Source organism: Bizionia paragorgiae (genome assembly GCF_900107625.1).
GTDB lineage: Bacteria > Bacteroidota > Bacteroidia > Flavobacteriales > Flavobacteriaceae > Bizionia > Bizionia paragorgiae.
Genome location: NZ_FNQK01000012.1, coordinates 1 through 97,608 on the forward strand (window position 1 = coordinate 1; position 97,608 = coordinate 97,608).

At 35.2% G+C, this 97,608-nt stretch carries 83 protein-coding genes, 1 tRNA gene and 1 pseudogene; 48 read left to right on the plus strand and 37 right to left on the minus strand.

Annotated elements, in window-relative coordinates; translation table 11 throughout:
* Positions 1-89: 89 nt before the first annotated feature.
* From BLV64_RS09605 to BLV64_RS09635, 7 genes and pseudogenes are all read left to right on the plus strand, one after another.
* Complete coding sequence (locus BLV64_RS09605) at positions 90-1,661, plus strand: IS1182 family transposase (RefSeq protein ID WP_245705875.1); 1,572 nt, start codon at positions 90-92, stop codon at positions 1,659-1,661.
* A 48-nt stretch (positions 1,662-1,709) separates the two neighbouring features.
* On the plus strand, positions 1,710-2,255 hold the full coding sequence (locus BLV64_RS09610) for a hypothetical protein (RefSeq protein ID WP_143034144.1): 546 nt from the start codon (positions 1,710-1,712) through the stop codon (positions 2,253-2,255).
* A gap of 179 nt (positions 2,256-2,434) precedes the next feature.
* Positions 2,435-2,869, plus strand: a complete 435-nt coding sequence (locus BLV64_RS09615; protein WP_092134575.1) for a hypothetical protein — start codon at positions 2,435-2,437, stop codon at positions 2,867-2,869.
* Positions 2,869-4,140 carry a DUF6575 domain-containing protein gene (locus BLV64_RS09620; RefSeq protein WP_092134578.1) on the plus strand — a complete coding sequence of 424 codons (1,272 nt, stop codon included), beginning with the start codon at positions 2,869-2,871 and terminating at the stop codon, positions 4,138-4,140. Before BLV64_RS09615 ends, BLV64_RS09620 begins: the two co-directional genes overlap by 1 nt.
* 324 nt (positions 4,141-4,464) lie before the next feature.
* A pseudogene (locus BLV64_RS14735) lies at positions 4,465-4,617 on the plus strand (transcriptional regulator).
* 31 nt (positions 4,618-4,648) lie between these two features.
* Positions 4,649-6,253: a site-specific DNA-methyltransferase gene (locus BLV64_RS09630; protein WP_092134581.1), complete on the plus strand. Its 1,605-nt coding sequence runs from the start codon at positions 4,649-4,651 to the stop codon at positions 6,251-6,253.
* Positions 6,254-6,256: 3 nt separating this feature from the next.
* Complete coding sequence (locus BLV64_RS09635) at positions 6,257-8,896, plus strand: DEAD/DEAH box helicase (RefSeq protein WP_092134584.1); 2,640 nt, start codon at positions 6,257-6,259, stop codon at positions 8,894-8,896.
* 245 nt (positions 8,897-9,141) lie between these two features.
* Here the strand turns inward: BLV64_RS09635 and BLV64_RS09640 are convergent, their stop codons facing one another.
* The 9 genes from BLV64_RS09640 to BLV64_RS09680 all read right to left on the minus strand — a co-directional run bounded on the left by BLV64_RS09640 (position 9,142) and on the right by BLV64_RS09680 (position 13,086).
* Positions 9,142-9,390, minus strand: coding sequence for a hypothetical protein (locus tag BLV64_RS09640; protein WP_092134587.1), 249 nt, complete (start codon positions 9,388-9,390; stop codon positions 9,142-9,144).
* A gap of 54 nt (positions 9,391-9,444) precedes the next feature.
* Entirely contained in the window at positions 9,445-9,642 is a 198-nt protein-coding gene (locus BLV64_RS09645) for a hypothetical protein (RefSeq protein ID WP_092134589.1), read from the minus strand.
* 51 nt (positions 9,643-9,693) lie between these two features.
* Positions 9,694-10,020, minus strand: a complete 327-nt coding sequence (locus BLV64_RS09650) for a hypothetical protein (protein ID WP_092134592.1) — start codon at positions 10,018-10,020, stop codon at positions 9,694-9,696.
* A gap of 24 nt (positions 10,021-10,044) precedes the next feature.
* Positions 10,045-10,278: a hypothetical protein gene (locus tag BLV64_RS09655; RefSeq protein WP_092134595.1), complete on the minus strand. Its 234-nt coding sequence runs from the start codon at positions 10,276-10,278 to the stop codon at positions 10,045-10,047.
* The gene (locus BLV64_RS09660; protein ID WP_143034145.1) at positions 10,260-11,090 is read right to left on the minus strand and encodes a hypothetical protein; all 831 of its coding nucleotides are present in this window, start codon (positions 11,088-11,090) and stop codon (positions 10,260-10,262) included. The genes BLV64_RS09655 and BLV64_RS09660 overlap by 19 nt, the downstream gene beginning before the upstream one ends.
* A complete protein-coding gene (locus BLV64_RS09665; RefSeq protein WP_092134600.1) occupies positions 10,990-11,859 on the minus strand; it encodes a DUF1376 domain-containing protein in 870 nt (289 codons plus the stop codon). Before BLV64_RS09665 ends, BLV64_RS09660 begins: the two co-directional genes overlap by 101 nt.
* An 11-nt stretch (positions 11,860-11,870) precedes the next feature.
* Positions 11,871-12,155 carry a helix-turn-helix domain-containing protein gene (locus BLV64_RS09670; RefSeq protein WP_092134603.1) on the minus strand — a complete coding sequence of 95 codons (285 nt, stop codon included), beginning with the start codon at positions 12,153-12,155 and terminating at the stop codon, positions 11,871-11,873.
* A 66-nt stretch (positions 12,156-12,221) separates the two neighbouring features.
* The gene (locus BLV64_RS09675) at positions 12,222-12,752 is read right to left on the minus strand and encodes a hypothetical protein (protein WP_092134605.1); all 531 of its coding nucleotides are present in this window, start codon (positions 12,750-12,752) and stop codon (positions 12,222-12,224) included.
* A gap of 145 nt (positions 12,753-12,897) precedes the next feature.
* A complete protein-coding gene (locus tag BLV64_RS09680; RefSeq protein ID WP_245705894.1) occupies positions 12,898-13,086 on the minus strand; it encodes an ATP-dependent Lon protease in 189 nt (62 codons plus the stop codon).
* An 83-nt stretch (positions 13,087-13,169) separates the two neighbouring features.
* On the opposite strand from BLV64_RS09680, the gene BLV64_RS09685 reads away from it, so the two are divergent.
* Positions 13,170-13,892, plus strand: a complete 723-nt coding sequence (locus BLV64_RS09685; protein WP_092134608.1) for a LexA family transcriptional regulator — start codon at positions 13,170-13,172, stop codon at positions 13,890-13,892.
* A 36-nt stretch (positions 13,893-13,928) separates the two neighbouring features.
* Here the strand turns inward: BLV64_RS09685 and BLV64_RS09690 are convergent, their stop codons facing one another.
* Complete coding sequence (locus BLV64_RS09690; protein ID WP_092134611.1) at positions 13,929-15,209, minus strand: site-specific integrase; 1,281 nt, start codon at positions 15,207-15,209, stop codon at positions 13,929-13,931.
* A gap of 436 nt (positions 15,210-15,645) precedes the next feature.
* Between BLV64_RS09690 and BLV64_RS09695 the strand changes: the two genes are divergently transcribed.
* The 8 genes from BLV64_RS09695 to BLV64_RS09730 all read left to right on the plus strand — a co-directional run bounded on the left by BLV64_RS09695 (position 15,646) and on the right by BLV64_RS09730 (position 22,949).
* On the plus strand, positions 15,646-16,086 hold the full coding sequence (locus BLV64_RS09695; RefSeq protein WP_092134614.1) for a PepSY-like domain-containing protein: 441 nt from the start codon (positions 15,646-15,648) through the stop codon (positions 16,084-16,086).
* Between the two features lie 192 nt (positions 16,087-16,278).
* On the plus strand, positions 16,279-17,352 hold the full coding sequence (locus tag BLV64_RS09700; protein WP_245705895.1) for an AOC03_06830 family ribosome hibernation factor: 1,074 nt from the start codon (positions 16,279-16,281) through the stop codon (positions 17,350-17,352).
* Positions 17,353-17,380: 28 nt separating this feature from the next.
* A complete protein-coding gene (locus tag BLV64_RS09705) occupies positions 17,381-18,190 on the plus strand; it encodes an SDR family oxidoreductase (protein WP_245705896.1) in 810 nt (269 codons plus the stop codon).
* A 93-nt stretch (positions 18,191-18,283) separates the two neighbouring features.
* A complete protein-coding gene (locus tag BLV64_RS09710) occupies positions 18,284-18,922 on the plus strand; it encodes an HdeD family acid-resistance protein (RefSeq protein ID WP_092134619.1) in 639 nt (212 codons plus the stop codon).
* Positions 18,923-18,962: 40 nt separating this feature from the next.
* Positions 18,963-19,709, plus strand: a complete 747-nt coding sequence (locus BLV64_RS09715; protein WP_092134621.1) for an SDR family NAD(P)-dependent oxidoreductase — start codon at positions 18,963-18,965, stop codon at positions 19,707-19,709.
* 317 nt (positions 19,710-20,026) lie between these two features.
* Positions 20,027-20,617 carry a HupE/UreJ family protein gene (locus BLV64_RS09720; RefSeq protein ID WP_092134624.1) on the plus strand — a complete coding sequence of 197 codons (591 nt, stop codon included), beginning with the start codon at positions 20,027-20,029 and terminating at the stop codon, positions 20,615-20,617.
* Between the two features lie 200 nt (positions 20,618-20,817).
* The gene (locus tag BLV64_RS09725) at positions 20,818-21,246 is read left to right on the plus strand and encodes a deoxycytidylate deaminase (RefSeq protein WP_092134626.1); all 429 of its coding nucleotides are present in this window, start codon (positions 20,818-20,820) and stop codon (positions 21,244-21,246) included.
* Complete coding sequence (locus BLV64_RS09730) at positions 21,246-22,949, plus strand: S41 family peptidase (RefSeq protein ID WP_092134629.1); 1,704 nt, start codon at positions 21,246-21,248, stop codon at positions 22,947-22,949. Before BLV64_RS09725 ends, BLV64_RS09730 begins: the two co-directional genes overlap by 1 nt.
* 5 nt (positions 22,950-22,954) lie before the next feature.
* Here the strand turns inward: BLV64_RS09730 and BLV64_RS09735 are convergent, their stop codons facing one another.
* From BLV64_RS09735 to BLV64_RS09745, 3 genes are read right to left on the minus strand one after another with little or no spacing between them, the layout of a single operon-like run.
* Positions 22,955-23,557 (minus strand): FAD-dependent oxidoreductase, encoded by a 603-nt coding sequence (locus tag BLV64_RS09735; protein WP_092134632.1) that lies wholly within the window; start codon positions 23,555-23,557, stop codon positions 22,955-22,957.
* Positions 23,557-23,754: a hypothetical protein gene (locus tag BLV64_RS09740; RefSeq protein WP_092134635.1), complete on the minus strand. Its 198-nt coding sequence runs from the start codon at positions 23,752-23,754 to the stop codon at positions 23,557-23,559. Before BLV64_RS09740 ends, BLV64_RS09735 begins: the two co-directional genes overlap by 1 nt.
* A 9-nt stretch (positions 23,755-23,763) precedes the next feature.
* Positions 23,764-24,345: a MarC family protein gene (locus BLV64_RS09745; protein WP_092134638.1), complete on the minus strand. Its 582-nt coding sequence runs from the start codon at positions 24,343-24,345 to the stop codon at positions 23,764-23,766.
* Between the two features lie 146 nt (positions 24,346-24,491).
* Here BLV64_RS09745 and BLV64_RS09750 point away from each other — a divergent pair, with 146 nt between their 5' ends.
* Positions 24,492-25,061 (plus strand): DUF3109 family protein, encoded by a 570-nt coding sequence (locus BLV64_RS09750; RefSeq protein ID WP_092134641.1) that lies wholly within the window; start codon positions 24,492-24,494, stop codon positions 25,059-25,061.
* Positions 25,062-25,069: 8 nt separating this feature from the next.
* On the opposite strand, the gene BLV64_RS09755 is transcribed toward BLV64_RS09750, so the two are convergent.
* Entirely contained in the window at positions 25,070-27,040 is a 1,971-nt protein-coding gene (locus tag BLV64_RS09755; RefSeq protein WP_092134644.1) for a tetratricopeptide repeat-containing sensor histidine kinase, read from the minus strand.
* Complete coding sequence (locus BLV64_RS09760; protein WP_092134647.1) at positions 27,040-27,774, minus strand: LytR/AlgR family response regulator transcription factor; 735 nt, start codon at positions 27,772-27,774, stop codon at positions 27,040-27,042. Before BLV64_RS09760 ends, BLV64_RS09755 begins: the two co-directional genes overlap by 1 nt.
* Positions 27,775-28,279: 505 nt before the next feature.
* Here BLV64_RS09760 and BLV64_RS09765 point away from each other — a divergent pair.
* Positions 28,280-29,266, plus strand: coding sequence for a ribonucleotide-diphosphate reductase subunit beta (locus BLV64_RS09765; protein ID WP_092134649.1), 987 nt, complete (start codon positions 28,280-28,282; stop codon positions 29,264-29,266).
* 183 nt (positions 29,267-29,449) lie between these two features.
* Positions 29,450-31,924 carry a ribonucleoside-diphosphate reductase subunit alpha gene (locus BLV64_RS09770; protein ID WP_092134652.1) on the plus strand — a complete coding sequence of 825 codons (2,475 nt, stop codon included), beginning with the start codon at positions 29,450-29,452 and terminating at the stop codon, positions 31,922-31,924.
* A gap of 199 nt (positions 31,925-32,123) precedes the next feature.
* Here BLV64_RS09770 and odhB read toward each other — a convergent pair whose 3' ends face one another.
* The gene (gene odhB, locus BLV64_RS09775; protein ID WP_092134655.1) at positions 32,124-33,389 is read right to left on the minus strand and encodes a 2-oxoglutarate dehydrogenase complex dihydrolipoyllysine-residue succinyltransferase; all 1,266 of its coding nucleotides are present in this window, start codon (positions 33,387-33,389) and stop codon (positions 32,124-32,126) included.
* Between the two features lie 56 nt (positions 33,390-33,445).
* Positions 33,446-36,205 (minus strand): 2-oxoglutarate dehydrogenase E1 component, encoded by a 2,760-nt coding sequence (locus BLV64_RS09780; protein WP_092134658.1) that lies wholly within the window; start codon positions 36,203-36,205, stop codon positions 33,446-33,448.
* A 115-nt stretch (positions 36,206-36,320) separates the two neighbouring features.
* On the opposite strand from BLV64_RS09780, the gene BLV64_RS09785 reads away from it, so the two are divergent.
* The 5 genes from BLV64_RS09785 to BLV64_RS09805 all read left to right on the plus strand — a co-directional run bounded on the left by BLV64_RS09785 (position 36,321) and on the right by BLV64_RS09805 (position 41,361).
* Positions 36,321-36,860 (plus strand): alpha-ketoglutarate decarboxylase, encoded by a 540-nt coding sequence (locus tag BLV64_RS09785; protein WP_245705897.1) that lies wholly within the window; start codon positions 36,321-36,323, stop codon positions 36,858-36,860.
* Between the two features lie 152 nt (positions 36,861-37,012).
* The gene (locus tag BLV64_RS09790) at positions 37,013-37,519 is read left to right on the plus strand and encodes a c-type cytochrome (protein WP_092134663.1); all 507 of its coding nucleotides are present in this window, start codon (positions 37,013-37,015) and stop codon (positions 37,517-37,519) included.
* A gap of 409 nt (positions 37,520-37,928) precedes the next feature.
* A complete protein-coding gene (locus BLV64_RS09795) occupies positions 37,929-38,339 on the plus strand; it encodes a hypothetical protein (protein ID WP_092134666.1) in 411 nt (136 codons plus the stop codon).
* A 92-nt stretch (positions 38,340-38,431) separates the two neighbouring features.
* Positions 38,432-39,292, plus strand: coding sequence for a hypothetical protein (locus BLV64_RS09800; protein ID WP_092134669.1), 861 nt, complete (start codon positions 38,432-38,434; stop codon positions 39,290-39,292).
* Positions 39,293-39,360: 68 nt separating this feature from the next.
* The gene (locus BLV64_RS09805; protein ID WP_092134673.1) at positions 39,361-41,361 is read left to right on the plus strand and encodes a TonB-dependent receptor plug domain-containing protein; all 2,001 of its coding nucleotides are present in this window, start codon (positions 39,361-39,363) and stop codon (positions 41,359-41,361) included.
* 107 nt (positions 41,362-41,468) lie between these two features.
* Here the strand turns inward: BLV64_RS09805 and BLV64_RS09810 are convergent, their stop codons facing one another.
* Together BLV64_RS09810 and BLV64_RS09815 are read right to left on the minus strand one after the other, a co-directional pair.
* Complete coding sequence (locus BLV64_RS09810; protein ID WP_092134675.1) at positions 41,469-41,819, minus strand: hypothetical protein; 351 nt, start codon at positions 41,817-41,819, stop codon at positions 41,469-41,471.
* A gap of 2 nt (positions 41,820-41,821) precedes the next feature.
* On the minus strand, positions 41,822-42,796 hold the full coding sequence (locus BLV64_RS09815) for a polyprenyl synthetase family protein (RefSeq protein ID WP_092134678.1): 975 nt from the start codon (positions 42,794-42,796) through the stop codon (positions 41,822-41,824).
* 121 nt (positions 42,797-42,917) lie between these two features.
* Between BLV64_RS09815 and BLV64_RS09820 the strand changes: the two genes are divergently transcribed.
* From BLV64_RS09820 to BLV64_RS09835, 4 genes are read left to right on the plus strand one after another with little or no spacing between them, the layout of a single operon-like run.
* On the plus strand, positions 42,918-43,538 hold the full coding sequence (locus BLV64_RS09820; protein WP_092134681.1) for a TetR/AcrR family transcriptional regulator: 621 nt from the start codon (positions 42,918-42,920) through the stop codon (positions 43,536-43,538).
* A 1-nt stretch (position 43,539) separates the two neighbouring features.
* A complete protein-coding gene (locus tag BLV64_RS09825; RefSeq protein ID WP_092134684.1) occupies positions 43,540-44,859 on the plus strand; it encodes a TolC family protein in 1,320 nt (439 codons plus the stop codon).
* A gap of 31 nt (positions 44,860-44,890) precedes the next feature.
* Positions 44,891-46,072: an efflux RND transporter periplasmic adaptor subunit gene (locus BLV64_RS09830; RefSeq protein ID WP_092134686.1), complete on the plus strand. Its 1,182-nt coding sequence runs from the start codon at positions 44,891-44,893 to the stop codon at positions 46,070-46,072.
* Entirely contained in the window at positions 46,072-49,572 is a 3,501-nt protein-coding gene (locus BLV64_RS09835; protein WP_092134690.1) for an efflux RND transporter permease subunit, read from the plus strand. Before BLV64_RS09830 ends, BLV64_RS09835 begins: the two co-directional genes overlap by 1 nt.
* 71 nt (positions 49,573-49,643) lie before the next feature.
* Here BLV64_RS09835 and BLV64_RS09840 read toward each other — a convergent pair whose 3' ends face one another.
* Complete coding sequence (locus BLV64_RS09840; RefSeq protein WP_092134694.1) at positions 49,644-52,319, minus strand: TonB-dependent receptor; 2,676 nt, start codon at positions 52,317-52,319, stop codon at positions 49,644-49,646.
* Positions 52,320-52,527: 208 nt separating this feature from the next.
* Between BLV64_RS09840 and aspS the strand changes: the two genes are divergently transcribed.
* From aspS to BLV64_RS09855, 3 genes are all read left to right on the plus strand, one after another.
* Positions 52,528-54,279, plus strand: coding sequence for an aspartate--tRNA ligase (gene aspS, locus BLV64_RS09845; RefSeq protein ID WP_092134697.1), 1,752 nt, complete (start codon positions 52,528-52,530; stop codon positions 54,277-54,279).
* A gap of 93 nt (positions 54,280-54,372) precedes the next feature.
* Positions 54,373-56,163: a chloride channel protein gene (locus BLV64_RS09850; RefSeq protein ID WP_092134699.1), complete on the plus strand. Its 1,791-nt coding sequence runs from the start codon at positions 54,373-54,375 to the stop codon at positions 56,161-56,163.
* Positions 56,164-56,167: 4 nt separating this feature from the next.
* The gene (locus BLV64_RS09855; protein ID WP_092134701.1) at positions 56,168-56,401 is read left to right on the plus strand and encodes a hypothetical protein; all 234 of its coding nucleotides are present in this window, start codon (positions 56,168-56,170) and stop codon (positions 56,399-56,401) included.
* 102 nt (positions 56,402-56,503) lie between these two features.
* Here the strand turns inward: BLV64_RS09855 and BLV64_RS09860 are convergent, their stop codons facing one another.
* Entirely contained in the window at positions 56,504-56,953 is a 450-nt protein-coding gene (locus BLV64_RS09860; RefSeq protein WP_092134703.1) for a nucleoside deaminase, read from the minus strand.
* Between the two features lie 66 nt (positions 56,954-57,019).
* Positions 57,020-59,746 (minus strand): T9SS-dependent M36 family metallopeptidase, encoded by a 2,727-nt coding sequence (locus BLV64_RS09865; RefSeq protein WP_092134706.1) that lies wholly within the window; start codon positions 59,744-59,746, stop codon positions 57,020-57,022.
* A 147-nt stretch (positions 59,747-59,893) separates the two neighbouring features.
* On the opposite strand from BLV64_RS09865, the gene dxs reads away from it, so the two are divergent.
* Positions 59,894-61,672, plus strand: a complete 1,779-nt coding sequence (gene dxs / locus BLV64_RS09870) for a 1-deoxy-D-xylulose-5-phosphate synthase (RefSeq protein WP_092134709.1) — start codon at positions 59,894-59,896, stop codon at positions 61,670-61,672.
* Between the two features lie 4 nt (positions 61,673-61,676).
* Here dxs and BLV64_RS09875 read toward each other — a convergent pair whose 3' ends face one another.
* Entirely contained in the window at positions 61,677-63,017 is a 1,341-nt protein-coding gene (locus BLV64_RS09875; RefSeq protein ID WP_092134712.1) for a deoxyguanosinetriphosphate triphosphohydrolase, read from the minus strand.
* A 181-nt stretch (positions 63,018-63,198) separates the two neighbouring features.
* Here BLV64_RS09875 and BLV64_RS09880 point away from each other — a divergent pair, with 181 nt between their 5' ends.
* Both BLV64_RS09880 and BLV64_RS09885 read left to right on the plus strand, forming a co-directional pair.
* Positions 63,199-66,042, plus strand: a complete 2,844-nt coding sequence (locus BLV64_RS09880; protein ID WP_092134715.1) for a TonB-dependent receptor — start codon at positions 63,199-63,201, stop codon at positions 66,040-66,042.
* A 43-nt stretch (positions 66,043-66,085) separates the two neighbouring features.
* Positions 66,086-67,288 (plus strand): multidrug transporter, encoded by a 1,203-nt coding sequence (locus BLV64_RS09885; RefSeq protein ID WP_092134717.1) that lies wholly within the window; start codon positions 66,086-66,088, stop codon positions 67,286-67,288.
* A 269-nt stretch (positions 67,289-67,557) separates the two neighbouring features.
* Here the strand turns inward: BLV64_RS09885 and BLV64_RS09890 are convergent, their stop codons facing one another.
* Positions 67,558-67,917 (minus strand): toxin-antitoxin system YwqK family antitoxin, encoded by a 360-nt coding sequence (locus tag BLV64_RS09890; RefSeq protein ID WP_092134720.1) that lies wholly within the window; start codon positions 67,915-67,917, stop codon positions 67,558-67,560.
* Positions 67,918-68,316: 399 nt separating this feature from the next.
* Here BLV64_RS09890 and BLV64_RS09895 point away from each other — a divergent pair, with 399 nt between their 5' ends.
* The 3 genes from BLV64_RS09895 (at position 68,317) to BLV64_RS09905 (ending at position 72,812) form a co-directional block, all read left to right on the plus strand.
* Positions 68,317-69,507: a porin gene (locus BLV64_RS09895; protein WP_092134722.1), complete on the plus strand. Its 1,191-nt coding sequence runs from the start codon at positions 68,317-68,319 to the stop codon at positions 69,505-69,507.
* 69 nt (positions 69,508-69,576) lie between these two features.
* Positions 69,577-71,844: an inorganic phosphate transporter gene (locus BLV64_RS09900; protein ID WP_092134725.1), complete on the plus strand. Its 2,268-nt coding sequence runs from the start codon at positions 69,577-69,579 to the stop codon at positions 71,842-71,844.
* 140 nt (positions 71,845-71,984) lie between these two features.
* Entirely contained in the window at positions 71,985-72,812 is an 828-nt protein-coding gene (locus BLV64_RS09905; protein ID WP_092134728.1) for an OmpA/MotB family protein, read from the plus strand.
* Between the two features lie 724 nt (positions 72,813-73,536).
* On the opposite strand, the gene BLV64_RS09910 is transcribed toward BLV64_RS09905, so the two are convergent.
* From BLV64_RS09910 to BLV64_RS09935, 6 genes are all read right to left on the minus strand, one after another.
* Complete coding sequence (locus BLV64_RS09910) at positions 73,537-74,187, minus strand: response regulator (RefSeq protein WP_092134730.1); 651 nt, start codon at positions 74,185-74,187, stop codon at positions 73,537-73,539.
* Positions 74,188-74,237: 50 nt separating this feature from the next.
* Positions 74,238-74,684, minus strand: coding sequence for a retropepsin-like aspartic protease (locus BLV64_RS09915; RefSeq protein WP_092134733.1), 447 nt, complete (start codon positions 74,682-74,684; stop codon positions 74,238-74,240).
* The gene (locus tag BLV64_RS09920; protein WP_092134736.1) at positions 74,653-77,253 is read right to left on the minus strand and encodes a CHAT domain-containing protein; all 2,601 of its coding nucleotides are present in this window, start codon (positions 77,251-77,253) and stop codon (positions 74,653-74,655) included. Before BLV64_RS09920 ends, BLV64_RS09915 begins: the two co-directional genes overlap by 32 nt.
* Positions 77,254-77,304: 51 nt before the next feature.
* Complete coding sequence (locus BLV64_RS09925; RefSeq protein WP_092134739.1) at positions 77,305-79,263, minus strand: PKD domain-containing protein; 1,959 nt, start codon at positions 79,261-79,263, stop codon at positions 77,305-77,307.
* A 207-nt stretch (positions 79,264-79,470) separates the two neighbouring features.
* A complete protein-coding gene (locus BLV64_RS09930; protein ID WP_092134742.1) occupies positions 79,471-80,451 on the minus strand; it encodes a hypothetical protein in 981 nt (326 codons plus the stop codon).
* A gap of 74 nt (positions 80,452-80,525) precedes the next feature.
* Positions 80,526-80,984 carry a hypothetical protein gene (locus BLV64_RS09935; RefSeq protein WP_092134744.1) on the minus strand — a complete coding sequence of 153 codons (459 nt, stop codon included), beginning with the start codon at positions 80,982-80,984 and terminating at the stop codon, positions 80,526-80,528.
* A 149-nt stretch (positions 80,985-81,133) separates the two neighbouring features.
* On the opposite strand from BLV64_RS09935, the gene BLV64_RS09940 reads away from it, so the two are divergent.
* From BLV64_RS09940 to BLV64_RS09990, 11 genes are all read left to right on the plus strand, one after another.
* Positions 81,134-81,718 carry an RNA polymerase sigma factor gene (locus tag BLV64_RS09940; protein WP_092134746.1) on the plus strand — a complete coding sequence of 195 codons (585 nt, stop codon included), beginning with the start codon at positions 81,134-81,136 and terminating at the stop codon, positions 81,716-81,718.
* A 1-nt stretch (position 81,719) separates the two neighbouring features.
* A complete protein-coding gene (locus BLV64_RS09945; RefSeq protein ID WP_092134749.1) occupies positions 81,720-82,457 on the plus strand; it encodes a tetratricopeptide repeat protein in 738 nt (245 codons plus the stop codon).
* Positions 82,458-82,520: 63 nt separating this feature from the next.
* Positions 82,521-83,288 (plus strand): TatD family hydrolase, encoded by a 768-nt coding sequence (locus BLV64_RS09950; RefSeq protein ID WP_092134751.1) that lies wholly within the window; start codon positions 82,521-82,523, stop codon positions 83,286-83,288.
* Between the two features lie 2 nt (positions 83,289-83,290).
* Positions 83,291-84,322 carry an asparaginase gene (locus tag BLV64_RS09955; RefSeq protein WP_092134754.1) on the plus strand — a complete coding sequence of 344 codons (1,032 nt, stop codon included), beginning with the start codon at positions 83,291-83,293 and terminating at the stop codon, positions 84,320-84,322.
* 73 nt (positions 84,323-84,395) lie between these two features.
* Positions 84,396-84,483, plus strand: a tRNA-Ser gene (locus BLV64_RS09960).
* A 102-nt stretch (positions 84,484-84,585) separates the two neighbouring features.
* Positions 84,586-85,359 (plus strand): MotA/TolQ/ExbB proton channel family protein, encoded by a 774-nt coding sequence (locus BLV64_RS09965; protein WP_092134757.1) that lies wholly within the window; start codon positions 84,586-84,588, stop codon positions 85,357-85,359.
* A 28-nt stretch (positions 85,360-85,387) separates the two neighbouring features.
* A complete protein-coding gene (locus tag BLV64_RS09970; RefSeq protein ID WP_092134759.1) occupies positions 85,388-85,828 on the plus strand; it encodes a hypothetical protein in 441 nt (146 codons plus the stop codon).
* Positions 85,829-85,830: 2 nt separating this feature from the next.
* A complete protein-coding gene (locus BLV64_RS09975; protein ID WP_092134762.1) occupies positions 85,831-86,466 on the plus strand; it encodes an ExbD/TolR family protein in 636 nt (211 codons plus the stop codon).
* Between the two features lie 13 nt (positions 86,467-86,479).
* Positions 86,480-86,965, plus strand: coding sequence for an ExbD/TolR family protein (locus BLV64_RS09980; protein ID WP_092134764.1), 486 nt, complete (start codon positions 86,480-86,482; stop codon positions 86,963-86,965).
* 83 nt (positions 86,966-87,048) lie between these two features.
* Positions 87,049-87,750, plus strand: a complete 702-nt coding sequence (locus BLV64_RS09985) for a porin family protein (RefSeq protein WP_092134767.1) — start codon at positions 87,049-87,051, stop codon at positions 87,748-87,750.
* 36 nt (positions 87,751-87,786) lie between these two features.
* Positions 87,787-88,584 carry an EcsC family protein gene (locus tag BLV64_RS09990; protein WP_092134770.1) on the plus strand — a complete coding sequence of 266 codons (798 nt, stop codon included), beginning with the start codon at positions 87,787-87,789 and terminating at the stop codon, positions 88,582-88,584.
* 61 nt (positions 88,585-88,645) lie between these two features.
* Here the strand turns inward: BLV64_RS09990 and BLV64_RS09995 are convergent, their stop codons facing one another.
* The 7 genes from BLV64_RS09995 to BLV64_RS10025 form a co-directional block, all read right to left on the minus strand.
* Positions 88,646-89,764 carry an SH3 domain-containing protein gene (locus BLV64_RS09995; RefSeq protein WP_092134772.1) on the minus strand — a complete coding sequence of 373 codons (1,119 nt, stop codon included), beginning with the start codon at positions 89,762-89,764 and terminating at the stop codon, positions 88,646-88,648.
* 12 nt (positions 89,765-89,776) lie between these two features.
* Entirely contained in the window at positions 89,777-91,939 is a 2,163-nt protein-coding gene (locus tag BLV64_RS10000) for a glycoside hydrolase family 19 protein (RefSeq protein ID WP_092134775.1), read from the minus strand.
* A gap of 15 nt (positions 91,940-91,954) precedes the next feature.
* Positions 91,955-92,419, minus strand: coding sequence for a DUF4280 domain-containing protein (locus BLV64_RS10005; protein WP_092134778.1), 465 nt, complete (start codon positions 92,417-92,419; stop codon positions 91,955-91,957).
* A 4-nt stretch (positions 92,420-92,423) separates the two neighbouring features.
* Positions 92,424-93,491: a LysM peptidoglycan-binding domain-containing protein gene (locus BLV64_RS10010; RefSeq protein ID WP_092134781.1), complete on the minus strand. Its 1,068-nt coding sequence runs from the start codon at positions 93,489-93,491 to the stop codon at positions 92,424-92,426.
* Between the two features lie 234 nt (positions 93,492-93,725).
* A complete protein-coding gene (locus BLV64_RS10015) occupies positions 93,726-94,139 on the minus strand; it encodes a hypothetical protein (protein WP_143034146.1) in 414 nt (137 codons plus the stop codon).
* A 49-nt stretch (positions 94,140-94,188) separates the two neighbouring features.
* A complete protein-coding gene (locus BLV64_RS10020; protein ID WP_092134787.1) occupies positions 94,189-95,133 on the minus strand; it encodes a hypothetical protein in 945 nt (314 codons plus the stop codon).
* Between the two features lie 3 nt (positions 95,134-95,136).
* The gene (locus tag BLV64_RS10025; protein WP_092134790.1) at positions 95,137-96,948 is read right to left on the minus strand and encodes a type VI secretion system Vgr family protein; all 1,812 of its coding nucleotides are present in this window, start codon (positions 96,946-96,948) and stop codon (positions 95,137-95,139) included.
* Between the last annotated feature and the right edge of the window lie 660 nt (positions 96,949-97,608).

The following is a 97,608-nucleotide window of genomic DNA, read 5'->3' on the forward strand; positions in this document are numbered from 1 at the left end:
ACCGTCAGACTGTCTCAAAACTTAATAAGTTTGTTGAAAACTCATTGCACTCTCTTTAGATGCTGCCTTGGTTATTTGTATCTTAAGGTATGGAATATCAACAAGGAGAAAACCGTCAACAACTCGCTTTATATGCTAGCTGTTTGGACGACATGGTCCCGCAAGACAACTCGGTACGCTTTATCGATCAGTTTGTAGAAAGCATCGACCTACAGGAGATGGGGTTTGAGCCTTTACCCTCTCAAGGAAGACCACCGTATAACCCTGCAGATTTATTGAAATTGTATATCTATGGCTATATGAACCGTATGCGTTCCTCTAGACAATTAGAAAAAGAATGTCATCGTAATTTAGAAGTAATTTGGCTTTTGAAAAATTTAAAACCAGATCACAATACCATTGCGAGATTTAGAAAAGAAAACCCTAAGGCCATCAAACGTGTTTTTCGTTACAGCGTTGAGATTGCCAAAAACTTTAACCTTATTGGAGGATTGTTAATTGCTGGAGATTCTACAAAACTTCGGGCACAAAACAGCAAGAAAAACAATTACAACAAAAAGAAAATTGAACGGCATCTGGCCTATATCGAGGATAAACTCAAAGAACACAGCCTCGCATTAGAACAAGCAGACGGAGATAAGGCAGAAGCGCTCAGCACAGAGATAGCCAAGCATAAAAAACACCACAAGAAATACACCCGTATCAAACAGGAGCTCCAGGCGGACAAAACTTCGGAAAATCCGCAATTATCCACATCAGATCCTGATAGTAGACACCAAATTGTACGGGGAATGATCACTGAGGTTTGCTACACACTTCAAACTACTGTGGATGATCAAAACAAAATACTTATCGATTACAAACTAACCAATCAAAACGATAAGAAAGCCATGGGCATGATGTTGCGCCGGGCCAAATCCATTTTACGAACCAACAAGTTTACCGCCCTTTACGACAAAGGCTATCATACCGGAAGCGAGTTTTGTACGGCCCATCAGCTAGACATTAAAACGCTTGTGGCCATACCCGCCATTGGGCGTGCTAGCCAGGCACCGCATCCGAAGTACAATGCCGAGAATTTTATATACAATCAAAAAACCGATACCTACACCTGCCCCGAAGGACATAAACTAACCAGTAACCAAAGCCACTATAAAACAAGAAACTACACTTTTAAACAGTACAAAACCAAGGCGTGCAAAGGTTGTTCAGTTCGCAGTTTATGCACCAAGGCAAAAAACGGAAAAATTGTTCAACGCAGTGAGTACGCCCCATATATAGAAGCTAATGCCCATCGAGTGACCCAGAACAAACAACGCTATAAACAACGTCAGGCGCTGGTCGAACACCCTTACGGCACCTTAAAACGCCAGTGGGGCTTTGATTACATAATTACCAAAAGAAAGATAGCCGTGGCTTCGGCAGATGCCGGCTTGATGACCCTTGCCTACAACCTTAAACGACTCTTTAATCTCGGTGTAAAGTTCGATATAACGGCCGTTTGCGCTGCGCTCAATTCGTTTTTAGGGGTTATATTGCTTGCTATAACCCAATTATCCACTCAGGAAGCTTTAAAAATCGCATTCCCGAGAAATTTTATAAAATTCATGAAATACGGAAATCTTAACCCTGCAACTGAATTTAAAAGAAAATTAGTGTAGTTTTGAGACAGACTGCCGTTGTGCGCAATTTGACCAAACCATAACATATTGAAAAAGACTTTAAATAAAATATTATTCCCGTTCAATGTTTTTATGACAGCATTTGGACTAATTAACTTTGGAGATGATATTTTCCCAGCTTTCGTAAAATGGGTTGATTTCATAAAATACGGATTGGATTTTGTTGCAAAAATTCGAGATATAGTTTTAATTCCATTGACTTTTCCGATTGACAAACTATTCGGACTTGAATTATTGGATTGGTATAAAAGTTATCTTTTCATCGGACTTTTATTCTTGAACACATTTAATTTTTCATATAAAAAAATTTGTGGGCATTTTAGTTCAAGTTCAATGATTACTCTTTGCTTTGGCGAACAAAAATGGAGAGTAGCTTTAATGATTTTATTGAGAATATTTGTTTGGCCAATATTCATCTTGGAATTAATTCGTCATTACATGCATGGACATCATAAGAGAAAACATAACGTTTATACACTTTGGGGAAAATATTTGTTTTGGGTAGATATAACTACATTACTCATAATTTTCCTGAATTGGATTTGGATTAGAATAATGTTGAGTTTTGAATAAAAAACCGAGCATAACAATGTGTAATCTCAATTATGACACATTCAACTACGTACGAATCGACTCGAAATTGCTAAATTCAGTGCTGAACCGAAAACTAATAACTTAAAAGCCGTAACTGACGGTGATAGGAGAACGTAATGCGGAAATGACGAGATATTATCAATATATTGAAAAATCATATGAATAAAGTCTACAAATACCAAACTGATTTTGATCAAATCAAAAATATCTGTAACTGTCCACAATCAGAATATTTTGAGTATTCCGAAAAAGAATCATTCAGATTTGTTTTTTCGGACAATGCACATCCAAACAATTTTCTTCCACCAGCAAAGATTAATCCGAAAAGGTTTCTTTCAAAATCAGAACTGGAGAGATGCGAAGCATTGGGTTTATCAATGTATGGAAAAAAATCAGGTGCAATTGATAAATTTAATGATTTGATAGCTACCTTTAAGAACTTTAAAAAAGTAATTGGTACACATATTGCAATTGGTATAATTGAAAAAGAAGATGGGCATATCACTGACGAAGACGAAATAACTCACTTTGATATGTACGAATTTAAAGATATTGATTTATCAAAGAAGTTTAATATAATCGAAGAGTTATAATGGAACAGGTTAAAGAAACACTCATACCGAAAAATTCTTTACCAAAGATGATTAAGATTAAAGACTTAATCTACTTTGACGGTCCATTATTATCTCACTTTGAAACTATTTATAATGAAAACTTTTTGTTCTATTGGGTTGATACTAATCAAGATTTTAATCGATGGTTAATTTTCAGAACATCAGAAGAGCTTCTAGATAAATATCTTGAAAAGAAGAAGTCACTTCTCGAGCTTATGACTGACGAAAATATTGGTAATTTTTATAAAGTAGATATTGACAACGATTTAAATTACAACAATTTATCTATTATCGAATTTAAAGATATTCCAGAATCTTATCTTCCAGAAAAAAATAGTTTTTACAAATTCCAAAGTATTAATTCAGATGACGAATTAAAATATATTTCAGAAAAGCAAAATGTTGGAGTTTTACAAGCTTACTATAATGAATCCTCAAAAATTGGGAAAGGCACTATTGAACTCGAAATTTTAGCTGAATCCTTAAATGATTTTAGCAAGATAAATAAAGGAATAAGGAAAGCGTTTATAGTAAAGGAAAGATCTAATTTTAATAAAACAAAATCAAAAAACAGTCAAAATAAATTTGATGAACAAGCAGTTCTACAAGCTTCTTCTTTTCATTATTTTGGCAATACTTCAAGGTCATTTGGAGCATTATTTAAACCTGCTTCACAACAATCTAATTTCCCAAGTTTGATTAGTGTAGAAGATAGGTATGTTGAGTTTTTAGTAAAGTTTTTTCAGAGTTCATCTGATAAAAATGAATTTACTGCGTATATAAAAGATGTTGATAAAACGGTAATTGATAGTTATAAAAAACTATTAGGAATAATTAAAAAATCTAAAATTCAGTTTAATTTAAATTATCAAAATAGCACGTCCAATTTCAATACTTCAAAAAAAATAAGTTATTCTTTAGCTGGAGATATTTTAAACAATATTAATGATTTGGTTTATGATAATTCCAGAGATGTCTATTTAACAGGTCGATTTACTGCGTTAAATCTCAAAACAGGTCATTATACTTTTGAAAGTGTTAGTGAAGAACAAAAATTGATTGAAATTTCGACTGGTTACCTTGATAGTGATCGAAGAGAGATGTCTTGGAAGATAAAATGGGAAAAACTATATAATGTAGTCATAACGAGAAAAGAAGAAAAGAAAACTGGACACAAAAAGATTAAAGAAATTGATACTTTAGTTTCATTTTGCGAAATAGAAGGTCTTACTTTCAATGAACAAGAATAGGCACTGCAAACAATATCATATATAGTTTATTGCTGGCTTCTCGCCTACTGGCGAAAGCCCTCTTGAACTTTTTTGCTTGTGATTATTTAACAATAGCAGCTAATCCGGTACAGTCCCATTTTCCATAAACTGAAAATACAAAGTGATGTAAATCATATTTATTTTCTTGCTAATGCTCAATTCCAACGCTTGACAAAAAAAAGAGCTAGCCCTTTCCGAGCACACATACTCACCTTTAGAATATTGACGCTTTACATCCTATTTATTGAGATAAATTAAAATACTTGACTATTTTAGTGGCAGAAAAAGAACACCTGAAAGGAAGTGCTGGATCCGAAAGGAGTTAAACAAAATTGGTTGGTTGAAAAACTGGGCAAAAGCTACAATATGGTAAATGCTTGTGCTTAATAGAGACAACAACCGGGATTGGAAACCTTAATGGATATTGCCAATATTTTAGATCTGGACGTGAAATAATTAATAATACCTAATAAAGAGAATAAAGAATATGCCAACACTTAACTGGATAGGAAAAGATAAAGTAGTTAGCCACCACCAAGATGTGCCATTCAGAGTATTGGAACATAAATATGGTTTTACAGCTAAAAATGGCGACCAAACTGAACCAACGGAAAGCGGAAATAAAATAATTCACGGAGACAATTTAGAAGCTCTCAAAAGTTTATTGCCAGAATACGAAGGAAAAATAAAGTGCATCTACATTGACCCACCATATAACACAGGAAATGAAAGTTGGGTGTATAATGACAATGTAAACCATCCAAAAATTAAAAAATGGTTGGGAGAAGTTGTTGGTAAAGATGGAGAAGATTTAACAAGACATGACAAATGGTTATGTATGATGTATCCAAGATTACAGCTTTTGCATAAGCTTTTAGCGGATGATGGAGCAATATTTATCTCTATTGATGATAATGAGCAAGCCAACTTGAAGTTGATATGCGATGAAATATTTGGAATAAGAAATTATATTGCAACATTAGTCTGGAAAAAGAAAGCAGGCGGAGGAGCTGATGCTAGATTTTTTGCTAATGATCACGAATATTTGTTATGTTATTGTAAGAATATAACAAATCAAGATAGGTTTTACACAGGTCTTTCAGAAAAATTGAGGCAAGAATATAAATACAAAGATGATAATTTTGAAAAATACGGAGCTTATAAAAGAAAAAACTTACATCAAACAGGTATAGATTCAAACCGTCCTAATTTAAACTATGAAATATTAATGCCAGATGGAACTATCAAATTGCCACCAACAATTTGGAGATGGAGTAAAGAAAAGTTTGAAAGTGAACTATCACTGGGTAAAATCGACTTTGTTAAGAATAGAAAAGGAGAGTGGCAAGTATATACAAAAATGTATCAATTTTCAGATGATGGACAAGAATACAAAACTAAACCAAGATCAATCTTGCTTGAAAATGGATTAACAAGAGATGGAAATATAGAACTAAAAAATATTTTTAAAAGTAAGGTATTTGACTATTCAAAACCCTCAAAATTAATAATGCATTTGCTAAATATTATTTCTAATAAAAACTCAATTATTCTTGATTCTTTTGCTGGTTCAGGAACAACAGCTCAAGCAGTTTTAAATTTAAACAAACAAGATGGTGGTAATCGCAAGTTTATTCTTGTAGAAATGGAAGACTATGCTAATGGCATTACTGCTGAAAGAGTAAAGAGAGTTGCCAAAGGTTATGGCAAAGACAAAAAAGCAGTTGAAGGTACTGGTGGGACTTTCGATTTTTATGAATTAGGCTTACCGATTTTTGATGATAATCAAAACTTAAACGAAGAAGTCTGCACAGAAAAAATACGAGAATACATTTGGTTTTCAGAAACAAGAACACCTTTTAAACCTCCAAAAGAAATTAATTACTTTTTAGGCAAAAAAGATGATTCAGTTTATTATTTCATCTACGAAAAAAGCAAACTAACAACTTTAGATTTTGATGCTTTAGAACTTATAAAAAATAAAGGAGAACAATATGTTATTTATGCAGATAACTGTTTGCTTCCTAAAGATTTTATGGCTAAAAATAATATCATATTCAAAAAAATACCAAGAGACATTACAAGATTTTAAATTATGGAATTAAAAAGCTACCAACATAAAGTAATAGAAAATCTTGAGGAATATTTAGTATATGTTCAAGAATATAAAAATGTATCGCTCGCATTTAATCAATATTGGGAAGATAAGATTGGGCCATATAATCCTTTGGATAATACAGGAATGCAACCTTACAAAAATAACATCCCAAATTCAGCACACGTTTGTATAAAAGTGCCAACAGCTGGCGGAAAAACCTTTATTGCTGTAAACGCTCTACATTCTATTTTTTCAGCTTACGATACAAGTAAAACAAAAGCAGTTATTTGGTTAGTTCCTTGGAGTAATTTATTACAACAAACTGTAAACGCTTTATCAAATCCAGAGCATCCTTATCGCCAAAAGCTAAATGCTCTTTTTAATAATAAAGTTGAGATTTACCAAAAAGAAGATTTATTGCAAGGTTCAAATTTTAATCCAACAGTTGTAAAAGAACAATTGAGCATTTTTGTTTTGAGTTTTGCAAGTTTAAGAGCAAAAAATAAAGAAGACAGAAAAGTCTATCAAGAAAACGGACAATTAGAATCTTTTGTTCCACAATACGCAAATAGAAATCACCTTTTAGAAGATGTTGACGACACAGCTTTAATAAATGTAATTAGAAGTTTGCATCCTGTTTTAGTGGTTGACGAAAGCCATAATGCAGAAAGTGATTTGAGCGTAGATATGCTAAAAAACTTAAATCCATCATTCATTTTAGATTTAACAGCAACACCAAAAGACAATAGTAATATTGTGAGTTTAGTTCCTGCAATAGAATTAAAAAAGGAACATATGGTTAAACTTCCTGTTATCGTTTACAACAATCACGATAAAACAGAAGTCATAAACAATGCTTTGCATTTACAACGCAAATTGGAAAACTTGGCAATAAAGCAAGAAAAAGATGGCGGTAAATACATTCGCCCAATCGTTTTATTTCAAGCACAACCAAAAACAAAAAACGACAATACAACTTTTGAGAAACTAAAAGAACAATTATTGAGTTTAGGTATTCCCGAAAATCAAATAAAAATCAAAACAGCGAATATTGATGAACTTAAAAGCATTCCAGATTTACAGAGTAAAGATTGTGAAGTTCGTTACATAATTACAATAAATGCTTTGAAAGAAGGTTGGGATTGTCCTTTTGCATACATCTTGGCATCATTGGCTGACAAATCAAGTGCAGTAGATGTTGAACAAATTTTAGGTCGTGTACTTCGTCAACCTTACGTTCAAAAACATAAAGCATTTCAATTAAATCTTTCCTATGTGCTAACAGCTTCGGCAAAATTTAATGACACTTTGCAAAGTATTGTTGAAGGTTTAAAAGCATCTGGATTTAGTGGGAATGAACACAGAGTTTCAGATAAAATGACAGAAGAAGAAAAACAACAAGAAGTTGTAAATCCTGTTGATTCTTTTCTATTTCCAGAGCAACAAAAAGAAACTGAAGAAGAAACAATTGATAAAGGGCGTATTTCTTTTGACCCAAATGCGAAAGAAGAAGACATTGAAGATACTTCTGTAATTACAGAAATAGAAACAATGGCAGAAGAACAAAACAAAGAATTAGAACAGCAAATACAGGAGCAAGAAAAACAACCAGTTGACGAAAATATTTTTCAAGAAATGGGAGATAAAGTAAAACGTTATCGAGTAAAAGAAGCAAATAAAGAAATTATTGATAAAATAGATTTTCCTCAATTTTTTCTAAAAGTAACAGCAAGTGACATTTTTGGTACTGACCAAGAATTATTGAACAGAGAATCTTTATTGAAAGATTTCAAACTTTCAGATGAAGATATAAAAATTGACTTTGACAAAATCTCATCAGATTTATATAAAGTAGATTTAACAGAAACTGTAAAAGATAATTATACACCAGATTGGGTGAAAATTGAAGAAAGTCAAGTAAAAGACCCAATTGCAGAATACATTTTAGCCAAACCAAAAGATGCCCAAATAAGCGATATAACGCACCAAATTATGCAGATTATTGGAAATATGTATCCAATTCCAGACCAAGAAATTAAAGTTTATGTTGGTAGAATTTTAAAAGGAATGAACGCAGAACAAATGCGTGACATTTTAGTTAGAAAATGGAGTTATACCGACAAAATAAAAGCACACATTAGAAAATTATCGGACGCTTACGCAGAAACGAGGTTTATGGATTTAATTAAATCAAAACGAATAACTGCAAAAGAAAACTGGAAATTAGGAAAGGAAATTGTTCCTGGAAGCGTTGGTTCTTCAATCGGAAACTCATTGTACGAAAAAGAAGGAACAATGAATAATTTTGAGGAAAGAGTAATAATGGAAATCGGAACTTCTTCTAATATTGAGTTTTGGCATAGAAATTTAGAAAGAGGAAAAGGATTTTACATCAACGGATTTAAAGCCAATCATTATCCTGACTTTATTTTGAGAACTAAATCTGGAAAAACAATTTTAATAGAAACGAAAGGAGACCATTTAGATGGTTCTGACAGCGAAGGAAAATGCAGACTCGGAAATGAATGGGAAAGACTAGCTGGACACGACTTTTCTTATTTTATGATTTTTGATAAAAAGGAAGTTGATGGAGCATTTACATTGGACAAGGCAAAGGAATTGATAAGTGCAATGTAATAGAGCATAAAGGGCTTCCTCGTGTCTTGTAAATTAAAAATTGCTTTTATACCAAATTTGGAAAGATTGCTTAAATACCAGTTACTAACAAGATGTGAGAAGTACTGATGTAATAGGCTATCCTATGGGTTTTTGAATATTTGCGAATTAAGCCATTTGTTTTCATAACTTTGTAAAACTAAATTTGAGTGCTATTTAAATTGTATTACCCCGAATCCAACCCCCATTGGCTTCGGGTTTTTTAATTAATAGACTTCTGGTATGTAGCCTGGAAAATTAGTGTCATAACCGGCTGGCATCCCTTCAATACTTAGAAATTTCACAAATTGTCTGTTTGAGAGTTCTTTGTCGGTGTTGGGTTGACCATCTTCGTTTAGAATTTCATTTATAATATTTTTCTGGCGTTCGGAATATCTTTTTCCGTATAGCCTATAAATTTGTCCTTTTGTTGGGGTCTGTGGTAGTTTCTTTAGTTTTGTGGTGGTTGTTTCCATATTTTAAATTTGAGGGTTGTATTAAGCGCAAATGCTAAGTTTCGCGCCCAATGATTATAAGCCTTTTTTTGCGTGCCAAACAAATGTTTTTTCGGTGTGGTCCGGCACCAGGTTTTTATGTCGTTCGTTCGGGTGTTTTTTTAAAACGCCGCTTAAAGCTTCGTTTTCGTTGTATTTGTAAAAACCTTTAATGCGCTTGTAGGTTGGTCCTTGTAGTTTTCCGTGCTTTTTTGTTTTGTTTTCTTGTGACATTGTCATTTAATTTTACACTTATTTAAAATGGGCTAAGTGGTTGCCTTTGGTTTACTTTGAAAGGTTAAATAGTTTGTTAAACGAGTTATTTGTTAGTAAATTAAACTCATGAAATGGAGGTTTTTTACTAGACCATTTTGTTTTTGCTGTTAGGTAATCTTTATTTGAGATTCCTGATTTTTTGCGTTCTACAATCTCTGTTATTTCGTAGCAAGAAATATTTTCAGCTGAATATTGCCCCACAATAATATCACCAGTATTTATTGGCTGATTCTTGTTGACAATGAATTTTATTTCGTTGTTTTTATTTCTTTTTGTTGGTTGCGTTTCCCAAATAATTAGATCGCATCCTGCCTGATTTTGTAGTAAATTATTCATTGCTCTTGTTGGTATTAATGTTAATTATTTAGTTCTGTTTTGGTTTAACTCGGTTACTATTCGAACATTTAAAAAATAGGTATCTACTTTGTTTGTCCAGAAATCTAAACCTCGGTTTGCGGTTAGGTTTAAACCGTATTCTATGTGTTTTATGTTTGTGGAGTTTAAAACTAGTTTTTGTTGTATTTGGTTTAGTTTTTTAAAAGCCTTGGTTGCACGTATGTCGCTAGGGTAAACTGTTATGGTTTTTGGATGCATCGTTCTTTTTTTATGAGATTATCGAAATAGTCTTTTAGGGCAATGCGCTTGCATTCGTTTTGAATGGCTTCCTCTTTTGGTTTACGGTTGCTTTTTCCGTTTAACACGTCTAATGCTTTTAAAATTTCGTTTTTATGGGTTGGGTTTAGGTTGCTAATGGCTTGCTGTCTGGTTTTTTTTCTGTAGTCTGCTGTTGGGTTGATTTCTTTTTTATCGAATAAGTAGTTGTATAAGTAATTTACACCTACAGGTATGGTTTTAAATGTTTTATACTCGTTGTAAACACGTTCTAGGCCTAGTTTTAAAGCGTTTTCCTTTTCTTTTGGAGTTAATTCTTTTTGCTGGTTTTGGGTTGTGGTAATAGCGATCGGTATGTTGTTTTCTACTCGGGTTTGTTTTAGCCATTGTTTGTACTTTTCTAAAACTGTGCTCACGTAATCTGCATCAAATAGCTGATAATGCTTAGTTTTAGAGCTGTACACGCCGTATCTTTCGAGTTTAAAGGCGTAATCTATCTCCTCTAGAGAAAGGCCTTTAAAACGCATTAAAATCATTTCGGCTATATCGGTTTTGTTGAATTGGCTAATTGGGTCTTTAATGCCGGATAGGTTTGCGATTCTTGTGAACAACATCGATAAGCCTTGTGAAACTGTTGTTTTATCTAGGTTTCTTATTTTTTCTAATTCCAAAACCTTTTTTGCAAATGCGACTTTACTCAACTTCCCAACCGCGGCTATTGCTGTCGATAGTTGCTGCTGTTTGGCGGTTAATTGTGAGTTCTTTGTCTGTGTCGTTGTGAGTTGATTTTCCATTTGGGGTGTTTAGTTTAAAAAATCCTTTCCAACCATTTTCTATGCTCTGGTTGATGATTGAAATTGCTTCTTGGTGGTTGTAGTTAGCCAACTCGGCTATTTTTTTTAATGCTGCCTGTTCGGATATTGTGGATTTGTACTTAAATCCAAACTCTGATCTTTTAAAATCCTTCCAGAGTTCCCAGCTGTTTAGAAAACTAGAGTTGTTAAAAGGGAAATTGAGTGTTTTTGTTTTTTCTTTTTTAACTTCATCTTTATTTCTATTTATATCTTTAATTTCATCTTCATCTTCATTTTCTAAATGCTTAAGCATAGCTTCAAGCATAGCTTTAGGGGTTTTGATTTTATTAAGCCAATTAGTGTTAAAGTCCTCGTTATTACTACATGTTTGAGAGGTTAGCGATTTTAGTTTTTTTACTTCGGTTTTGGTTAATTCTTTGTTAGCTCGCTTCCAAAACTGTCCAACAATGCCGTTTACAGACTGCTTTTTAGAGAAGTTTTCGCGCTCTTCAATCACATTTTTGAGCTTTTTGTTATACCACCCTTTATCGCATAGCTTAAACTTAGCTTGTAGGGTAGCTTGTAGGGTAGCTTCATCTACACCAGAGCAATACATTTTTACTCGTTTTAAATCGTTGGGTATGTAGCCGCCGTTTTGGTGTTGGTATATCATTAAATCAATATAGCAGGCTCTTTCTTCGGGGAGCATCATTCTTGTGCCTTCGTAGAAGTCTGTGCTATAGAATAAAAATGCAGGGTCTTTTGACATGATGTTTGGGTTTAATCGAATTCGTTCATTTTTTGCAAGGCGTTATATACGTCGCTTTGTTTGTAGCGTACTTTTGTGCCTATTCTAAATGCCGGTATAATGTCGTTTTTTGTGTATTTCCATAGCGTTACAAGGGAGATGGATAGAAGTTTTGCTGTTTCTTCTCGGGTTAATAGCTTTTCGCTGTTTTGTGTGTTTTTCTCGTATTGAGAAAGCAAGTGTTCTAGGCCTAATAAGATTTCATTTTTAAAATCTTCGTTATTAGTGTTTTCTATTTGTAAAATTTGTTTAGTCATTGTCTGTAGTGGGTATTAATAGTTAAACAGGTTGCTGTAGGTTGGTTGTTTTTAGGTTGTGTGGTTTTATTGGTTGTAAACTTGGTGTTCTTGGTCTACAAGTTGCTTTTTTAGGTAATTGGTAAATAGGTTTTTTTCGGTAAGTGAGTATTCTTTGTTGCGTTGTACTTGGTGTATAGAGTTTTGTAATTTCAATACTTTAGATTTTAATCTAAGTTTATTAGGTCTAATAGTTTGGTTTAAGCTTCTGGAGGCTGTTAGTATGTTGAAATGGCTTGTTATATAGGTTTTAAGTTTGAACGGGGGTGTTTGCGCTAGGAATACAAAGTGTATTCTGCGCATAATGATGTTTAAGTCTCTTAGTGCGTATTGTATGAAACTGATGTAATCTATATTGATATTATTAGTGTAAACTAAAACAACGTCTGTGTTTCCTTTTATCGCTGATCCATAAGTTAGTTTTGGGTTTATTGTTTGGGTGTTGTAAATGTTTATAATGCTTATGCTGTTTGCGTTGCCTGCGATTTTGGTGAAGTAGGTGCAGTTGTCTATTTCTAGTTCATTGCCTACTATTATGGTGTGTTTATGTTTTTGCATTTTGATTGGTTGGTGTTAGGTTGAAAACAGGTTGCTGTTTTGTTATTTGTGGTATTGTTTTTGAAAGTGATTATTTACTGTTAGTAACATCTATAAATTGTTATGAAAAATGATAAATCGGTGAATGGCTAAATTGGATAATTGGTTATATGTCAATAAGGTTGACTTCTTCTTGTAGAAGTTCTTTAGCTCTTTTTCTAATGTCCTTGGCTAATTTGGATTGTGTAAAATCTTTTAATGCGCTATAAATGGTTTGTCGCGATTTTCCAAATTCGTCTCTTAGTGTTTTTAAATGCTTCTGAGATAGAGTGATTTCGTTTCTTATTATTTCCATATCTTTACAGTTGTTATGTGCTTATGCAAATATAGTACGCAAATTGAATATAAACAAAACATTTTGAGGATAATTTACGCATTATGAGTAGAGAAATTGATAAAAACTTGATTCTTAACGATTTAAAAAGTCATTATAATTTTAAGAGTAGTGCTGAATTTGCTAGATTTTTAGAAATAAAACCTCAAACTTTGGCTTCTTGGTACGCTAGGAACACTTTTGATATAGATTTATTGTACGCAAAATGCGAGGGTATTGATGGGAATTGGTTGTTGTCTGGAGAAGGTGAAATGATTCTCGAAGAAGGGGAAGACAATATGAAGTCTGTTAAAAATGGTGAGCCAAACGCAGTTTTTAAACTTAAAAGCGACAACGAATTAAAAGATCAAGAAATTCCGTTATATAATATTGAAGCTGCAGCAGGATTGGTGAGTCTTTTTCAAAGTAATAGCGACAATAAGCCAATAGATACTTTGAAGATTCCAAATTTGCCAAAATGTGATGGGGCTGTTTTCGTCACTGGAGATAGTATGTACCCACTACTTAAAAGTGGAGATATTGTAGTTTATAAGCAAATTAATGATTTCAGTTCAGATATATTTTGGGGCGAAATGTATTTAATTTCGGTAGAGGTTGCGGGTGAGGAGTATATAAGTGTTAAGTATATTCAAAAATCTGATCTAGGAGAAAGGTATATTAAATTGGTTTCTCAAAATCAACATCACCAGTCTAAAGACGTGGAGCTTAATAAGGTTAGAGCAATGGCTTTGGTTAAGGCGTCTGTACGTATTAATTCTATGGGTTAGGTTTTATATATCAAGACCAAAAAAAAAGGTTGCAAATTATTGCAACCTTTTTTCTTTATCTTCAATTTCTTTCTTCCATTGTTTGGTAATAACCTCAATATGTTCTTCGTTTGTTGCTTTAACATATTGTAAAAATTGCTTTTCAGATTTATGTCCTGTAGCCTTCATTATTAGTCTAATGTCGATGCCTTCTTTATATAAGTTGGTAGCTAGGCTTCGTCTGCAAGTATGACTGCTAACCAATTCCCATTTTTTGTAAATACCTTCTTTTTTGCGTTTTGTAGTTTCGTCTATTTTAGATCCAAAAGTATCTGAATTTATACCAACCTCTTTAGCAACCTCTTTTATGTACTTATTGAATTTTTGGTCCGAAATAGCTTTTGGTAAGTCTCCGTTACGTTTTTTTAAAACTTGATTAACTTGGGGGTGAATTGGTATATGTAGGTTTTGGTTAGTTTTAGTTGTTGTAATGTTTATACTATCTTTAAGGAGGTTTTTTTCTGTAAGTTTTGAAATATCTGAAATCCTTAATCCTGTACGTAAACCAATTATAAATAAATCCCGGGCATTATCCAGTCTGTCAGAGTTGCTAAAGTCGTGTTTAAGGATTTTATCTATTTCTTTATTATTTAAGTAAATGTCGAATGTTTCATTTTTTGGAGCGTAAAAATTTTTATGCTTGTAAATGGGGTTAATCGGCAATGCGTCGAATTCAATATTGCGGCAAAAGGTTTTTATTCTACCTATTAAAACGCCAGTAGAATTGTTGTTTAAATTTAACGTGTTTTTACAATAGTAAATAAAATCACGATGGAAATCTAAATTAATGTCTTCGTGTCTATATCTTCTTTTTTTATACTTTTCGAATGCTTCTATTTTTAGTTCTGCGGACTTATAGTTTTTAATAGTGTTTTTAGATAGGGCTTCTCCGTTGTGAAGTTGTTTGTCTAATTTTAAAACATATTGCTTTATCCAGTCTAAAAAATATGTTTTATGACCTTCATCAATAGTTTGTCTGTCAAAAAATGAATTTACATTTTCTTTAAGCCATTTTTTTGAAATAGATACGTTATTATTGTAATCTTTATTGTAGTTTTCTATTATAAACTTCTCTAGTTTTCCTAGTTTGTTATTTATAAAATCTACGTTCTTAGTGGTTGCTGAAACTTTTAATCTCTGTTTAGGTTTAGACCATTGATTAAATTCAACGCTTAATCCTGTTTTAGTTTTTTGATCAATTCTATTACTATCCCAGAAGCGAATGTAAATGCTACAATATTTTTTTGCGCCTTTTATAACAAAGTATTTAACGTTCATTTTTTTTGCCGAATATTTGCCGAAAATAACTAATTATTTTTAATTTCGTTTAATAGTTGTTAACTAAAGTCATCTTCAAAAGTTCCTGTAACCCTTAATAAGTATATGTAATCATCTTATAATAATCGAAATTAAATAAACGTGAATTAAGGTCTTTAACTTCCGCCTTGAGTACAAGTAAACCTCGAAAGACTATTGTTTTTCGAGGTTTTATTTTTTTAAACCCCTTAGTTTTAATCCTGCTATTATAACTAAGCGGTTCTAGCGTGATTTCACTTTTATAATCCCCTTTTTAATGCGTTCTGCTTAATAGTATTGGTAAATAACACCTTCTTTAATAATGTAAAGGTAAAGATTAACAATACATTAGCATATTTTAGTTCGTTTTGTACCGAACTAATCGTATCTTTATAATTAATCATTAAATAGAGATGCAATGAAAAAAATTAAGCTTTTAGTAGTATTCTTATTTGTTAGTGTAATGGTAAACGCTCAAGAGGTTATCCACACCCAAGTTCCAAGTACGTTTACCGAAGGCTTACTGCAAGCTTACCCCGATGCAAAAGACATAGAATGGGAGCGTAGTAATAATGATTACAAAGTGGCCTTTAAAAGCGGACTCTTAGAGCGGAAAATTTACTTTAATAGAAATGGAGACCAAGTTAAGATTGAAGCCGAAATGTCTAAAACGACGCTTCCAACTAAATTAGCTAATGCGATTAGAAAAGATTACGCTGGCTATAAGATTGACTCGGTACATTCTATTTATAAAAATGGGATCGCTACTTACGAAGTTGTTTTAGCAAAAGAAGGGTGGGTTCAAGAAGTTGAACTAACCTATAGTGAGGCTGGGAACCTTCTGGATTCTAAAAGTTAAAACCGCGACAAATCCTTCTAGACCTTATTATTCTGTTTAACGTGTTAAATAAAGCGTTTTACAAATACCGCTATTAGACTTCTTAGATCTTTACGGCCCTAGTCAATAATAAGATCTTTCTATAAAGATTTTTCAATCTACAAAATTGAAACCTACACCATGTATTTATTAATATATTAAAATTTTAAATTTATGAATGCCACATTAAAAAAACTAAAAAATATAAGTTCTGAAAACTGTATCACCATTATAATGAACACCCACAGAACAAAACCAGGATATTTACACGATGAATTAACGCTAAAAAATCTAATCAAAGAGGCCGAAAATAGGCTTGTTGAAGATTTGCCAAAACCTGAAGCTACACGTTTAGTAGAGCAATTAAAAACCCTTGCGGCGCAAATAGACTACGATCAAAATTTAGACAGTTTGGTACTTTTTGTTAATGAGGATATTGCGGAGTTCACAAGGTTACCGGTCCAGGTTACAGATCGTGTGGTGATTGATACTACGTTTTCGACAAGAGATTTAATTCGAGCTATGCACAAAGCTTCTAATTATTACGTGTTGGTTTTGAGTCAGGAAAAAGTACGACTTATAGAGGCTTTTAACGATAAGGTGGTTAAAGAAATTAAATCGCCTTTCCCTATCGAGAACACACAATTTACGACGCGTAATACTGCAGAAGCGTCTAATGCTTCACGGCAAACGCATTTAAAAGCCGAGTTTTTTAACCAGGTGGATAAAGCAGTTAATGCGATTAGAAAACAAAACCCATTGCCAGTATTAATTTGTACGGTGGAAGAAAATTTCTCTGAATATTTAAAAGTAGCCGACGAAAAAAATAGTATTTTTAATGTGTTTCTGAATAAGAATAGAGTGTTTGAAAAAGATCATGCTATTGTGTCTGAAGCATGGAAAATTGTAGCGGATTATAATCGTGAAAGGAGTATTCAGCGTAAAACAGAATTGCTTAAAGCGGTTTCCGAGAACACGTTTTTGAGTGATACTTTCGAAATATGGAATGCGATAAAAGAAGGGCGCGTGGAAACCCTGTTCGTTGAGAATGAGTTGTATCAACCTGCAATTGTAAGTGAAGATGGTATTTCTTTTGTGTCCGATTACCAGCGTAATGATTCAAATGTAATCGATGATATATATGATGAAATGATGGAAATGAATATGGATTTTGGAGGCGATGTTGTATTCCTACCACAAGGGGAATTAGCGAAATTTAACGGCTTTGGAGCCATAACAAGATATTAATTTATTAAAATAAACAAGAGAAATGAGTATGCAAAAAGAAATAATAGTGATTACTGGAGGCGCTGGGGGAATTGGTCAAGCTTGTGCTCAAGCGTTTAAAGATCACCCTATAATATTAACCGATTATGCGCAAGGACAAGTTGATGCTGCAGTAGAAAAGTTGTCTAAAGATGGTTTTGATGTCTCGGGTGTGGCTTGCGATATTACCGATAAAAAGGATCTCGAAAAACTGATCCAGTTTGTTTCTAGTAAAGGTGCATTAAAAGCATTAGTTCATACCGCAGGAGTTAGTGGTACTGTTACCGATTTAAGAAAAGTTTTTACTATCGATTTGGTGGCTACAGAGCTCTTGGTGGAAGCCTTTTATGACTTAGCCGAAAAAGAATCGGTAGCTATTTTATTGTCTTCAATGATGGCGCATACCGTGCCTAGTAATCCCGCTTATGATGGAGCGCTTGCCAATCCTCTAGAGTCAGATGCCTTTGATATTGTTAGTGGATTTGTAAATAACAATTCCGATACCATGTATAATTTTGCGAAGCGTGGTGTGCAGTTGTTAACGCATAAACATGCTAACAAATGGGGTGCTAAAGGAGCGCGAATAGTATCGGTATCGCCGGGTGTTATAGAAACACCAATGGCATTAAAAGCCGCAGAAGAACATCCAGAGCGTATGGAAGGTATTAAGAAAGCCACGCCGTTAAAGCGTAACGGACAGCCAGAGGATGTAGCTCAAGTGATCTATTTTCTAGCTAGCGATGCAGCCTCTTTTATAACGAGTACCGATATATTAGTCGATGGAGGGGTGATCCATAACATAAAAAAAATGTCAAAATAATAACGCGTTTTGATGGTGTTACAGAAATTGAAGGGCAGCTGTCCGTTAGTGTAACCACCACATAAACCTATAAATAAAACGTATTAAACAACTATGCAAACACTATTTTTAAAAACGGTAAAAGATGTTATCAAGTATTGGTATATTCCTTTATTGGTAGGGCTCTTTTTTGTTGTGGTTAGTATTGTCACTTTCTCATCGCCTATGAGTTCGTTGCTAACCCTCTCTGTTTTATTTGCTTTGTCTTTTATTTTTGGAGGGCTTTCGGAAGCTGTATTTTCATTTTTAAACAGAGACCGATTGGAAAGTTGGGGGTGGACCTTAGCCTTTGGCGTGGTGACGGTTGTTGTGGGTGTTCTTCTCTTGTCTAATCCGGCATTATCTATTACAACACTTGCTTTTTATATCGGATTTATTATTTTATTCCGATCGGTTTCTGCGATTGGATTTGCTATGGATATAAAAAAATACGGTAGTAGGCATTGGGCAGGCTTATTAATTTTGGGTATTCTGGGGGCAGTTTTCTCGTTTGTCCTTATTTGGAATCCTGTTTTTGCTGGCTTAAGTGTGGTGATGCTGGTGGCCTTAAGTTTTTTTACGGCAGGACTTTTTAGTATGGTCTTGGCTTTTCAGCTGAGGCAATTGCACACATCCACTAAAGCGTTGTCAGCACAATTAAAAGAGCGCTATGATGCTTTAGAACGAGATATTCGAGAAGAATGGTCGGAATAACAATACAAGATAAAAATCAAAAATTTAAAAATAGTTTAGCATGAAAAACTTAAAAGACAAAGTCATTATAATAACTGGAGGTGCTGCAGGAATAGGTGGTGCCATGACCTCAGAATTAACAGAACGAGGCGCCTGCGTGGTTGCTGTCGATTTAAATGAAGAAGCAGGAGCAGAAAAAGTAGCTTCTAACCCAGATCAAATTGTTTTTTTAAAAGGAGACATTTCTAAAGAATCTATAGCAAAGGAAGCAGTAGCGCTCGCTATTTCGAAATTTGGAAAATTAACTAGTGTGGTTAATAATGCCCATGCTTCACGCCAAAAGCCTTTAATGGAACTAACGGAAGCCGATTGGGAGTTGTCTATGAATACGGGGTTAAAAGGAACCTTGCATTTTATGAAAGCTGCTTATCCGGAGCTTAAAAAAACGAAGGGGTCTATTGTAAACTTTGGTTCAGGAGCTGGACTGCTAGGTCAGAAAAACCAAGGAAGTTATGCCGCGGCGAAAGAAGCTATTAGAGGTCTGTCGCGAGTGGCTGCCAACGAATGGGCGGAAGAAGGCATACGTGTAAACGTAGTTTGTCCCCTAGCATTTACCGAAGGGGTTAAGCAATGGAAAGCACATTTTCCAGAGCAGTATGAAGAGATCATAGGTAAAAACCCAATGCATCGTTTTGGAGACCCTCAAAAAGATGTGGCTCCAATTGTAGCCTTTTTATTAAGTGACGACAGCCAGTACATGACCGGTCAAACCCTTATGGCCGATGGTGGAGATATAAAATTAAGATAAAGCATTGGACGCCCTTAAGTCCCGATAAATAATAAATAAAAAAAACACTATCACTCATGGTGTGAAAAAAATACTACCGCTACAATTTTATTAAACCCTTGTTAGATATGTATTTAACAAGGGTTTTTTATTTAAATCTATAGCTTGTCATTCCGAAGTATGAGAAATCACATAAAGATAGGGGCATAGGATTGGATTTAATGAAAACGAAGGTTGTCATACCTACTATGTGTATATAATTACAAAAACGACTCCGAAAGTTGTCGTTTTTCTTTTTTAATGTATATTTGATACTTCCCTAAATTAAGACAACTATTATGCTACAAGAATTTTGGTTTAATGTGCAATATGGTATGAACCATGTTTTGGATATTAATGCTTATGATCACGTTTTATTCTTAATCGTTTTATCGGTTCCGTACTTGTTTAAAGATTGGAAGCGTGTGCTTATGTTGGTTACCGTTTTTACTGTTGGTCATACCATTTCTATTATATTAGCAACTTACGGTGCGGTTAAGGTATCTGTTCCCGTTGTTGAGTTTTTAATTCCGTTAAGTATTCTAATTATAGGACTGTTTAATGTGTTTACAGCAGGTAAAGGTGCTCAAAAAGAAAAGGTAGGTGTGTTGTTTTTTTCAACCTTGTTTTTCGGATTGGTCCATGGGCTGGGCTTTGCAAGAGAATTACAAATGTTAATAGGGCCTAATGATAACAAATTTCTAGTCATGCTAGAATTTGCTTTGGGTATTGAGTTAGCTCAAATTATCATTGTCTTTTTAGTCCTGTTTATAGGGTACTTAGTGCAAACGATTTTTAGGTTTTCTAAACGCGATTGGATTATGGTTTTGTCGGCCATTGTTATTGGTTTGGTTATCCCTATGCTAATGAACAGTGAGTTAATGGCTTAACGGTCTAGACTATTTTTCTTAAATCTTCTTTAATTGTATTGTTATTATATCGCGAACCTACTATCTTCGTAGTATAGTTACGCGTAAAAGATTGAGGTACTGTGGAGCTCTTTTTTAAAAGTTTTAAAAAAAGCGACTACCGAAAGCTTGGTTTTTAGCTTTTTCTGCTAAAAATACGCCCAAAATACATTTAAAATTAGATGTCTCATAAAAAATTAAAGTACGATAAAGCTTATCTTAGAATAGCAAAAGAATGGGGAAAGCTGTCCTTTTGTGAACGCAAACAAGTTGGTGCGGTTATTGTTAAAGATAGAATGATAATATCTGACGGATTTAACGGTACACCAACGGGGTTTGAGAATTTTTGCGAAGATGAAGAAGGCTATACCAAATGGTATGTCTTGCACGCCGAAGCTAATGCGATTTTAAAAGTGGCATCGTCTACACAGTCTTGTAAAGGGGCAACCTTATATATTACCCTTTCACCGTGCAAAGAATGTAGTAAATTAATTCATCAAGCAGGAATTGTTCGTGTGGTATATCACCAGGGGTATAAAGACGATTCAGGCTTGCGATTTCTTGAAAAAGCAGGCATAGAAGTCAGTCAGATACAGGAGCTAGAAGCCTAATGAAAATGAAAAAAAAATACTGGCCATTGGTTTTAGGTGCAGCTATTGCGCTAGGTGTTTTTATTGGCGGAAAATTAAATTTCACCGACTCTTCCGATCGTATTTTTACATCCAATAGCAAAAAAGATAAACTAAACCGCCTTATTGATTACATTGATTATGAGTATGTAGACGATGTAAATACCGATAGTATTGTAGATGTTACGGTAAATGGTATTTTAGAAAACTTAGACCCGCATTCTGTATATATTCCTAAAGATGAAATGCAAGAAGTCACCGAAAATATGAAAGGTGATTTTGTAGGTATTGGTATTAGTTTTTATACCCATAATGATACCATTACTGTGATAAGAACGTTAGAAGGTGGGCCTAGTGAAAAAGCAGGCTTGAAAGCGGGAGATCGTATTATTACCGCAAATGGCGATTCGCTATTTGGTCGTGATTTAGAGAATGGTGATTTGGTGAAAAAATTAAAAGGCCTAATAGATACCAAGGTCAACTTAGAAATTATTCGTCGCGGTTATTCTAAACCCTTAGCGTTTACAGTAACTCGAGGGCATATTCCTATTAAAAGTGTTGATGCCGCTTATATGCTTGCTGATAGTTTAGGGTATATAAAAATTAATAGGTTCGCCGAGTCTACCTACCGCGAATTTAAAACCGAGCTTAATAAACTTCAGGCACTGGGGGCTACCCAGTTGGCACTAGATTTACGTGAAAATCCAGGGGGCTTTTTAGGGGTTGCAGAGAAAATTATAGATGAATTTCTAGAGGATAAAACACTCATTTTATTTACTAAAAATAAAAGCGGACAGATAGAGAAAAATTATGCCACATCGCGTGGTGATTTCGAAAATGGAAAGGTGTATGTGCTTATAGATGAAAACTCGGCTTCGGCAAGTGAAATTGTAGCCGGTGCATTACAAGATAATGATAAAGGGGTTATTGTAGGGCGTCGCTCGTACGGGAAAGGTTTGGTGCAGCGAGAAATGCAATTGGGCGATGGTAGTGCGGTGCGATTAACAGTATCGCGATATTATACACCAACAGGACGTTCTATTCAACGTGCCTACGACGAGGGTAATGGTGATTATTTTGATGACTATTATTCGCGAATTGAAAGCGGTGAGCTGTTTGACGCTTCTAAAATTGAAGTCGCCGATTCCTTAAAGTTTATCACTCCAAAAGGTAAGATCGTTTACGGTGGCGGAGGTATTATTCCCGATGTTTTTGTGCCTGTAGACCGTGCGATGAATAACGAAACCTTATTGTATTTATACCGTCGTGGCTTAATAAATAACTTTGCTTTCGAGCATTTAGAACGCGACCGTGAGGCTTATGCTAAGCAAACGCGTCAGGATTTTATTTCCTTTTATGAGGTGGACGATGCCGTTATTGATGAGTTTCAAGAGTACTTGGAAATTAAAGGAAGAACAAGCAGTGTGTTTGTAACCTATAAGGAGGAAATTAAGCATTATATAAAAGCCGCTATTGCCGAGCAATTATTTGGTACTGGTGCTTTCGAAGAAGTGCTAAACCAACGTGATATTATGATTGAAAAAATCATACACCTTAGTGCTGGCGTTATAAAAACAGTTGCAGAAACCGCTGATAGCAACGGGCAGGGCTTTGATGCTATAAATAAGGATTTGCCAAAAGCACAAACCGAGCAAGAGGTTGATAATGATATACTTAACGATTAACGTCTTTAGATTTTGTCGTGTACCTTGGTATGTCTGCCGTTATTCCATAGTGTTAATATATCGGTAGCCACATGAGCACCACTTCCAGCGGCAATAGAGAACTGACTTCTCCATCCTGCTAAAGTCCCCGCCACATATAACCCGTTTTCTATAAGATGATCGGTATTTTCTAGCCAGATACGGTCTTTAGAAATAGCTGCTCTAGGATGCGATTTTATATAAGGCTCTAAGCCTTTAATGGTGATGAGGTTGGTATACCCCACAGCAATCACCACGATTTTTGATGTGTAGGTGCTTTTATTGGTCGTAACCGTATACGTTTCGCCAGTTTTAGTTACTGCCGTTACTTTTTCATTTTCAATTTGTTGTACTTCAGGGTAAAGATCGGCAAGTTGTTTTTTGCCTTCCGATAATATAGAAGCGCCTGTAGTTCCAGGTTTTAGGCCTAGAACATTATTAAATTTAGCAGTTTGTAAATGCGATGCCTTTTGGTGTATAATAATCGCTACTTGTTTACCTTCGGCAAAAGGTTTTTTTAAACCAGAGCCTAAAACTAAAGCGCAAGAGAGGCCTGCTGCACCACCACCAATTATTAACGTGTCTAGCATTAGTGTTTCGATTTTTTTTCTATCGCTTTAGAGATGCGTAATATTTGTAATAATAATAAAGCGCATAATGCGGCAAGCATAGTAATTAAAGCAACAACACTTTCGCCTTCTAAAAGATTAGTGAAATCTAATTTTGTAGCGTTAAAAATAACAAGTGCAATAGCTAGAGCTGATAATATGTAAGTAAAAATTTTCATAATGTAAATTTAAGCAAAAAGAACTTTAATATTGTGAGCAAATAATTTTACTGCAATGGCTAGTAATATAACACCAAAAACTTTTCTAACAATACTAATTCCGTTAGGACCAATAATACGCTCTATACGTTTTGAGGTTTTTAAAACAATATAGATAACTATAACGTTAAGTATTACGGCAACAATAATATTCTGGATGTTAAACTCGGCACGTAAAGATAATAAAGTTGTTAAACTTCCTGGTCCAGCAATTAAAGGGAAGGCTAAAGGAAATACCGAAGCAGTCATCGGGCTCGAGTCATCTTCCTTATAAAGCGTTATTCCTAAGATCATTTCTAGGGCTATAAAAAATAATATAAAGGCACCGGCTACAGCAAACGAGCTCACGTCGATACCGATAAGATTTAATATGCTTTTTCCTAAAAATAAAAAGGATATTAATATGATTCCTGCAATAATAGAGGCCTTTTCGCTTTGTATGTGACCTACTTTTTTTCGTAAATCAATGATAATTGGAATGTTACCTACGATATCTATAACCGCAAATAAAATCATAAAAGCTGTGAATATTTCTTTGAAATTTAATTCCATGCTAACTGGCGTTTAAAATTTATGCAAAACTAATCTAATAAAATCAGATAAATGCTTAGGAATACATAAAATTAAAGAGTTTGAAATTCTCTCTATAATCTTTTAATTAAGCATTATATTTGCAGCGTATTTAACACTTACGATGTATGTTCCAGTTGGGGAAAACTATAGTTTCTGAAGCTATAATAGAAAAAGATTTTGTTTGTAATTTATCCGCTTGTAAAGGGGCTTGTTGTATCGATGGCGATGCAGGAGCGCCATTAACAAAAGAGGAAACGGAAATTTTAGAGGACGTTTACCCTAAAGTAAAACCTTATTTACGTCAAGAAGGGATTGATGCTATAGAGGCTCAAGGTACATTTACGGTATCTGAGTTTGGCGAATTCGAAACTCCGCTTATTAATGGTGCCGACTGTGCCTATGTTATTTTTGATGAAAAAAAGACGGCTTTGTGTGCTTTAGAGGAAGCGTATAATCAAGGTGATACCACCTGGAAAAAACCAGTATCTTGCCATCTGTATCCGATTAGAATTAAAGACTATAGTGAGTTTTCTGCCGTTAATTACGAAAAATGGGATATCTGTGATGATGCCTGTTCATTAGGGAAGGAGCTTCAAGTGCCTGTTTATAAATTTGTAAAAGAGGCTCTTATTAGAAAGTTTGGTGAAGATTGGTATGCAGAGCTAGAAAAAGTGGCAGCTACTTTTAATCGCTAATCTCAAAATCAGCGTAATTTTTTAATCTCTTTTGTAGGGATGTTTAAGGTGATTTTTGTTCCCGTAGGTTTGTTGTTTTCGTATAAATCTTCAATAGAGATCGTGTAAGAATGTACATAGCGTTGTGAGAAATTTTCAAGACGCTGTTTTGTAATGCCTATACCTAAAGATTTTCGTTTTAATATCTTGTTTTCTTTAATGGTTTTCGATGCTATGCGTCCTATACCATTATCGGTAATGGAAATAGAAACATAATCCTTTTTCGATTGATAGACATGAACAGTGATGCTTTTGTCGCCTTTTTTTGGTGATAAACCGTGCCATAATGCATTTTCTAAAAATGGCTGTAAGACCAAGGAAGGGACTTTTAAGCTGTCGACATTTACTGTGGGATCGATAATGGTTTCGTAATTTATTTTATTTGAAAACCGGATGTTTTCGATGTTCATATACAAGTTCATGGTTTCTAGTTCCTCGGCAATAGAAATTTGCTTCTCGGTAGAAGCGATCAGGATTTTACGAATAAACTTAGAGAATTTTGTTAGGTAGTAAATTGCATTTTCCTTCTCGTTGTTAATGATGTATAATTTTATCGAGTTTAAAGAATTAAAGATAAAATGCGGATTCATTTGATTCCGGAGCATGTCTTGCTCTAGAGTTAGAATCATTTTTTCACTTTTAAGTTGTTGGTGCCTATTAATAAAAAACAAGGCGATTCCCAGCGCGAGTAATCCCGATAAGATAAAAAGTCCCGTCTTTTTATTTTCTTCTAATCGTAATTTTACAATTTCATTTTCGCTCGCTAAGGCTTGTATTTGGTTGTTTTTCTTCTCTGTTTCATACTGTAACCGCAGGGAGCTTACAAATTGTGCATTTTTTTCACTTATAATACTTTGGTTGAGTTTGATGGCTTTTTTGTATTGTTTTAAACTCAGTTCGAAATCATTTTTTTTCTCGTTTAACTCTGATAAATGGAGATAGGCATCGGCGATAGACGATTTTAGTTTGTAGTCTTCGGCAACGTTTAAGCCTTTAGTTAGCCAAATTTCAGCAAGCTCTAAACGGTTGAGTTTAAGGTGAGCCCAACCGAGGGTGTTATAGGCAAAGGCAATATAAAACTGGTCTTGGTTTTTTTCGGCTAGTGGAATTGTAGGTGCTATGATTTTTAGGGCGGCTTCCGGTTTGTTCTGCTTAATATAAATAGAACCGATACTGGTATTGCAAATAACACGTCCTACATCGGAGTTTATTTTCTCGTTATAAGATAACGAGATTTTATAATTCTCTAAGGCTGTGCTAAGTTGGTTTTGCTCTTCGTAAATAGCGCCTATATTATGGTAGTTTATGGCTAGGCCGAGATAGTTATTGGCTTCTTTTTCGATTTTCAAAGAGTTGTTAAACACTTGTAGGGCTAAGTCGTATTGTTTTAGACTGAGATAAATGTTACCCATGCTATTGTAACTAACAGCGATGCTTTTTTGGATGCTTTTCGTTTTTTCCGGATGCTGCTCGGCGAGTTGTAAGGCGTTTTGGTGGTAAGCCAATGCGCTTTTAATATTGTCTAATCTACGCTCTACAACACCAAGCATATTCAAGCTCACGATATGAAATTCTATAAGTTTCTTTTCTTTAGAAATAGTTAAGGCTTTGTTTAAAGCGGCTTTCGATTTTTTAAATAAAGATTTGTTTCTGTATTGGTTGCCCAGCATGATATGTGCAAAAGCTTCCCCTTGAGGGTAGTTTTTTTCTGCACTTCGCTCTGCAAAAATCTTCATTTTTAGGGTGTCGTATTTATTTCTGTAAATCGCATAATCTAAGTCGTTAAACGCTTTGTGATTTACTTTTATTAGGCTGTCGGCAATGACCGAAAATTGAGGTTTAGAACTCTGGGAGAATCCTAAAGTAGATACGAGAAGTGCAAGAGTTAAAAGCTGGTTTTTAAGCGCGAGTATAGAAAAAGATGGTGGAGAGTTTAGCATTATAGTTTTTCTAAAAAATCTGATTTGCGTTGGCGCGCTACTGGAATTTTATGATTGCTTTCCATAATCACATAACCTTCAGTTTTTATGTATTCTTTGATTTTCCCCATGTTAACGATAAACGAATTGTGAATTCTAAAAAAGGACTCTTCAGGAAGTAGTAAATTGACCTCTTTTAGCTTTTTTGTCACCACTAACTTTTGATTGTTTGCTAAAAACAGCGTGCTGTAATTGCCGTCGGATTCTACAAATAAAATATCTTCTAAATCAAGGAAAAGTAATTTACCATCGGTGTTGATAGTGATTTTCTTTTTGTTGTTGGTATTTGTGAAATTGATTAATATGTCTTCAAGCTTATCGGTCGTAGAGACTCGAGTTTTGTATTTCCTAATTTTTAAAATGGTTTCCTTGAGGTCATCGGCGTCAATAGGTTTTAATAAGTAATCCAGGGCCTCTTTTTTTAAAGCTCGAATAGCATATTCGTCGTAAGCCGAGGTGATGATAATCGCGATATTCTTAGAGTCTAGCTGCTCTAAAAACTGAAAGCCATCCATAGTTGGCATTTGTATGTCTAAGAATAAGCAGTCTGGAGTGACTTTTTTTAGGTATGTAAGCGCCTCTTCCGGCACAGAAAATGTTTTAATAATCTCTATGTCGTTGCTATAATTTTTAAGCTCCCAGGATAATCCTTCGATCGCTTTTGGTTCGTCGTCTACAATAACTGCTTTAAGCATGATACTTTTAATATATAATTCTACTTAAATATAAAATTAATAATTGAGACTTTTAATTTTTATGTGTAAATGGATGAAAAAAATGTGTGATTAGTCGGTCGCTAGCTTTTTTAAATGTTGCAAATGATTATTTCGGGATTAAAACGGGCAAACATTCTTGGTTTTGCACAAAGATTGCCTGCAGGTGTAGATGATGCGGCTAGCCGGTTTTTAGGTGTGAAAAAGCAGCTAAAATGAGCTAATGTATTAGCTAATAAAGGGTATGATAATGGCCGTAAACATACTTTAAATAAACTTGATTTTATAATGTTTTTTCATTAAAATTTTAAAATGGCAGGTAACTCAATAAAACCACCTTGTAGCCCTACATTTCAACAATCGATGTTAAAAACTTATCGTGTTTATCGCTTATTTTGCTTTTAAAATCAGATGTAATTTTCAATCTTTGTTTGTCGCTAGAATAATTAAAATTTACGTCTAATAGTTATAAAACATATCCTATAAAATGTCTCAAGAACTCGAACCAATTTTACAAGAAAATAAAGATAGATTTGTAATATTTCCTATTCAACATCACGATCTATGGGAATGGTATAAAAAGTCTCAAGCGAGTATTTGGACAGCAGAGGAAATTGATTTGCACCAAGATTTATCGGATTGGACAAATAAATTAAATGATGACGAGCGTTATTTTATAAAGCATATTCTTGCTTTTTTTGCAGCTAGTGATGGTATTGTAAACGAAAACTTAGCCGAAAACTTTGTTAATGAGGTTCAGTATAGTGAAGCTAAGTTCTTTTATGGTTTTCAAATCATGATGGAGAATATTCACAGTGAAACCTATTCTCTGTTAATTGATACCTATGTTAAAGACGAGACTGAAAAATCTAATCTTTTTAACGCTATCGAAACATTTCCTGCAATTAAAAGAAAAGCAGAGTGGGCTTTAAAATGGATTGAATCTCCAAGTTTTTCTGAACGATTAATTGCTTTCGCAGCCGTTGAAGGTATTTTCTTTTCTGGGTCGTTCTGTTCTATCTTTTGGTTAAAAAAACGTGGTTTAATGCCTGGTTTAACCTTCTCTAACGAGTTGATCTCTAGGGATGAAGGAATGCATTGTGATTTTGCTGTGCACTTACACGAAAATCATTTAGTAAATAAAGTACCTAAAGATCGTATTAGAGAGATTCTTGTCGATGCACTTAATATAGAACGTGAGTTTATTACCGAATCGTTACCTGTAAGTTTAATAGGGATGAATTCGAAATTAATGACGCAGTATTTAGAGTTTGTTACCGACGGATTATTACAGGACTTAGGATGTGAGAAGGAGTTTAATACTGCAAATCCATTCGATTTTATGGATATGATTTCTCTACAGGGAAAAACCAACTTCTTTGAAAAACGTGTAGGGGATTATCAAAAAGCCGGCGTTATGGATATTAATAAAGGAGACGACGAAGACAAATACAATATGGATTTCGATTTTTAAATTCGGAAGGCCTATTCAATAGATCACATCGTGGTGCTAGCGTAATTTATTACGAATAGCGACTACACTTGTAATTAAACTAGTAAATAATAACACGCTATTAATCAGTTAGTTATTGTATTAGAATACCCAATTAACCCCTTTTCTGAAAAAACATCAGAAAATGAAACTAAATCGTAAAGTATGTTTGTATTAAAAAGAGATGGAAGAAAAGAGCCGATAATGTTTGATAAAATCACTGCTAGAGTGAGAAAATTATGTTACGGTTTAAATGAATTAGTAGATCCGGTAAAGGTGGCAATGCGTGTTATAGAAGGATTGTATGATGGTGTAACAACTAGTGAGCTTGATAATCTAGCAGCAGAGCAAGCAGCTACAATGACTACTGCACACCCTGATTATGCGCGTTTAGCAGCACGTATCTCGGTGTCTAACTTACATAAAAACACCAAGAAAACGTTTAGTGAGGTGATGCATGACTTGTATACCTACGTTAATGATAGAACAGGAAAGCACTCGCCTTTATTATCTGATGAGGTTTATAAGGTTATTGAAGACAATAAAGATAAATTAGACTCTGCGATAATTTATAACCGTGATTTTGGTTATGATTATTTTGGCTTTAAAACCTTAGAGCGTTCTTACCTATTAAAATTAAACGGTAAAATAGTCGAGAGACCACAACATATGTTAATGCGTGTGTCGATAGGAATTCATTTAAACGATTTAGATGCAGCCCTTGAGACCTACGAGTTAATGTCTAAAAAATACTTTACACACGCGACGCCTACCTTATTTAATTCGGGTACGCCAAAACCGCAAATGTCTTCTTGTTTCTTACTAACTGTAAAAGACGATAGTATAGATGGTATTTACGATACTTTAAAGCAGACAGCAAAAATCTCGCAATCGGCAGGGGGTATCGGGTTGTCTATTCATAATGTGCGTGCTACAGGAAGTTACATTGCCGGTACAAACGGTACGAGTAATGGAATAGTACCTATGTTAAAAGTATTTAACGATACAGCGCGTTACGTAGATCAAGGAGGAGGAAAACGCAAAGGAAGTTTTGCTATGTATATCGAGCCATGGCATGCCGATATTATGAGTTTCTTAGATTTAAAGAAAAACCACGGTGCCGAGGAATTGCGTGCAAGAGATTTATTCTACGCGATGTGGATGCCAGATTTGTTTATGAAGCGTGTGGAGCAAAATGGCGAGTGGACCTTAATGTGTCCTAACGAATGTCCTGGACTATGCGATGTACACAGTGAGGAGTTTGATGCTTTATATACCAAATACGAAACGGAAGGTAAAGGGCGTAAAACCATAAAAGCGCGTGAGCTTTGGGAGAAAATATTAGAATCTCAAATCGAAACCGGTACGCCGTATATGTTGTATAAAGATGCCGCAAATCGCAAATCGAATCAGAAGAATTTAGGAACTATTCGTTCTTCAAATTTATGTACGGAGATTATGGAATATACCTCTCCAGATGAGGTTGCTGTTTGTAACTTAGCGTCGATTGCCTTACCTATGTTTGTTAAAAACGGAGCGTTCGATCATAAAGAATTATTCCGCATTACAAAGCGTGTAACAAAAAACCTAAACCGTGTTATTGATAGAAATTATTACCCGGTAAAAGAAGCAGAAAATTCTAACTTCCGCCATAGACCAGTTGGTTTAGGTGTGCAAGGTTTAGCGGATGCTTTTATAAAATTACGTTTACCGTTTACTAGTGATGAAGCGAAAGCTTTAAATCACGATATATTTGAAACACTTTACTTCGCTGCGGTAACGGCAAGTATGGAAGAGGCTATGCAAGATGGGCCATACCAAACTTATGAGGGAAGTCCTATTAGTCAAGGGCAATTTCAATTTAACCTTTGGGGAGTAAAAGAGGAAGATTTAAGTGGTCGCTGGGATTGGGCAAAATTACGTGAGCAAGTGTTAGAACACGGAGTGCGTAACTCGTTATTAGTAGCGCCTATGCCAACAGCTTCGACCTCTCAGATTTTAGGAAATAACGAATGTTTCGAACCGTATACCTCAAATATCTATACGCGACGTGTACTGTCTGGTGAGTTTATTGTAGTTAACAAACACTTATTAGAAGATTTGGTAGAATTGGGCTTATGGAATGATGAGTTAAAAAACGAAATCATGAGAGCTAACGGGTCTATTCAACATGTAGATAGTATTCCTGCGGATATTAAAGAGTTGTATAAAACAGTATGGGAGATGAGTATGAAAGACATTATTGATATGTCGCGCCAACGTGGGTACTTTATCGATCAATCGCAATCACTAAACTTATTCTTAGAAGGAGCAACTATGGCTAAATTAACGTCTATGCACTTCTACGCTTGGAAAAGCGGACTAAAGACTGGGATGTATTACTTACGTACAAAGAGTGCCGTAGACGCGAAGAAATTCACTGTAACGCGCGCTAAAAAACAAGAGCCCGTGGCTGTTGAAGAGAAAGTAAGTGCACCTATAGAACAAAAACAACAACAAGCAGCGGAGACTGCTGCTAAATTTGCTAAGGAAAAAGAGGTGACTGTAAGTACAGAGCCCTTATCTCCTGAAGAAATGAAAGCACTAATTGCACAAGCAAAAGAAGCCGAAGGCGACGACTGCTTAATGTGTGGTTCGTAATTTTTAATTTTAATGTTAGAAAAAAGTGCCTTACGTATGTAGGGTACTTTTTTTTTGTCCTTTTAAAAGGTAGCATCAGTAGCTTAGGTAAAGGCATACTTTATTTAGAAATCAGGTACTATCCGAAAATAACTATAAGTCATAAAAAAAGCATCCTGAAAAGGATGCTTTTTTATTTATATAAGTGAGTGAGATATTATTAAAGCTCTAAAGCTCTTTTAATATCGTTATCCATTAATAGTTCAGTTGGGTTTTCTAAGGCTTCTTTAACAGCTACTAAGAATCCAACACTTTCTTTACCATCAATAATACGGTGGTCGTAAGATAAAGCTACAAACATGATAGGTCTAATTTCCACATGTCCGTCTATAGCTACAGGGCGCTCAACAATGTTGTGCATTCCTAAGATACCACTTTGAGGTGGGTTAATAATAGGAGTCGATAGCATACTACCAAAGACACCACCATTAGAGATCGTAAATGTACCACCTGTCATTTCATCAACAGTAATTTGTCCGTCTCTAGCTCTTAAGGCTAAACGTTTTACTTCTGCTTCAACACCTCTAAACGATAAGTTTTCTGCATTTCTTATTACAGGTACCATTAATCCTTTAGGACCAGAAACAGCAATACTAACATCTACGAAATCGTAGGTTAACATTTCTTTTCCGTCGATCATAGAGTTAACCGCTGGGTACATTTTTAAAGCTCTTACTACTGCTAAAGTGAAGAAAGACATAAATCCTAATCCAACACCATGCTTCGCTTTAAAAGCTTCTTTATATTCTTTTCTTAGCTCAAAAATTGGAGACATATCAACCTCATTAAATGTGGTTAACATAGCCGTTGTGTTTTTAGCTTCTACTAAACGTTCTGCTACTTTACGACGTAACATAGACATTTTACTCTTAGAAGAGCTTCTATTTCCACCAGAAGGTGTTCCCATAGAAGGTACTGCTTTTACAGCATCATCTTTAGTAATACGTCCGTCTTTACCTGTACCGGTAACTGCTTTAGCATCGATTCCTTTTTCTGCTAATACTTTTTTAGCTGCAGGACTCGCTACACCAGAAGCGTAAGTTTCTTTTGCTGGATTAGCTGCTTTAGGATTCGTATCGGCTGCTGCTTTTTGATCTTTAGCAAGGTTTTTTTCAGCGTTTGTATTTCCACCTTCATCACCACCTTCAAAAGTTGATGGAGCATCCGATGAAGCGCCTTCAGGTTTGCTAGCACTCGTGTCTATTAAACAGACTACTTGACCAACTTCTACAGCGTCTCCTTCTTCAGCTTTTAAAGTAATAATACCACTAGCTTCTGCAGGAAGTTCTAAGGTTGCTTTATCGCTATCTACCTCGGCAATGGCTTGGTCTTTTTCAACATAATCACCATCTTGTACTAACCATTCTGCTATTTCAACTTCTGTAATTGATTCTCCAGGAGAAGGCACTTTCATTTCTAAAATCATCGTAATGTAATTTTATGTTTTGTTTGTTTTTACTTTTTTAATGTATTCAAAGACTTTTATCTCTGATTGTTTTTTGTTTTATCGAATACATAATCGATAACTTCTTTATGTCTAGCTTTAGATCTTACTGCGCTACCAGCTGCTGGTGCTCCGTAAGGTCTTCTCGATGCAAGTCTGAAGTTTCTAGCTTCATCTAAATGCATTAACATATGACTGTATGCTCCCATATTTTTAGGCTCTTCTTGTGCCCAAACAATATCGTCTGCATTGCTATACTTCGCTAAAATAGCTTTAATCTCATCAGTCGGTACCGGGAAAAGTTGCTCGATTCTCACCAAGGCTACGTCATCTCGTTTAAGATTTTCGCGCTCTTCATCAAGATCGTAATAAAACTTTCCTGTTAGTAAAACTAATGTTTTTATTTTATTTACATCGCTAACATTGTCATCTATTACCATTTTAAATGATCCATTGGCAAAACTTTCTACTGTAGACACACATTTAGGGTGACGCAATAAACTTTTTGGTGTGAATACTATTAATGGTTTTCTGAAATTAGATTTCATTTGTCGTCTTAACAAATGGAACATATTTTCTGGCGTTGTACAATCGGCGATATACATATTGTCTTTAGCACATAATTGTAAGTAACGCTCCATTCTTCCAGACGAGTGTTCTGCACCTTGCCCCTCATAACCATGAGGTAATAACATGACTAATCCGTTTTGTGTTTTCCATTTCGCTTCGGCAGCAGAAATATATTGGTCTAACATAATCTGAGCACCATTACTGAAATCTCCAAATTGAGCTTCCCATATGGTTAAGGTATTCGGACTGGCCATAGCGTAACCATAATCAAATCCTACCACACCATACTCTGATAGTAAGGAGTTAAATATGTGGAATTCTCCTTGTTTTTCGTTAAGCTGATTCAGTAATAAGATTTCCTCTTCACTATCTTCAACTTTAACTACAGCGTGACGGTGAGAGAACGTACCACGCTCTACATCTTGTCCTGAAATTCTAACGTCGTAACCTTCGTCTAAGAGCGTTCCATAAGCTAGATGTTCGGCCATAGCCCAATCTAATTTGTTCTCATCGAACATTTTTTGTCTAGACTGTATTAAACGTTCAATTTTACGAATAAACTTTTTGTCTTTCGGTAGATTGGAAATTACTTTCGTAATTTCTGCTAGTTTTTCTACGCTTGTTGTCGTATCAACAGGTTCCATCATTTTCTGCTCGTTAGCACGCTCGAAATCTTTCCACGTGTCTTGCATAAATGGGGTAATCACTGTTTTATCTTCTTTTCTAGAATCTTCTAATTTTTCTTCTAGAGCGTCTTTATATGTTTTTTCTAATTGCTTAACGTGGTTCTCGTCAATAATCCCTTCTGCTATTAACTTGGCAGCATAGATATCTCTCGGATTACTGTGTTTGGCAATGGCTTTGTATAACTTAGGTTGGGTAAAACGAGGTTCGTCACCTTCATTATGACCGTATTTTCTATAACCTAATAAATCGATAAATACATCGCGTTTAAATTGCATTCTAAATTCTAGAGCAAATAAAGTGGCGTGAACTACCGCTTCTGCATCATCGGCGTTTACGTGTAATACCGGCGATAAAGTAACTTTACCTACGTCGGTACAGTACGTACTAGAACGTGCATCTAAATAGTTGGTTGTAAAACCGATTTGGTTATTAACGACAATATGAATCGTACCATTAGTTTTATAACCATCTAATTGAGCCATTTGAATTAATTCGTAAACTAACCCTTGCCCTGCGATAGCAGCATCACCATGTACAATAATAGGTAATACTTTACTAAAATCGTCTTTGTAGTATTTATCTTGTTTAGCTCTTACAATGCCCTCTACAACAGCGCCTACAGTTTCTAGGTGAGACGGGTTAGGGGCAATGCTTAAGTTAATTTCTTTTCCTGATTCTGTTTCGCGATTACTAGTCCATCCCAGGTGGTATTTTACATCACCATCAAATACTTTTTCTTCGTAATCTTTTCCGTCAAATTCGCTAAAAATGTCTTTAGCCGATTTTCCAAAAATGTTTGTTAGTGTACTTAAACGCCCACGGTGAGCCATACCCATTACAAACTCTTTAACGCCATATTCGGCCGCTTTTTCAATAGCAGCATCTAAAGCTGGGATTAAAGTTTCACCACCTTCTAATGAGAAACGCTTTTGACCGACATACTTGGTATGTAAAAAGCTTTCAAAAGACACAGCTTCGTTTAATTTTCTAAGGATATGCTTTTTCTGGTCAGTAGAAAACTTAGGTTGGTTGTTGGCAACATTAAGTCTGTCCTGAATCCATTTTAACTCTTCAGGTTTGCGAATATACATGTACTCAACACCAATCGAGTGACAGTACACTTGCTCTAAGTGGTCGATTATTTTTTGTAGCGTTTGAGGGCCACCATAACCTAACATTTCTCCAGCATCGAAACGTGTTTCTAAATCTGAAGATGATAATCCAAAGTTTTCAATCTCTAGAGTTGGAGCGTATTTTCTACGTGCTCTAACAGGATTGGTTTTCGTAAATAAATGACCTCGAGATCTGTACCCGTGGATTAAGTTTAAAACCTTGAACTCTTTTAAAACATGTTCTGGGACTTGAGAAGACACTTCTTCTACAGTGTCGCCTTCCATGCTGTAGTTTTCACTACCAAAGTCATAACCTTGGAAAAAAGCTCTCCAACTTGGCTCTACTGAATCTGGGTTTTCTAAATATTGGTCATATAAATCAGCAAAGTATGCTGTATGTGCTGCGTTTAAAAAGGAATATTTATCCATTATAAAATTTAAGACGGGTTCGCTTCAACAAAATTTTATCAAAAATACAATAATTACTAAAAGTAGGCATACTTTTAGTATATTTATAACAACTTTTTATTTTAATTTCAGGTAAATGAGGAATTTTAAATTTATTCTACTTAAAAAACCATTCTTATTATTAATGTTCACTTTGTTTTGTGGGGTTGCAAGTGCGCAGCTCACTGTCAAAGAATCCAGTCCTAATTTTTGGCAAAATGTTCGTTTTGGAGGTGGTTTAGGATTGAGTACTGGTAGTGGTTATTTTAGTGCTACGGTGGCACCAAGTGCTATTTATGAATTTAATTCGATGTTTGGATTGGGGGTAGGACTAAGTGGTACCTATACCAAAAGGAAAGATTTCTATAAATCTACCGTTTTTGGGGGGAGTCTGATAGGATTGTTTTCTCCTATTCGCGAACTGCAATTATCGGCTGAGTTTGAAGAGTTTTTTGTAACTCGTAATTTTGATAATCCCGTATTTGAAGATGATGAGTATTGGCATCCCGCATTGTTTTTAGGAGCCGGTTTTAGAACGCAAAATGTTACTATGGGTGTACGATATAATCTTTTATATGATGATGATAAAAGTATCTATGCTAACGCTTGGATGCCTTTTGTAAGGGTATATTTCTAAAACCTTTTGGCTATCATGCCGTTATATTTAAGAGGTTAGTTTGCTTTTTTATAATGCGACGAGAAATAGCCTTTTAGTGATTTTTATCATATTTTTCGAGGGCATATAGTATTATTTTTACATCATTAAAAGTCTTATAAATTAAATAAATTATGAAATCAGCATTAAAAATTATTACCGTATTATGTTTAACACTCCTCGTGAGTTGTGGTGGTAAAGAAGAAAAGAAAAAAGAGAAAATCTCTTACCCTACAAAGGAGCCGATAGAGCAGACTACAGCGCCTAAGGATGAAGTGGTTTTAGCGTCTAAAAAAGTAGACTTGGTAAATAAGGGTGTCGGACCTATTACCTCTGTAGATTTGAGTAATCCGGTAGACCAGAAAATGGTTGAGCGCGGACAAGGCGTATTTAAACAAATGTGTACCGCTTGCCATAGAGAAAATAAAAAGTTTATTGGCCCAGCACCAGCAGGTATTTTAAATCGTAGATCACCAGAATGGATTATGAATATGATTTTAAATCCTGAGCAAATGGTAAAAGAAGATCCGTTAGCTAAAGAACTGTTAGCTGAATTTAACGGTTCGCCAATGGTTAATCAAAATCTTTCTGAAGAAGATGCAAGAGCTGTTTTAGAATATTTTAGAACATTAGAAGAATAAACTAACTCCTAATAATAGGAGCTGTAAATACAAAAGTAAAGACCAGTAGTTAATTCATTTAACTCCTGGTCTTTATTTTTTTTAACTACAGCGTTTAAGGTTTGTTTATAATGTGGTTAATTATCTGTTGGCTACATCCTTATTTTACTGTGTACTAATTAAACTCGTGTAAATATATTTGGAAAAGGTGTTCGTTCGGGAGGTGTGAATTTAGATTCTATAGCCATGGTATTTAATCTGTTTTTTTTGAATAAATTCGGAGCTTGTTGTTTGATTTATAATGCTTTCGGTTTGGGTTGTTCTGCACTTAACAAGAATCCTGCTTATGTATAATAAAAAAGTGCTTTAATCGAAGTAATTTATGATATAAATCATACATAATTCCTAGTGTGTCTTGTAACTTTGCATTATGGTTTCTGCTATTGCAAGTAAAATAACAGTCTTTGTTTTAGTATTTATATTATTAGCTCATAATATAAATACACTTGCTATTGTTGGTGATTTTGTAATCAACCAAGACTTTATTGCTAAAACACTGTGTATTCAAAAAGAGGACCAGCAAGGTTGTAATGGTAAATGTCAATTACGTAAAGAACTCGTAGAAAGTCAATCATCAACCAATACAGAAACCCCTTTACAAGTAAGCAAACGTCTTGTTCTAGATGCGTTTTTTGCATCTTCTATTGTTAATATTCACGTAGAGCAGATGGAATGGCCGCTACAAAAACAGAAAACACACTTTCACTCTTCGAAAGTTTTAAAGCTGTATCCTGAAATAGATACTCCTCCACCAAATTTTAGTTCGTTTTTTTCGATATAAAAATCAGATCGATTTTTACTCTTTGACCAACTCGTTTAACGGGCTTGGAAGGGGTTTTTTATCTCAATCTTAAAATTATTAAAATAGAAAAAATGAAACTTAAACTTAAACACCTATTATCTATACTACTTATTGCTTTACTTACTATATCCTGTTCTACAGATGATGAGGATAACATGGACACTAGTTCAGTAAGTGAAGTTGACGGACTAACTTTAATCCAAGAATTAACAAACAGTACACATCGTATAGAATTATATAATACCACAGGAGAATTTAAAACAGGGTACAATGCCGTTAGTTTGAGAGTAAAAGATTTGGCGACAAACACCTATGTGGAAGATGCCGAATTATCTTGGATGCCTGTTATGCAAATGCCAACAATGCAACATGCGTGTCCTATGTCATCACCAACTAAAGTGATTGATAAAAACACAGTTTATACAGGGTATATTATATATCAAATGACGAACTTGGATGGTGAGGGATGGTCGCTAACGGTAGACTATACTATTAATGGAATCGATTATACAGTAAGCGATACGATAACGGTAATTCAAAATCATAACCAAAACGTTTTAAGTTTTTTAGGGGCTGATGATGTGAGATATATTGTTGCGTTAATTGAACCATCGACTCCTAAAATAGCTATTAATACCTTTAAAGTCGGTTTGTTTAAAATGGAAACTATGATGAGTTTTCCGGTTGTAGAAAACTTTTCTCTTACGTTAGACCCTAGAATGCCTGGAATGGGTAACCATTCATCACCAAACAATACAGATTTAATATATAACCCTTCCGATGGTATGTATTATGCCGACTTATCCTTAACAATGACGGGTTATTGGGTTCTTAACTTAAAATTATTAAACGAGAATAGTGAGGTTTTAAAAGGGGAAGAGGTTACAGAAGAGCATACACAAAGTTCCTTGTATTTAGAATTGGAATTTTAATTATAAAAACAACTTCTTAATTCTAGCAGGCGCATGGTTTGTCGCGTGTCCGCACTATTAAATCACTTATGAAAAAAATTATAATATTCAGTATAGGTTTTCTGTGTAACGCTGTTGTTTTTTGTCAAAACACGGAAGAGTTAACTCAGAAAGATACCACTAAACTTGAAGAGGTTATTGTATTAAGCAGGCACCACCTAAGTCACTATCGCCAACAGAAAACCCTTTCAAGTATTGATGACTATTTAGAGCAATCAAATGCTATTACCATGATAAAACGAGGTAATTATGCTTGGGAACCTGCTTTAAACAATATGACTAGCGACCGATTAAGTGTTACTATCGATGGGATGCAGTTGTTTGGTGCTTGTACCGATAAAATGGATCCTATAACCTCTTATGTCGATGTCTCGAATCTAGACCGCGTTAGTGTGAACTCAGGACAAGAGGGTGCGGAAAACGGACATGCTATTGGTGGTAATATCGACTTGCAAATTCCCAATGCTAAATACTACGGGTCAGGCTTAAAAACAAGTGCGGATTTAGGTTATGAAACCAACGGAAATTATAAAACTGCTGGATTAGATGTAGAGTATTCTGGGGATAGGTTTTATATGAATGCCGATGGCATTTATCGAAAATCTGATAATTATGACGCCGGTAACCAACAAGAGGTGTTGTACTCTCAATTCGAAAAATTTAATCTTTCGCTTCAAACCGGGTTTAAGCTTAATGAAAATCATAGCTTGGATGCTCACCTTATTTATGATAAAGCCACAGACGTTGGATATCCAGCATTGCCAATGGATGTCTCATTGGCTGAGGCTTTAATAACATCTTTAAGTCATAATTATAACAATGATGAAGCGTTTATAGAGACCTTGGAAACAAAATTGTATTTCAATACGATTACACATGTTATGGACGACTCTAAGCGACCTATAGTGTCTATTCGAATGGATATGCCTGGTTGGAGTGATACCTATGGTTTTTATAGTAAAGCAACCGCGAAAATTAAAAAGCATAAGCTGCTTTTTAATTTCAATGGCTATTATAACCGTTCTTTAGCAGAAATGACCATGTACCCGAACGACACGAATCAACCAGCAATGTTTATGTATACTTGGCCAGATATTAGGACGCTATATTCTGGTGTGTATATAAAGGATGCGTATACAATAAACGAAAATGAAACGCTTGTAGGGGCGTTAAGATTAGGGTTTCATCAAAATGAAATTGCAAAAGAAGTGGGATTGGAAAGTCTGCAAATTTTTTATCCTCAAATTAAAGACACCAAAAATAGAATGTTAACCAGTCTCTCGTCTAATTATAATTTAAAAAAAGAGCAATGGAATTTTTCTTTTGGCCTTGGCTATGGGGAGAGGGCACCATCGGTAAGTGAAGGGTACGGCTTTTTCTTATTTAATAGCTTTGATAATTATGATCATATAGGAAACCCGACGTTAAAAAATGAAAAAGCACTCGAATCTCATATAAAGGTGGATTATAAAAGCGGTTTATTCCGTGTTGGATTAGAGTCGTCTTACTTTTATATTATGGATTATATTGTTGGCGATATAGAACCTTCGTTTAGTCCGATGACCATCGGTGCGAGTGGTGTGCGTGTGTATAATGCGTTGCCAAGCGCTTCCATTTTTGATGTGTATTTAAATGCGGGTTATAAAATGAGTACTACGCTTTCGGCTAGTGCGAGTCTTGGTTATAATTATGGAAAAGGGAGTAATAAAGAGCGTTTACCTTTAATTAAACCATTTTCCTATTTGGCCGAATTAAATTATAATACCAAAATGTTTAATGCTGGATTACAATTAGAAGGGAACGGAAATCAAAGTCATTATAGTCGTTTTTATGGTGAGGATAATACACCGCGATATGCCGTTTTAAACCTCAATCTTGGAACTGTATTTTATAAGGAGAAAACTAAATTTGTGGTAAAATATGGTGTTGAAAATATTTTGGACACATCTTATTTTACCTATGCAGATTGGAATAATATTAACAGGCAAGGGCGTAATTTTTTTATGAATATATCGGTAGTTCTAAATTAATATAGTCCATAAAAAAAACGCATCAATTCGGCATGTTTTCGTCCGGTTGATGCGTTTTTATATGTTTTAAAGCTATCACTATGGTGAAGCCGTTCGTGTTATACCGACTAAGAATACTTATTCTTAAACCATACCTTTTGCCATTCTCTTTTTAAAATTAGAAAAGAAACCTCTTCAGAAAGTTGTACGGTATCATCGCCATTTAAAGCTCTAATTTGATCTTCGGAAACATCAATAATATATAATAAATTAAGATAGTCGGAAAACCGGTCTTGAATTAGCGTATAAACCATTTCGTGAAGTTGCAGTTTTAGTTCGGAAGGCGTGACTTGGTCTTCAAAACTTAATTCAATATTTGCCAATAAAAAATCTTTATTGAGTTGTTGAACAAGCTTGTTATAAAGCGCAAGCGATTCTGCTTCTTTAATTAAATCTGTAAACGTTGTAGGCAGCTTCATGATTAGACCTTGCGGTTCATTAAATCGGTTCCGAATGCTCTTAAATTTTCTTTATGCGCTTCAGAAATCGTTAAAGTATCTAATACAGCAAAGGCTTTTTTAGTATAATTTTCAATTTCTTTTTGAGTGGCTTCAGCAGAGCCTGTCGAAACGAAAAAGGCTTTTATAGTTTCAATTTTATCAGAATTATCTTCTAAGTTAACCGAAAACAATTGTTTTAACTGATGCTGATCGGCAGCATTTGAAAATTCTAAAGCTTTTAAATATAAAAAGGTCTTTTTGTTTTCAATAATATCACCACCAACCTGTTTTCCGAAGGTTTCGGGGTTTCCAAAAGCATCTAAATAATCGTCTTGTAATTGAAAGGCGATTCCTAATAACCGTCCAAAATCATAAATCTTTTGTTGGTCTTCTTTCGAAGCTTTAGCGACAATGGCACCCATTTGCATTGCAGCACCTACCAAAACAGCTGTTTTGTATTCAATCATTTTTAAATACTCAGGGATGGTTACATCATCTCGGGTTTCAAAATCAACGTCGTACTGCTGTCCTTCGCAAACCTCTAAGGCCGTCTTACTAAATAATTTTGCTAAAGCCCTGAAAATAGTAGCGTCGTAATTTTCAAAAAGCTGATACGCCATAATAAGCATCGCGTCTCCAGATAAAATACCAGTGTTGATATCCCATTTTTCATGCACGGTTTGTTGTCCGCGACGTAAAGGCGCATCGTCCATAATATCATCATGTACCAACGAGAAATTGTGAAATACTTCAATGCTTAATGCAGCATCTAAAGCTTTTTTGTAATCACAATTAAAAAGTTCGGCCGTCATTAATGTTAAAACGGGACGTAAGCGCTTTCCTCCCAATTCTAATATATAGTGAATAGGTTGGTAGAGACTTTTAGGTTCTTTGTCGCAGGTAAACGTTTTTAAATGCTCTAAAAACGCAGCTTGGTATTGAGGTGTTGTTTGCATGCGGCAAAAATAATGTAAAAACTTATAAAACACCACCTTTTTCTGTTCTGTTAAATTATTATTAAAACTCAGGAAACTTTTTAGGTTTATAAAGTTTCCTGCCGTAGTTTTGCACCTTATTATGAGAACAAGTATTATTAATAAATCGGCAGAGTTATTTCTTACCTTAGGGTTTAAGAGTGTAACCATGGACGATATTGCCAAGGAATTGGGGATATCGAAAAAGACCATATACCAGCACTTTGACAATAAAACAAAATTGGTAGAAGCGGTGACTTGGTCTTTATCGGAGTCTTTTTCTAATGGTATTGAAGCTATTGTTCAGGAAGAATTAAATCCTATTGCAGAGATTTATCAGTTTAAGCGTTTTATTTTAGGACATATTAAAGACGATAAATCCTCTCCGCAATACCAACTTCAAAAATATTATCCTAAAATATATCAAGCTGTAAAAGCTAAGCAGTCTTGTGTTATGGACGATTGTATAAATCAGAATCTAGAAAAAGGAATCGCATTAAAATTATATCGTGATTCTATAGATGTAGATTTTATATCAAAAATGTATTTTAACTCTATCATATCCCTTAAGGACAAAGGTCTTTTTCCTTTAAAAAGATTTTCTATGAATATGCTTATGGAGCAGTTTATAGAATATCATTTACGAGGTATATGCACCCCTCTAGGTATAGAGGTTTTAGCAAATCAATCACAATCAACTAAAAATCATCCAATATTAAACTAAAATGAAAAACAAAATAACAGTTTTATTTTTCTTATTCAGTCTGAGTCTGTTTTCTCAAGATAACGTCCAACGTTTTACTCTTCAAGAGGCTATAGATTATGCTTTGGCGAATAACAGGACGGCATTAAATGCGCAGCTAGATGTAGAAGCGGCAAAACAGCAAAAACGAGAAACTGTAGCTACCGGTTTACCGCAACTAAGTGGTAATATAGATTATCAGAATAGTATAAAACAGCAGTTTCCAGGAATTGATTTTGATGGTGATGGTAATGTCGATTTTGGTGCTAAACAATCTATGACGGTAGGAGCAGTGTTAAATCAGAAAATTTTTGACGGATCTTATATCGTAGGGTTACAATCGGCGAAAGTGTACTTGGAAATTTCTAAAAACGCTAAAGAAAAAACCGATTTACAAATTAGAGAAGCTGTAATTAACGCTTATGGCAATGTGTTACTTGCCGAAGAGAGCCTTGAAATTATAAATAGTAACATTGCTATTTTAGAAAAAAATGTAAATGAGACGACAAAGATTTTCGAAAATGGTCTGGAAGAGGAAGAGAGTGTAGAGCAACTTAAAATCACACTTTCTGGGGTTAAAAGTCAGCTTAACAATACAAAGCGTCTAAAGTCTATTGCTTATCAAATGTTAAACATCACTTTAGGGTTAGATGTCAATGCAGCTATAGAATTAACAGACGATTTGGAAGCCTTAACAACTCAAAATATGAGTTTAGAGCTTTTAGCAGCACCAGAAACAATTACCGATAATATAGATTATAAAATTGCTGCTAACGATAAAGTGTCTAAAGAACTGCTTGTAGATTTAGAGCGCAGTAAAGCATTGCCAACATTAAATGCGTTTTTAAATGGATCTTATATTGGAAACAATGAAGCTTTTCAGTTTACCACGCGTCATCAAAATTGGATTGGAACAGCAGCCTTTGGTGCGACCTTACATATTCCGATTTTTAGTTCTGGAATGCGTAGTGCGTCTACTCAGCGTGCGCGAATCAATTTAGAAAAAGCAGAAGCTAATTTAATAGAAACCGAGCAGCAATTACGCTTGGAAATAGCTTCGGCAAAAAGTGATTACGAATTAGCCATTGAAGAATACAGTAATAAAAAAGAAAATTTAAATTTAGCAGAGCGCATAGAGAATAAAAATCAGACCAAATTCTTCGAAGGAGTAGGGTCTAGTTTCGAATTGCGTCAGGCACAAACACAGCTGTATGCGGCTCAACAAGAGTTTTTACAAGCCATGCTAAATGTAATCAATGCAAAAGCCGAACTAGAAACGGTATTAAATCAACCAACTTACTAATCAATCTATATCCCATTAAACAATCCTTATAATGAAAACAGTATATCCTTTATTAATAGTCTTAGTGCTTTTGGCATCTTGTGGAAAGGCCAAGAAAAACACAGTAGAAAGTGTTTTAGAAAGTAATAATTTAGAAAAAATTAGAGAAAAACGCAGTAGCTTGGTAGAAGAGCAAAAGGCTATTGATGATAGAATAGTGCTACTGAATCAAGCGATTTCAAAACTAGATACGGTTAAAAATGTACCGCTTATTAGTACGTTTAAAGCTCAAGCAGAAATGTTTAATCACACGTTGGATATTCAAGGGAATGTAACGACCAAAAATCTTATTGTGCTAACACCAGAATACAATGGGATTTTAACCCATGTATATGTAAAGGATGGTGATAAGGTGCGTAAAGGACAACTTTTAGCAAAAATTGATGATGGTGGGTTAAGTCAGCAATTGGCCCAATTAAAAATCCAATCGGATTTAGCGAAAACCACTTTTGAAAGACAAAAAAGATTGTGGGAGCAAAAAATTGGAAGTGAGATTCAGTATTTACAAGCAAAATCGACTTACGAAGGGCAACAGGAAGCTGTGAATCAACTACAAAAACAAATTAGTAAAACAGATGTTAGAGCACCGTTTTCAGGGACTATCGATGATGTGATTATAGAGCAGGGAAGTGTTGTAGCTGCCGGTCAGTCGCAGTTAATTCGTATTGTAAACTTAGACGATATGTATATTGAAACCGATGTGCCAGAACGTTACCTGTCTAGTATTGTTTCAGGGAAAAAAGTAGAGGTTTCATTTCCTGTTTTAGGAAAAACGATAGAAACGAAAGTTGATCAAGCAGCAGACTTTATAGATCCTACCAACCGAACTTTTAAAGTGAAGATTACAATTCCTAATAAGGATAAGTCAATAAAGCCAAACCTTACAGCGCGTCTTAAAATTAACGATTATACTAACGAAAAAGCGCTTTTAGTGCCCTTAAGTATTATCTCTGAAAATGCCGATGGTGAACAATACCTATATGTTGTAAAAGATAAAAATGACGCTGGCGAAGGTGTTGCTAAGCGTGTTATTATTGAGACAGGAAAAACACAAGGCGATGTGATTGAGGTGTTAAGTGGTATTGCCGATGGTGAGGAAATTATTAAAGAAGGAGCGCGTAGTGTGAAGGAAGGACAAACTGTTAAGGTGCTAACTGTTGAAACTAAAAAATAATGGCTGAAAAGAAAAAACAAATCGAAAAAGAGTTTGGTTTATCCTCGTGGGCTATAAACAATAAGACCACTATTTATGTGCTTATTGCTGTTATTTTCTATTTAGGGATATCGGCGTTCTTTAATATGGCGCGTGAGAGTTTTCCTGAAGTTAACGAAACCAAAATTTATGTAAGTACTGTCTATCCTGGGAATACTGCTGAAGATATCGAGAAGCTTATTACCGACCAGATAGAAGATAAACTTAAAACCGTAAGTAATCTTGTCGAAATTACTTCGACGTCACAAGAAGACTATTCTATGGTTATTGTTGAGTTCGATGAGCATATAACGGTAGAGCAAGCGAAGCAAAAAGTAAAAGATGAAATAGATTCGGAAACTGCTGGTGAAGATTGGCCAACATTTAACGGAGCTAAAGTAGTGCCGGATGTGTTTGAGTTGAGTTTATCTGAAGAGATGCCAATTCTTAATATTAATATTTCTGGTGATTATACTATTGAGAAATTAAAAGAGTTTGCCGAGTACCTCCAAGATGATATCGAGGATCTTTCAGAAATTAAGAAAGCCGATATTCGTGGAGCTCAAGAAAAAGAGGTTGAGGTTGCTGTAGATATTTATAAAATGATGGCCGCACAAGTGAGCTTTTCAGATATTATAAACGCTATTAATGGGGGGAACGTTACCATGTCTGCAGGAAACTTAAAAGCTAGCGGACAACGACGTACTATTAGAATATTAGGAGAAATACAAACGCCGGCAGAACTTGAAAACTTTGTAGTTAAAACAGAAAAAGGCAAGTCTATTTATTTAAAAGATGTTGCTGAGGTTAGTTTTAAAGAGGAGGAGAGTACCACGTATGCAAGAGAGTTTGGTAAGCCAGTGGTGATGCTAGATGTAAAAAAACGAGCGGGTAAAAATATGGTGGATGCTGCCGAGAAAATTCGGGAGATTGTAAATCACGCGACTAGCGATGTTTTTCCTCAAGATTTAGAAGTAACTATTACCAACGACCAGTCATCTGTTACTATTGCGGCAGTAGATGATTTGGTAAATAACATCATTTTCGGGGTTATTTTAGTGGTAACTGTTTTAATGTTCTTTTTAGGTTTTAAAAATGCAATTTTCGTCGGGTTTGCGATTCCGATGTCCATGTTTATGTCCTTAATGATCCTTGAAGCACTAGGGCATAGTTTGAATACTATGGTGTTGTTTGGTCTTATTATGGGGCTGGGGATGTTAGTGGATAATGGTATTGTTGTAGTCGAAAATGTGTACCGTTTAATGGATGAAGAAGGTATGGGGCGTGTTGAAGCGGCTAAGAAAGGTATCGCCGAAATTGCGTTTCCAATTATTATTTCTACTGCAACAACAGTAGCGGCATTTATTCCTTTGGGATTATGGCCAGGAATGATGGGGCAGTTTATGATGATTCTTCCTATTACCCTATCGGTAGTACTGGGGTCTTCATTATTTGTAGCGATCTTTTTTAATTCGGTTCTAGTGTCTAACTTTATGAGTATTGAAGATAAAAACATGCCGCTGAAAAAGATTATCCGTACTACGGTAATCATGACAGTTATTGGACTTTTAATCTTCATTTTTGGAGGGGATTATAGGTCATTAGGGGTGTTAATGATTTTTACTGCGATTATGCTATGGGTGTATCGCTTAATACTTCGTAAAATGGCAAATCGTTTCCAAACTAAAACATTAGTGCGTTTGGAGAATTGGTACGAGCGTCAATTGCGTCGCGCCTTATCAGGAAAGCGTCCTTACTTTTTAAGTGTTGGTACTTTTGCTTTACTAATATTATCGTTTGTTGTTTTCGGAATTTCATTGGCGACACAACGAACTAAAGTAGAGTTTTTTCCCGATAACAAACCCAACCAGATTATTGTATATATCGAGTACCCTCAGGGAACATCTATCGAAAAAACGAATACCATTACTAAGGAAATCGAACAGCGCGTTTACGGTGTTCTAAATAGTGATCAGTATGTAGATGACGGATATAATTTCTTAGTTGAAAGTGCGGTTTCTCAAGTTGGTGAAGGTGCCGGTAACCCTCAAACTGATAGCGGGTCGGCTGCCGAAATGCCTCATAAAGGTAAGATTACAGCGTCCATGAGAGAATTTAAATACCGTCGTGGTCAAGATAGTGAGTTGCTGCGTCAAAAAGTGCAACAAGCACTGGTAGGCATTTATCCGGGAGTCTTAATTTCGGTTGAGAAAGATTCTAATGGACCCCCTGCAGGATCTCCGATAAATATAGAAATTGAAGGAGATGATTACGACGAATTGATTGCTACAGCTGAAAATATGCGTGAGTTTATCAATACTAAAAACATTCCTGGAATCGATGAGCTAAAGATTGATGTAAATAAAGACAAGCCAACTATGCTTGTTGAAATCGATAGAGAGAAAGCTGGTGAGCTAGGGGTTAGTGCGTCTCAAGTGGGGCAGCAGTTGCGTAATTCTATTTTTGGAGCAAAAGCGGGGATATACAAGGAAGATGGAGATGATTATGATATCTATGTGCGTTTTAATGAGGAAAATAGATACAATACTAGTGCCTTATTTAATCAGAATTTAACCTTTAGAGATAATACAGGGCAAATTAAAAATATTCCCTTGTCTGCAGTATCTAAACACAAAAATAACTCAGGGTTTAGTGCGATTAAGCACAAAGATGTTAAACGTGTGGTAACCGTGTACTCGGCATTATCTCCGGGGTATACCGATGCGGGAGCTATTGTAGCTCAGATCCAGAATGAAATGGAAAGTTATAAAGGCTTGCCGGAGACTATAAAAGTAGATTATACGGGACAGATTGAAGAGCAAAATAAACAAATGACGTTCTTAATGACGGCTTTATTTGTTGGTTTAGGTCTTATTTTCTTTATTTTAATCTTCCAATTCAATTCGATTTCAAAACCAACAATCATTATGTTGGCCATTTTCTTGAGTTTTATTGGGGTCTTTGGAGGTATTGTAATCTCTGGAAGTGCATTCGTGATTATGATGACCATGGTAGGGATTATTTCTCTTGCCGGTATTGTAGTAAACAACGGTGTGGTATTATTAGATTATGCTCAATTATTAATCGATAGAAAGAAGCATGAACTTGATTTAGGTAAAGAGGAGTATTTAGAACACAATGATCTTTTCGAGAGTGTTGTTAAAGCTGGTAAAGCGCGTTTACGACCTGTTTTACTAACAGCCATTACAACTATTTTAGGTTTAGTACCATTGGCTATTGGGTTAAATATTAACTTCTTTACCTTGCTATCAGATTTTGATGCTGATATCTATATGGGTGGTGATAACGTAGTGTTCTGGGGACCTTTAGCATGGACCGTAATCTACGGGTTGTTAATTGCTACCTTTTTAACATTAATTATAGTGCCAGTTTTATTTTTCTTAGTGACCAAATTTAAAATGTGGTTAAAAGAAAAAATGGCTGATAAGCCCGAAGAAGAAGCGCTAGTTATTGAAGAATAATCTAAGTCTATAAAAACAAAAAAGCCTGTGAATTATAATTCACAGGCTTTTTTGTTTTGTTTAGGTTGATCTTAAAATTTAAAAGTAGCGCTTGCGTTTATAACCGTTCCACTAAATCCAAATTGGCTAACTTCCCAAGGGTATTTGAAACGCCCTCCAAGGTCGGTAACAAAATCTCCTTTAGTATCCACTTCATCAGGATATACATTTAGTAAATTATTTACAAAAATATTCGCAGATAGACTCTTGTTAAATTCATATCCAATCACCAAGTCGGTAATTACTTTACCTTTAAACGTTTGATCGTAGTCCTCGTCGTTTGTAGGTAGCGGACCGTCTCCTAGGTCGGCTCCGTTTAATCCGTTATCGGCATGGCGCCACGTTACTGATCCGAAATAGGTGTTGTTCAATCCGAAATTCCATTGGTTTAAATTGTAGTCTAAGCCAAGAAGTATTTTCGATTTTGGTCTTGAAGATGTTATTCTTGCTTGTTCTTTTCTATTAAAAATCTCGTAACCATTACTTGCTAGTAAAGCGGGAGTATCAATCTTTCCTTCAATTTTAGTGTCATTAAAATTTGCGGCTAAGGTCGCGTTTAGTTGTCCAGGTCCTAAATCTATTTTTCTGTAGTTCACTACTAAATCTACACCAGAAGTATTGGTGTTTACCGCATTTACAAAGAATTTTAAGCTGGTAATAGAGTTGTTTAATAAAACCTGCTCCACAGGATTTGTGCTCATATTGTCGTCGTCAAACCCTATCTCACCCGTAAATAATACGCGATCGTCAACTTTTACATTATAAAAATCTGCTGATACTGTAAGATTGTTTTTTATCCTATAAGTTATCCCAGCAGAAATATTTTTAGAAGTTTCAGCCGAAAGTTGTGGTACGCCCAAATCATTTCTAATTATAGGGTCTACATTGTTAAAGGTCCCTTGGTTAGATACCGTTCCTCCAGACACTAATGTTTGTATGTTGCTTAGGTATATTTGGTGCAGTGAAGGTGCGCGAAATCCTGTGCTGTAAGACGCGCGTAATGCACCCTTATCGCCAAGTAAATAACGTCCGTTTACTTTCCAAGATGTGTTGTTTCCAAAGTCACTAAAATCTTCATACCTAAGTGCAGCTCCTATTAACAGCTTGTCTGTAGGTTCCCAATCTATTTCGCTGTAAATACCATAGTTTTCTCTTTCTGCACGTACTGCATTTTTAGGTTGTAGCCCAGGGAAGGATTGCGCGCCACTACCAGTGTAAGATTCTGGTTGTCCTGCTTCAGAATTAAATCGTTCTTTTTTAACTTCGGCTCCAAGGCCAAAACTAAAAGCGCCAACAGTTCGTGATATATCAAAGTTAGCTAAAGTGTTGCTAAAAGAGTAGCCTCCTACAGCGAATGACGTCGGACTGTTAGCCCCTAAATCTACATTTAGTGTGTTGTTAACTTCATAATCTATAGCATTTCTACCGAAGGTTCCACTTAAATCAAAATTAAAACCTGCCAATTCCCATTTTACACCGGCAGTAATGTTATTGTCTATAACGTCGGTTTCAAAAGTGGGCTGAAAACCTTGGTACTCACTATTGGCGTCGTGAAGTAGGTTGTGTGGGTCTCCTACCCAATAAGGAGCTCTGTATAAAGCAAAGCTTTTTCCAGTTCTTGAGGTTAATCCCCCAAAGGTGTAAAATTCTCCTTTTTCATTTTTAAATGGTAGCCCTGAATTAAAAAATAAGTCGAATTTTTTTAGTTCTGGCTGACCAATAGTCATTCCTAAATCGGGATTGTTTGCAAGCCAGTTTCCCCATGTGGGGTCGTTTGCTTCAACACCAAAGAGAACATCTTTACCTGGTTCACCGGCCCGATTAGTTTCTTCTTGCTCATAATAGCCTACTGTTAAATTTAAAAAACCACGCTCTTCAATAGTGATGGCTGTATTTAAATCGACGGCATAATTAAATCCGTCACCTTCAGTTGTTACTCCGGCTTTGGCATTAACGGTGGTGTATTCTACGTTTTTCTTTAGAACCATGTTTATAACCCCTGCAATAGCATCAGAACCATATTGAGCAGAGGCCCCATCACGTAAGACTTCTATACGTTCTATGGCTGCCGCGGGGATGCTTTTTAAATCGACACCTACTTCCCCTTTTCCTGGAGTGTCATTTATATATACTAATGCACTTTGGTTTTTACGCTTACCATTAACCAATACTAATGTTCTACTAGGGCCTAAGCCTCTTAGGTCAGCAGGGTCAAAGTGTGCGGTGGCGTCCGATATAGTTTGTTGCGTGGAATTAAATGAGGGTACTTTGTAGGTTAGCATCTTATCGACAGTAGGTTGCCCTGTTTTTTTCATTTCAGCTAAACCAATATTGTCAATAGGCACCGGCGAATCCAAAATTGTTCGCGGTTTTGATCTGTTTCCTACTAAAATAATTTCGTCTAAAGCAACTCCATCTTGTAGGGCTATAGTTATTTGTTGGGCAGCTTCTAGAGTGATCTCTTGGCTGTTGTAGCCTACAAAGGTCACTACTAAGGTTGCTGGGAACGCACTGACGTTAATACTAAACTCCCCTTCAAAATCGGAGGTTGTTCCGTTGCTAGTCCCTTTTTCTATAATGTTTACTCCGGGCAATGGGCTGTTAGAGCTCGCTTCGGTAATGGTTCCGGTTACCACGTTTTGTGATAAAACCCCAAGAGGTAGGAGTAGTAAAGAGAGGGTTAATGTTAACTGGTTTTGATAATTCATAATGTTAAGGGTTTATGAGTTGGTCTGGTAAAAATAAAGTAAATAAAAACAGTTTTTATTGTTTTTAATGTATTTTTTTAACAATAATTTAGCGTTTAGTTTAAAGTTATGGGTTTAAGATTGAGTTTTGTTTAATGTTGACTCTTTTTTTTCAATATCAATTCTCATCAAATAATTAATATTAAATTTGCAGTTATAAATTTTCATTATGTATAGAAGTCATACTTGTGGCGAATTAAACGCGTCGCATATAAATACGGAGGTAACCCTTTCAGGTTGGGTACAAAAATCTAGAGATAAAGGATTTATTGTTTGGGTCGATTTACGCGATCGTTACGGGATTACGCAACTTGTTTTTGATGAGGAGCGTACACCAAAAGAAATGATGGATCGCGCCCAGAAATTAGGACGTGAGTTCGTTATTCAGGTTAAAGGAACCGTAATCGAAAGGGCTTCGAAAAACCCTAATATGGCTACCGGTGATATTGAATTGCTAGTAACCGAATTAACGATCTTAAACGAATCTTTATTACCTCCTTTTACTATAGAGGATAAAACGGATGGTGGTGAAGATTTACGAATGAAATATCGCTATTTAGATATTCGTAGAAATCCAGTTAAAAATAACTTGGTGTTTAGACATAAAGTGACACAGCAAGTAAGAAACTTCTTGTCTAACGAAGGGTTTATCGAAGTGGAGACGCCTTATTTAATAAAGTCTACTCCTGAAGGAGCGCGAGATTTCGTGGTGCCTAGTCGTATGAATGAAGGGCAGTTTTATGCCTTGCCTCAATCGCCACAAACCTTTAAGCAACTGCTTATGGTAGGGGGTATGGATAAGTATTTTCAGATTGTAAAATGCTTTAGAGATGAAGATTTACGTGCCGATAGACAGCCGGAGTTTACACAGATTGACTGTGAGATGGCCTTTGTTGAGCAAGAAGATATATTAAATGTATTTGAAGGGCTTACACGTCACTTATTAAAAGAAGTTAACGGTGTAGAAATTGAAAAATTCCCTAGAATGCTATATGATGATGCGATGCGCTTGTACGGAAACGATAAGCCAGACATTCGCTTCGGAATGGAGTTTGGAGAGTTAAATGAGGTGGCGCAACACAAAGACTTTGGTGTATTTAATTCAGCAGAGTTAGTTGTTGGTATTGCGGTACCAGGGGGAAATGCTTATACAAGAAAAGAAATCGATAAATTAATCGATTGGGTTAAGCGTCCGCAAGTGGGCGCTTTAGGAATGGTTTATTCGCGTTGTAATGACGATGGTACATTTAAATCTTCTGTAGATAAATTTTTTGATCAAGAGGATCTAGCGAAATGGGCAGACGTTACCGGTGCTAAACCTGGTGATTTGATCTGTATTCTTTCTGGTGATAAAAATAAAGTACGTGCTCAGTTAAGTGCCCTAAGAATGGAGTTAGCAGAGCGTTTAGGGTTGCGTAAGCCTAACGAATTTGCACCGTTATGGGTTATGGATTTCCCATTATTAGAATTAGATGAAGAAACTGGGCGCTACCATGCCATGCATCACCCGTTTACTTCGCCAAAACCAGGGCAAATAGAATTGTTAGATACCAACCCTGGAGATGTTAAAGCTAATGCTTACGATTTAGTATTAAATGGTAATGAGATTGGTGGTGGATCGATTCGTATTCACGATAAAGAGACTCAAGGAATCATGCTTAAACATTTAGGATTCTCTAAAGAGGAAGCTAAAGCGCAATTTGGTTTCCTTATGGATGCCTTCGAATATGGAGCGCCTCCACACGGTGGTTTAGCTTTTGGTTTAGATAGATTGGTTGCTATTTTAGGCGGACAAGAAACGATAAGAGACTTTATTGCATTCCCGAAAAATAATTCGGGTCGAGATGTAATGATCGACGCGCCTGCTGCGATAGACGAACAACAGTTAAAAGAATTAAATCTTAAATTAGATTTAAAATAGAATAAGATAAAAATCCTGCACATTGCAGGATTTTTTGATAGCTTTATGTTTTTATACAGTTTATACAACCTCTTTAATTTATGAAACACAACAATGCCTGTTAATCACCCTTTATTTAAGCGCATTTTAATTTGGAGAGCAAAGCATATATCGCATAAGCACTTTGTTTACATTTTAAGTATACTAGTCGGTTTTATGTCTGGTATAGGAGCGGTTATTTTAAAAAATGCTACCCATTTTATCCAGTATTTATTAGAGATTAATTTAGTTAAAAACTGGCATCAAGCGTTTTATTTTGTGTTTCCAATTATTGGACTAGTACTTGTATACTTAATTATTACCTATGTAATCCGACAAAAGGTAAGTCACGGTATACCTTCTACCTTATATGCGATATCTAAGCGTAAAGGGATAATGAAACGGTATCAGATGTTGGGGTCTATTCTAACGGCACCGATAACAGTTGGATTTGGAGGGTCTGTAGGACTAGAGGGGCCAACAGTAGCCACTGGAGCAGCGATAAGTTCTAATATTTCCAGAATGTTTAGGATGAATCAGAAAACAAAAACACTATTAATAGGTTGTGCAGCGGCAGGAGCCATGTCGTCTATATTTAAAGCGCCAATTGCGGCTATTATTTTTGCTGTGGAGGTGTTTAGTTTGGATCTTACGATAGTATCAATGCTCCCGCTGTTATTAGCGTCCCTTTCCGGAATTTTTACCTCTTACTTCTTTTTTGGCGACGATATTTTACTACCGTTTTCTATTGAGGAAGGCTTTACCTTAACCGATATTCCATTCTATATTATTTTAGGGGTATTTTCGGCTTTAGTCTCTATTTATTTTACCGAAGTTTACGAACGTATACAAAATGTTTTTGCGCGTATAAAATCCCCTATTAAACGACTGGCACTGGGTGGCGTGGCTATTGGTGTGCTCATCTATTTTATTCCTCCGCTCTACGGTGAAGGATTCGATGTGTTAAATGCCTTAATCGCCGGAAATCCTGAAAAAGCCATAACAAATAACATCTTTAATTTCAACCTCTCCAATAGTTGGATTGTTATAGGCTTGCTTGCCGGTTTGGTGTTGTTTAAGGTTATTGCTAGTGCCTTAACCTTTGGTGCAGGTGGTGTGGGAGGTATTTTTGCTCCAACCTTGTTTATGGGTGGTATAATGGGTAATTGCCTGGCTAAAATAGCCAATGCTAGTGGTGTCCTAAATTCTCCGATTTCCGAAAGCAACTTTACCCTAGTGGGTATGGCCGGTTTACTGGCAGGGGTTTTACATGCGCCATTAACAGCAATATTTTTAATTGCTGAACTCACAAGTGGTTACGAGTTGTTTGTGCCCTTAATGCTTACGGCAGCTATTTCTTTTGGGATTACAAAGTATTTTGTGCCTCACTCCGTGTATGCTATGGAACTCGGTAGAAAAGGTGAGCTAATAACACACGATAAAGACCATGCCGTGTTAACCCTTATGGAAATAGAAAAAGTTATTGAAACCAATTTTGTAACCATAAGTACCAAAATGACCTTGGGAGAGATTGTACATCAGGCGGTGGTAAAGTCTAACCGTAATATCTTTCCAGTAATTGACGAAGACTCGAAAGCACTTAAAGGTATTATTCTGTTAGATGATATTCGCTCGATAATGTTTGATCAAAGTCTTTATAACACTATTTTGGCAAGTGAGGTAATGCAAAAGCCGCCAGAGATTATTAACTTTACATCCGATAAAATGACGGGTATCATGAAGAAGTTTCAGGATAGTGGCGCTTGGAACCTTCCAGTGGTTAAGGATGGTGTTTACGTTGGTTTTATCTCGAAATCTAAACTGTTGACAGCTTACAGACAGCAATTAATTGCCTACACAAAATAAGATTATGAAATATATTATTCTACTCGTTTTTATCGCCTGTATCACTAGTATTATTGTGGGGTACACTATAGATGTTAGCTACTCTCAAAAATTAATTGGAGGTGGTGTTCTTGGACTTTTCTTTGTGTTTATTCCTTTGTTTTCATACCACAGATGGAAAGGTAGAGACATCAAAGACTATATGATTACCAAAGAGAATTTAGATAAAATGCGCGATAATGAACGGCGTAAAAAGTAATTAGGGCATTTCTTTTTTTTTATTAAAAAAGTCGGGCTTTCGGCTATATCTTTTTTACAAAAAAGTAAAAAAGGATGCCGCATCAATCCCTAATGCGGTCCATCAGTTTAAATTTCTTTTCTCGACAAAAAAACGTTTCATCAAATCAGAAGCTTCTTCAGCTAATATGCCACCTTTTATGGTTGTTTTAGGGTGGAGTTTGGTGTTTAAATTAATGCACCCTCTTTGTGGGTCGCTGGCTCCATATACTATATGTGATATCTGACTCCAGTACAACGCCCCGGCACACATTTGGCAGGGTTCTAAAGTGACGTATAAGGTGCATTGGTGCAAGTACTTTCCGCCTAAAAAATGTGAAGCTGCCGTTATAGCTTGCATTTCTGCATGGGCAGTAACATCGTTTAATAATTCGGTAAGATTATGCGCACGAGCAATTATTTTATTGTCTATAACAATAACTGCGCCTACTGGTATTTCGCCTTTTTCGAAAGCCGCTTCAGCCTCAGCTAATGCTTTTTTCATAAAATAGGTCGGGTTAAAAGGATTTTCCATAAGTGTAAAAATATAAAAAGGCAGCTAATTGCTTAGCTGCCTTTTGTGAAAATCTAATCGCAAAGACTAGTTTTTGATAATCTTAGTATTAATGTTAACATTATTCCCTGTTACGTTTAGAATATACATTCCAGATTGTAACGTGCTAATGTTTAATTCCGCTTCGTTTAATAAGGTTGCTTTCTTAGATAAAACAACTCTTCCGTTAATATCAATTAAACTGATATTTACATCACCTAAGTTCTTTTTCGTGCTAATGTAAATTACATTATTTGCAGGGTTAGGGTGAATAGAGAATGCGCTTTTTGTATTAAACTCATCTACGCTTAAAGTTGTACAGTTTGCTAAGCTAGGATCTGTATCTGGTGGCGTGTTAAAATCAGCTGTTTGATCTGAAATACTAAAAACACTTCCTTGAGAAGCATTAACTCCAACCCCTCTTGCTGCAAAAACTTCCCAAATTAAACACTGGTCTTCACCTCCAGTAAGTGCATTGTCTGCTGCAAGTATAGCATCTCTCCCTTCTACAAAACCAATATTGTTACACGGTTGCATTTTTAAACCGTCCAGTACCAATTGCATAGCTTTGTTATTTCCTCCTGTGCCATTGTATAAATCAGCATCAAAACCATATTTTTCAATGTATTTCCAAGTTAAATCCCATAATATTGTACCCCATAAAAATCCAATATTGTGAGGTATATCATTCCAGTATATAGGGGTGCCTTGTTGGTCTGTGCCAATTTGAGTGTTATCGTTAGAGTCAGCATATGTATAATCGTTCACGGCGAAGTCTGTACTGTATTTAGCAGGTCTAATGCCTTGGCCGTTAACGCCTTGTCCGTTGGAGTAAGTTGCTATTCCTCTACCCATTTCAGGGGTGTCACTGGCTTTCATTGTTACCATTAAGGCAAACCAATCAGACCAACCTTCTCCCATTTGTTCTCTTGTGTTTAAACACCCTGAATTTAAGGCACCACCCGCAAGTCTCGAAGAAATACCGTGTCCGTATTCGTGTGTTACAATACTATTATCTAAACTACCGTCCTTAAAGTAAACAGGACTTTCTACGATTGTACCGTTGATAACATCTCCGTTTTGAAGTGCGTTGATTAGCTGTATTCCATCTGCGTTATTTATAAAGATTGATGGAATTGTAAAAGCAGGGTTTGTTACCCCGTACATGTTTACGTATTGTACATAGGCAGGATCGTTTGTTGGGTTGTTGTGGTTAACTACAATTACGCCTACAGCACCCGCATCTTGAGCGTTTTGAATTTTTTGAGTAAAATTACAATTACCTCTAAGAACAACAGCGATTTTACCCGCTAGATCACTAGCATTAGTTAAAGGGTTGCAACCTTCTGTAGGAGCTGCACTACTATCATTTACCAAGGCTAAATTAGCAGTTACAGGTGTGGTTGAGGGTCCTGTAATATTTCCTGGTCCATCTGCTCCAGCAGCAGTAGAAGGTGTAGCCGCAGTAACATCTCCAAGAAGCGTTCCGCCACTGTTAATGGTTAATGGTGTTCCTAAAGATGAAGGTTGCCAAAGATACATTTGCATTCTCGGATTTAACCCGTCTGTAGGCGTTGCAAAATTAGCGTTGTTTAATCCCGATCCATCTTGCGATTGTGCAATAACATAATCATTTCCGTTACCCGAATTTCCGTAGTTGTTTTGTTGAAAGTTACCACTTGCCTCGTCAAAACCATATTGATACCAAATATCATGCATCATATTGTTAATATAAAACAGGTTGGTCGTAGCAACATCTTGGTACCCAACAGGCTCTTGATTCAAGTTTAAAGAGAAATTAAAATTTAATGTAGCCGTCCCATTTGGAGAAACACCAGGTGTGTCATTTCCATTTGCATCTTCATATGCCCATACATTATTACCTCTGGTAATTGTATATTCCGGACCATCATTTCCATTTATATCATGCCATCCGTATGGTGATGCGTTAAGATTTGCAGGGTCAGTAATTAATTGAATTGGTCCGTGATTTGGGCTTTCTAAAGGAAGTGCAAATACATTGTATTGAGAGCCATCAGCAGCCATTGCGTTTTCTGCTTTAAATAAGCTAAATGCGTTACTTGTTTTAGAATGTCCTGAGTGATCTGTATGACCAAATTCTCCAAAATTACAAGATATTACCCAATCATTCATATTAATAACCTCGCCGTTAGTAGCATCTACTCGTACACTGTACCAATTTTGACCACTTAAGGCATCAATACTTAAATCCCAAGCTAATTTTAATTCGCCACCCTCAGTTAATTGATATACTAATTTTACTGGTATATCACTGTTTGATATACTGCCTTTAGAGAACGTGTACTCGTTATTTTTAGAGTCTAATTCGCTTACGTTTCCTAAAGCCCCTAAATTGTATTCTGCGGCAGTTGAAGCTATAGCTTCTTGAGCAGATATAGTTGGGGTAATTGTATTTATTTTTGCCGCGATATTAGAATGAAAGGCATTTGCATAATAAAATACGTAATTGTCTTTTACTGAAACACTAGATACTGCATTAAAAATTGGTACACCTTGATATGCTTGATTTACATAAACATGGTTGATTTTTGTTTTCTTTGAAAAGAAAGCATTGCTTACCTGTAAATCAGAAATGTCATTTTGTGTTAAGTTGTAATCCCCCTTGTTTTTTTGTAACCAATTTTGAATAAGAGAGCCGTATTCATTTTTGGAAAGCTCAGTTTGACAAAACCCATTTTGAGCAAAAAGAAATAGTGCTAAAAACAGAAAAGCTAAATTGTATTTTTTCTTCATTGTTAACTAAAAATTAAAATTGTCTTAAAATTATTCCGTAAATATAGCGATGAACTAACAATTAATATAGTTTTATGATAAATATTATATGAATTGCGCAAAATTTAACACCCATTTTTAATAGTTTTACCTAATTATTGAACTACAATGACAAAATCCACCCTAGATACTATTAAATCGGTAGCTGATATTAAATCCTTAAGTGATTTAGAATTAGAGTGTTTGATCTCCGATTTAAGGCGTTTTATTATACGGGCGGTAGCCGCAAAAGAAGGGCATCTCGGTGCCAGTTTAGGAGTGGTAGAACTTACCATTGCATTACATTATGTTTTTAATACCCCTTTCGACGAATTAATATGGGATGTAGGCCATCAAGCCTATGGTCATAAAATTTTAACCGGCCGCCAGTCTGTTTTCGATACTAATAGACAGTTTAATGGTATTAGTGGTTTTCCTCGACGTAGCGAAAGTAAGTATGATAGTTTTGGAGTGGGACATTCGTCGACCTCCATTTCGGCAGCACTAGGGATGGCCATCGCTTCGCAATTAAAAGGAGAACTGAGTAAACATCATATAGCCGTTATTGGAGACGCATCCATTGCTAGTGGGATGGCTTTTGAAGGTTTAAACCATGCAGGAGTAACCGACTGTAATTTGTTGGTTATTTTAAATGACAATGCTATAGGAATAGATCCTAGTGTTGGTGCCTTAAAACAGTATCTCACTAATGTTAAAAAGGGAACCGAAAGACAAGATAATATTTTCGAAGCTTTAAATTTTAATTACTCAGGTCCCATAGATGGTCATAACCTTCAAGAATTAATAGCTGAATTAGAACGATTAAAATCGGTAAAAGGGCCTAAGTTTTTACATGTAATTACTACTAAAGGTAAAGGCTTGCGTCAAGCCGAGGAGAATCAAGTGACCTACCACGCCCCAGGAAAGTTTAATGCAGAAACCGGGGATTTATATAAAAAAGTAGACACCGTACAACCACCAAAATTCCAAGATGTTTTTGGTTATACTATTGTAGAGTTAGCGCGGTTAAATAAAAATATTATAGGGATCACTCCAGCGATGCCAACGGGGAGTTCTCTTAAATTTATGATGGAGGAGATTCCCGATCGGGCCTTCGATGTGGGTATTGCCGAGCAGCATGCGGTTACCTTGGCAGCAGGAATGGCTACCCAAGGGATGCTGCCCTTTTGTAATATTTACTCTACCTTTTTACAGCGTGCTTACGATCAGGTTATCCACGATGTGGCAATCCAAAATCTTCCGGTTATTTTTTGTTTGGATCGTGCTGGATTAGTAGGAGAAGATGGGGCGACCCATCATGGGGTTTTCGATTTGAGTTACTTACGTTGTATTCCGAATCTAATTATTTTTGCACCTCGAAATGAAATTGAGCTGCGAAATATAATGTATACCGCCCAACTGGGATTAAAACATCCAATAGCGATTCGTTATCCTCGTGGTCGTGGTACGCTTCTCGATTGGAAACAGCCTTTTAAAGCCATAACCATCGGAGAGGCCACCTGTCTTAATAAAGGTAGTGCTATCGCTGTTCTAACTATCGGAACTATGGCAACAGTAATTGAGGATATTATTGCACATACCGAAGGGTTTCACGATCTGTCGCATTACGATATGCGTTTTGTAAAACCTCTAGATGAACACCTTTTACATACTATATTCGAAACACATACCGCTATAGTAACAGTAGAAGATAATGCTGTAATGGGTGGATTTGGAAGTGCGATCCTAGAATTTGCTGCCAAACACCATTATAAAAACGAGGTCTATCTTAAAGGAATTCCGGATCAGTTTATAGAACACGGAACCGTTTTCGAATTGCTTGAAGATTTAGAATTAGACAGTCGTAGTCTTACACAATTCTTGAGCACACTAAAACCTTTAAAATAAAAGCTTAAAGACTAAATCCTTTAATTTTTTTATAGCTTAAAATCGCCTGACTATCCGATAATAAAGAGACGTAGTGCGACACGCTAATCAGTCGGTCGTACAAGCTGTCTTGGTCCATTTTTATGGTTTTAGGGAATCCTTTTAGAATCAATTTATCGTAGTTAGATGCCGTATTATTATAGCAGTTGTTAACTGCTGCTATATAGGTGTCCAATAGGGTTTTTATAATTTCGTATCCTGCAATTTCCTTATCTACTACCTCGGTAGATTGGTAGATGTTGTCGATGCTTATTTTAATAATGTCGTTAATCTGTGCATCATATTTACTTTTGTCTAATAAACTAGACCCAAATTCACCCTTTAAAATCGCATCTTCATGAGTCATGAAAATATCTACCGCTTCGTTAATTAAGCGTCCAATGGCAAGTGCTCTTAGGTAACTTATACGATCGTGGGTGTTTGTAAGTTGATAATATTTTTCTGAGTTTATAGAGTCTTTTACAAGCTTGATTAAGTATTCCAAGGCGAATTCCTCCTGAATTAACCCTAGGTTAATACCGTCTTCAAAATCTATAATGGTATAACAAATATCATCGGCTGCTTCAACTAAATAAGCAAGAGGATGACGAGCGTAACTAATTGCGTCGTCGCTTCTTTTATTTAGTCCGAGTTCTTTTGCAATCGCTTTAAATTCGCTCAGTTCGCTTTGGAATACACCATACTTTTTGTCGGCTATATGCGAAGTGGGCTTTTGCGGCAATGATTCTTTAGGGTATTTTGTGAAGGCTCCTAAAGTAGCGTAGCTAAGACGTAATCCACCCTCGCGGCCTTCACGACTCTGAGTGAGAATCTTAAATCCATTGGCGTTTCCTTCAAAACGACATAAATCCTCATATTCTTTTGCCGTTAGTTCACTTTTAAAATGTTTTCCGTTTCCAGATATAAAGTACTCTCCAATGGCCTTTTCTCCAGAATGTCCAAATGGCGGATTTCCAATATCGTGAGCGAGTGCGGCTGCCGCTACGATAGCACCAAAATCATTGGCTTGATAACCTAGAACACTATACAAATGCGGGTGTTTTTCTAATATCTTTTTACCAACACTTCGACCTAAAGAACGACCTACTACACTGACTTCTAAACTGTGGGTTAATCGTGTATGTGCAAAATCAGTTTGAGACAGTGGAATGACTTGAGTTTTATCTTGAAGACTTCTAAACTCCGAAGAAAAAATAATGCGGTCGTAATCGACTTCAAATCCCAAACGGGTCTCATCTTGTTCTTTTCTTAGTCTTTTATTGGTGTCCCCAAAACGTTTTAAAGAGAGTAATTCTTCCCAAGTCATAAGTGTAATTTTTGTTGCCGCAAGATAATTAATTCTGTGTTAACTCTGTGTTTCCACAATACAAATAGAACTTAAAGTGCATAACCTTTAGAAAACCTTTTCATTAACTGTAATTAATTTTGAGTTAACACAAAGTTTACAGTATGCTGGTTTCTTTGCAGCGTTAAACAATCATAAAAACATGAAACACGGATTACTACTAATTACATTATTTATTTCTAGCCTAGCGTTTTCGCAAACAACCGGGTCTATTTCAGGTAAGGTTACCGACAAAGATTATAATGACGAGCCACTACCAATGGTAAATATTATGTTGGAAAATACGACTAAAGGAACCTCGTCAGATTTTGATGGGCTATTTAAATTAGAGGCTATCGAGCCTGGGTCTTATAAAGTGTCATTTAGTTTTGTCGGGTATAAAACAGAGTTGGTGCCTGTAGAGATTGTTGCAGGTAAAGTGGTTGAGATTAACGTGTCTATGGGGCCAAATGCTGCGGCTTTAGATGAGGTTGTTATACAGACATCAAATAAACGAGAAAGTGAGGTTGCCTTGTTATTAGATCAGAAAAAAGCGGTTGAAATTAAGCAGAGTATTGGGGCTGAAGAATTATCAAGAAAAGGAGTAAGTGATGCTGCTGGCGCCGTCTCTAAAATTTCTGGAGTCTCAAAACAAGAAGGGTCAAGTAACGTTTATGTACGTGGTTTAGGTGATAGGTATTTAAACACAACCCTTAACGGCTTGTCTTTACCATCGAATGATGTGAGTAAAAAGAATATTGATCTGAATTTATTTTCTTCAGATATTATCGAAAACGTTTCTATAAGTAAAGCATATTCCTCAAAGTTTTATTCGGATTTTGCTGCTGGAAATGTCGATATCTCTTCAAAAGACTATAAAGGGAATGGTTTTTTTGATCTTCAAGTAGGTTCTAGTGTGAATACTAATGCGGTAGGGAAAACCTTTAAAAAGAGCGAGGGAACTGGGTATTTCGGATTTTATAATCGCTATGATCACAACCCGTTTGCAGTGGTACTATCTCATCAAGTTGATCCTGTTACCGCTACTTCTCCAATTAACACATCTATAGGAGCCTCTTTTGGAAAATCTATCAGCTTTAATAATAATTCAAAATTAAGCCTTTACGGAACCGTGTCATTTAATAATGATTACGCGTATAGAGAAGGGTCTAATATTGATTATACAAATGTAGAGAAGAAAGCTTTTGACAAAGCCGAAGAATTTGAATATGGTACCACAACAACAGCGATGGCGAATTTAAATTATAAAATAGATAATCGCAATAGCTTAAGTTATACCTCTCTTTTTATAAACAGCTCTTCGGATAATGTGGGGTATTTTGGAATCGATGGTAAAGGAAGAAATAGGGATGCTAATTTAAACACCGATAAAGGGTTTTATCAAATGAATGTGCAGTTTAACCAAAACTTGATTTATGTGAATCAATTAGTAGGTAAGCATAGCTTTGAAGATTTCGATTTAACTTGGGGAGTAGGTTATAATAAGGTGTTTGCTCATGAGCCAGACCGAAAACGAATCAGTATAGAAAATTATGATTTCGCTTTAGATAACGATCCAACAACAACAGCAACCTATTATAATAATGTCGCTTTTGATAACCAGCGTTATTTTCAGACTATTGATGACGATGAGCTTAATGGTCGCGTTAATTTAGCCTATACCATTAATGATGCTATAAAATTAAATGTGGGTTATAACGGTAGAACAAAAGAACGTTCGTTTGAAAATATTCGATACGGTTACGATTTCACAAATTCTAGTGTCCCAGTTAGTTCAGTAGGTAATATCTCGCAAGACCTTTCTTTAAACAACTTGATGGTGAATCAGCAATCGGGAGGCTTGTACCAACTTAATGTGATAAATACGTTTCCGGGATTAAGTAATGTAAACCACCCAGGGTTGCCAGAAAATACTTATAAAGGAAATTTAGAGGTGTATGCAGGTTACGTGAATGCAGAAATTAATGCCACTGAAAAACTGTTGGTAGTTCCAGGTGTTCGTGTAGAGAAAATCAATCAAAAAGTAGCTTACGATGTTATAAACTTGGGCTCTAAAGGAAATGATGGTATTGCTTCAGAAGAAACTATTGCCTTGCCAAGTATCAGTTTAAAGTACGGTTTAAACGAAGATCAAAATTTACGTTTTTCTGCCAGTCAGACCATCTCCCTTCCAGAATTTAAAGAGGTGGCTCCTTTTGTGTACGAATCAGTATCACAGCGTATTGGTGGTAACCCTGATTTATTAGGAACCAAAGCCGGTGCATCTTATGTTAATGTTAAGGATGTGTCTTACTCAAAGATTTTAAACTTAGATCTTAAATACGAATGGTTTATGTCTAAAAGTGAATTGTTCTCGGTTGGTGCTTTCTATAAGGAAATTAATAATCCTATTAACCAAGTGGTGGCCTTTGATGCTACAGGAACTCAACGCTATTTTAGAACCGGTGATCAAGCACGAATTATGGGGTTCGAGGCCGAAATAAGAAAGAATATTCTGGTAGATGATAATGATGAAACACTTTTATCTGGTGGGCTGAATTTTACTTATATGCATACCGAGCAAGATTTATATAATAGCATTTCTGGAACCTATAGTGTGAGTTTTAGAAATGATAAGGAGGAATTACAAGGTGCCTCGCCAATAATTATAAATGCCGATCTTAATTATTCTCCAACTTTTGGTGAGTATAAGCCAACGGCAAACCTTGTGTTCTCTTACTTCTCAGATCGTATTGATGCTTTAGGTTCTGGCCAATTAGGAAACGTGATAGAAAAGGGATTGCCGACATTCGATTTTATTCTTAAAAATAAAGTCACTTCACACCTAGATATCAATCTAGCAGTAAAGAATATTTTAAATCCAACTGTTCAGTATATAAGAGAGACCAAACAAGGAAATATTTTGGTGACCTCGCCAAACGGAAAAGATGTGTCCGATTACAAAAAAGGAATGCAAATAGGATTAGAACTTAAATATAAATTTTAACAATAAACAATCAGAAACAACAACGCAAACTAAATTTAAAAACATGAAAAACAAATTTTTATTAGGATTAGCACTTTTAGGTGTACTAGCAACGTCTTGTTCGACAGACGACACTTCAGACATTGTTATTAATGACAATAGTACAGTAAACAACGGCGGCGGTGGCGGCGGAACTCAAGACCCGGATACGGTGTACTTATCGGGAACGTATACATCAGACTTAACACTAGATGCCAACAAAACTTACGTGCTTAATGGCTCTTTAATTATGGCTAATGGTACAACGTTAACTATACCAGCATGTATGACAATCGAAGCGTTAGCGGCAGGGTCTAACGTGTATATCGCTATTTCTCAGGGTGCACAAATTATTGCTAATGGAACAGCAGATTGCCCAATTGTATTTACGTCTAATGCAGCGAATCCGCAAGCAGGGGATTGGGGAGGTCTTATCTTATTAGGTGAGGCGCCAATAAACTCTGTTTCTGGAAATGCAACATCAACTTCAGAAATTGCAAGTTTACCTTATGGGGGAACAAACGCAGGTGATAATTCAGGTTCTTTACGTTATGTTCGTGTTGAGTATTCTGGAGGGGCTGCCGACGGACAATCGGAAAACAACGGGTTCTCTTTTTATGGTGTGGGTAATGGAACAGTGGTTTCTCATATTCAAGCCTTTGAAGGAAAAGATGATGGTGTAGAATTTTTTGGTGGGACAGTAAATGCAGATTATATCTCTGTAGTAAATGCTCAAGATGATTCTATCGATTGGACAGAAGGTTATTCTGGAACGATTACAAATGCGTATGTAAAACACGGTGTAGATCATGATAAAGCTTTTGAATGTGATGGATACAATACCGATGTTGGGAATAACTCAAGTCCGTTGTTCTGGTCTAAACCTACTGTAAATGATGTGACTATTTTAGGATTAGGTTCTGGGGTAAGTGCCGAAGCAGTTCGTTTAAGAGCAGGAACACAAGGGATTTTTAATAATATATTAATTGAAGGTTATGCAGAAGGTTTTGATTTGGATGGTGATGCCGGTGCTTCAAGCGATAATCCTACAGGAACAGGAGTGTTAAGTGGTGATTTACAGGTTACTAATGTGACGTTTGTTGATGTCCTAGATAAAGTAAAAAATGATACCGGAGAAGTCTTTTCAGATGCGGAGTTCTTTACGGGTGAAGGGAATGCTACAGGTACAGATTACGAAACTTGGGGAGCAGGTTGGACTGTAGAATAATTTTTTTAACTTGTAGGCATTAAATTACAAAACGTGCTTTTATTTCCAACAGTCAAGAAAAACAAGCTTGCGCTTATTTATAAGGGTCTTGATGTTAAAAGACTTTAAAACGTCTAATTAATTGGTGAAAGCTGTTTTAGAATTTTAAAACTCATAGAGTGTGCGAAGTACTCTAATGTATTCAATAAAAAAGCATCCCGAATGGGATGCTTTTTTCATTTATAATTTACAATGTGGATAATGACAATAAGTCGTAAACTTAATATCGATTAGTTTGATATGGCGACCTGTGTTTTGTTTGTCCACTCTCCCACATTTTCAATAACATTGTTGTTATAGTCTACTTCCCGTAGGTTATTGTCTTGCCAAAATAACCAGGTGCCTACTTTAATACCATTACGGTACTGGCTTAGGGCTTGTTTATTGCCGGTTTTGTCATAGCTGACCCAAGTGCCTTCAAGTTTGTTGTTTTCATTAAACTGGCCTTTTTGGGCAATGGCTCCGTTATCATGAAAATAGGTGGCTATTATAAAATCGCCTTGTTTTTCATATTTAGGAGGTGTTGAAGCTTCTTGTGAGTAGGCAAATGTTACTGTTAACATAAGTACTATGGCTAATATGTTTTTCATAATATATGGTATTAAGTGGATCAGTGTATATTCAAATATAAAAAAATATTTACATTAATGAAACGTTTTGGTAACATTAAATTAACATTAGAATTGTAAAATACTGATGTTTAGAGTGTTGAATATTTCTAAAGCGTCTATTTTTTTTAATAATTAGATAACATTGTGGTTACTATAACTTTAATTAAGAGATGCATATTTGTAAAGGATTTTAAAGCACATTAGATTTAGATTTACGATTGTTATTTAGTTTTTGTCGACTGTAATAGTAATGAATCTATTAGGGCTGCTTTGTTAAAGGGCAGCCTTTTCTTTTTTCTGTTAAAAATTAATTATTTGGAAACATTAAGTTAACATTAGAGTCGGTTATTTGCAGTGACAAAAACTAATAACCACTTTATGAAATCTAGATATGCCTTATTTGCATTCTTCATTTTCACCGTATTAGGTGTTCATGCGCAAGAAACGAAAGCACCAAAATTTGGTGATGGCTTACTTAATTTGGTCGGACAGGATAGCTCTTGGACCATGAAAATTGGTGCTCGAGCACAATTGTTAACCACTTCCAGTTGGGAAGATGGCGGGGAGAATTCGCTTAATTTTTTAGTGCGTAGAGCGCGTTTAAAATTTAATGGTTATGCCTTAACCCCAAAACTGCAATATAAAATTCAGTTGGGCTTATCCAATCGTGATATGGCAGGTGCATCGCCATATACTAGTAATTCTCCACGTTATATTTTAGATGCGTATCTAAAATGGAATTTTTATAAAAACTTCGCAGTGCAATTTGGTCAGGGAAATCTACCAGGAAACCGAGAAACTTTAATCTCTTCTGGAAATCTTCAGTTTGTAGACCGATCGAGATTAACTAGTATTTTTAGCTTGGGTCGTGAGTTTTCTATGCAATTATCACATCATTTTATGCTCTCAGAGCAATTCAAAATTAAAGAAACGGTTTCTATAGCACAAGGTGAAGGCCGTAATGTTACGACTGGAAATGAGGGCGGATTAAAGTTTACTGGACGTGTAGAAGTATTACCATTTGGAGATTTTAAAAGTGGAGGAGAACTTGTTGGAGCCGATTTAAAACGAGAAGAAACACCTAAGTTAGCCTTAGCTCTTGCTTATGACTACAATGGTGATGCGGTTAAAACGCGAAGCAATCAAGGGGGGTATATGGATAGTGATATCGGTTTGTATGAGACAGATATTTCTACCTTGTTTTTAGATGCTATGTTTAAATATCAAGGATTTTCTTTTATGGCCGAGTATGCGAATAGAAAAGCAGATGATCCCTTTGCTAAAAATGAAGATGGTTCCCTTACAGGAGATGCTGTTCAAGTTGGAGACGCACTTAACTTTCAATCGGGTTATGTGTTTCCAAGCAATTGGGAGATTTCTGGGCGTTATACCACTTTAAATTTAGATCAATTGGTAGCTAGTAGTAATAAAGAGCAATACTATACGCTAGGCGTATCGAAATATATACGCGGACATAAGCTAAAAGTTCAAAGTGATTTAAGTTATTTAGAAATTGCTAATAGTAATAACGAAATACTATATAGATTACAAGTTGAAATTCATTTTTAAAACATAACGTTTAGGTAACATTACAAATCTAAACACTAAAGATATTTGCACAATATATTAAACTAGATTATGGATACTATTTACTTATTAATGATTGCAGCACTTACTATTCTAGCAGCAGCCGATTTGGTTGTAGGAGTAAGTAATGATGCTGTTAACTTCTTGAACTCAGCAATTGGTTCAAAAGCTGTACCGCTTAAAACAATTATGATTGTAGCGAGTTTAGGTATTTTTATTGGTGCCGTGTTCTCAAGCGGTATGATGGAAGTTGCAAGAAAAGGGATTTTTAATCCTAGTGAGTTTATGTTTAACGAAATCATGATTATTTTTATGGCGGTAATGATTACCGATATATTACTTCTCGATTTCTTTAATACACTAGGCCTACCAACATCAACAACAGTTTCAATTGTATTCGAGTTATTAGGAGCTTCGGTTGCAGTAGCTTTAATAAAAATTAGTGCAAACAATAGCGAATCGTTTGTTGATTTAGGAAAATACATTAACTCCGATCAAGCTTTACTTATTATTTCTGGGATTTTAATGTCGGTGGTAATCGCATTCACTGTAGGTGCTTTGGTACAATATGTATCGCGATTAGTCTTTACCTTTCATTACGAGAGTAAGATTAGAAATATTGGTGCCTTTTTTGGAGGATTAGGATTAACAGCAATTACCTATTTTATATTTCTTAAAGGTTTAAAAGGAACGCCTTTTTACGATGATTTGAGTCGCTATGTAGAAGGTAATGAAGCAGTTATTATGTTAATCAGTTTTGTGTTTTGGACGCTGTTTTCATATCTGTATATGATGATTCTGAAAAGAAATATTTTACCAGTTGTAATTGTGGCGGGAACCTTTGGTTTAGCATTAGCCTTTTCCGGAAACGATTTAGTGAACTTTATTGGAGTTCCAATGGCAGCATGGCATTCTTATGAAGCGTGGTCCGTGTCGGGGGTAGATGCTACGGCATTCTCTATGGAGGTGTTAGCTCAAAAAGTTCCAGCAGAGCCTATTTTATTGTTTATCGCAGGAGCAATAATGGTACTTACGCTATGGTTTTCTAAAAAAGCGAAAACAGTTGCGGAAACCGAAATTAGCTTATCTAGACAAGGTGAAGGTGCCGAGAAGTTTCAGCCTAACTTATTATCTAGAATGGTTGTTAGAGGGACTCAAGGTATAGGTTATGTTATTAACTCGATGATCCCAAAAAGTGTTCAAGAGAAAATAGATCTGAAATTTGAAAAACCAGTAATTACAGTTGCTAAAAATAAAGAGTACGAATTACCTGCCTTCGATGCCATTCGAGCGTCGGTAAATTTAATGGTGGCTGGGGTTTTAATTTCTATTGCAACCTCTTATAAGTTACCGTTATCGACAACCTACGTGACTTTTATGGTGGCTATGGGTACTTCTCTAGCTGATAGAGCTTGGGGTAGCGAAAGTGCAGTGTATAGAGTTGCAGGAGTTTTAAATGTTATTGGAGGCTGGTTCTTTACCGCTTTTAGTGCATTTACAGCAGCTGCGATTTTAGCAGCCTTAATTAGCTGGAATGAAGTAATGATACCAATATTACTATTATTAGCAGTGTTGCTATTAGCTCGAAATTATATTTCACATAAAAAATCGAGTTCTGCTATTAAAGCAGAAGATAGTTTAACCAAAGCTGAAAGTAGCTCGGTGCAAGGTGTTATTCACGAAAGTGCTAAAAATATTGCTAACGTTTTAAAACGTGGTAATAAAATATATACCAATGCTATTGAAGGGCTAGCGAAACAAGATTTGTCATCGCTTAAAAAGAATAAAAAACAAGTAAATAAGCTATCGGATGAAATTGATGATTTAAGAGATAATATCTTCTATTTCATTAAAAACTTAGATGATTCTAGTGTGGGAGCGAGTAACTTTTACATTAATATTTTAGGGTATTTACAAGACGTTACACAGTCGTTAGAATATATCTCTAAGGTTAGTCACAAGCATATTAACAACAATCATAAAAAGCTCAAATTTAGTCAGATAAAAGAGCTAAAAGAGATTGATGGTCAGTTAGAGGTGTTATTCAGAGAAACTAAAGATGCTTTCGATACGCACTCATTCTATAAAATCGGTAGTATTCTAGCCAATAAAGCCGAGCTTTACGATCTTGTAAAAGAGAAAATCCAAAAGCAAGTAGAGCGTACACGTTCTGAAGAATCAAGTCCGAAAAACACGACATTATACTTTAGTTTGCTATTAGAAACTAAAGATTTATTAAATGCCTTAATGAATTTATTAGAAGAATATTATAATTCTTTTGATAGTAATATTGAGCCTGCTAAAATTACAGAAGAGTAGACCAATAATAGTCGACAAGGAAAAAAGGCTTCGTATTCACGGAGCCTTTTTTTGTTAAAATTATTATAAAACCGGTGTTCTGGACGTCTGTAACTTTTTTATGCTCGTATCTACACTAAATATAAAACCTAATTTTAGATATGAAGAAAGCATCAATTTTATTAATGTCTGTTATTGTATTAAGCTCATGTGTTTCAAAAAAGAAATATGTTGCCTTAGAACAAGAAAATGGAGAGATTAAAAGTGAATTAACTAAAGTAAAAGTAGAAAATGAAGATTTAGAAGCGAAGTTTGATAAGATTCAAATGCGCGTGAATGAATATAATAACAAAATCAAAGCGTTAAAAGAAGATAACGATGTAAAGTTTGATGCGGTTGGTGATGTAGCAGTTATTTCTAATGCGACCAAAAGAAAAATGAGAGAAACCTTAAAAAAGGTTGATCCAGCGCTTTTAAGTGAAGCGAAAACATTACAGGATTCTATGAATTTAGCAGTGTCTTACAACCTGAAGAAGAATATGGATACTAGTGATTTAGATGAAGATGACGATATTTCTATCAGTATCGATGAAACTGTTGTTATGATTTCTATTTCAGATAAGTTATTGTTTAATACAGGTAGCTACCGAGTAAGTAACAAAGCGAATAATATATTACAAAAATTAGCCGATGTTATAAATTCAGAACCAAGTTTAGAGGTAATGGTAGAAGGTCATACCGATTCTAGATCTATAAGTACGCCTCAAATTGCTGATAACTGGGATTTAAGTGTTTTGCGTGCAACGTCAGTGGTTAGAAAATTACAAAACCAATACAATGTAGCTCCAGAAAAATTAATAGCAGCAGGGAGAAGTAGTTATAAGCCTTTATTCGATAACGATTCTAACGAAAACAGGTCTAAGAACAGAAGAACTCGTGTTGTAATTCTTCCAAATATTAATAAGTTTTTTGCTTTAATGGAAGATTAAGCGAAATAGCGAGTATTAATATTATATTATAAAAAAAAGTGTAACTATTACAGTTACACTTTTTTTTGCAATAAATTAATAAATTATTGTAAATAGGTTGATAATAATCACAGCTAATGCCAAGATCAGGATTCCAAAAATAAACCATTTGTTTGTTTCGATATTTTCCATAATATTTTTTATCACCACAAGTAATCAGTGGCTTGTAGATTAATAGCGATATAAATGTACTATATATTGGTGTGGGTAACAATACGAGTAAGTACGTAATGTTTTGATTTTTAGAATGTTTTGTGTAAAAAAAAAGCTCTAGATAGTATGTCTAGAACCTTTTTTATTCCCTTTTATAATAATGATCAATAGCTTTATAAATGTAATTTATTAATTAGTGTTATAAAATAAGAGTAACTACGTAATATTGGTTTATGTGGGTATAAAAAAGCTCCGCATTACGTGTAATGCAGAGCTTTTTCTTTGGTTGGTTATTCCTCCTTAGAAATATTGTTTAATAGCAATGTAAAGATATTTCCTTTTTAGTAGACACGCAATACGTAGAATTACTTAGGATTATTTAGTGAGAATATATTCATAAAAAAACTCCGCAATTCAATAAAGTATTGCGGAGAATTAATTGATTTTTTTCCCCAAAAAAATAATTAATAGCACTGTAAATATAGATTATAATAGGGGTACGTGCAATACGTATAACTACGTAATCAGTGTTTTATGGAGCTATTACACTTTCTAAAAGGTCCTTATTTAAATTGGCCCAGATCATTAAAGCATTGTGTGATTTCTCCAGTTTTAATTTTTTTACAATATTACTTCTGTGCTTTTCTATCGTTCTTACTGAGCAGTTTAGGTGTTCTGCAATCTGATTACTAGACATGCTGTGCGCTAATAACTTTACAATTTTTAATTCTGATTTTGTTAGAAGTTCTATAAGGGCTGTATCGGTGTACGAAAGTTTAGAGTTGAGGTAAGATGCGATTTCTTCACTAAAATAAGGTTCGCCTCGTTTTGTGTGCTCGATACAGGTTTCAATTTCCTCAATAGCAAATTCTTTTAAAATATAACCGTAAACATTATACTCTTTCGCTTTGTCGTACAAATGCTCTTCATTATCAAAAGTAATAAGAATCACTTTGGTACTTAAATTATTCTTTTTGCATTCGTAAGCCACTTCCAAGCCTGTTAGATAAGGCATGCGTATGTCTAAAATAGCAATATCAGGGTTGTGTTTTACGATTAGGTTGTAGGCGGTTTTACCATCTTCAGCTTTACCTAGAATAGTGTAGCCTTTAGAGGAAATAAAGTCACTTAAACCCCGTAACATTAAAGGGTGATCGTCTGCAATGACTATAGTTGCACTCATGATAATTTGGTGTATAAACGTTGGTTATAAATGTAAGAAATTTATTATGCTTATTTAGATTTTAAGTACAAGTATTTTTTATCATAATCGATAATTCCCTTTGCTTTCTTTAAAATATCTGCCCCAATAATACCATTTACTGGTTGTGCATTGTGAGTGGTTAATGCAATATTAACATGTGATAAATCGAATAATACAAAGGTTACTTTGTCTTTTTTCCACCGACCTATTTTAAGGGTGTTTTGTTTAGAAATACGGGTAAGCATATTTGTGGCTCCTGCTCCAGAAGCTTTTATATCCGATGCTTTTACTTCGAGTTTAAAGTGTTCAGCATCATCAAACCCGATGCAGCTACTCGAGGCCCCCGTGTCTAAAATAAAAAGGCCTTTAACACCATTAATTGTTGCTTTTATTTCGAAGTGATTCGTTTTAGTAAATCTTAATTTAATTTTAGTGTATCCTTTTTTAAGAAGGAACTCTTTGAGATCGTTTTCCATACTGTCGCTTAAATATAGAAAGTAAAAGTACTATAATCAGAATTGAAATGATGCTAATAAGGATATAACTTGTATTATTTTTCTGTGGTGTTTCTAGGCTACCGTAGTAAACAAAAGCACTCCAATAATATGGTGATTTTTTACTATTGCTAATCCCTGTATCATCTAAATACTTTAGTTTTGATTGCCAATTAGCATAAGATGCTGATTCTGAATTGCTATAATCCTTATAAAATAGCGCCATAATCCTAGCGGTCGAAGCATCGCTAATTTGCCACAGAGAAAACAAAATATTCTTGGCTCCCGCATAACTAAAACCTCTTGCTAAACTCATTGGACCTTCGCCTTTTTGAAGTTTTCCAATACCGGTTTCACAAGCACTTAAAACAACTAGTTTTGGCGAGATATTTAAAGTGTAGAGTTCGTTTAGGTATAGCGTTTCGTCTGAAAACTCAATGTGTGCAGGAACGATAAAGTCACCACTACTTGCGTGTGTAGAAAGGTGTAAAATACTGTATTGAGAGGCGTGTTCTAAAAAGCTGCTTTTGGTGGCCGAATTATACATTAAAAACTTAGCGTCGACTTCTTGCTCGATGCTTTTTGCTTCGTATACTGTAAATTCTAAAGCTTGGTCTGTGCCTTCAAATACAGGGAATACACCAAGTAGACGGTTTGCAGTGTTCTGTTTTTTACTTTTTAAATATAAATCTACACTAGAATTGTAAACTATAGTATGGTCCCTAACCAAAAACGGCATCTTGTTAAAATTTGATGATTTCGTTTCTGAACTAAGCAAGGCTTCAAAAGGAATAAAATTTAGCAAACCGTCTGGAATGATAACTATGTTTTTTTTAAGTTGAATAGCTTCTAATTGTAATGTGTTATACATAGCAAAAGCTTGATGGGTATAGCCGGAAACGTCATTGTTTATAACTGAAGCATTATCAAACAGATGAATAAATGACTGTATTGCAGAAATTGTTTTTTTATCCAATTCGATAGCCTTGAAATCAAGGGACTTGTCTGTTAAAACAAACTGGTATATGTGCTTATTACCATAAAAGTAAGTCACTAAAGCCGCCTCTTTTTGTTGCAGATTCTCTTTTAAACTATTATAGTCAATACCCGTAAAACCTTCAGTGGTATAACGAGTTTGAATGCTCTTTTGTAGTCTTCGTAGAGCAATATTTACGCTGTTTAGTGAGTCTCTCAATGGTGTAGCGTAATCCGTTCCCGGCTTTGAATACGGCGTTTTTATGAGTTTGCTTGTTAGTTGTTCTTGAGTTTTTAAAAGTTGCTGTTCTTTAATTAGTAAGGAGTCTTTAGGGTGTCGTGCTAATAAATTCTTTTTGGATAGGTTTTCTTTTAAGAGAAAGGCTTTGCTGTTTTCGGCATATTGTAAAGCACGTTGTGTATAAATGGGATTGTCACTGTGAATTTGCAACTGATAGAGTAGGGCAATACTATTTTCACTGCGACGTCTATTTGAAGCTAATTCGACAAGTTTTGCTTCTTGAGAGGTGATTTGAGAACTGAGTAAATTAGAAACATAAAAACCAAGATCGTAATATTCTAAGGCGTTTTCAGGGTTTTTTTGTAAGGCGGCTAAGGCATCAAATAAATCAATAAAGGTGTTTTCAGGAAAAAGAGTATGGGTTTCAGGGAGACTGTTTTTATTGTAATCTGGAAGTAAGGCGCTCAGTCCCTGATGCAAGGCTTTTTTTGCCTCGTCGTTCCTACCTAGTAAGAGGTATATTTTGGCTTCTTCGTGTTTTAGTTTTGCTAGTTCTCGTGCTGAGGTAAGTGTGTTGTTCCAATACTGCATTAAGGATCTAAATAACTTTAATCCCTTGTCGTAATCCCCGTTTTGCATTGCAGCATTGTAAGCTATTTGTTGGTCTTCAAAACGAAAAGGAATAGGTGGTGTATGTAAGCCAGTACCGCACATCGCTATTCTGTTTTCATTTAATGTCAGCTGACTCGTTTTTTTAATCTGCTGTAACCGCCTTTGCTCGACCGGGTGTTTTATTGATAATTGAATCCCTTTGTGGGCAATTTCTATAGCTAAGTTGTGCTTGCCAAGTTTCTGGTATAGGTTAGCTAAATTAACGGCGCCAACAACCTGTTGTTTTATGTTATTTTGACTTTGGGCTAATGCCGTATAGTATTTTATAGTGTTTTCGGCGTTGGTGTAGTTGTTTGTTTTATGATATAGAACCCCTAAATTAATTAAACAGTGCTCTATAATATCGTACTTAAAAACAGTGGCTATCTTTTCTTTTTTATATAATTCCCACGCTTTTTCATAGGTGGATATTGCCGACTGGTAGTGGTGGGTTTTTTCTAAGTAATAGGCTTTGTTGATTAGGAGATTTATAAAGGCGAGATAATCATCCTTGGATTTTAAAGCTTCTTCAAATTCTTTTATTTCAGAGTCTAAAGTCGTTAAGGCCTCTGTGGTGCGTGTTGCGTTAAACTTTTCGGTGGCGGTATAAATACGTTCTTCTAAGTTTTGAGAAAATAGTTTTCCGCATAAGATAATGCATAGAATGAGTATGGCGTGTTTCATCTTGAGAACGATTCTTATTTTTTTATTTATGCATCAAAAATGAGTCCGTAATTAAAACTTCCACAAAGCATAGAGTTGTAAATAATTATAATCCTCTTTAAAATTAAAGACATATCGCAGACCTGCTGTGGGGCCTATACGGGCAAATCCGGCGGTAGCCTCGATTAGTAAACCTGTTCTAAAATGAGTAAAGCTATTAGTTATTTCGTTTTCCGTTTCAAATGTGTTCATTAATAAATTGATTTCTGATTGCTGGCCTTCGTATTGCTCTACTTTAATATGTTCAGTTTTTTGCTCACTCACAGAAAAAGCACCCTGTAAACCGGCTCCTAATCCTATGTAGTTATTAATATTATAACGGACTAATACAGGGATTTCCCAATCTATATTGTCGTAAGATTGTTCTGTAGTGGTACGTTGAAATCCGAAAAGCCCTGTTGGAGAATCGATGTTTTCTTCACGTACCGTTGTATTTCCTTTATAAGAATGAAAGCTGTTTAATAACTCGACTTGCCAATACCAACGGTACGATTTGTAAGGCGATACTGTGGTACCAATAAAATAGCTTTTAGAGTCTTGTAAATCAGAATACGAATTATAGCCTGTTTTAGCACCAATAGAAATACCAGGCAAGAAGCGTGTGGTAGAATAATTAGTAATAATAGGATCGTTTTTATCGAAGATAATAGCTGTTCTTGACTTTGTTTTTTTCTTGTGAAAATCGTCGCTAAACTTAATGCTGTATTTTACAAATCCCTTTGTGGAATCGTAGTCTTTAACCTGTTTTTGTTCACTGCCCGGTAAATAGATGTTTTTAAAAGTGAAAATCGCCTGGGTATCGGTAAAGGTAGTGTCTAAGCAACTGTATTGTACAACTTCTTTAGGGCAGATTTTACACTTCGGATACATGTCTTCCACGCGAATGGACGATTTGTCAAACATCTCCGGGATATCGGTTTCTAGTCTAATAGTTGTTGCTGGTCCTTCACCATTATTTTGAAATTTTATCTTGAATTTAGGTGTTTTATAACGGACAAGGCGGTAGTTTAGAAAAGTGGCATTGGAGGACATTTTATTAGGGTCGTGCGAGGTTACAATTTCCATTTCCATGTCTTTTACCTTGTGGTTTTGGTAGTTGTCGTCAGGGACATAAACGCCTCTAATAGTTACAATGGCACTCGTGTCCTTTATCATTTCGGGTGTTGTTTTTAAAGTGTAAAATAAATTGCGCTCCTCGTTAGGTTTCATGTTTTTAAAAGCAATGGTTTGTGAAGCGCGGTACTTTGCTTGTGATTCCGCTAAGGTTAACGGAAGGTTTAGTCTTTCAGTCGAATCTTGAACAATTGTTTTAAATTGGTAAGGTTGCCGTGTGGTGCTAGCGTAAAAATAATCGGTGTTTACAATGTCGTTGGCCACGATCACTTCCGAAGAGCTAATGTCCTTTTCATTGTGGTAAAACCGGGCATCAGACATTTCAAAATTATCTGCTTTAAATTGTGCTTCGTTATAAAAGAGATGAAGTGTGCCGTTAGTTTCATAATCTTTGGTGTTTTTATAGCGCATAACAACAACGATGTCTTCCTCGGGCATAGGTTCTCGGTTTCGTACTAAATCTAAAGCAGTAGTTAAAGAAGCACTACTGTTATCTGTATCCGTAGCAGCGTCTATTCTTATTTTTTTAGGACGTGAAACGGGTGGTTTTCCTGAAGAATACATATTGGTTGTCCATAACCGAACATCATAATCTTTAGCTTTTTTATAGGTGTGTTTGGGCTGTGCTTCTCTACTGTAAGAGCCGTCTCCAAACTCCCAAAAATACGTGTAAAAGGCTTTTGGTGCCCCAGCTGTTTGAAGTAGTTCTGGTGTTTTTGCATTAATTGTGACGGTATTATTCACTTTGCTATAGTTGATTTCAGACTGGCCTCTGGTGGTGTCAGTACTAGGGGTTGCTGTTTGTGAAAACATGAGGGTCGTGGTAAGAAAAAGGATGATGCTAAAGCAAGTTTTCATAACGGTCTAAGATTAATGGCTTTATAAATATAGTAAAAACAATGAGAGCGATAATTGCTTGTAGGTGAGAATTTTATGATAGCTCATGTCGTGAAGTGTAATATAAACGCTATATAATGATGTGTTTACTACCTTCTGTTTTAATATTTTAAACGATAAAAAAGCCAAAAACCGAAGTTTCTGACTTTCTTTTAAGTAGGGATTTAATTATGGTAGAGCATTAATAGCACCATGTACAGTATCGCTATCTCCAGTAACAAGGTCGTCTAGGGTAAATATAATGATGTCGTCGTTGGTAATGGTAACGGGTTTAATCGCATATTTCCAAACGTCATTTTCGGTGGTTATAAAAATGAGGTGACATTCTAATCCAATTGGGATTTGGCCGTAGTGTTCACTAAATGCTTGGTGAACTTCTTCAAAGGTATCTAAACTAGCTAATCCATAAGCTTCGCCATCATAAGATAAATACACCGCACTATTATTAAAACTGTAGCCTTCTGGAACTTTTACTAAGATTTGTGTTTTTGGTCTCGGGTCATTGTAAAATCGATCAATATTACTCCATCCAAATCCTTCTAAGGCAGCGTAATACTGTCCGTTTTCGTTAAACAAACCTCCGTTTGTTGCGGGGTTGACTTCTTCCCAAGTTAGGTTTCCTTCTTCATCAATATCGCCATTCCATAAGGTCATTGCAGGGTCAAATCCGCCAGTAAGTCCCGAAGGTACCAATAGGCTAACACCACAATTAGTATCTAAGGCTAATCCGTTATTAGTTGCTTCTAAAAAGAACTCGCCACCTGTAATTATTAAGGTTTTGTCTCCGTTTGGTAAACGTCCCATAGTCGGTTTATTGGTTAAAAGCATATTGCCTTTTTCGAAAATCTCCACATACTCTAAGTCAATAGTACCAGAAACAGGATCTCCGTTTAGAGTTAAACACGCGGTGTTGATACTAATTTGAACCCCATTTGTAGTTGTTAGCGTTACAAAGCCATCATTGGCATCAAATTGAAAATGTTGCGTATTGTCGTCCATAGCTTGTTGTCTTATGTTTTCAAATTCTGCTGGAGTCGCTACCGGATCGCTGGTGTAAAAATCGGTGCTTTCTTCTTTTGTACTACAGCTTGTAATTAATGTCAAAGCGGTAATAGTTAAGGTTGTAAATAGATGTTTAAAATGTTTCATGATTTCTAAAATTTAAATGGTTATATGCGGTTTTTAAACTGGATGCTGACACTCAGCATCCAGTGTGATTGGTTTTATTTGTTGATTTCTGAGCTTGCCACGATTTTGTAGTAAACAACCTCGCCGCTAGAAACTAATTGTATCATTCTATTAGCAGTGGCTTCGCTAGAAGAAAACCCTTTGGCATAACTGTTTTCACTTTGAACTTCCCAGAAATACAATCTGTTTTCAGGTTTGTTAATATCACTTCTTAGTAAAAAATAACTGGTAATGATGTGTTGGGTAACAATTAAGCCTTCACTTGCTAATCTTACCCGACGTTCTGCGGATTCTAATGAGGATGCCGTTCCTGAAAACACGCCGGCATTTGTAGTTACCGACCAATTAAAAATTTCAACGAGGTCTTCTTTTATAATGTCTGATGTTAAAAGATCAGACGAGTTAAAGTGTGTAGGTATAGCGTTTGGTGTATTAGCTTGTGCTGTAAATAATCCAAAAATTAGGGCTGCGGTAATTAAAATTGACTTTCTCATGATTTCTAAATTTTAATGAGTTAATAATTGTTGTAATAATTTTGCCATGCTGGCTTTTACAACCTTATATCAAAAGCATTTTCAATTTGTTACCCTTTTATTTAAAACTTTTTATAAATTAGTTGAAAACCAACCAATTAATAAGGGGTATGAGTGATAAAGAAATACACGAAGACCAAAAGTATATTAACGGATTACTTCAAAATAATAGTTTTATAATACAAGCTATATATGATAAGTTTGTGCCTAAGGTTATAAATTATATCAAGCAAAATAGCGGGAGTGCACCCCAAGCAAAAGATATTATTCAAGAGGTGTTGATTACTATTTATAACCAAGCCCAGCAAAAAGGTCTGCAATTAACCTGTCCGTTCGAAGCTTATTTTTTTCTATTGTGTAAAAGAAAGTGGCTAAATGAATTAAAAAAGAATTCCAATAAAGAGGTAACAATTAATGAAGAGGTCTTATCTAAAGATGACGACGCTTTTACTCTAGCTTCCGAAACTACGGTGTTTGGTGAGCAGCAGGAGTTGTTTAATACCATGTTTCAAAAGTTAGGGGACGCTTGTAAAGAGCTTCTAAAAGCAACTTTTAAAATTAAATCGATGGAAGAGGTGGCTAAAAGTTTAAATATTACTTATGCTTACGCTCGAAAAAAGAAATCGCTATGTATTGGTAAGCTTACTAAATTAGTGCAAGAGTCGCCTAAATTTAAACAGATTAATACCTATTAAAATGGAAGAAAAAGACTTTGTTTTATTCGACAACTATTTGCAGGGAGACCTGGCAGAAGATGAAGAGCTTGCGTTTAAAAACCGTTTGGAATCGGATGGTGATTTTAAGAAGCAATTTATGACGTACAAAGCGCTATCGGGATATTTGGAACATACTTTGAGTCCTGAAGCCAGTGCGTTTACACAAAATTTAGAACAGATTTCTCAAGCACATTTTAGTGCGAGCGAAGAGCGAGTAGACAAACCCGATCGAAAAGGATTTAATTATGCGCGATTAGCTATCGCCGCTAGTGTGGCTTTTTTAATCGGTATATTTTTATTTAACCAAATAAAAACACCGAGTTATACTGATTTTAATACGCATGAACCTATAGAGCTGACCCTGCGTGCTGGGAATGTGAAAGATTTAGTAGAGGCTACTAAGGCTTTTAATAATAAAGACTACGCTAAAGCTAACGCTATTTTAGAAGGCCTGTTAGTTGATGATCCTGAGAATGTACAGCTGCAATTATACTTCGCTATTACCAATATAGAATTGGATCAATTTGATAGTGCCGACGCTATGCTCAACACTATTTCTCAAGGAAAGTCGGTGTATAAGTACCGCGCTATTTGGTATAAAGCCTTGAGCGCCCTAAAACAAGGTGAAACCGAAGAGGTAAAAGCTTTATTGAAGCAACTGCCTGAGGAGGCTGATGATTATGAACAAGCTCATAGATTGTTAAATAAGTTAGACTAGTTATTAATAGAAATACCCACTAAAAAGTCAGTGTTTAACCGCTGACTTTTTTATTTTTGCAAAATGATAATTACAGATACACATACTCATTTATATAGTGAAGCTTTTGATGAGGACAGAGCCGAAATGATGCAACGCACATTAGATGCTAATGTTACTCGATTATTTATTCCTGCTATCGATTCTACCTATACCGAAGCGATGCTTCAGCTTGAAAAAGACTACCCCGAACATGTGTTTTTAATGATGGGGCTGCATCCTACCCACGTTAAGGAAAACTATAAAGAGGAGTTGGCTCATGTTAAAGATATGCTTGCTAGTCATACCTTTTATGCCGTTGGAGAAATTGGTATAGACTTGTATTGGGATAAAGAGACTTTAGCTATGCAAAAGGAAGCCTTTAAATATCAGATACAATTAGCTAAAAAACATAAATTACCTATAGTGATCCACTGTCGGGAAGCTTTTGACGAGGTTTTTGAAGTTTTAGAAGAAGAGAAAAGTGATGATTTATATGGTATATTTCATTGTTTTACTGGAACTATAGAGCACGCAAAGTTGGCGATTTCCTATAATATGAAATTAGGAATCGGTGGTGTGGCAACCTTTAAAAATGGTAAAATCGATCAGTTTTTAGATACGATCGATTTAAAACATATTGTTTTAGAAACCGATGCGCCGTATTTAGCACCGCATCCATTTCGAGGAAAAAGAAATGAAAGCAGCTATATTGTAAAAGTTCTCGAAAAATTATCGGAGATTTACAATCTTACTCAAGAAGAAATTGCAGCGGTAACCACCGAAAACTCAAAAGCCGTATTCGGTATATAATTATGACAAAAGCTATTCCTAATATTCTACTTATTTATACTGGTGGAACCATTGGTATGATAAAAGATCCTGAAACAGGAGCTTTACGTGCATTTGATTTCGCAAATTTATTAGAGCGCATTCCAGAATTAAAGTTGTTAGATTGTAATATAGAAACAACGTCTTTTGACGAGCCTATTGATTCTAGTAATATGAAACCTGAATATTGGGTGGAAATCGCTGAAGTTATTGAAACGCATTACGACAACTTTGATGGTTTTGTGGTGCTTCATGGTAGTGATACTATGAGTTACACAGCTTCCGCTTTGAGTTTTATGTTAGAGCACTTAGCGAAACCCGTGATTTTTACAGGATCGCAATTGCCTATTGGTGATTTGCGTACCGACGCTAAAGAGAATTTAATAACTTCTATTCAAGTGGCAGGGCTTCAGCATTATAATAAGCCTATTATTAAGGAAGTATGTTTGTATTTTGAATACAAATTGTATCGAGCCAATAGAACGACAAAAATAAACGCGGAACATTTTGAAGCTTTTGCGTCTTTAAACTACCCTGATTTAGCTGAGTCTGGCGTGCATTTAAAAGTGAATAATGAGTATTTGTTTAAACCAAATCCAAGAAAAGATCTTATAGTTCATAAAACTTTAGATTCAAATATTGCACTAATAAAATTATTTCCTGGAATATCTGAGGCTTTATTGCGTTCTATATTTGAAACACCAAACTTAAAAGGTGTCGTTTTAGAAACCTATGGCGCTGGAAATTGCTCAACCGAAGATTGGTTTGTTAATTTATTAAAAGAGACCATTAATAAAGGTGTTCATATTGTAAATGTTACACAATGTTCTGGAGGGAGTGTTATGATGGGGCAATACGAAACTAGCGAAAAACTAAAAAGAATTGGTTTGATTTCTGGAAAAGACATCACTACCGAAGCAGCTATTTGCAAATTGATGTATTTATTAGGGCAAAATATATCGCCTAACTTGTTTAAAACCATCTATCAAACAGCACTAAGGGGAGAATTGACGTAAAATTAACGCTATAAATTTTAGTGTTTAATTTTTTTTCTCTTATTTTGGTGCCTTGTAATTGGCGGTAAACTTTAGAGAGGTGGCCGAGTGGCTTAAGGCGCACGCTTGGAAAGCGTGTATACGTTGATAGCGTATCGAGGGTTCGAATCCCTTCCTCTCTGCGAATAATGCCCGATTGCGCGGTTGCAATTGGATTTTTTATTTTTTAATTACAATTTTTTTATATCTTTAACACTTTAACTAATTAAAATTAGATCACGACAATGAAAAGATTATTTTCAATCCTAGCCATAGCATTAATAATGGCATTTGGAACAGCTAACGCAACTACAACTGCTGCTACTATAGCAACAACAGTAGTCTCAGCAACACAAGAAGCATCAACAGATGGCGCGGCAGAAGAGTCGTTAGGTTTTCACCAAGAGCTTAAAAAACGTTTTATTGAAGGTGGACCTCAGTTCATGGGTATTGTATTATTGTGCTTAATTCTAGGTTTAGCAATTGCTATCGAAAGAATAGTGTTTTTAAACCTTTCTACTACAAACTCTAAGAAATTAGCACAAAACGTAGAAGATGCTTTACAATCAGGTGGAATCGAAGCTGCTAAAGAAGTTTGTCGTAACACTAAAGGACCAATCGCTTCTATATACTATCAAGGATTAGATCGAGCAGACGAAAGCATCGAATCTGCAGAGAAAGCTGTTATCGCTTACGGTGGTGTTCAAATGGGCCAATTAGAGAAAAACATCTCTTGGATTTCTTTATTTATATCTTTAGCTCCAATGCTTGGGTTTATGGGTACGGTAATTGGTATGATTCAAGCTTTCGATAAAATCCAATCTGCAGGTGGAATGGATGCAACTTTAGTTGCAGGAGGTATTAAAGTAGCACTTTTAACAACTGTATTTGGTTTAATCGTGGCTATTATTTTACAAGTATTTTACAATTATATTATAGCAAAAATTGACAGTATTGTTAATGATATGGAAGATTCTTCTATCACATTAATGGATATGCTTGTGAGATATAAAAAGTAATAATAACTAATTTTAAAAACGAAACACTATGCATAAGATTTTAAAAATAGTTTTATTAATAATAGGTGTGTTATCTGTTGTTTTTCTAGCAAGAATAGTAGGTGTGGGTGACGAAGACATAAAGGCACTAGCTGCCGATGGAGATTCTTCTTTACTTGATCCAATGAGTTGGATAGCATACATAGTATTATTTATCACTGTTGCATTAGTTGTCTTATTTGTGATTGTTAACTTATTCACAAATACTTCAACTTTAAAAAATACGTTATTAGGTGTAGGAGCTTTTTTAGTAGTAGGTCTAATTGCTTACTTTACTGCTTCTGGAGTAGAAACACCAATGCAAGACGGAAAAATGTTATCGGCATCTGGCTCTAAATGGGTAGGTACTGGTTTATATATGTTCTACTTTTTAGCTGTAATTGCAGCAGGAAGTATGCTGGTAGCAGGAATCAAAAAAATGATTAAATAATTATGGCAAAAAGATCAGCACCAGAAGTTAATGCCGGCTCTATGGCTGACATTGCCTTCTTATTATTAATCTTCTTCTTGGTAACAACTGATATAGCAACCGATTCTGGTTTAAATAGAAAGTTGCCACCAATGATTGAAGATGTAGTAGATCCACCGAAAATTAAAGAAAGAAATATCTTTCAGATTAATGTGAATAGAGCAAATCAGATCTTTTTAAAGGCTGATGGTGAAGAAAGACTAATTGGTCTTAAAGATTTAAGAGCAGCAGCTGTTAAGTTTTTAGATAACGGAGGAGGAACTGGAGTAGACGCATGTAAGCGTTGTCAAGGGGCTAAAAACTCTAACTCTTCAGATAACTTCGATAAAGCAATTATTTCATTAAGTAACGACAGACTAACTAAGTATAAAACTTATATTGCTGTTCAGAATGAGATAATCGCTGCCTACAACGAGTTAAGAGATAGAGAGTTTAGAAGAGATTTTCCAAACTTAAAAATGTCTTATGTTGAAGCTAACGAACGTTATTTAGATCCGCAAACGCCACCAAAAGAACGTGAAGATTTAAAAGAGAAACTAGAAACTATTAAGTTACTTATTCCTCAAAAATTCTCTGAAGCAGAAACGAAGTCTAATTAGATAAAAAGTAATTATGTCTAAATTTAAAAAGAAAAAAGAAGGAGGGTTGCCTCCAATTTCAACAGCATCATTACCGGATATTGTATTTATGCTTTTGTTTTTCTTTATGGTAGCAACGGTGATTAAAGAGGATAATTTATTAATAGAAAATAAATTACCTTCAGCCGATCAAATAGAAAAATTGGATAAAAAGAATCCAGTGAGTTATATTTATATTGGAAAGCCTAGTGCGAATTACGTTGATAAATTTGGTTCTGAAGCTAGAATTCAATTAAATGACAAGTACGCCGGAGTAGAAGATATTGCTCCTTTTATTGCAGCTGAACGCGCCGCTTTAAGAGAAGAACTTTTACCTAAGCTAACTGTAGCTTTAAAAGTAGATAGTGAAGCTAATATGGGTATTGTATCCGATGTTAAACAAGAATTACGAAAAGTAAATGCACTTAAAATTAACTATACAACTCGTAAAGGAGATGCTGTAGCTGGTGCAGAAAATTAATAAATTCTTAATTTTATAGTAAAAGGCGTTTTGATCTATTCAAAACGCCTTTTCTTTTTAATTACTTTTGTATTTTTAAATTTATGAAACATCTTTATTCCTTAGCTCTTGTTTTTTTTATCGGACTTCAAGCTTATGCCCAAGAAGAAGCGTTTTTAAAAAAACAACCCTTAGATTCTTTATACAAGGAGGATCAGTTCTATGTTGGTGTGACTTATAACTTGTTAGGCAATCAGCCTTCAGGAGTAACACAGAGTGGCTTTTCTAGTGGTTTTCACTTTGGCTTTATAAAAGATATGCCAATTAATACTAAACGTAATATTGCCATTGGAGCAGGCTTAGGGGTTTCGATTAATTCTTTTAATCAAAACCTTTTTATTTCTGAAAATCCAAGAGGTCTTTCCTTTTCACTCTTAAACCGTGATGACACACGCTATACAAAGAATAGATTCTCTAACTATATGTTAGAATTACCCCTAGAATTTCGATGGAGGACTTCTACAGCGGAAGATTATAAATTTTGGCGGATTTATACTGGTGTGAAATTTGGTTATGTTTTTACCAATCAAATCAAATATAAGGGTGAACCGGAAGGGTTTAAAATTAACAATGCTAATGTTTTTGAATCCTTTCAATATGGATTAACCATGAGCGCAGGTTATAATACATGGAACTTTTATGTCTATTATGGTTTAACTCCAATTTTTAATTCTTCAGCTACTTTATACAGTGAATCTATTGATCTGAATGCGATTAAAATTGGATTGCTGTTTTATATCCTCTAAAATCCTGTGTTTTAATCATTAAGAATATAGTAACTTATGAATTCTAATCTTACCATCACAGAAGACCATGTTAAGGAATTGCTACGCGCTAAACAGCTTTTAGAAAATCCAGGCTTGGCCGCTAAAATTACTAACCTAATAGGTTCTCCTATAGAAAAAGGGATTGATAGTTTGCCAAAAAAATGGTCGGATAAATTAGGTAAAATAACAACCAATTCGTTGTTAAAAGCGACCAATGCTGCTGTTTTTACTATGAAAGACAAGTCGGTAAAGAAATCATCAAATGCCATGCATAAAACGGCTGTTGCTGTAAGCGGTGGTGTTGGAGGATTTTTTGGTTTAGCAGCTTTAGCCGTCGAACTCCCAATTTCCACTACTATTATGTTGCGTTCTATTGCTGATATATCTCGTGAACACGGAGAGTCCATTGATAGTATAGAAACAAAAATGGCGTGTTTGGAAGTGTTTGCCTTGGGAGGTACTTCTACCTCTGATGATGGAACAGAAACAGGATACTTTACCATAAGAGCTTTATTAGCTCAGTCCGTTACAGAAACTTCAAAATTTATAATAGAAAAAGGAGTGGTCGACGAAGGTGCTCCCGTTTTATTGCGGTTAATTACTAAGGTTGCCGAGCGTTTTTCTGTTCAAATATCCGAAAAAGTGGCAGGACAAGCCATTCCGTTTATTGGTGCCGCCGGTGGAGCAATCATCAATACTGTTTTTATGGATCATTTTCAGGATATGGCCAAAGGCCATTTTATAGTTCGAAAACTAGAGCGGCAGTATGGACAAGAGCTAGTTAAAGATTGCTATGATAGTATCAAACTATAGCTCAATACATTTTACCATTTTATTTCTAAGCTAGTGGTAGGCAGTTTAGATCTCTAGTTTGTTATTTAATAGTGACCTTAGTTTTATGGACATAACCGGTGTTGTTCTCTTTAGTCTTAACTAAAATCCAATCTCCAGAAAACTCTAAAATTTCGACGTATTCATCTTTTTTTACTTGTTGTATAATATCCGATTTCGAGTTTGATGCTGCTCTAAGATTAGTAAAGCCATCAGAATCTGTTACTAACGCTTTTTTTATGGTCGGTTGGTTTTCGTATAGGATAGTTACATACTCTTTTAATCGTTTTAGGTCATAAAAATGATTAGTCTCTAAGGTGTTTAAAAAGCTACTATTATTATTTAAAAAAGAATCTATAGCGCCTGTAATACCCGATTTAGCTAATTCATTTAGTAATATGGCGATAGATTTATCAGGATTAACATAAAGGTCTTTACTGCTCTCAATTTTAGTGATTATTTTAATTAAAGTGTAATATAAATCTTCATCTACAACCTCAGAAAATGACTCTATTTCTTGACCTTTATAGGTAACTTCTCTTATTTCATCCAGCATTTCTTTTCTTAAGACATATTTAGAGTCGCTAACCGCAAATAATAGATCTTCAACATCTGTTTTGTTGTTAAAATCAGTAGAGTCAAATACAAATTTTAGTACGTCTTTGTCTTTCGTGTATCCATAACTCGTAATCAATTGCTTTAACAGGTAAGGTTGATTTTGTTTAAGCCAATTAAAGGAGGATGAATCATTATACATTAAGTAGTTGTTATAGTTATACAGCAGTTCTCCGTTTATTTCTATGGCACCATCATATTCAACGTAGATGACATTTAGCTCTTTAATTGCTATTTCAGGAGTTAAACTATATTGCAAAACCACTATGTTGTTGCCATAAGCATCTAGGTCAAAATTGAAATAGTCCTTAATTTTATTTTTAAATAAGGTCGGGTCAGGGTAGTTGTAGTTATATAAATCTATTGCTGTTTTTATTTTTCCCACTTCACTCGCTATCAATGTGTCGAAGTTTATATTAAGTTCACCTTCATTAATTTGATTAAAAGGCGGGGTAAGGTTTTTTTCCATAACTGTATTTTCTTTGGTTTGCGAATTGCAATTTGTAAAAAGGACTATTGATAGTATTACTAAAATATATTTTATCATTCTTATTTATTTTTATAAAACCCCTGTCCATTTAGTAGTTCCGACTGCTGGATTTGGCCATTGACTTTCTGTTACTTTTCTTTCTTCTAAAATTAACCTTACCGGTTTATTGTCTTTAAGCGGTAAATCGTCTAAGTGATCTAATAAGGTATTGACTACTGATAAATCCCTACCTGTACAAGATGTTAAACAACCAATAGCATATAAGGGTCTGTATTGGTGAAATGCAATACCACTTCTTTTGCCATGAACACCATTAATAAGAGTGTCGACACCGTTATCACCAACATATAGTTTATAAAGTTGACCAGGGACACTAGGAATCAAATAGTACTCACCAGGAGGACATTCGTTAGCAAATCCGTATCTTTTACTACTGTGTTTACCATATTTCTTTTTTTCTCCATGTGCATCTCTAGCAAAATAAGTGGTGTGGTTTGCTTTTGGAAGATCGTTACTTTCTTTTAATTCTTTAAAGGTATTTAGAGTCATGTTTTTATATACTTTTGTTTCATAAACAACCGAGCCTTTCATTGTTTTAGCTCCTTGACCAGAAACAAGAACCACTGTTCCCATCTCATCAACAAGAGTTCCTGGATTACATTGGTTTACCTTGAGTACTTCAACTGCCTTTTTAAAAAAACGCTTTCTTTCATCCAGACCTTTTAGGGCCGGATTAATTTTACGTGTTACCTGAGTGACATCGTCATCACTCGCTCCTGTAGCAACAGCATTAATCCCGTTTTTTGTCCAATATGCCAAAGCCGATAATATGGCGTCTTTTCCACGGGTAGTTAGCAACTCTGGATTCGCTTCCCAGTTAACTTCAGTATCTCCATCTAGCTTCATTGTACTATTGAAATAAGCGGATAAAGACCTGTAGTTTGATCGCCATGTTATTTGTTTAAAACCTCTTCCTCTAAATTTCCAACCATCTCTAGACTCAAAATTACCATTTTCAAATCTATCTTTATAGGCCCAACTCGCAATAAGTATTTGTTTGTTCTCTGGAACGCTAGAATAGTTTGGTTGATTTCTCGATTTAACCTGCCGTCCCCATAATTTTGCCTTAGCTTTTCCTTCGGCAGTTTGAAATTTAGAAAAGGTGCTAATTAGTGCTTGCCAATAGTAATTAAAACCTTCTGCTAAGTCATAAAATTTACTCTCTTGTGATAGCTGTGCTAAAAAATGAGCTTTTTTGGTGCATGTATTTAAACCTGCTTTGTCTTTGTACTTGTTTAAATGGGTTAATGCCTCTTTAATTTTTGTGCTATCTTTAATTAAGCTCTTTCCTTGTCTATTTACACAGATTTTATTGATGTCTTCAAAAGTAAAATCACTTTCACATCTCGGACATGTGTTGTCTTTATCCTCTTCTTTTTCCTCCCCAATAGTAGTTGGGCTATTTTCATTTTCTGGTGGAGGATTATTATCAACACCTTGAACTTCTAAAGCTTCTTGTAATGCTTTCGTAATGGCGTAGTCTGAAGTATCACTAGACACGTCTAGTTGTTGCTTTGAATAATTTAGTAGGTTATTAGCCTTTACTAAAACATAATATTCGTGGGAGCTACCTTCTATCCATTCTGCGCCAGCTTGAACAGCCATGTTTAAACTTAAAAGTAGTTTAGTTTTAACAATGCCGCTTTTGTTTTCTACCGTAAGTTGTTGTTCCCAGAGCTTCGTGTTTACTTTATTGTCATGACCTTGATCAGAAATGGTGTCTCTTTCCCATAAACTTATAGTTAAGTCTTCACCAATCATATTTACTGTTTGTACAGCAATAATTATTTTCTGGCCATATTTGGCAGGAGTAGTGAATTTTTCACCTTGACTAGTATACATACTTATTCCTGTAATATTTGGTGGTCCATGGGTGGGTTTTATATGTATAGTTGAAGGGCCAGAGAGTTCAGGGTTAAATAAATACCCTTCTACTTTATAATCAGCATTAACAGCGCTCTCACCAAAAGTAAATGTTCCAACAGGCCCTGTTTTTGAAATTTTGGTGGAGGTGTATTGTCCAGAACTTCTTTTTTTAAATAATACCCAAGTAACATTGGCTTTTAAAGCATCAGGCGTCCCTGGATACCATTCGGTTACAGAATAACTTGCAGGCTGTCCAACTCTAGGAACGGCTGGGCCACTAATTTTTTTCACACCTTTTTTTGCCATAATTAAACTGTTTATTTAGTAAGCTTCGGGTTGATTTTTATCTAGAATGTCCTCTCTTTGGATTAAAGGATCGAGTTCTTCCTGAATGTCTTGATCTGCATTATCTACATTGCTTTTACTTATACTAGCGCTTTGACCATGTTGCAGGACTGTAATTTTCCCTCCTACCGAGCACATGAGTTCAGAATCTTCAACCACACATTTTTTTCCTAGGACTTTTACTTTGTCATATGTTTTTGTCCATTTTCCTGCTGGAGCATAGGCACATGGGTTTTTCCTGTTTAGCGAACATGCACCAAAAGGATTGGACGACGGTGTAAATTGTGTGTCGTCTTCGGTTACTGCTAAAAAATCTGCTGAATTTCCACTATCGTTCCAATAATGCTTGGTATGGCTTGCGACCTTAAAGCTTGGAAAGGAGGTGCCCTGGTTACACATGGCCTTACCTTTTTGTATTACAAAATGTTTACCAGTACTCATAGTGTTAGTTGTTTACAAGGTTTATAGTTACAGTTGTTTCTTTGCTTTTTATGGGCGTATAGTCCACTTTGTATAATGCGCTTATGTTTTTCGAAATACCACGCTCCATATTTATAGTGAAGGAGTTACTTAATACGCCTTCTATTTTTTTTAATTTCACAAAAAACGGATTGTTAACAGCGGACTCTGGGTCCAGGAGTTCTTTGTAGCTTCTCGGATCGTCTACGAAACCTTCTTGTGTTAAAATTATATCCTGATTTATCTTGTCCCTTTCACTATTCTGGGTAATTTTAAAATTGATATTATGTTTAAAAAATGTTGAATTGAATGTTGTTTCTATAGTTCTATTTGCTCTTTTATAAGGAATCAAAATTGTGTTTAAAACTAGGTCGTTCTTTAATACGTCTTCTAATTGATTTGATTTTAATAATTTATAATTAATAGTACTTATGTATTTCTCTGCATAATGCCCGGTAAAGAATTCATTAATGCTCGCTTTATTTTTTAACCACCGTTCTTTTATTTCTGATGTGTTTTGAATGCCAACGATTTCACTGTTTTTATTTACGAGGAGATGAATAGGGTAATAACTCTTAGAACACTGCAATGCTAGTTGTTGCATTTTTGTGGCAGGTTGTTTCTTATTAATTAAAAAATTAGTCTTGTCTATTTTTAAGATATTGAGGTTTTCATCATTTTCTAAAAACTGTAAATCAAGAGTGTAAGCTATAGCGTTCTTTGTTTTGGTGTCACCGGTACGATCCTCCTTTATAATTTCAATGGCATAAGACGCATTTAATGTCTGTAATTGCAGTCTGAAAGGGTGTGCATTCTCCTTTTCAATAGTTTCATTTTTGTTGTTTTTATTAATTAAATTGACAATCTGAGCGTCTGGAACATAAAGGACTTGTCCTTTAATAAGTTCTTCTGTTTTTAGATGTTCTATTTCTAGGCAAACTTTATTATGGAAAAGACGTAATTGTTTATAGTTATTTAATCCAATCCTTAGTGCTAGAGATTTAAGCGTGTCTCCAGATTTTACCTTATAGGATATGTAGTCTTTAGTTTGCATTATGATAATTTATTTATCCCTTTCGAAAGGTTTTCGTTTTATCTTTAAAAAAATTAACGGTTTTAATTTATGTTTTCAAGATCTTTCTTCTTTCTACTTAGTGTCATGGAGGATTGGTTTTAATAAGTGATCACGTGTCCTCGTTCGCTTTATAGTTTTTTAAATTAGGTGTAAAATGATATTTAGTTTTATTTATGGCGCTATTGGTTTAGTGTAATAAGCATTTATTAGGGATTAATATTTATTAAAAAAATAGCTTCTTTGTTTTGTAATAATGTCAGGATCCGTAATGCCTTCTTGTTTTAAATACGCTTCAAAGGGTATGAGTAAGGTTAAGTTTTTGGCATAACTATTTTTAATACCAACATTGCCATCTTTATCTTTTTCTAGAATTAAGGTGATGTCGTCTTTAGAGATATTTCTAATTATATTCTCAAAATTTAGAACGGCCACTTCTTTATCATTATAAGAAACATATATGTTATAGTACTCCGCTAAATCATTATTTACGGTAACTACTTGCTGTGTATTTAAATAAACTAAAGACCTTATACTTTGTTCTCCATGCTCTGAAGTTTTAATAACACATATTTTTGAATTATCGATTATAGCTTTGTTTCCTATAATTTTAAATTTATTTTCTTTCATTGTTTCACAGTTAATTAAAAAAATTAATAAAAAAAGCAACGCACTTTTTTTAGCGAAGGTTGTTAAAGATCCCCTGATGTGATGAGTTTTCCAGTGTTCCATTCTTATAAATATTTAAAGGATTTGCTTTAGGGTGTCCTGAAGATGCTAACATAGCGTCATCAAGGGTGTCTTTATTTGGTCTATAACTTATGGCTTTGGAGCCTTGTCCAGCATTTCCTGCTACTTGATAGGTGTTTGCGCGAGTATTCCAGCCAAAACCATTATCTCCAACACTTCTAGCAACACTTGTCACTCTAAAGTTTGGATAAAATGAAGGAAAAGAAGAGGTAGACTGACCCCAAACTTTAACATTTGAAAAATTTGAAAGTTTAGAGATATTCTTGGCAAAATTATTCCAATTAGCGCTTGTATTAGCAGTATTACAGCCGTAAAATACAAATTTGGAATCTGTAGACCATACCGCCTTAATTTTTTCCCATCCGCAGATATCCATTTGTCCGGAATACGATGGCAAAGGACAAATTTTGTTTTCTTTATTATAAGATATTGGTCCATCTCCACCAGAGTGGGAAAAGAAACCAATTTCCTTAATTTGTGCTTCTACTTTTGTAGTCGTATGTTTTTTTAGAATTAAACTTACCTGTTCAATAATCTCGTCAACACTTTGCAACGGAATGCAGAACGCTTGGTGAGTTTTATCGTCATACCATGGTTTTCTTTTTATATTTTTTAATCGCGTTTGTGCGGATTCAGAAATCATTAATCTCCCTTTGTGATTTTCATCTATAAAAAAGATTAAATACAGGTATTTTATACGTTTTATAGTTTTTAGATTATTGAAATCAGGATCTCCATAACTAACACCATTTTCAACGCCTATTTCATCAACAGTGTTATTAGCAGAAAAAGACAAATTGCTTTCTAGAGCATTAAAAACATGGTTGTTTTCGGTAATAGAGGTTATAGTACCATTTACAATTCTTTGTCGCATAGCTTAAAAATTATTTCCTTTTTCCCCGCTATTATTCTGAATTTGACCTTTTGCGTTTTTGGTAATATTTCCTTGATTACTTGTAATTTTAATTTCAGCAGCCGATTCTTCTCTGCCTTTAACAACTTCTGATGTTAAATCTCCTTGGATAAACTCCATTAAATTACCCATAACCATCATGTTTGCATTCATTCCTACAGTAGTAGACTTCATCATACCAGTACTTTCATTTGAGTTCATGCCTACAGACTCCGTTTTATTCATACCCACTGTAGTGGTCAAGTTTTCTTCCACATTAACAAGCATATTTTTACAATTAAAAGTCATCGTTTCAGGTGCTGTAATAGTAATGTTGCTGCCAGTAGTATCGAATTGAAGTATGTTACCGCTTTTATCGGTTAAAATAATGCTTTCATCCTCTGTAAATTTTAAAGTATGGCCGCTTCTAGTTTTAATAGCTTTTATATCATTATTAGCATTCTGAAAAGCACCTGCCTTGCCACCACCATTATATAAACTCCCCATAACGTAAGGGTGTTCGGCATTTCCGCCTTCGAAACCTATAAGTACTTCTTCATTAATTTCAGGAATAAAATGAAAGCCTTTATCGTCTCCCGCATGAGGTGTTACAATTCGAATCCACGGGGTCATTTCTCCAGTTATTCTCTGCCAAGGAAATTGAACACGAATGCGACCTAAACCGTCTGGATCTGCATTCTCCATCACTCTGGCAGTCTGACTTTCACTTTTAGGAAAGGCGTTAATATTGGTGTTCGGATACGCATCTAACTCTGCGGTTACGCCTTGGAATTGGTTTTCATAATCGCCATTTTCAGTATTAGTGTGGGTAATGCTTGTAATTCTATAACTAGCACCTTCTACTTTTACGATGTTTCCTAGTTTTACACCTGGGTTGTCACTAACACCGCTAAATACAACTTGCTGTATTTCTATAGCCTTTTTTTGTAGGGCTATACTCGTATCAAAGCGCTGTTTTGCATGAGCGTCATTATAGTGATTGTGCCAAATTTTAGTTTGGTTGTTAAAAATGGTACTTGCCTTTTTAGAAACAAAACCATTATAACCATTCGTAGTGGAATTTATATCTGTGGTAGCTTTTTCGTGAATATCGTTTAATAAGTAGTCATTTGCATAGTACTTATAATTTTGTGTCTGAGGAACAAGTTCTAGATGGTATTCTTTAAGATCAAATCCATAAGTTAATTCTAATGTGGTCGTTTCAGGTTTACCAAATATAAGTTGTGTGCCATTGTAGTAAAACCATTCTCCATATTGAGCGGCTAGCCGACTTGCATATGCATAGGCACTTTCATTGTGCTGAACAGAATAGTGTAGGGAATTAGCGTAATTTGGTTGTATACGTATTTCTAATTTTGATTTGTCGTAATCTTTAAAGGTTTGTGTTAAAATATCTGATAGTGACATGTCGATGAATGAAGCGTAATTAGGACCGTCATCTGCAATAACTGAAGGGCTTTTGGCCTTAATAACAACGCTGTCTCCCGAACCCGCTTCATGACCTTTTATAGTTTTTACTTGAGTGACTATACCTTTAAACTCTAAAGATTGGTAGCCATGATATGTGTCTAAAGAAGCGGTTTGTAAGGTGATAGTCTCACCCAGGAAATTTTTACTCGAGGCCCCCAATGTTTCCGATAAATCTTCGAGTACGTCCATTCTGCATACCAATTCCATAATGTGGTGTGCATCTAATTGTTGATGTAAGGTGAGACTTTTAAACGCGGAAATTTCTTGGCCACCAATATATATATCGGTTTTGCTTTGTAGTGCCATAGGTTTGGGGTATTTGGGTTACTTTTTTATTCCTTTCCCTTTTTTTTAGTCTAGGAATAAGTTTCAATTTACAGCATTTTTTTGAACCATAAAAGTTAAATTATTCGCATGCAGATTTCTCTAATGTTTTGGAAATAAAACATTTGATCGTTTGGTGTTTCTTTTGTTGTATTAATAAGGTGTGATTAATATACTTTGTTTTCACGGCTTGTTTTAGTTATATTTTTGTAGTTTTGTGAGAGTTATAATGTGTTGGTATATAGTCTGTTGTTTTTAATTTTAACATAAATTTACTTACATTGTGATCATTAAATTAAGCTCTTAAAATGAGTGTGTATTTAATACTATATTCTGATAATTAGTGATGCCCTCGGCAACTATAGGTTGTGTTCCCTAATTATTTCCATTGAAAAATAGAATTGATAATTCTAGCTGATTTATGTTTATTAGACGTTAATTTTAACCTCAAATAATAAACATATTACTCATGAAAACTTTAAAAATCACCTTCATCTCCCTTTTCTCAATCGGATTATTTACAGCTTTAGCTTCTACAGTAAGCGTAAGTCCAGAAACAACTTCAGAAACAGAAATTGTTCCAACGCAGATAGAATTAGCAACAACAACTCATAAAATAAGAGGAAGTGTTCCAACAAACGG

What these genes read in the sequence shown, in the direction of transcription:
- BLV64_RS09605 (WP_245705875.1), top strand. Translation starts at nt 90, where the DNA reads ATGGAATATCAACAAGGAGAAAACCGTCAACAACTCGCTTTATATGCT.
- BLV64_RS09615 (WP_092134575.1), top strand. Translation starts at nt 2,435, where the DNA reads ATGAATAAAGTCTACAAATACCAAACTGATTTTGATCAAATCAAAAAT.
- BLV64_RS09620 (WP_092134578.1), top strand. Translation starts at nt 2,869, where the DNA reads ATGGAACAGGTTAAAGAAACACTCATACCGAAAAATTCTTTACCAAAG.
- BLV64_RS09630 (WP_092134581.1), top strand. Translation starts at nt 4,649, where the DNA reads ATGCCAACACTTAACTGGATAGGAAAAGATAAAGTAGTTAGCCACCAC.
- BLV64_RS09635 (WP_092134584.1), top strand. Translation starts at nt 6,257, where the DNA reads ATGGAATTAAAAAGCTACCAACATAAAGTAATAGAAAATCTTGAGGAA.
- BLV64_RS09640 (WP_092134587.1), bottom strand. Translation starts at nt 9,390, where the DNA reads ATGGAAACAACCACCACAAAACTAAAGAAACTACCACAGACCCCAACA.
- BLV64_RS09645 (WP_092134589.1), bottom strand. Translation starts at nt 9,642, where the DNA reads ATGTCACAAGAAAACAAAACAAAAAAGCACGGAAAACTACAAGGACCA.
- BLV64_RS09650 (WP_092134592.1), bottom strand. Translation starts at nt 10,020, where the DNA reads ATGAATAATTTACTACAAAATCAGGCAGGATGCGATCTAATTATTTGG.
- BLV64_RS09655 (WP_092134595.1), bottom strand. Translation starts at nt 10,278, where the DNA reads ATGCATCCAAAAACCATAACAGTTTACCCTAGCGACATACGTGCAACC.
- BLV64_RS09660 (WP_143034145.1), bottom strand. Translation starts at nt 11,090, where the DNA reads ATGGAAAATCAACTCACAACGACACAGACAAAGAACTCACAATTAACC.
- BLV64_RS09665 (WP_092134600.1), bottom strand. Translation starts at nt 11,859, where the DNA reads ATGTCAAAAGACCCTGCATTTTTATTCTATAGCACAGACTTCTACGAA.
- BLV64_RS09670 (WP_092134603.1), bottom strand. Translation starts at nt 12,155, where the DNA reads ATGACTAAACAAATTTTACAAATAGAAAACACTAATAACGAAGATTTT.
- BLV64_RS09675 (WP_092134605.1), bottom strand. Translation starts at nt 12,752, where the DNA reads ATGCAAAAACATAAACACACCATAATAGTAGGCAATGAACTAGAAATA.
- BLV64_RS09680 (WP_245705894.1), bottom strand. Translation starts at nt 13,086, where the DNA reads ATGGAAATAATAAGAAACGAAATCACTCTATCTCAGAAGCATTTAAAA.
- BLV64_RS09685 (WP_092134608.1), top strand. Translation starts at nt 13,170, where the DNA reads ATGAGTAGAGAAATTGATAAAAACTTGATTCTTAACGATTTAAAAAGT.
- BLV64_RS09690 (WP_092134611.1), bottom strand. Translation starts at nt 15,209, where the DNA reads ATGAACGTTAAATACTTTGTTATAAAAGGCGCAAAAAAATATTGTAGC.
- BLV64_RS09695 (WP_092134614.1), top strand. Translation starts at nt 15,646, where the DNA reads ATGAAAAAAATTAAGCTTTTAGTAGTATTCTTATTTGTTAGTGTAATG.
- BLV64_RS09700 (WP_245705895.1), top strand. Translation starts at nt 16,279, where the DNA reads ATGAATGCCACATTAAAAAAACTAAAAAATATAAGTTCTGAAAACTGT.
- BLV64_RS09705 (WP_245705896.1), top strand. Translation starts at nt 17,381, where the DNA reads ATGCAAAAAGAAATAATAGTGATTACTGGAGGCGCTGGGGGAATTGGT.
- BLV64_RS09710 (WP_092134619.1), top strand. Translation starts at nt 18,284, where the DNA reads ATGCAAACACTATTTTTAAAAACGGTAAAAGATGTTATCAAGTATTGG.
- BLV64_RS09715 (WP_092134621.1), top strand. Translation starts at nt 18,963, where the DNA reads ATGAAAAACTTAAAAGACAAAGTCATTATAATAACTGGAGGTGCTGCA.
- BLV64_RS09720 (WP_092134624.1), top strand. Translation starts at nt 20,027, where the DNA reads ATGCTACAAGAATTTTGGTTTAATGTGCAATATGGTATGAACCATGTT.
- BLV64_RS09725 (WP_092134626.1), top strand. Translation starts at nt 20,818, where the DNA reads ATGTCTCATAAAAAATTAAAGTACGATAAAGCTTATCTTAGAATAGCA.
- BLV64_RS09730 (WP_092134629.1), top strand. Translation starts at nt 21,246, where the DNA reads ATGAAAATGAAAAAAAAATACTGGCCATTGGTTTTAGGTGCAGCTATT.
- BLV64_RS09735 (WP_092134632.1), bottom strand. Translation starts at nt 23,557, where the DNA reads ATGCTAGACACGTTAATAATTGGTGGTGGTGCAGCAGGCCTCTCTTGC.
- BLV64_RS09740 (WP_092134635.1), bottom strand. Translation starts at nt 23,754, where the DNA reads ATGAAAATTTTTACTTACATATTATCAGCTCTAGCTATTGCACTTGTT.
- BLV64_RS09745 (WP_092134638.1), bottom strand. Translation starts at nt 24,345, where the DNA reads ATGGAATTAAATTTCAAAGAAATATTCACAGCTTTTATGATTTTATTT.
- BLV64_RS09750 (WP_092134641.1), top strand. Translation starts at nt 24,492, where the DNA reads ATGTTCCAGTTGGGGAAAACTATAGTTTCTGAAGCTATAATAGAAAAA.
- BLV64_RS09755 (WP_092134644.1), bottom strand. Translation starts at nt 27,040, where the DNA reads ATGCTAAACTCTCCACCATCTTTTTCTATACTCGCGCTTAAAAACCAG.
- BLV64_RS09760 (WP_092134647.1), bottom strand. Translation starts at nt 27,774, where the DNA reads ATGCTTAAAGCAGTTATTGTAGACGACGAACCAAAAGCGATCGAAGGA.
- BLV64_RS09765 (WP_092134649.1), top strand. Translation starts at nt 28,280, where the DNA reads ATGTCTCAAGAACTCGAACCAATTTTACAAGAAAATAAAGATAGATTT.
- BLV64_RS09770 (WP_092134652.1), top strand. Translation starts at nt 29,450, where the DNA reads ATGTTTGTATTAAAAAGAGATGGAAGAAAAGAGCCGATAATGTTTGAT.
- odhB (WP_092134655.1), bottom strand. Translation starts at nt 33,389, where the DNA reads ATGATTTTAGAAATGAAAGTGCCTTCTCCTGGAGAATCAATTACAGAA.
- BLV64_RS09780 (WP_092134658.1), bottom strand. Translation starts at nt 36,205, where the DNA reads ATGGATAAATATTCCTTTTTAAACGCAGCACATACAGCATACTTTGCT.
- BLV64_RS09785 (WP_245705897.1), top strand. Translation starts at nt 36,321, where the DNA reads ATGAGGAATTTTAAATTTATTCTACTTAAAAAACCATTCTTATTATTA.
- BLV64_RS09790 (WP_092134663.1), top strand. Translation starts at nt 37,013, where the DNA reads ATGAAATCAGCATTAAAAATTATTACCGTATTATGTTTAACACTCCTC.
- BLV64_RS09795 (WP_092134666.1), top strand. Translation starts at nt 37,929, where the DNA reads ATGGTTTCTGCTATTGCAAGTAAAATAACAGTCTTTGTTTTAGTATTT.
- BLV64_RS09800 (WP_092134669.1), top strand. Translation starts at nt 38,432, where the DNA reads ATGAAACTTAAACTTAAACACCTATTATCTATACTACTTATTGCTTTA.
- BLV64_RS09805 (WP_092134673.1), top strand. Translation starts at nt 39,361, where the DNA reads ATGAAAAAAATTATAATATTCAGTATAGGTTTTCTGTGTAACGCTGTT.
- BLV64_RS09810 (WP_092134675.1), bottom strand. Translation starts at nt 41,819, where the DNA reads ATGAAGCTGCCTACAACGTTTACAGATTTAATTAAAGAAGCAGAATCG.
- BLV64_RS09815 (WP_092134678.1), bottom strand. Translation starts at nt 42,796, where the DNA reads ATGCAAACAACACCTCAATACCAAGCTGCGTTTTTAGAGCATTTAAAA.
- BLV64_RS09820 (WP_092134681.1), top strand. Translation starts at nt 42,918, where the DNA reads ATGAGAACAAGTATTATTAATAAATCGGCAGAGTTATTTCTTACCTTA.
- BLV64_RS09825 (WP_092134684.1), top strand. Translation starts at nt 43,540, where the DNA reads ATGAAAAACAAAATAACAGTTTTATTTTTCTTATTCAGTCTGAGTCTG.
- BLV64_RS09830 (WP_092134686.1), top strand. Translation starts at nt 44,891, where the DNA reads ATGAAAACAGTATATCCTTTATTAATAGTCTTAGTGCTTTTGGCATCT.
- BLV64_RS09835 (WP_092134690.1), top strand. Translation starts at nt 46,072, where the DNA reads ATGGCTGAAAAGAAAAAACAAATCGAAAAAGAGTTTGGTTTATCCTCG.
- BLV64_RS09840 (WP_092134694.1), bottom strand. Translation starts at nt 52,319, where the DNA reads ATGAATTATCAAAACCAGTTAACATTAACCCTCTCTTTACTACTCCTA.
- aspS (WP_092134697.1), top strand. Translation starts at nt 52,528, where the DNA reads ATGTATAGAAGTCATACTTGTGGCGAATTAAACGCGTCGCATATAAAT.
- BLV64_RS09850 (WP_092134699.1), top strand. Translation starts at nt 54,373, where the DNA reads ATGCCTGTTAATCACCCTTTATTTAAGCGCATTTTAATTTGGAGAGCA.
- BLV64_RS09855 (WP_092134701.1), top strand. Translation starts at nt 56,168, where the DNA reads ATGAAATATATTATTCTACTCGTTTTTATCGCCTGTATCACTAGTATT.
- BLV64_RS09860 (WP_092134703.1), bottom strand. Translation starts at nt 56,953, where the DNA reads ATGGAAAATCCTTTTAACCCGACCTATTTTATGAAAAAAGCATTAGCT.
- BLV64_RS09865 (WP_092134706.1), bottom strand. Translation starts at nt 59,746, where the DNA reads ATGAAGAAAAAATACAATTTAGCTTTTCTGTTTTTAGCACTATTTCTT.
- dxs (WP_092134709.1), top strand. Translation starts at nt 59,894, where the DNA reads ATGACAAAATCCACCCTAGATACTATTAAATCGGTAGCTGATATTAAA.
- BLV64_RS09875 (WP_092134712.1), bottom strand. Translation starts at nt 63,017, where the DNA reads ATGACTTGGGAAGAATTACTCTCTTTAAAACGTTTTGGGGACACCAAT.
- BLV64_RS09880 (WP_092134715.1), top strand. Translation starts at nt 63,199, where the DNA reads ATGAAACACGGATTACTACTAATTACATTATTTATTTCTAGCCTAGCG.
- BLV64_RS09885 (WP_092134717.1), top strand. Translation starts at nt 66,086, where the DNA reads ATGAAAAACAAATTTTTATTAGGATTAGCACTTTTAGGTGTACTAGCA.
- BLV64_RS09890 (WP_092134720.1), bottom strand. Translation starts at nt 67,917, where the DNA reads ATGAAAAACATATTAGCCATAGTACTTATGTTAACAGTAACATTTGCC.
- BLV64_RS09895 (WP_092134722.1), top strand. Translation starts at nt 68,317, where the DNA reads ATGAAATCTAGATATGCCTTATTTGCATTCTTCATTTTCACCGTATTA.
- BLV64_RS09900 (WP_092134725.1), top strand. Translation starts at nt 69,577, where the DNA reads ATGGATACTATTTACTTATTAATGATTGCAGCACTTACTATTCTAGCA.
- BLV64_RS09905 (WP_092134728.1), top strand. Translation starts at nt 71,985, where the DNA reads ATGAAGAAAGCATCAATTTTATTAATGTCTGTTATTGTATTAAGCTCA.
- BLV64_RS09910 (WP_092134730.1), bottom strand. Translation starts at nt 74,187, where the DNA reads ATGAGTGCAACTATAGTCATTGCAGACGATCACCCTTTAATGTTACGG.
- BLV64_RS09915 (WP_092134733.1), bottom strand. Translation starts at nt 74,684, where the DNA reads ATGGAAAACGATCTCAAAGAGTTCCTTCTTAAAAAAGGATACACTAAA.
- BLV64_RS09920 (WP_092134736.1), bottom strand. Translation starts at nt 77,253, where the DNA reads ATGAAACACGCCATACTCATTCTATGCATTATCTTATGCGGAAAACTA.
- BLV64_RS09925 (WP_092134739.1), bottom strand. Translation starts at nt 79,263, where the DNA reads ATGAAAACTTGCTTTAGCATCATCCTTTTTCTTACCACGACCCTCATG.
- BLV64_RS09930 (WP_092134742.1), bottom strand. Translation starts at nt 80,451, where the DNA reads ATGAAACATTTTAAACATCTATTTACAACCTTAACTATTACCGCTTTG.
- BLV64_RS09935 (WP_092134744.1), bottom strand. Translation starts at nt 80,984, where the DNA reads ATGAGAAAGTCAATTTTAATTACCGCAGCCCTAATTTTTGGATTATTT.
- BLV64_RS09940 (WP_092134746.1), top strand. Translation starts at nt 81,134, where the DNA reads ATGAGTGATAAAGAAATACACGAAGACCAAAAGTATATTAACGGATTA.
- BLV64_RS09945 (WP_092134749.1), top strand. Translation starts at nt 81,720, where the DNA reads ATGGAAGAAAAAGACTTTGTTTTATTCGACAACTATTTGCAGGGAGAC.
- BLV64_RS09950 (WP_092134751.1), top strand. Translation starts at nt 82,521, where the DNA reads ATGATAATTACAGATACACATACTCATTTATATAGTGAAGCTTTTGAT.
- BLV64_RS09955 (WP_092134754.1), top strand. Translation starts at nt 83,291, where the DNA reads ATGACAAAAGCTATTCCTAATATTCTACTTATTTATACTGGTGGAACC.
- BLV64_RS09965 (WP_092134757.1), top strand. Translation starts at nt 84,586, where the DNA reads ATGAAAAGATTATTTTCAATCCTAGCCATAGCATTAATAATGGCATTT.
- BLV64_RS09970 (WP_092134759.1), top strand. Translation starts at nt 85,388, where the DNA reads ATGCATAAGATTTTAAAAATAGTTTTATTAATAATAGGTGTGTTATCT.
- BLV64_RS09975 (WP_092134762.1), top strand. Translation starts at nt 85,831, where the DNA reads ATGGCAAAAAGATCAGCACCAGAAGTTAATGCCGGCTCTATGGCTGAC.
- BLV64_RS09980 (WP_092134764.1), top strand. Translation starts at nt 86,480, where the DNA reads ATGTCTAAATTTAAAAAGAAAAAAGAAGGAGGGTTGCCTCCAATTTCA.
- BLV64_RS09985 (WP_092134767.1), top strand. Translation starts at nt 87,049, where the DNA reads ATGAAACATCTTTATTCCTTAGCTCTTGTTTTTTTTATCGGACTTCAA.
- BLV64_RS09990 (WP_092134770.1), top strand. Translation starts at nt 87,787, where the DNA reads ATGAATTCTAATCTTACCATCACAGAAGACCATGTTAAGGAATTGCTA.
- BLV64_RS09995 (WP_092134772.1), bottom strand. Translation starts at nt 89,764, where the DNA reads ATGATAAAATATATTTTAGTAATACTATCAATAGTCCTTTTTACAAAT.
- BLV64_RS10000 (WP_092134775.1), bottom strand. Translation starts at nt 91,939, where the DNA reads ATGGCAAAAAAAGGTGTGAAAAAAATTAGTGGCCCAGCCGTTCCTAGA.
- BLV64_RS10005 (WP_092134778.1), bottom strand. Translation starts at nt 92,419, where the DNA reads ATGAGTACTGGTAAACATTTTGTAATACAAAAAGGTAAGGCCATGTGT.
- BLV64_RS10010 (WP_092134781.1), bottom strand. Translation starts at nt 93,491, where the DNA reads ATGCAAACTAAAGACTACATATCCTATAAGGTAAAATCTGGAGACACG.
- BLV64_RS10015 (WP_143034146.1), bottom strand. Translation starts at nt 94,139, where the DNA reads ATGAAAGAAAATAAATTTAAAATTATAGGAAACAAAGCTATAATCGAT.
- BLV64_RS10020 (WP_092134787.1), bottom strand. Translation starts at nt 95,133, where the DNA reads ATGCGACAAAGAATTGTAAATGGTACTATAACCTCTATTACCGAAAAC.
- BLV64_RS10025 (WP_092134790.1), bottom strand. Translation starts at nt 96,948, where the DNA reads ATGGCACTACAAAGCAAAACCGATATATATATTGGTGGCCAAGAAATT.